This is a genomic window from Pontixanthobacter aquaemixtae, from assembly GCF_009827395.1.
GTDB lineage: Bacteria > Pseudomonadota > Alphaproteobacteria > Sphingomonadales > Sphingomonadaceae > Pontixanthobacter > Pontixanthobacter aquaemixtae.
The window spans coordinates 905579-1020921 of record NZ_WTYX01000002.1; the positions used below are offsets into that span (position 1 = coordinate 905579).

The 115343-nt window shown below is 59.6% G+C and carries 110 protein-coding genes, 3 tRNA genes and 2 riboswitches (2 of these 115 running past the window's edge); of the genes, 65 read left to right on the forward strand and 48 right to left on the reverse strand.

The window, feature by feature from the left end:
• On the forward strand, positions 1-252 hold the 3' portion of the coding sequence (locus GRI41_RS13395) for a JAB domain-containing protein (protein ID WP_160605644.1). Its footprint begins 105 nt before the window's first position; the window shows 252 of its 357 coding nt (coding positions 106-357); its start codon lies off the left edge, out of view; the stop codon is at positions 250-252.
• Positions 253-462: 210 nt separating this feature from the next.
• Positions 463-1269 carry a crotonase/enoyl-CoA hydratase family protein gene (locus tag GRI41_RS13400; RefSeq protein ID WP_160605646.1) on the forward strand — a complete coding sequence of 269 codons (807 nt, stop codon included), beginning with the start codon at positions 463-465 and terminating at the stop codon, positions 1267-1269.
• Positions 1270-1272: 3 nt separating this feature from the next.
• Here GRI41_RS13400 and GRI41_RS13405 read toward each other — a convergent pair whose 3' ends face one another.
• On the reverse strand, positions 1273-2052 hold the full coding sequence (locus GRI41_RS13405) for an acyl-CoA thioesterase (RefSeq protein WP_160605648.1): 780 nt from the start codon (positions 2050-2052) through the stop codon (positions 1273-1275).
• Between the two features lie 113 nt (positions 2053-2165).
• Between GRI41_RS13405 and GRI41_RS13410 the strand changes: the two genes are divergently transcribed.
• Positions 2166-2239, forward strand: a tRNA-Cys gene (locus GRI41_RS13410).
• 51 nt (positions 2240-2290) lie between these two features.
• Positions 2291-2366, forward strand: a tRNA-Thr gene (locus GRI41_RS13415).
• Between the two features lie 17 nt (positions 2367-2383).
• On the opposite strand, the gene GRI41_RS13420 is transcribed toward GRI41_RS13415, so the two are convergent.
• A complete protein-coding gene (locus GRI41_RS13420) occupies positions 2384-3265 on the reverse strand; it encodes a DUF1295 domain-containing protein (RefSeq protein ID WP_160605650.1) in 882 nt (293 codons plus the stop codon).
• A 238-nt stretch (positions 3266-3503) separates the two neighbouring features.
• Here GRI41_RS13420 and GRI41_RS13425 point away from each other — a divergent pair, with 238 nt between their 5' ends.
• Entirely contained in the window at positions 3504-4754 is a 1251-nt protein-coding gene (locus tag GRI41_RS13425; RefSeq protein ID WP_160605652.1) for a glutamate-5-semialdehyde dehydrogenase, read from the forward strand.
• 32 nt (positions 4755-4786) lie between these two features.
• Here GRI41_RS13425 and GRI41_RS13430 read toward each other — a convergent pair whose 3' ends face one another.
• A complete protein-coding gene (locus GRI41_RS13430; protein ID WP_160605654.1) occupies positions 4787-5812 on the reverse strand; it encodes an aldo/keto reductase in 1026 nt (341 codons plus the stop codon).
• Positions 5813-5923: 111 nt separating this feature from the next.
• Here GRI41_RS13430 and GRI41_RS13435 point away from each other — a divergent pair, with 111 nt between their 5' ends.
• The 12 genes from GRI41_RS13435 (at position 5924) to GRI41_RS13490 (ending at position 26076) form a co-directional block, all read left to right on the forward strand.
• Positions 5924-6922 carry an ArsR/SmtB family transcription factor gene (locus GRI41_RS13435; protein ID WP_160605655.1) on the forward strand — a complete coding sequence of 333 codons (999 nt, stop codon included), beginning with the start codon at positions 5924-5926 and terminating at the stop codon, positions 6920-6922.
• A complete protein-coding gene (metF, locus tag GRI41_RS13440) occupies positions 6919-7848 on the forward strand; it encodes a methylenetetrahydrofolate reductase [NAD(P)H] (protein ID WP_160605656.1) in 930 nt (309 codons plus the stop codon). Before GRI41_RS13435 ends, metF begins: the two co-directional genes overlap by 4 nt.
• Positions 7845-8903 carry a homocysteine S-methyltransferase family protein gene (locus tag GRI41_RS13445; protein ID WP_160605657.1) on the forward strand — a complete coding sequence of 353 codons (1059 nt, stop codon included), beginning with the start codon at positions 7845-7847 and terminating at the stop codon, positions 8901-8903. Before metF ends, GRI41_RS13445 begins: the two co-directional genes overlap by 4 nt.
• Before the next feature lie 96 nt (positions 8904-8999).
• Positions 9000-11666: a methionine synthase gene (gene metH / locus GRI41_RS13450; RefSeq protein ID WP_160605658.1), complete on the forward strand. Its 2667-nt coding sequence runs from the start codon at positions 9000-9002 to the stop codon at positions 11664-11666.
• A 53-nt stretch (positions 11667-11719) separates the two neighbouring features.
• Positions 11720-11814, forward strand: a riboswitch (glycine riboswitch).
• A 158-nt stretch (positions 11815-11972) separates the two neighbouring features.
• Positions 11973-13145 (forward strand): glycine cleavage system aminomethyltransferase GcvT, encoded by a 1173-nt coding sequence (gene gcvT / locus GRI41_RS13455; protein WP_160605659.1) that lies wholly within the window; start codon positions 11973-11975, stop codon positions 13143-13145.
• 4 nt (positions 13146-13149) lie between these two features.
• Positions 13150-13521, forward strand: coding sequence for a glycine cleavage system protein GcvH (gene gcvH, locus GRI41_RS13460; protein WP_160605660.1), 372 nt, complete (start codon positions 13150-13152; stop codon positions 13519-13521).
• 157 nt (positions 13522-13678) lie between these two features.
• Positions 13679-15046, forward strand: coding sequence for an aminomethyl-transferring glycine dehydrogenase subunit GcvPA (gene gcvPA / locus GRI41_RS13465; protein ID WP_160605661.1), 1368 nt, complete (start codon positions 13679-13681; stop codon positions 15044-15046).
• On the forward strand, positions 15043-16629 hold the full coding sequence (gene gcvPB / locus GRI41_RS13470) for an aminomethyl-transferring glycine dehydrogenase subunit GcvPB (protein WP_160605662.1): 1587 nt from the start codon (positions 15043-15045) through the stop codon (positions 16627-16629). The genes gcvPA and gcvPB overlap by 4 nt, the downstream gene beginning before the upstream one ends.
• Positions 16630-16746: 117 nt before the next feature.
• Positions 16747-18123, forward strand: coding sequence for a multiheme c-type cytochrome (locus GRI41_RS13475; protein WP_407985564.1), 1377 nt, complete (start codon positions 16747-16749; stop codon positions 18121-18123).
• Positions 18120-20123 (forward strand): heme-binding protein, encoded by a 2004-nt coding sequence (locus GRI41_RS13480; RefSeq protein ID WP_160605663.1) that lies wholly within the window; start codon positions 18120-18122, stop codon positions 20121-20123. The genes GRI41_RS13475 and GRI41_RS13480 overlap by 4 nt, the downstream gene beginning before the upstream one ends.
• Positions 20123-22015 (forward strand): hypothetical protein, encoded by a 1893-nt coding sequence (locus GRI41_RS13485; protein WP_160605664.1) that lies wholly within the window; start codon positions 20123-20125, stop codon positions 22013-22015. The genes GRI41_RS13480 and GRI41_RS13485 overlap by 1 nt, the downstream gene beginning before the upstream one ends.
• Positions 22016-22071: 56 nt before the next feature.
• Positions 22072-26076 (forward strand): multiheme c-type cytochrome, encoded by a 4005-nt coding sequence (locus GRI41_RS13490; RefSeq protein ID WP_235901279.1) that lies wholly within the window; start codon positions 22072-22074, stop codon positions 26074-26076.
• 4 nt (positions 26077-26080) lie between these two features.
• On the opposite strand, the gene GRI41_RS13495 is transcribed toward GRI41_RS13490, so the two are convergent.
• From GRI41_RS13495 to GRI41_RS13515, 5 genes are all read right to left on the reverse strand, one after another.
• The gene (locus tag GRI41_RS13495; protein WP_160605666.1) at positions 26081-26719 is read right to left on the reverse strand and encodes a hypothetical protein; all 639 of its coding nucleotides are present in this window, start codon (positions 26717-26719) and stop codon (positions 26081-26083) included.
• A gap of 71 nt (positions 26720-26790) precedes the next feature.
• On the reverse strand, positions 26791-27639 hold the full coding sequence (locus GRI41_RS13500) for a phosphodiesterase (protein ID WP_160605667.1): 849 nt from the start codon (positions 27637-27639) through the stop codon (positions 26791-26793).
• A 36-nt stretch (positions 27640-27675) separates the two neighbouring features.
• Positions 27676-29466 carry a cytochrome c3 family protein gene (locus GRI41_RS13505; RefSeq protein ID WP_160605668.1) on the reverse strand — a complete coding sequence of 597 codons (1791 nt, stop codon included), beginning with the start codon at positions 29464-29466 and terminating at the stop codon, positions 27676-27678.
• A gap of 10 nt (positions 29467-29476) precedes the next feature.
• A complete protein-coding gene (locus tag GRI41_RS13510; RefSeq protein ID WP_160605669.1) occupies positions 29477-30337 on the reverse strand; it encodes a hypothetical protein in 861 nt (286 codons plus the stop codon).
• A complete protein-coding gene (locus GRI41_RS13515; RefSeq protein WP_160605670.1) occupies positions 30337-32790 on the reverse strand; it encodes an NAD(P)-binding domain-containing protein in 2454 nt (817 codons plus the stop codon). Before GRI41_RS13515 ends, GRI41_RS13510 begins: the two co-directional genes overlap by 1 nt.
• Positions 32791-32904: 114 nt before the next feature.
• On the opposite strand from GRI41_RS13515, the gene GRI41_RS13520 reads away from it, so the two are divergent.
• Positions 32905-33849 (forward strand): tetratricopeptide repeat protein, encoded by a 945-nt coding sequence (locus tag GRI41_RS13520; protein ID WP_235901241.1) that lies wholly within the window; start codon positions 32905-32907, stop codon positions 33847-33849.
• 116 nt (positions 33850-33965) lie between these two features.
• The gene (locus GRI41_RS13525) at positions 33966-34445 is read left to right on the forward strand and encodes a DUF1643 domain-containing protein (protein ID WP_160605671.1); all 480 of its coding nucleotides are present in this window, start codon (positions 33966-33968) and stop codon (positions 34443-34445) included.
• A gap of 18 nt (positions 34446-34463) precedes the next feature.
• On the opposite strand, the gene mmsB is transcribed toward GRI41_RS13525, so the two are convergent.
• The 9 genes from mmsB to GRI41_RS13570 form a co-directional block, all read right to left on the reverse strand.
• Positions 34464-35333, reverse strand: coding sequence for a 3-hydroxyisobutyrate dehydrogenase (gene mmsB, locus GRI41_RS13530; protein ID WP_160605672.1), 870 nt, complete (start codon positions 35331-35333; stop codon positions 34464-34466).
• Positions 35334-35430: 97 nt separating this feature from the next.
• Positions 35431-36213: an enoyl-CoA hydratase-related protein gene (locus GRI41_RS13535; protein WP_160605673.1), complete on the reverse strand. Its 783-nt coding sequence runs from the start codon at positions 36211-36213 to the stop codon at positions 35431-35433.
• Between the two features lie 16 nt (positions 36214-36229).
• Positions 36230-36712, reverse strand: coding sequence for a hypothetical protein (locus tag GRI41_RS13540; RefSeq protein WP_160605674.1), 483 nt, complete (start codon positions 36710-36712; stop codon positions 36230-36232).
• 31 nt (positions 36713-36743) lie between these two features.
• On the reverse strand, positions 36744-37790 hold the full coding sequence (locus GRI41_RS13545; protein WP_160605675.1) for an enoyl-CoA hydratase/isomerase family protein: 1047 nt from the start codon (positions 37788-37790) through the stop codon (positions 36744-36746).
• A gap of 160 nt (positions 37791-37950) precedes the next feature.
• Positions 37951-39093, reverse strand: a complete 1143-nt coding sequence (locus GRI41_RS13550; protein WP_160605676.1) for an acyl-CoA dehydrogenase family protein — start codon at positions 39091-39093, stop codon at positions 37951-37953.
• A complete protein-coding gene (locus tag GRI41_RS13555) occupies positions 39090-39482 on the reverse strand; it encodes a RidA family protein (protein ID WP_160605677.1) in 393 nt (130 codons plus the stop codon). The genes GRI41_RS13550 and GRI41_RS13555 overlap by 4 nt, the downstream gene beginning before the upstream one ends.
• Before the next feature lie 106 nt (positions 39483-39588).
• A complete protein-coding gene (locus GRI41_RS13560) occupies positions 39589-40008 on the reverse strand; it encodes a hypothetical protein (protein ID WP_160605678.1) in 420 nt (139 codons plus the stop codon).
• 80 nt (positions 40009-40088) lie between these two features.
• Positions 40089-41585: a CoA-acylating methylmalonate-semialdehyde dehydrogenase gene (locus GRI41_RS13565; protein WP_160605679.1), complete on the reverse strand. Its 1497-nt coding sequence runs from the start codon at positions 41583-41585 to the stop codon at positions 40089-40091.
• Positions 41586-41687: 102 nt separating this feature from the next.
• The gene (locus GRI41_RS13570) at positions 41688-42902 is read right to left on the reverse strand and encodes a DUF819 family protein (protein WP_160605680.1); all 1215 of its coding nucleotides are present in this window, start codon (positions 42900-42902) and stop codon (positions 41688-41690) included.
• Positions 42903-42983: 81 nt separating this feature from the next.
• On the opposite strand from GRI41_RS13570, the gene GRI41_RS13575 reads away from it, so the two are divergent.
• The 3 genes from GRI41_RS13575 (at position 42984) to GRI41_RS13585 (ending at position 44402) form a co-directional block, all read left to right on the forward strand.
• Positions 42984-43057 (forward strand) — tRNA-Gly (locus tag GRI41_RS13575).
• Between the two features lie 18 nt (positions 43058-43075).
• Positions 43076-44140, forward strand: coding sequence for a YeiH family protein (locus GRI41_RS13580; protein ID WP_328600563.1), 1065 nt, complete (start codon positions 43076-43078; stop codon positions 44138-44140).
• 13 nt (positions 44141-44153) lie between these two features.
• A complete protein-coding gene (locus GRI41_RS13585; RefSeq protein WP_160605681.1) occupies positions 44154-44402 on the forward strand; it encodes a DUF6356 family protein in 249 nt (82 codons plus the stop codon).
• 7 nt (positions 44403-44409) lie between these two features.
• Here GRI41_RS13585 and GRI41_RS13590 read toward each other — a convergent pair whose 3' ends face one another.
• The 4 genes from GRI41_RS13590 to GRI41_RS13605 all read right to left on the reverse strand — a co-directional run bounded on the left by GRI41_RS13590 (position 44410) and on the right by GRI41_RS13605 (position 48648).
• Complete coding sequence (locus GRI41_RS13590; protein ID WP_160605682.1) at positions 44410-45489, reverse strand: acyl-CoA dehydrogenase family protein; 1080 nt, start codon at positions 45487-45489, stop codon at positions 44410-44412.
• 3 nt (positions 45490-45492) lie between these two features.
• Positions 45493-46701: an acyl-CoA dehydrogenase family protein gene (locus GRI41_RS13595; RefSeq protein ID WP_160605683.1), complete on the reverse strand. Its 1209-nt coding sequence runs from the start codon at positions 46699-46701 to the stop codon at positions 45493-45495.
• Positions 46702-46775: 74 nt separating this feature from the next.
• Complete coding sequence (locus tag GRI41_RS13600) at positions 46776-47834, reverse strand: NAD(P)-dependent alcohol dehydrogenase (RefSeq protein WP_160605684.1); 1059 nt, start codon at positions 47832-47834, stop codon at positions 46776-46778.
• 19 nt (positions 47835-47853) lie between these two features.
• On the reverse strand, positions 47854-48648 hold the full coding sequence (locus tag GRI41_RS13605) for an SDR family oxidoreductase (protein ID WP_160605685.1): 795 nt from the start codon (positions 48646-48648) through the stop codon (positions 47854-47856).
• 188 nt (positions 48649-48836) lie between these two features.
• Between GRI41_RS13605 and GRI41_RS13610 the strand changes: the two genes are divergently transcribed.
• From GRI41_RS13610 to GRI41_RS13640, 7 genes are all read left to right on the forward strand, one after another.
• Positions 48837-51692 carry a TonB-dependent receptor gene (locus GRI41_RS13610; protein ID WP_160605686.1) on the forward strand — a complete coding sequence of 952 codons (2856 nt, stop codon included), beginning with the start codon at positions 48837-48839 and terminating at the stop codon, positions 51690-51692.
• The gene (locus tag GRI41_RS13615; protein WP_160605687.1) at positions 51692-52750 is read left to right on the forward strand and encodes a phytase; all 1059 of its coding nucleotides are present in this window, start codon (positions 51692-51694) and stop codon (positions 52748-52750) included. The genes GRI41_RS13610 and GRI41_RS13615 overlap by 1 nt, the downstream gene beginning before the upstream one ends.
• Positions 52729-54093 carry an alkaline phosphatase PhoX gene (locus GRI41_RS13620; RefSeq protein ID WP_160605688.1) on the forward strand — a complete coding sequence of 455 codons (1365 nt, stop codon included), beginning with the start codon at positions 52729-52731 and terminating at the stop codon, positions 54091-54093. Before GRI41_RS13615 ends, GRI41_RS13620 begins: the two co-directional genes overlap by 22 nt.
• A 79-nt stretch (positions 54094-54172) precedes the next feature.
• A complete protein-coding gene (locus tag GRI41_RS13625; protein ID WP_160605689.1) occupies positions 54173-54736 on the forward strand; it encodes a hypothetical protein in 564 nt (187 codons plus the stop codon).
• 97 nt (positions 54737-54833) lie between these two features.
• A complete protein-coding gene (locus tag GRI41_RS13630) occupies positions 54834-55295 on the forward strand; it encodes a Dps family protein (RefSeq protein ID WP_160605690.1) in 462 nt (153 codons plus the stop codon).
• A gap of 78 nt (positions 55296-55373) precedes the next feature.
• Positions 55374-55994, forward strand: a complete 621-nt coding sequence (locus GRI41_RS13635) for a 6-phosphogluconolactonase (RefSeq protein WP_160605691.1) — start codon at positions 55374-55376, stop codon at positions 55992-55994.
• A complete protein-coding gene (locus GRI41_RS13640) occupies positions 55982-56458 on the forward strand; it encodes an NUDIX domain-containing protein (protein ID WP_160605692.1) in 477 nt (158 codons plus the stop codon). Before GRI41_RS13635 ends, GRI41_RS13640 begins: the two co-directional genes overlap by 13 nt.
• Here the strand turns inward: GRI41_RS13640 and dinB are convergent.
• The gene (gene dinB / locus GRI41_RS13645) at positions 56444-57580 is read right to left on the reverse strand and encodes a DNA polymerase IV (RefSeq protein ID WP_160605693.1); all 1137 of its coding nucleotides are present in this window, start codon (positions 57578-57580) and stop codon (positions 56444-56446) included. The two genes, GRI41_RS13640 and dinB, sit on opposite strands and share 15 nt — an antisense overlap.
• 102 nt (positions 57581-57682) lie before the next feature.
• On the opposite strand from dinB, the gene GRI41_RS13650 reads away from it, so the two are divergent.
• The gene (locus GRI41_RS13650; RefSeq protein ID WP_160605694.1) at positions 57683-58939 is read left to right on the forward strand and encodes a multidrug effflux MFS transporter; all 1257 of its coding nucleotides are present in this window, start codon (positions 57683-57685) and stop codon (positions 58937-58939) included.
• Between the two features lie 64 nt (positions 58940-59003).
• Here the strand turns inward: GRI41_RS13650 and GRI41_RS13655 are convergent, their stop codons facing one another.
• The 8 genes from GRI41_RS13655 to crtY form a co-directional block, all read right to left on the reverse strand.
• Complete coding sequence (locus tag GRI41_RS13655) at positions 59004-60002, reverse strand: aldo/keto reductase (RefSeq protein WP_160605695.1); 999 nt, start codon at positions 60000-60002, stop codon at positions 59004-59006.
• 75 nt (positions 60003-60077) lie between these two features.
• Complete coding sequence (locus tag GRI41_RS13660; protein ID WP_160605696.1) at positions 60078-61628, reverse strand: acyl-CoA carboxylase subunit beta; 1551 nt, start codon at positions 61626-61628, stop codon at positions 60078-60080.
• A 111-nt stretch (positions 61629-61739) separates the two neighbouring features.
• Positions 61740-63641: an acetyl/propionyl/methylcrotonyl-CoA carboxylase subunit alpha gene (locus GRI41_RS13665; RefSeq protein WP_160605697.1), complete on the reverse strand. Its 1902-nt coding sequence runs from the start codon at positions 63639-63641 to the stop codon at positions 61740-61742.
• Between the two features lie 9 nt (positions 63642-63650).
• On the reverse strand, positions 63651-64643 hold the full coding sequence (locus GRI41_RS13670; protein ID WP_328600566.1) for a phytoene/squalene synthase family protein: 993 nt from the start codon (positions 64641-64643) through the stop codon (positions 63651-63653).
• Between the two features lie 32 nt (positions 64644-64675).
• A complete protein-coding gene (locus GRI41_RS13675; protein WP_160605698.1) occupies positions 64676-65257 on the reverse strand; it encodes an LOG family protein in 582 nt (193 codons plus the stop codon).
• A gap of 56 nt (positions 65258-65313) precedes the next feature.
• Positions 65314-65676 (reverse strand): endonuclease domain-containing protein, encoded by a 363-nt coding sequence (locus GRI41_RS13680; RefSeq protein WP_160605699.1) that lies wholly within the window; start codon positions 65674-65676, stop codon positions 65314-65316.
• Between the two features lie 61 nt (positions 65677-65737).
• The gene (locus tag GRI41_RS13685; RefSeq protein WP_160605896.1) at positions 65738-67228 is read right to left on the reverse strand and encodes a phytoene desaturase; all 1491 of its coding nucleotides are present in this window, start codon (positions 67226-67228) and stop codon (positions 65738-65740) included.
• Between the two features lie 80 nt (positions 67229-67308).
• Positions 67309-68553 (reverse strand): lycopene beta-cyclase CrtY, encoded by a 1245-nt coding sequence (gene crtY, locus GRI41_RS13690; protein WP_160605700.1) that lies wholly within the window; start codon positions 68551-68553, stop codon positions 67309-67311.
• 110 nt (positions 68554-68663) lie between these two features.
• Between crtY and GRI41_RS13695 the strand changes: the two genes are divergently transcribed.
• Positions 68664-69278, forward strand: coding sequence for a DUF2585 family protein (locus tag GRI41_RS13695; RefSeq protein WP_160605701.1), 615 nt, complete (start codon positions 68664-68666; stop codon positions 69276-69278).
• A gap of 62 nt (positions 69279-69340) precedes the next feature.
• Positions 69341-70234 carry a MipA/OmpV family protein gene (locus GRI41_RS13700; protein WP_160605702.1) on the forward strand — a complete coding sequence of 298 codons (894 nt, stop codon included), beginning with the start codon at positions 69341-69343 and terminating at the stop codon, positions 70232-70234.
• Between the two features lie 84 nt (positions 70235-70318).
• Here GRI41_RS13700 and GRI41_RS13705 read toward each other — a convergent pair whose 3' ends face one another.
• A complete protein-coding gene (locus tag GRI41_RS13705) occupies positions 70319-72373 on the reverse strand; it encodes a S9 family peptidase (RefSeq protein WP_160605703.1) in 2055 nt (684 codons plus the stop codon).
• A gap of 131 nt (positions 72374-72504) precedes the next feature.
• Here GRI41_RS13705 and GRI41_RS13710 point away from each other — a divergent pair, with 131 nt between their 5' ends.
• From GRI41_RS13710 to GRI41_RS13755, 10 genes are all read left to right on the forward strand, one after another.
• Positions 72505-73776 carry a metal-dependent hydrolase family protein gene (locus tag GRI41_RS13710; RefSeq protein ID WP_160605704.1) on the forward strand — a complete coding sequence of 424 codons (1272 nt, stop codon included), beginning with the start codon at positions 72505-72507 and terminating at the stop codon, positions 73774-73776.
• Positions 73773-74297, forward strand: coding sequence for a hypothetical protein (locus tag GRI41_RS13715; RefSeq protein WP_160605705.1), 525 nt, complete (start codon positions 73773-73775; stop codon positions 74295-74297). Before GRI41_RS13710 ends, GRI41_RS13715 begins: the two co-directional genes overlap by 4 nt.
• A gap of 30 nt (positions 74298-74327) precedes the next feature.
• A complete protein-coding gene (locus GRI41_RS13720; protein ID WP_160605706.1) occupies positions 74328-76175 on the forward strand; it encodes a DUF885 domain-containing protein in 1848 nt (615 codons plus the stop codon).
• Between the two features lie 139 nt (positions 76176-76314).
• Positions 76315-76908, forward strand: coding sequence for a thiamine biosynthesis protein ThiC (locus GRI41_RS13725; protein WP_160605707.1), 594 nt, complete (start codon positions 76315-76317; stop codon positions 76906-76908).
• Positions 76909-76996: 88 nt separating this feature from the next.
• Positions 76997-77737: a trehalose-phosphatase gene (gene otsB / locus GRI41_RS13730; RefSeq protein WP_160605708.1), complete on the forward strand. Its 741-nt coding sequence runs from the start codon at positions 76997-76999 to the stop codon at positions 77735-77737.
• Positions 77734-79557 (forward strand): glycoside hydrolase family 15 protein, encoded by a 1824-nt coding sequence (locus GRI41_RS13735; protein WP_160605709.1) that lies wholly within the window; start codon positions 77734-77736, stop codon positions 79555-79557. Before otsB ends, GRI41_RS13735 begins: the two co-directional genes overlap by 4 nt.
• Positions 79554-80942: an alpha,alpha-trehalose-phosphate synthase (UDP-forming) gene (locus GRI41_RS13740; RefSeq protein WP_160605710.1), complete on the forward strand. Its 1389-nt coding sequence runs from the start codon at positions 79554-79556 to the stop codon at positions 80940-80942. Before GRI41_RS13735 ends, GRI41_RS13740 begins: the two co-directional genes overlap by 4 nt.
• A 169-nt stretch (positions 80943-81111) precedes the next feature.
• Positions 81112-81510 carry a hypothetical protein gene (locus GRI41_RS13745; protein WP_160605711.1) on the forward strand — a complete coding sequence of 133 codons (399 nt, stop codon included), beginning with the start codon at positions 81112-81114 and terminating at the stop codon, positions 81508-81510.
• A 75-nt stretch (positions 81511-81585) separates the two neighbouring features.
• Positions 81586-81693: riboswitch (TPP riboswitch) on the forward strand.
• Positions 81694-81727: 34 nt separating this feature from the next.
• Positions 81728-83611 carry a phosphomethylpyrimidine synthase ThiC gene (thiC, locus tag GRI41_RS13750; RefSeq protein ID WP_160605712.1) on the forward strand — a complete coding sequence of 628 codons (1884 nt, stop codon included), beginning with the start codon at positions 81728-81730 and terminating at the stop codon, positions 83609-83611.
• Between the two features lie 137 nt (positions 83612-83748).
• Positions 83749-84063: a hypothetical protein gene (locus GRI41_RS13755; protein WP_160605713.1), complete on the forward strand. Its 315-nt coding sequence runs from the start codon at positions 83749-83751 to the stop codon at positions 84061-84063.
• Between the two features lie 178 nt (positions 84064-84241).
• Here the strand turns inward: GRI41_RS13755 and GRI41_RS13760 are convergent, their stop codons facing one another.
• On the reverse strand, positions 84242-84835 hold the full coding sequence (locus GRI41_RS13760) for a DUF2726 domain-containing protein (protein WP_160605714.1): 594 nt from the start codon (positions 84833-84835) through the stop codon (positions 84242-84244).
• 426 nt (positions 84836-85261) lie between these two features.
• Positions 85262-85801 (reverse strand): hypothetical protein, encoded by a 540-nt coding sequence (locus GRI41_RS13765; RefSeq protein ID WP_160605715.1) that lies wholly within the window; start codon positions 85799-85801, stop codon positions 85262-85264.
• 157 nt (positions 85802-85958) lie between these two features.
• Between GRI41_RS13765 and GRI41_RS13770 the strand changes: the two genes are divergently transcribed.
• Both GRI41_RS13770 and GRI41_RS13775 read left to right on the forward strand, forming a co-directional pair.
• Positions 85959-86948 carry a hypothetical protein gene (locus GRI41_RS13770; protein WP_160605716.1) on the forward strand — a complete coding sequence of 330 codons (990 nt, stop codon included), beginning with the start codon at positions 85959-85961 and terminating at the stop codon, positions 86946-86948.
• Positions 86949-87073: 125 nt separating this feature from the next.
• On the forward strand, positions 87074-87514 hold the full coding sequence (locus GRI41_RS13775) for a hypothetical protein (protein ID WP_202388818.1): 441 nt from the start codon (positions 87074-87076) through the stop codon (positions 87512-87514).
• A gap of 82 nt (positions 87515-87596) precedes the next feature.
• Here the strand turns inward: GRI41_RS13775 and GRI41_RS13780 are convergent, their stop codons facing one another.
• Complete coding sequence (locus GRI41_RS13780) at positions 87597-89090, reverse strand: hypothetical protein (RefSeq protein WP_160605717.1); 1494 nt, start codon at positions 89088-89090, stop codon at positions 87597-87599.
• A 599-nt stretch (positions 89091-89689) separates the two neighbouring features.
• Between GRI41_RS13780 and GRI41_RS13785 the strand changes: the two genes are divergently transcribed.
• Positions 89690-89896: a cold-shock protein gene (locus GRI41_RS13785; RefSeq protein WP_160605718.1), complete on the forward strand. Its 207-nt coding sequence runs from the start codon at positions 89690-89692 to the stop codon at positions 89894-89896.
• A gap of 83 nt (positions 89897-89979) precedes the next feature.
• Positions 89980-90225, forward strand: a complete 246-nt coding sequence (locus GRI41_RS13790) for a hypothetical protein (RefSeq protein WP_160605719.1) — start codon at positions 89980-89982, stop codon at positions 90223-90225.
• Positions 90226-90258: 33 nt separating this feature from the next.
• On the opposite strand, the gene GRI41_RS13795 is transcribed toward GRI41_RS13790, so the two are convergent.
• Positions 90259-90711, reverse strand: coding sequence for a GFA family protein (locus GRI41_RS13795; RefSeq protein ID WP_160605720.1), 453 nt, complete (start codon positions 90709-90711; stop codon positions 90259-90261).
• Positions 90712-90804: 93 nt separating this feature from the next.
• Between GRI41_RS13795 and GRI41_RS13800 the strand changes: the two genes are divergently transcribed.
• Positions 90805-91434, forward strand: coding sequence for an MliC family protein (locus GRI41_RS13800; RefSeq protein ID WP_160605721.1), 630 nt, complete (start codon positions 90805-90807; stop codon positions 91432-91434).
• 79 nt (positions 91435-91513) lie between these two features.
• Here GRI41_RS13800 and GRI41_RS13805 read toward each other — a convergent pair whose 3' ends face one another.
• Positions 91514-91861, reverse strand: a complete 348-nt coding sequence (locus GRI41_RS13805) for a DUF962 domain-containing protein (RefSeq protein ID WP_160605722.1) — start codon at positions 91859-91861, stop codon at positions 91514-91516.
• 23 nt (positions 91862-91884) lie between these two features.
• Positions 91885-93318 carry a S41 family peptidase gene (locus GRI41_RS13810; RefSeq protein WP_160605723.1) on the reverse strand — a complete coding sequence of 478 codons (1434 nt, stop codon included), beginning with the start codon at positions 93316-93318 and terminating at the stop codon, positions 91885-91887.
• Positions 93319-93584: 266 nt separating this feature from the next.
• On the opposite strand from GRI41_RS13810, the gene GRI41_RS13815 reads away from it, so the two are divergent.
• Positions 93585-94193, forward strand: coding sequence for a YbhB/YbcL family Raf kinase inhibitor-like protein (locus GRI41_RS13815; protein ID WP_160605724.1), 609 nt, complete (start codon positions 93585-93587; stop codon positions 94191-94193).
• Positions 94194-94228: 35 nt separating this feature from the next.
• Positions 94229-94480, forward strand: a complete 252-nt coding sequence (locus GRI41_RS13820) for an SWIB/MDM2 domain-containing protein (RefSeq protein WP_160605725.1) — start codon at positions 94229-94231, stop codon at positions 94478-94480.
• Between the two features lie 10 nt (positions 94481-94490).
• Here GRI41_RS13820 and GRI41_RS13825 read toward each other — a convergent pair whose 3' ends face one another.
• On the reverse strand, positions 94491-94892 hold the full coding sequence (locus tag GRI41_RS13825; RefSeq protein WP_160605726.1) for a DoxX family protein: 402 nt from the start codon (positions 94890-94892) through the stop codon (positions 94491-94493).
• Positions 94893-94962: 70 nt separating this feature from the next.
• Between GRI41_RS13825 and GRI41_RS13830 the strand changes: the two genes are divergently transcribed.
• On the forward strand, positions 94963-96216 hold the full coding sequence (locus GRI41_RS13830) for a dipeptidase (protein ID WP_160605727.1): 1254 nt from the start codon (positions 94963-94965) through the stop codon (positions 96214-96216).
• 15 nt (positions 96217-96231) lie between these two features.
• Here GRI41_RS13830 and GRI41_RS14270 read toward each other — a convergent pair whose 3' ends face one another.
• From GRI41_RS14270 to GRI41_RS13860, 7 genes are all read right to left on the reverse strand, one after another.
• Positions 96232-96381: a hypothetical protein gene (locus GRI41_RS14270; protein ID WP_202388819.1), complete on the reverse strand. Its 150-nt coding sequence runs from the start codon at positions 96379-96381 to the stop codon at positions 96232-96234.
• Positions 96382-96467: 86 nt separating this feature from the next.
• A complete protein-coding gene (gene dapD / locus GRI41_RS13835; RefSeq protein ID WP_160605728.1) occupies positions 96468-97307 on the reverse strand; it encodes a 2,3,4,5-tetrahydropyridine-2,6-dicarboxylate N-succinyltransferase in 840 nt (279 codons plus the stop codon).
• A 91-nt stretch (positions 97308-97398) separates the two neighbouring features.
• Positions 97399-98457, reverse strand: coding sequence for a phosphotransferase family protein (locus GRI41_RS13840; RefSeq protein WP_160605729.1), 1059 nt, complete (start codon positions 98455-98457; stop codon positions 97399-97401).
• A gap of 12 nt (positions 98458-98469) precedes the next feature.
• Positions 98470-99558, reverse strand: coding sequence for a Zn-dependent alcohol dehydrogenase (locus GRI41_RS13845; protein WP_160605730.1), 1089 nt, complete (start codon positions 99556-99558; stop codon positions 98470-98472).
• A gap of 145 nt (positions 99559-99703) precedes the next feature.
• On the reverse strand, positions 99704-100990 hold the full coding sequence (locus tag GRI41_RS13850) for an acyl-CoA dehydrogenase family protein (protein WP_160605731.1): 1287 nt from the start codon (positions 100988-100990) through the stop codon (positions 99704-99706).
• 32 nt (positions 100991-101022) lie between these two features.
• Positions 101023-102459 (reverse strand): MFS transporter, encoded by a 1437-nt coding sequence (locus tag GRI41_RS13855; RefSeq protein WP_160605732.1) that lies wholly within the window; start codon positions 102457-102459, stop codon positions 101023-101025.
• Positions 102456-103301, reverse strand: coding sequence for an SDR family NAD(P)-dependent oxidoreductase (locus GRI41_RS13860; protein WP_160605733.1), 846 nt, complete (start codon positions 103299-103301; stop codon positions 102456-102458). The genes GRI41_RS13855 and GRI41_RS13860 overlap by 4 nt, the downstream gene beginning before the upstream one ends.
• A 192-nt stretch (positions 103302-103493) precedes the next feature.
• On the opposite strand from GRI41_RS13860, the gene GRI41_RS13865 reads away from it, so the two are divergent.
• The 3 genes from GRI41_RS13865 to GRI41_RS13875 are packed head-to-tail and all read left to right on the forward strand — an operon-like array spanning position 103494 to position 106651.
• Entirely contained in the window at positions 103494-104687 is a 1194-nt protein-coding gene (locus GRI41_RS13865; protein WP_160605734.1) for an acyl-CoA dehydrogenase family protein, read from the forward strand.
• A 3-nt stretch (positions 104688-104690) separates the two neighbouring features.
• Positions 104691-105830, forward strand: a complete 1140-nt coding sequence (locus GRI41_RS13870) for an acyl-CoA dehydrogenase family protein (protein WP_160605735.1) — start codon at positions 104691-104693, stop codon at positions 105828-105830.
• A 14-nt stretch (positions 105831-105844) separates the two neighbouring features.
• On the forward strand, positions 105845-106651 hold the full coding sequence (locus GRI41_RS13875; RefSeq protein ID WP_160605898.1) for an SDR family NAD(P)-dependent oxidoreductase: 807 nt from the start codon (positions 105845-105847) through the stop codon (positions 106649-106651).
• 387 nt (positions 106652-107038) lie between these two features.
• Here GRI41_RS13875 and gmk read toward each other — a convergent pair whose 3' ends face one another.
• The 3 genes from gmk to GRI41_RS13890 form a co-directional block, all read right to left on the reverse strand.
• Positions 107039-107689: a guanylate kinase gene (gmk, locus tag GRI41_RS13880; RefSeq protein ID WP_160605736.1), complete on the reverse strand. Its 651-nt coding sequence runs from the start codon at positions 107687-107689 to the stop codon at positions 107039-107041.
• Positions 107690-107751: 62 nt separating this feature from the next.
• Positions 107752-108156 (reverse strand): hypothetical protein, encoded by a 405-nt coding sequence (locus GRI41_RS13885; protein WP_160605737.1) that lies wholly within the window; start codon positions 108154-108156, stop codon positions 107752-107754.
• A gap of 48 nt (positions 108157-108204) precedes the next feature.
• A complete protein-coding gene (locus GRI41_RS13890) occupies positions 108205-108702 on the reverse strand; it encodes an SspB family protein (protein ID WP_160605738.1) in 498 nt (165 codons plus the stop codon).
• 133 nt (positions 108703-108835) lie between these two features.
• Between GRI41_RS13890 and hisB the strand changes: the two genes are divergently transcribed.
• From hisB to GRI41_RS13950, 12 genes are all read left to right on the forward strand, one after another.
• A complete protein-coding gene (gene hisB / locus GRI41_RS13895; RefSeq protein WP_160605739.1) occupies positions 108836-109429 on the forward strand; it encodes an imidazoleglycerol-phosphate dehydratase HisB in 594 nt (197 codons plus the stop codon).
• A complete protein-coding gene (gene hisH / locus GRI41_RS13900) occupies positions 109422-110051 on the forward strand; it encodes an imidazole glycerol phosphate synthase subunit HisH (RefSeq protein WP_160605740.1) in 630 nt (209 codons plus the stop codon). Before hisB ends, hisH begins: the two co-directional genes overlap by 8 nt.
• 103 nt (positions 110052-110154) lie before the next feature.
• Positions 110155-110883: a 1-(5-phosphoribosyl)-5-[(5-phosphoribosylamino)methylideneamino]imidazole-4-carboxamide isomerase gene (hisA, locus tag GRI41_RS13905; RefSeq protein ID WP_160605741.1), complete on the forward strand. Its 729-nt coding sequence runs from the start codon at positions 110155-110157 to the stop codon at positions 110881-110883.
• A gap of 10 nt (positions 110884-110893) precedes the next feature.
• Positions 110894-111112 carry a hypothetical protein gene (locus GRI41_RS13910; RefSeq protein WP_160605742.1) on the forward strand — a complete coding sequence of 73 codons (219 nt, stop codon included), beginning with the start codon at positions 110894-110896 and terminating at the stop codon, positions 111110-111112.
• Positions 111109-111870: an imidazole glycerol phosphate synthase subunit HisF gene (gene hisF / locus GRI41_RS13915; protein ID WP_160605743.1), complete on the forward strand. Its 762-nt coding sequence runs from the start codon at positions 111109-111111 to the stop codon at positions 111868-111870. Before GRI41_RS13910 ends, hisF begins: the two co-directional genes overlap by 4 nt.
• Before the next feature lie 131 nt (positions 111871-112001).
• Complete coding sequence (locus GRI41_RS13920) at positions 112002-112175, forward strand: PEP-CTERM sorting domain-containing protein (RefSeq protein WP_160605744.1); 174 nt, start codon at positions 112002-112004, stop codon at positions 112173-112175.
• Positions 112176-112206: 31 nt separating this feature from the next.
• On the forward strand, positions 112207-112533 hold the full coding sequence (locus tag GRI41_RS13925) for a phosphoribosyl-ATP diphosphatase (RefSeq protein WP_160605745.1): 327 nt from the start codon (positions 112207-112209) through the stop codon (positions 112531-112533).
• Positions 112533-112910 carry a histidine triad nucleotide-binding protein gene (locus GRI41_RS13930; RefSeq protein ID WP_160605746.1) on the forward strand — a complete coding sequence of 126 codons (378 nt, stop codon included), beginning with the start codon at positions 112533-112535 and terminating at the stop codon, positions 112908-112910. Before GRI41_RS13925 ends, GRI41_RS13930 begins: the two co-directional genes overlap by 1 nt.
• 93 nt (positions 112911-113003) lie before the next feature.
• Positions 113004-113477, forward strand: coding sequence for a YbgC/FadM family acyl-CoA thioesterase (locus GRI41_RS13935; protein ID WP_160605747.1), 474 nt, complete (start codon positions 113004-113006; stop codon positions 113475-113477).
• The gene (gene tolQ, locus GRI41_RS13940) at positions 113474-114181 is read left to right on the forward strand and encodes a protein TolQ (protein WP_160605748.1); all 708 of its coding nucleotides are present in this window, start codon (positions 113474-113476) and stop codon (positions 114179-114181) included. The genes GRI41_RS13935 and tolQ overlap by 4 nt, the downstream gene beginning before the upstream one ends.
• On the forward strand, positions 114181-114678 hold the full coding sequence (locus GRI41_RS13945; protein ID WP_160605749.1) for an ExbD/TolR family protein: 498 nt from the start codon (positions 114181-114183) through the stop codon (positions 114676-114678). The genes tolQ and GRI41_RS13945 overlap by 1 nt, the downstream gene beginning before the upstream one ends.
• A 12-nt stretch (positions 114679-114690) precedes the next feature.
• On the forward strand, positions 114691-115343 hold the 5' portion of the coding sequence (locus GRI41_RS13950) for an energy transducer TonB (RefSeq protein ID WP_160605750.1). The gene runs 178 nt beyond the window's last position; the window shows 653 of its 831 coding nt (coding positions 1-653); it begins with the start codon at positions 114691-114693; its stop codon lies beyond the right edge, outside the window.

A 115343-nucleotide genomic window follows, 5' to 3' on the forward strand; every position in this document is an offset into this window, starting at 1 on the left:
ATGGGTTGGGGAACTTCGCACTCGATCCATCTGAACATAGCGCAATTGTTTCGCAGGGCGCTGTCAATCGATGCCGCTTCGATGGTTTTGGCGCATAATCACCCCTCGGGCAGCTGCCATCCCAGTGAGGACGACATAGAGGCCACACGCAAGCTGGTGAGCGCCGGAAGCTTGCTGGGGTTCGAGATCAAAGATCATATTATTGTCACGCAGAAAATGGCGTACAGCATGCGCGCCGGCGGGCAGTTGTAACCGCATTGAGACACATGTGGCACAGCAACCTGTTTGCTGGCCCATAAATGCCAAGAAGAGCCTCGCGCATTTTACCCCAAGCAGGCATCCTCATCGTCAAAACAGGCCAAGCACGCAGCCACGAAAACATCCTCGCTCTGGACAGATTTCCGCGCATCGGTAACGAAGGCAGCGAACTAGCCATGTTTGTGGCGATTTTGGGTGAGGAATATGCAACTTCAGGAAAACGACCGCATCTCGATCGAATTGGGAGATGATGGTGTTGCGCAGGTCAGGCTCACGCGGCCTGACAAAATGAATGCGCTTGACCCGCAGATGTTCGAACGGATCATCGAAGCCGGGCACGCCTTGCACGAAATGAAAGGTCTGCGCGCGGTTGTCCTGTCGGGTGAAGGCAAGAGCTTCTGCGCGGGATTGGATACGTCTTCGTTTGGCGCGGAACCTTCGCCTGATGCCCCGCCCCTGACCGAGCGTACTTACGGGAATTCCAACAAGTTCCAGCAAGTCGCGATGCAGTGGCGCAAATTGCAAGTTCCGGTAATCGCGGCGGTGCATGGTGTATGTTTTGGCGGCGGGCTACAGATCGCGAGCGGCGCGGACATTCGCGTCGTCACGCCCGATGCGCGGTTGGCGATCATGGAAATGAAATGGGGGCTGGTCCCGGATATGGCAGGCTTCTTCCTGTGGCGCGGGCTGGTGCGCGACGACGTCTTGCGCGAACTCACCTATACCAACCGGCAATTTACCGGCGAAGAAGCCAGGGAATACGGATTGGCGACCTTTGTCGATACAGACCCTGTTGCCCGGGCCACCGCAATCGCCAGCGAAATTGCCAATCGCAATCCGCACGCGATCCAGGGCGCAAAGCGTCTTGCGAATGCCATGGTGGAACTGGAAGGTGATGCGATTTTGATGGAAGAAAGCATCGAGCAAGCCGCGGTTATGCGGACAAAGAACCAGATCGAAGCGGTTATGGCCGGAATGGCCAAACGCGCGCCGGCATTTGACGATGTCTAGGCGCTAACCGAAGATCGCAACCGCCTGAATGCCCGATAGCATCTGTTTGCCGTCGGCATTCCAGAGCCTGAGCCGCTCGCTCGAATATCCCTGATCAGCATGATCGCTGGCGGTTTCCACGAGCCACCAGCCATCGCGTGTGACCGGCTCCGTATCGAGCACGTTGAATGACCAATTGATCGAACTGAGTGGCCCGCGGCGTTGCATGACCCGCATTGCCGACGGGGGAAGCGTGTCGCCCATCAGAACCAGTTCGGAGATCGGATCCGTATTTGAGGGTTCTTTCAGGCGTACCCACCTGCGAATGACAGGCTTTCCCGCATCCTGTCGGTCTGCGGTGTAGTGAACGTCGAAATTGTTGCTGACGAATGAAGGCGGGTGGCGCGAATCTACCGCGGGGGACGCGCCGGGCAGGCCTGGGCCCTCTCCGATTGGGGCTGAGGGATAGACCGCATTGGGGTCACGGCTCGTGCCGAACACCCAGACCGCGGTGAGCGCAATTTTGCCATCCGAAATGACTTCGCTCCGCAATTGCGTGACATTGCGCCCCTGGCGAACAATTTCGCTTCGCAGCTCAAAATCGGCACCAACAGGGGCTACAAACCCGATTTGGGCCGCACGCAATGGCGGAAGATCGGTAAATTTGCGGATCGCATGGGTGTAAGCCAACAGCGCCGACGCGCCGCCGTATAGGGTACGCCCCTGCATCCAGTTTTCCGCATTGAGCAGGGTCACTGCACCATCGCTGTTACCAATCGGGTCAATCAAATCTGCTACGCTCATGGTTCGGTTTCATAGCGAAACTATTGGCCGTGGCCAGCCCAAAGCGCGCAAAGGCGAAAGCAGGATTGCGTTGGCGAATTTTTGCCGCTAGTTGCGCGTCTCCGCATGGATGAGGCCCGATGGCGGAGTGGTGACGCAGCGGTTTGCAAAACCGTGCACGCCGGTTCGATTCCGGCTCGGGCCTCCAACTTTTCGCGGGTCAGGTTTGTCAGGAAAATCGCCTGCACCTGCCCGCAACGCCGCTTTAGCTCAGGTGGTAGAGCACATCATTCGTAATGATGGGGTCACTGGTTCGAGTCCAGTAAGCGGCACCATTAGCCCTCAACTCGGTTCACACCTTTGGTGGGCGTAAGATCAAAACTGGCGTGTTGCGGCGGTATTGCTGATAGGCGGGATCATCGCCCCATTTCTTGTCAGCCGCCTTGTCGAGCATCGCGATACCGCTGACTTTGGTTAGCAGAAATGTCACGAAAACCGGTGAAATCACCACCAGCCATCCTGCGCCGGATAGCAGGGGGACGGCGATTATCAGGATGCCGGTCCACAGCATGATCTCCCCAAAGTAGTTCGGGTGCTGCGACCATGCCCAAAGCCCTGACTGAATGAACTTGCCCTTGTTCGCATCATCCTTCTTGAAGGCGCGTTTCTGGCGGTCGGCAACCACTTCGATGGCAAAGCCGGCCACCCAGACAATTGCGCCGAGCCAGAAGAACACGCCGAGTGGGGCAGGGGAATCGGCGGCAATAATTGCAATCGCAGCGGCTGCGGTGAAGAGCCCCCAGCAGGCCTGCAGCGTCCACGCCACCAGGAATCGCGCGGGATTGATTTTGATTTTGTCGAAACGGCCATCATGCCCGTCTTCGCTGATCCGCTTGAACAGGAAACTGCCCAGCCGGATGCTCCAGACCGCGACCATTGCGGCGACCACAATTGCCCGCATATCGAGCGGCGCGGCAAGGACGCAGGCAACGGTAATGATCGTAAGATAGGTGATCGAGCCGACGAGGTCATAATATTTCTCGGTCTGCGCGATCGCGGCCGGAATAAAGGCAATCCAGTTCACTCCGAAGGACACAAGTGCGCAAACAAAAAACACCGAATAGCCGTTCCATTGCTGCGTATTTGCACCGGCAAACCATGCGAAGGCCAAGGCGGCAATTGTGGCGATTGCAACAACCATCAGGCTGCGCGCTGAATGTTTCGTTTCGGCCATGCTCAGTTCCCTGTATCAAAGCTGCAATTGGTCGTGCCCCGGCCAATTGTGTTCCAGTCAAACACTGCTCTGTCAAATGTAAGCCGATCAATCGAGGAATGGTTCCCGCGCGGGTGAATGGCCTGCAATTCCCGATTTGACGGTTCTTGACGTTCTTGGCTGTGGCCAAGGAATTCTCGGCGCGTCACAAGGCTTTCCTGCTATCCGCCGCGCCGATCAATATGGTAGCGACGCCCACATGAATGCTGCCATCGCCACGATTTCTGAACTGGGAAAGCGCGCCAAAGTTGCTTCGCGGCATATGGCTTGCGCAACGACGGAGGCCAAGAACGCTGCCTTGACCGGAGCGGCAAATGCGCTTCGCCAAGCTACGCCGCGTCTGATCGAAGCCAATCGTGCTGATGTTGCAACCGTTGCAGACACCCGCCCCGCATCTTTCATCGACAGGCTGATGTTGGATGAGCAGCGGATCGAAGCGATGGCTGCGGCGCTTGAGGATATTGCCGGTCTGGCCGATCCGGTCGGGCGTAAACTTGCCGAAGTCGACCGGCCAAACGGGCTCAGGATCGAGCGTGTTGCAGTGCCAATCGGTGTGATCGGAATGATCTATGAATCACGCCCGAATGTCGGTGCAGATGCGAGCGCGCTTTGTCTAAAATCGGGCAATGCGATTATATTGCGTGGCGGATCGGAAAGCCGAAATTCCACACGCGAAATAGTTGCCTGCATGCGGGAAGGGCTGCGCAGCGCCGCATTGCCCGAGGATGCCGTGCAGGCGGTGGAAACCACCGATCGAGCTGCGGTGACAGAGTTGCTTCATGCGGTGGACTATATCGATCTGGTCATCCCCCGCGGCGGGCGCGGACTGGTGGAATTGGTGCGCGATCAGGCGAAAGTGCCGACTTTGCTCCATCTCGACGGGAACTGTCACAGCTATGTTCATGGCGATGCAGATTTGGACAAAGCCGCCTCGATCATTCGCAACGCGAAAATGCGCCGCACGGGTATTTGTGGCGCGACCGAAAGCATCGTGATTGATCGCGGCGTGGCCGGCCGGCTGGTGCCCATGTTGGCGGACGCGATGCCCGATTGCGAATTGCGCGGCGATGCCGAGGTGGTAGCGATCGACAAGCGGATCGCCCCTGCCACTGCGGATGATTTTGGCACCGAATATCTGGAAGCGATTGCTTCGATCAAAATCGTTGATGGCTTGGAAGAGGCGATCTCTTTCATCGGCACACATTCGTCCAACCATACCGACGCGATTATCACCGAGAACCAAGACGCCGCGAACCGCTTTATGGCCGCGGTTGATAGCGCGATTGTGATGCACAATGCTTCCACCCAATTTGCCGATGGCGGCGAGTTCGGGATGGGGGCAGAAATCGGTATTGCTACGGGCAAAATGCATGCGCGCGGCCCGGTTGGTTTGGAACAACTCACCAGCTTCAAATATCTGGTTCATGGGACCGGGCAAACGCGCCCATAAAGCGGCCGGACCCAAAAAAAGGCACTCATCCTTTAGTCGGTGTCGAGTACGCTCACTTTGGGATCGGTTTTGGGCATCGAGAACATGCCGGTTACCGGATGCGGGACATAAGGTGCCTCGAGCGACTTGATCTCTTCTTTTGACAGCTCGACATCGAGCGCCGCGACCGCATCTTCGATATGTTTTGGTTTGGTCGCGCCGATGATCGGCGAGGTCACTTCGCGCTTGTGCAGCACCCATGCCAGCGCGATTTGCGCCATTGGCAAGCCGCGTTTTTCGGCCAGAGCCGCGACCGCATCGACCACCGCATGATCGCTTGCATCCGCATTGCCATAAAGCGCTTTGCCGACCAGATCGGTTTCGGACCGGTTGGTTTCGATATCCCACGGCCGGGTCAATTTGCCGCGCGCCATCGGGCTCCAAGGCATCACCGCCACGCCCTGATCGGCGCATAGTGGCAACATCTCGCGCTCTTCTTCACGGTAGAGAAGATTGAGGTAATTCTGCATCGAGATGAAACGTTTGAGCCCCTTCGTCTCGCTGATATGCAGCATTTTCATAAATTGCCACGCATACATCGATGAGGCGCCAATATAGCGGACTTTGCCCGACCGGACGATGCCATCGAGCGCTTCGAGAATTTCCTCCATCGGCGTTTCCAGATCGAGGCGGTGGATCTGGTAGAGATCGATGTAATCTGTCCCGAGCCTGCGCAGGCTGTCATCCACGGCATGCATCAGCGCTTTGGCGGAGAGACCGCCTGTGTTGGGTGCGCGCCGCCACGGGAAGAACGCTTTGGTCGCGATTACTATTTCGTCGCGCCGCGCCATTTGCTTGAGCAGCCGGCCGGTGATTTCTTCCGACGTTCCGCCCGAATAGGAATTGGCGATGTCAAAAAAGTTGATCCCCGCTTCCAATGCCTCGCGGATCAGCGGGCGCGAGGCGTCTTCATCCAGCGTCCAGTCATGGCCTTCGGCGGCGGCATCGCCGAAGCTCATGCAGCCCAGGCATAGGCGCGAGACGGTGAGGCCGGTATTGCCGAATTTGGTGTATTTCATGAGAGACTTTCGCGGGAGTAAGTTGATCAAACACATCTTATGGGGCGCGCGCAATGTAGGAAAGTTTTTCTGCGCTTGCAGATATAACAATATCTTTATATGCCCTCGGGAATGAAGATCGAAACCACCATGCGCGCGCTGACAGACCCGACGCGGCTGCGGATCATGCGGCTGCTTTCGGCGATGGAGCTCGCGGTGGGCGAGCTCGCGCAAGTGCTCGGCCAGAGCCAGCCGCGCGTTTCGCGCCATGTGGCGATCCTGTGCGATGCGGGCCTGGCAGAGCGGCACCGCGAAGGCAGCTGGGTGTTCCTGCGCGCCGCGATCGGCAATGAACGCGGCGATCCGGTGGGCGAGGCGGTTGCGCGCCTGCTCGCCACTGCAGAGCGCGAGGACACGGCATTTGCCGCGATGTGCGCCGATGACCGGCGGCAGCTCAACAATATCCGCTCCGCGCGCGAGGAAAATGCAGCGTCCTATTTCGCGCAGCATGCAGACGAATGGGACGAGCTGCGCCAGCTCCACAGCCCCGATCAACTGGTCGAAGAGCGGCTGCTGACGGCGTTGGGCGGCGAACCCTTGGGCCAATTGCTCGATATCGGCACCGGCAGCGGGCGGATGGCGGAACTTTTTGCGCCGGGCACCGCAAACGGGGCCGACCATGTGATCGCGCTCGACAAGAGTCTCGATATGCTGCGCGTTGCGCGGGCAAAATTGCAAAACCTGCCATCCGGCGGGATCGAACTGGTGCAAGGCGACTTTCTGGCGCTGCCGTTCAAAGCGCATCGGTTTGACACGGTGCTGCTCCATCAGGTGCTCCATTTCGCGCAGGATCCGGCCGCGGCCTTGGCAGAGGCGGCGCGCGTGACCCGCCCTGCCGGGCGCATCGCGATTGTCGATTTCGCCGCGCATAACCGCGAGGAATTGCGCGACCGCCACGCGCATGCGCGGCTCGGCTTTACCGACAAGGCGATCCGCGATCTGCTGCACGAAGCTGGCTACGAACCGGCCAGGCCGATCGCGATGGATGAAGGCGAACTCACTGTAAAAATCTGGCTCGGTACCCGCTTGGGAACCCCGGCCTCCACCGATGCACGAAAGGCGGCCCGATGAGCCCCACTCTCAACCAGATGCACGAAGCGCGCACCGCGCTCGACAGCCCGCTCTTTGAAGGTCTGCCGGGCGATATCGACGTGTCATTCGAATTCTTCCCGCCCAAGACGGACAAGATGGGCGAGACTTTGTGGCAAAGCGTGGAAACGCTCAAACCGCTTGGCCCGCGTTTTGCTTCGGTCACCTATGGCGCTGGCGGTTCAACCCGCACCCGCACGCATGAACAAGTCGTGCGGATCCAGAACGAAGCGGGCATCCCCGCCGCCGCGCATCTGACCTGCGTTGCGGCAACGCGCGAAGAAGTGAACGAAGTTGCGCGGCATTACTGGGAAGAGGGCATCCGCCATATCGTCGCGCTGCGCGGCGACGCCCCCGATGGCGGCGGCGCCTATTCGCCTCATCCGGGCGGCTATGCCAATGCGGTGGAACTGATCGCGGGGCTCAAGGACATTGCCGATTTCGAAATATCGGTCGCGGCCTATCCCGAAGTCCATCCCGACAGCCCCGATGCGCAAGCCGATATCGAAAACCTCAAGGCCAAATTCGATGCAGGGGCGACGCGCGCGATCACCCAGTTCTTCTTCGATCCGCAATGTTTCTTTGAATTTCGTGACAAGGCTGCGGCTGCCGGTATCAAGGGCGAGATCGTGCCCGGCATCATGCCGGTAATGAGCTTCGCCGCGGTCCAGCGCATGTCCGGCCTGTGCGGCACCGCGATCCCGAACTGGATGGAAGGGCTGTTTGACGGCCTCGACGAACGCCCCGCCGCGCGGCAGCTGGTCAGCGCCACGATCACCGCCGAACTGTGCCGCCGTCTTTACGCGGGCGGTGTGCGCCAGTTCCACTTCTATACGCTCAACCGTGCAGAACTGAGCTATGCAATTTGCCATATGCTGGGCATGCGCCCCACAGGAGGCGTCAAATGATCTCCCCTTCAACCGCACGTGAAAGGCTCTATGCCGAAGCGGCGAAGCGCGTCCTTGTTTCGGACGGTGCGTTCGGTACGCAAATCCAGAACCGCAAGCTGTCTGAAGAGGATTACGCGGGGGATTTGGGCCTGAAAGCGGATCAGAAGGGCAATAATGATATTCTCGCTCTGACCCGTCCCGATGTGATCGAAGACATCACTCGCGCCTATCTGGACGCCGGGTCTGATGTCATCGCGACCAACACATTCTCTGCCAATGTCATCAGCCAGGCGGATTATGCGGCAGAAGCTTTGGTCCGCGAAATCAATGTCGAAAGCGGCAAGATCGCGCGCAAGCTGGCCGATGAATTTGAAGAAATGGATGGCCGCCCGCGCTTTGTTGCGGGCGCGATCGGCCCGACCAACAAGACGCTGTCGCTTAGCCCCGATGTCGAAGACCCGGGCTTTCGCGAGATTGATTTTGATTATCTGACGCAGGTCTATCACGAACAGGCCGCCGCGCTGGTCGAAGGCGGCTGCGATTTCATCCTGATTGAAACGATTTTCGATACGCTCAACGCCAAGGCAGGCGTGATGGCGGTCAAACAGCTGGAGCGTGAGCTGGGCCGCGATGTGCCGATCATGCTGTCGATGACGCTGACCGATCTTTCGGGCCGCAACCTGTCGGGCCATACGGTGGAAGCGTTCTGGTATGCGGTGCGCCACGCCAATCCGGTGACCGTAGGCCTCAATTGCAGCTTCGGCGCTGAACAATTGCGCCCGCATGTGCAGATGCTGGGCAAAATCGCCGATTGTCTATTGATGGCCTATCCCAATGCGGGCCTGCCCAACGAATTGGGCGAATATGACGAATTGCCCGCGACCACCGCATCGCTGGTCGGCGAGTGGGCGGATAATGGCCATGTGAATATTCTGGGCGGATGCTGCGGCTCCAGCCCCGATCATATTGCTGCGATTGCCAAAGCCGTTTCTGGCGCATCCCCGCGCCGCGTGCCTGCGCGTGATGTGCAGATGCGGCTTGCCGGACTTGAACCCTTTACGGTGGCGGCGTGAGTTGTGCCGTCATCCCAGCGAAAGCTGGTATCGCTCTTCGCCGCCGCGACCTGACTGATAACGATCCCAGCCTGCGCTGGGATGACGAGTAGACAAATGAACGACATCTCAACCGCCAACTTCGTCAATATCGGCGAGCGCACCAATGTAACCGGCTCTGCCCGGTTCAAAAAGCTGATCATGGCGGACGACTATGACACCGCCGTCGAAGTCGCGCGCCAGCAGGTCGAAAACGGCGCGCAAGTGATCGACGTCAATATGGACGAAGGGCTGCTCGACGCGGTCCATGCGATGACGACGTTTCTGAAACTGATCGCTGCGGAGCCCGATATCGCGCGCGTCCCGCTGATGATCGATAGCTCCAAATGGGACGTGATCGAAGCGGGTCTGAAATGCGTTTCGGGCAAGCCAATCGTTAATTCGATCTCGATGAAGGAAGGCGAGGAGCCATTCCTCGAACAAGCGCGCAAGTGCATGGATTATGGCGCCGCCGTGGTGGTGATGGCGTTTGACGAGACGGGGCAGGCGGACACCAAAGCGCGCAAGGTAGAGATTTGCAGCCGTGCCTATGAACTGCTGACCGGCATCGGTTTCCCGCCCGAAGATATTATTTTCGATCCCAACATCTTTGCGGTGGCGACGGGTATCGAGGAACATGACCGCTACGGGCTCGATTTCATCGAAGCGGTGCGCGAAATCAAGGCGGCCTGTCCGCTGGCCAAGACATCGGGCGGCCTGTCCAACCTGTCTTTCAGTTTTCGCGGGAACGAGACCGTGCGCCGCGCGATGCATTCGGTGTTCCTCTATCACGCGATCCCCGCGGGCCTCGATATGGCGATCGTTAATGCGGGGCAGCTTGATGTCTATGACCAGATCGATCCGGCGCTGCGCGAGGCGTGCGAGGATGTGATCCTGATGCGGCCGGTGGCCAAAAGCGATGGGGGCGATGAGTCCGCGACAGAGCGGCTGATCAACCTTGCCGAAAGCTATAAGGGCAAAGACGCCAAGGCCGAGAAGGAAGCGCAGGAATGGCGCGGTTGGGCGGTTGAAAAGCGGCTCGAACATGCGCTGGTCAAAGGGATCGACGCGCATATTGTCGCCGATACCGAAGAAATGCGTTCCGCCACCGAAGAGCGCGGCGGGCGGCCCATCGAAGTGATCGAAGGCCCGTTGATGGACGGGATGAATGTGGTTGGCGATCTGTTCGGCAGCGGCAAGATGTTCCTGCCGCAAGTGGTCAAATCCGCGCGCGTGATGAAGAAAGCCGTCGCGCATCTGATCCCCTTTATCGAGGCCGAGAAGGACCTGCTCGCGCCCGAGGAGCGCAAGTCCAAAGGCAAGATTATCATGGCCACGGTGAAGGGCGACGTGCACGATATCGGCAAGAACATCGTCGGCGTGGTGCTGCAATGTAATGGCTATGATGTGGTCGATCTGGGCGTGATGGTGCCGTGGTCCAAAATCCTCGAAGTGGCCAAGGATGAGAATGCCGATATGATCGGCCTGTCGGGCCTGATCACGCCGTCGCTCGATGAAATGGTTACGGTGGCAGAAGAAATGCAGCGTGCGGGCATGACCATGCCCTTGCTGATCGGCGGCGCGACCACCAGCAAAGTCCACACCGCGCTGAAGATCGATGAAGCCTATGAAGGGCCGGTGCTCCATGTGCTCGACGCCAGCCGCGCTGTTGGTGTGGCTTCAAAGTTGCTGTCTGATACTTTGCGCGATGACTTTGTCGGAGAGGTAGCGAGCGACTATGCTCATGTCCGCGATGTCCGTGCAGGCAAGGCGCAAAGCGCGCTGCTGACGCTGGAGGAAGCGCGGGCGAACTATTACGACGCTTTCCTCAGCGACAAGGCTGCGCCGCCGGACAAGCCCGGCGTACATGTGTTCGAGGATTGGGATCTGGCCGATCTGCGCGGCTGTATCGACTGGACGCCGTTCTTCCGCGCGTGGGAATTGCACGGCAATTATCCGGCGATCCTGCAGGATGATGTGGTTGGCGAAAGCGCGCGCAGCCTTTTCGATGATGCGCAGGCGATGCTGGACAAGATCGTGGGTGAGAAATGGCTGACCGCGCGTGGGGTTTGTGGCTTCTGGCCTTGTGCGAGGGACGGTGATGATGTGACCATCCACCGGGAATTTATCCGACAAGGGGGCCGCGAAGAACACGTCGTGCTTCCTTTCCTGCGCCAGCAGGTCAAGAAAAGCCGCGACCGCGCGAATATGTGCCTGGCTGACTTTATCGATCCGGCGGGGGACTGGATTGGCGGTTTCGCTGTCGGCATTCACGGGATCGAACCGCATATTGCGCGCTTCAAGGCGGATAATGACGATTATTCGGATATTCTGCTCAAAGCGCTGGCGGACCGTTTTGCAGAGGCCTTTGCCGAGCGGTTGCACCAGCATGTGCGCAGCGATCTGTGGGGCTATGCGCCGGGCGAGCAGCTGACCAACGAAGCGCTGATCAAGGAAAAATATCGCGGCATCCGCCCTGCGCCGGGCTATCCGGCCTGCCCCGATCACAGTTTGAAACCGATCCTGTTTGAACTGCTGGAGGCGGAGCAGAATGCCGGGCTGTCCTTGACCGAAAGCTTCGCCATGTGGCCCACCGCTGCGGTCAGCGGGTTCTATTTCGGCCACCCGGAAAGCCAGTATTTCGGCGTCGCGCGGATCGGCCGCGACCAGCTGGAGGACTATGCGAAGCGGCGCGGGGTGGATCTTTCCACCGCAGAACGCTGGCTGCGTCCCAATCTCGATTGACCGCCCGCGCGGAATCGCGCAGGAAATATCCGTCGCCAAGGAAGTGATTCTTTGGCCGATACGCGGGAGAGACCGTTGGTAACAGCCAGCGGCACCGAAGGAGCAACCGCCCCGGAAACTCTCAGGTACACGGGACCGCGTATTGGCAGACACTCTGGAAAGCGTCGCATCAATTCGCGGCCACCGAAGGGGTAAGCGCGCGGTACCTGTCAGTAGGGGGCGCGTTAAAACTCTCAGGTATTCCCGACAGAGGGGGTGCAGAAACGGCGGGCCGCATGGCGTGCCTGCACTCTAGCGGGAATTACTATGAGCGAAGACATTTCTGATACCCATCCTGACGATATGCCGGAAAAGCCGGTGCTGCCGCTGGACGCCTGGCACCGCAAAATGGGCGCGCGGATGGTCGAATTTGCCGGCTATCAAATGCCGATCCAATATGCGGGCGAGCATCTCTTGCATGGGGGCGGAATCGTGGCCGAACACAATTGGACGCGCGAACATGCGGGTCTGTTCGATGTCAGCCATATGGGGCAGCTCGGCGTCGAAGGGCCGGACGGCGATATGCAAGCGGCGGCCGATGCTCTCGAAGCGCTGCTTCCCGGCGACATTTCCAGCCTGTCCGAAGGCAAAATGCGCTATTCGCTGTTGATCGACGAGGACGGCGGGATTCTCGACGATCTGATCGTAACCAATGCCGGGCCGCGCTATACTATGGTCGTCAATGGCGCGTGCAAATGGGACGATATCGCCCATATTCGCGAGCATCTGCCCGACGATATCACGCTGACCCATTACGACGATTACGCTCTGCTCGCGCTGCAAGGGCCCAAAGCAGGCGCGGTCTTGGAAGAGCTTGTTCCCGGCACGGGCAAGCTGGTTTTCATGACCGCGGGCCTGTTCGAATGGAACGGCGCTCATATCTGGGTAAGCCGCTCGGGCTATACCGGCGAAGACGGCTTCGAGATTTCGGTTCCCGCCGACAAGGTTGAAGAATTTGCCGATGCGCTGGTTGCCAATGAGCATGTCCAGCCGGTTGGTCTGGGTGCGCGCGACAGCCTGCGCCTCGAAGCTGGTCTTCCGCTCTATGGCCATGATCTCACCACCGAAACCGACCCGGTTTCCGCGCGGCTGCTGTTCGCGCTCACCAAATCGCGCCGCGAAAGTGGCGGCTGGATGGGCCATGCGCCGGTTGCGGAAAAACTGGCAAACGGCACCCAGACCAAGCGCGTTGGGCTGAAAGTCGAAGGCCGGATGCCGGCGCGCGAAGGTGCGCTTGTTTTTGACGGAGATAAAGAAATCGGCCGCGTCACCAGCGGCGGTTTCTCGCCCACGCTGGGTCATCCGATTGCGATGGCCTACGTCGCGTCGGACTATGCCAAGACGGACACCGCATTGCAGATCGAAGTGCGCGGCAAACGCCTCGATGCGGTCGTGACCCCGATGCCTTTCGTGCCCCAGAATTATTACCGAGGAGAATGAACCGATGGCCCGCTATTACACCGATGAACACGAATGGATCGACGTGGAGGGCGATACCGCCACCGTCGGCATCACCGATTACGCGCAGGAACAATTGGGCGATATCGTGTTTGTCGAAACCCCCGAAGTGGGCACGATGGTCGACAAAGGCGGCGACGCGGCAGTGGTCGAAAGCGTGAAAGCGGCGAGCGACGTCTACGCCCCGATCAGCGGCGAAGTGGTCGAAGGCAATGCGGCGCTGGAAGAGGATCCGGCGCTGGTCAACACCTCGCCCGAAGAGAATGGCTGGTTCTTCAAAATGACCATTGGCGACAAGGACGAGCTTGATGGCCTGATGGATGCGAAAGCGTACGAGGCGTTTGTCGCGGGGCTTTGATTTCACTTGCCCCCTCTTCTTTAGAGGAGGGGGTTGGGGGTGGTGGCGACCGACAGGTCGCGCCCGCCGCGGCACCACCCCGCTGCGACTAGGCATTGCTGCGCAACGCCAAGTCTCACTGCCCCTCCTCTAAAGAAGAGGGGCGCAAGGAGATATAATGCGTTACCTACCTCTAACCGATACTGACCGTTCGGCGATGCTCGATACTATCGGGGCTTCCTCGGTCGATGATCTGTTCGTCGATGTGCCCGAAGTCGCGCGGCTGGACGGGCCGATCCGCGATTTGCCGATGCATGCCAGCGAGATGGCGGTTGAGAAGCATATGCGCAGCCTGTCGAAGCAGAATTTGGCGGCGGCCGATGCGGCGTTTTTCCTCGGCGCCGGGGCCTATCGCCATCATGTTCCTGCTTCGGTCGATCATATCATACAGCGCGGGGAATTCCTGACGGCTTACACCCCGTACCAGCCCGAAATCGCACAGGGCACGCTGCAAATGTTGTTCGAATTCCAGAGCCAGGTGGCGCGGCTTTATGGCTGCGCGGTGGCCAATGCGAGCATGTATGATGGCTCGACCGCGTGCTGGGAAGCGGTGGCAATGGCGAGCCGTGTCGCGCGCGGCAAACGGCGCAAAGTTGTGCTGTCGGGCGCGCTGCATCCGCATTATGCCGAAGTCATCAAAACGATGGCGAAATTCACCAAAGACGAGATTGCCGGTAGCGAACCCTCGATCCAGGCGCAGCCCGACAATGAAGGCCTGATCGCGCGGATTGACGAGGATACCTCCTGCGTCGTGGTGCAATATCCCGATATTCTGGGCCGCCTGCCCGATCTGGAACAAATTGCCGAGGCTGCGCATGCCAAAGGCGCGCTGCTGATCGCGGTGAATACAGAGCCGGTGGCGCTGGGCGCGATCAAATCGCCGGGTGAACTGGGCGCCGATATCGTTGTTGGCGAGGGCCAGTCGATTGGCGTCGGGCTGCAATTTGGCGGGCCTTACCTTGGCCTGTTTGCGGTGCGCGATCCGAAACATGTGCGCCAGATGCCGGGCCGGCTTTGTGGTGAAACCGTCGATGCCGATGGCAAGCGCGGCTTCGTGCTGACCCTCTCAACGCGCGAGCAGCATATTCGGCGCGAAAAAGCGACATCGAATATCTGTACCAATAGCGGGCTGTGCGCGCTGGCATTCAGCGTGCATATGACGCTGCTGGGCGAGAAAGGCCTGCGGCAATTGGCGGCGGAGAACCACCGGCTAGCCTGCATCGCAGCGGACAAGCTGGCGGCGGTCCCCGGTGTCACCGTTCTCAACGACAGCTTCTTCAACGAGTTCACGATTTTGCTCGATGGCGACGCGCGGCAGATCGTGCGCGATCTGGCCGATGACAAGATCCTCGCAGGTGTCTCGCTTGCGCGGCTCTATCCGCATGTCGATGGCTTTACTGGCGGCCTGCTGGTCGCGGTGACCGAAACGACCACAGAGGAGGATATCGAAACCCTCTGCTCCGCGCTTAAGGAGAAATTGTCATGAACGCGCCAAACCAGAGCGGATGGAAGCCGACCACCCCTGAAGCCGGCGACGGGGCGCAGGGCGGCCTCGCAACCACCACCGGCAACAAGGCGTTGATGCTGGAAGAGCCGCTGATCTTCGAGATTGCGGACAACCAAACCACCGGCGTTGATCTGCCCGAAGTGGATGCTGGCGCAGCAGACCGTCTTGGCGGGATGGCACGCGATGCCGATATCGGCCTGCCGGGCCTGGCAGAGCCTGAAGCGGTGCGGCACTACACCCGCCTCAGCCGCCAGAATTACGGTATCGATCTGGGCTTCTTCCCGCTCGGTTCGTGCACCATGAAACACAATCCGCGGCTCAATGAAAAAGTCGCGCGGATGCCCGGCTTTGCCGATGTCCATCCGCTGCAACCGGTCGATACGGTGCGCGGTGCGCTGGGCGTGATTAACGAGCTGGCGCATTGGCTGATCGAGCTGACCGGCATGCATGGCGTGGCGATGAGCCCCAAGGCGGGCGCGCATGGCGAGCTATGCGGGATTCTGTGCATTCGTGCTGCTTTGGAAGCGCGCGGCGATGCGCGCGAGGTAATCCTCGTGCCCGAAAGCGCGCATGGCACCAATCCGGCCACGGCGGCCTTTGCCGGTTACCGGGTGGAGGATATTCCCGCGACGCCCGAAGGCCGCGTTGATCTGGAGGCGCTTAAGGCTCGCCTCGGTCCTGACGTAGCGGGCGTGATGATCACCAATCCCAACACCTGCGGATTGTTCGAACCCGATATGCGCGCGATTTCGGATGCGGTGCATGAGGCGGGCGGCTTCGTCTATTGCGATGGCGCCAATTTCAACGCCATCGTCGGCCGCGTGCGTCCGGGCGATCTGGGCGTCGATGCGATGCATATCAATCTGCACAAGACATTCTCCACACCGCATGGCGGCGGCGGACCGGGATCGGGCCCAGTGGTGCTGTCCAAAGCGCTCAGCCCTTATGGCCCGCTACCATACACCGCGCGGACCAAGGACGGCGTGGTCCATCTGGTCGAAGAAGAAAGTGCCGATGAATTTGCGCGCGAACATTTCGGCGGGCCGCTCAGCCATTTCGGGCGGATGACCGCGTTTCACGGGCAAATGGGCATGTTCACCCGCGCGCTGACCTATATGCTCAGCCACGGCGCGGACGGGCTTAAGCAAGTGGCCGAGGATGCGGTGCTCAACGCCAATTACATCCTGCGCTCGATGGAAGATGTGCTGCACGCGCCCTATGCGCATAGCGGCCCGTGCATGCACGAGGCATTGTTCGGTGATAAAGGCTTTGCCGAGGGTCTTTCGACGCTCGATCTGGCCAAAGGCATGATCGACGAGGGGTATCATCCGATGACGATGTATTTCCCGCTGGTGGTGCATGGCGCAATGCTGGTCGAACCGACAGAGACCGAGAGTAAAGCGACGATCGACCAGTTCATCACCGCTTTCCGCAGCGTGGCAGAGCGGGCCAAAGCGGGCGATGAAAGCCTGAAAACCGCACCGCATTATGCGCCGCGCAGCAGGCTCGATGAAACCGCGGCCGCGCGCAAGCCTGTGCTCGCTTACACAGATCCGCAATAGCCGCGCGTCGCGCAGCCGCGCGGCCGGTTACCGGCAAGGGCAGTTTTTCACAGGGGGCCAATTCCGGCTTGCAGCGGCGGGCCAAAATCGTACTGTGCCACCTTGGGGAGGTGGTTCGTGAAGCGAATCCGGAAACAGGCTTTGGCGCTGATCGCGGTGCCCATCGCGGCCGCCGCGGCGTTCTTCGCCGGCGGGGTGTCCCCTAGTGACGCGCAAACATCTGGTAATGGCCGTTATGAAGGCGTTGCCACCTGCGCCGGTTCGACATGCCATGGCCGCGCAGAGGGCAATGGCGAAGTTGTCCGGCAAGATGAAATCGCCACTTGGCAGGAACCGTCATCCTCGACCGGGGCGCATAGCCGCGCCTATGCTGCATTGGCTTCGCCGCGCGGGCGGCAGATTGCGGCATCGCTGGGCCTTGGGGCGGCGACCTCTGCGCCCGCCTGCCTCGGCTGTCATGCGACTTATGTCCCGCAATCGCGCCAGGGCGCGCGGTTTCAGGTTTCGGACGGTGTCGGCTGCGAGACATGCCACGGGCCGTCATCGGGCTGGCTGGCGGTGCATTATGCCGCGCCCGCAACGCATGCTTCCAATGTCGCAGCCGGGCTGAATCCGCTGGAGCGCCCGCAAACGCGCGCGCGGATTTGCCTCGATTGCCATTTCGGCAGCGCGGACGGGAACCAGTTTGTCACCCATTCGATGATGGCGGCGGGCCATCCGCGCGTTGCTTTCGAACTCGATCTGTTTTCCGCGCTGCAGCAGCATCATGACGAAGACGATGACTACGCCGCGCGCAAAGGCGGGACTGACAGCGTGGCGCTGTGGGCGGTCGGTCAGGCAGAGGCGGTGCGCCGCTCCACCGATCTGTTCGCGCGCGATGGCATCGGAACGCAGGGCGTGTTCCCCGAATATTATTTCTACGATTGCCACAGCTGCCACCGCTCGATCAGCGACGGGCCGCAGCGCAAGCTGACATTCGAAACCAATCCGGGGCGGCCGATCCCGTTCGGCATGGCGCCCTATAATGACGAAAACATCATCATGCTGTCCGCGGTGTCGCGGGCCTTGGCGCCGGGCCGCGCATCGGCGTTTGATGCGGCGAGCAAGAATTTCCACCGGGCAATGGGGCAGGGGCGCGGGCAAGCCGTTGCCGCAGCGCAAAAGCTGAGCGGGGAAGCGGCGGCATTGTCCACCGCGCTGGCGCAGCGCAGCTATTCGGGCAATGACGCTTTCACAGTGGTCCAGATGATTTCCGACCGCGCAACCAATCCGCGCTTCACCGATTATGCGGGATCGGCGCAAGCGGTGATGGCGGTCGATACGCTGCTCAATGCGATGGTTCGCGATGGGCGCATTACGGTGGGCGCGGCTGCCGGTATCCGCGCCAATATCAACCGCGCCTATGCCGCGGTGCGCAGCCCCAACAGCTATCAACCGGCGCAGTTCCGCGCGGCTCTGGGACAGGCGACCCGCGCCATCGGGGCGCTGCGATGAGAGCGGCCAGAGCGGGTAGAGCGGGCAGGCTGTGGTGCGCAGCGGCGACGCTGGCTCTGGCCCTGTCCGGTTGCGGCGGCGGGGATAGCGGTTCTGCCCCGACCGGCGGTATTGGCGGCACACCGCTACCCAGCCCGACACCTCCGCCCGCCGGACGATTATTCGCCGATCCCGCGATGGAATCGCTGTCGGTCGGTGAAGTCCAGCAGATCATGGCGCAAGCCATCGGGGAGGCGCAGGCGCGCGGGCTCCCCTCGACCATTGCTGTGACCGACCGGGTCGGCAATGTGCTGGGCGTGTTCGCGATGACCGGCGCTCCGGCGAGCACGACCGTAAGCCGCACCACGATTGGCGGCACCGCGGCTGCGGGCAGCGAAGTCGGCCTGCAAGGCGCGGCGGTTCCATCCACCACCACCGCCATCGCCAAGGCGGTGACGGGGGCCTATCTGTCGAGCAGCGGCAACGCCTTTTCCACGCGCACCGCAAGCCAGATCGTGCAGCAACATTTCCCGCCCGCGCCCAACACCGCTGGGCTGGAAAGCGGCCCCTTGTTCGGGGTGCAGTTCAGCCAGCTTCCCTGTTCGGATTTGAACACGCGTTTCACCGGCGGCGCCGGGGCGAGCGCCTTTATCGGGCCCAAGCGATCACCGCTCGGCCTCGCCGCCGATCCGGGCGGTTTCCCCATTTACAAGAACGGCGTTGTCGTGGGCGGGATCGGCGTTTCGGGCGATGGCGATTACGGCTTCGATACCAACACGATCGATGTCGATGCCGATGATGAGGAAGCGATTGCGCTGGCGGGAATCCAAGGTTTTGCCCCGCCGGTTGATATCACCGCAGACCGGATCCCCGTCGATGGAACCTCGCTGCGCTTCAGCGATATGGGGGTGGGCGATCTCGGCCCGCTGCAAACCAGCTTCGGCGCGGTCAACGGCCCGGCAGGCAGCCTGGTCGCGGTTGGCGGCTATACCAGCGGTGCGATCATCGCGGGCACGGCCTATGGCAGCGAGGCATCGGGCATCCGCCAAAGCACCGCGGCAGAATTTGTCAGCCGCGACGCTTATGTGCTGACCAATGGTGCGGGCGCTGGGCGCTTCCCGATCCGCGCCGGGACTGACGGTGCAAGCGTTTCCACCCCGCTGACCGCAGCGGAATCGCGCGCAATTCTGGAAGATGCCTTCACCATCCTGTCGCGTTCGCGCGCGCAAATCCGCCGCCCGCTCGACAGCCGGATGCAGGCGACGATCAGCCTGGTCGACACGCACGGGCAAGTGCTGGGCATTGTCCGTTCGCCCGACGGGCCGATATTCGGCACCGATGTTTCGCTGCAAAAAGCGCGCACCGCCGCGTTCTTTTCCAACGCCGCCGCTGCATCGCAATTGCTGGGATCGGCAGCGGGCGCGCCCTATGTCCAGCGGGTGCGCAATTTCCTTGGCGATCCGAATGCCTTGACCGGCACTGTGGCCTTTGCCGACCGGTCGGGCGGAAACCTGTCGCGCCCCTATTTCCCCGATGGCCAGGTGGGCACAGCGCCCGGCCCGCTATCGGTGATGCAAACATCGACATTCAGCCCTTTCGCGGTTGGCCTGCAAACCGATCTGGTTGCGGGCAATATCGTGACGCATCTCGGCTTTGTGCAGAGCCTCAACGCCGATACCCCGCAACAATGCAGCGATGTGCCCGATGTGGTGGCGGGCCAGAAACGGATCGCCAACGGTATCCAGATTTTCCCCGGATCGGTCCCCGTCTATCGCGGCAGCGAGCTGGTTGGCGGGATTGGCGTTTCGGGGGACGGGATCGATCAGGATGACATGGTCAGCTTCCTTGGCCTGCACAATGCAGGTGCGCGATTGGGCGGGATCGGCAATGCGCCCGCTGCCATTCGCGCCGACCGGATTGTTATCAATGTGGGCGGGCAGGGCGTGCGGCTGCGCTACGTCAATTGCCCCTTCGCACCCTTCCTCGACGATCCGGCACAGAATGTTTGCGAGGGGCTGTAATGAGCGCCCTTTTCGCTCTCCCGCTTATCGTTCAGGCCGCGCAGCCGGAAGAAGCGCGGCAGGTTCCGCATAAGGTTGAAGAGCAAGCGGTTGAAGCGGAAGAGGAAATTTCCGCTCCATCCGAAGATCCGCCGATCGAAGTCGAGCCGCCCGCGCCCCCGCCGGTGGACAATGAATCGATCGAAGGCCGCCGCCGTCCGGGCTATGTCGGCGCGCTGCCGGACCGGATCGACCAAACCAATGAAGGCGCATTCCGCGCGCCCCCGCCCGAAGCCTTTCCGACCGACCAAATCCCGATTCCCGACCGTTGGCGGCTGATTGAATCGCTGGGCATCGTGAAGGAAAACTGGTGGGACCCCTATGGCCAGAACACCTATAAGGGTGACCGGCCGATCAATCGCGAGAAAGTGCCGTGGCTGCCGATCAAGGGCGATGACTGGTTCTTTGTCGCCAATGTGATCAGCGATACGGTGATCGAACCGCGCAGCTTCCCGATCCCTGTCGGGGTGCAGACCACCGAAGATCCCGACCGGCTCGATGTGTTTGGCAGTTCCAACAGCCTTGTTTTGTCGCAGACATTCCTGACCGGCTTCGCGCTGCTCAAAGGCAATACTGCCTATAAGCCGCCCGATGTCGAATATCGCGCCACGCTGGCCTTCAATGTCAATTATGTCGATGTGCCCGAACGGCGGGTCTTGCTGGTCGAGCCGACCGAGCCTTCGCACCGGCTCGATCATTTTGTCGGGGTGCAGGAACTGTTTTTCGATTATCACATCCGCAACACTTCGGACCGGTATGATTTCGACAGTTTCCGCATCGGGATCCAGTCGTTCCAGGCCGATTTTCGTGGCTTTCTGTTCCAGGACCAGCAGCTTGGCCTGCGTTTCTTCGGGACGCGCGACAACAACCGTTTCCAGTATAATCTCGCGGCATTCTGGCGGCTGGAAAAAGACACCAATAGCGGGCTGAACGCGGTGCTGCAGAAACCGCGCGATGATTTCCTGTTTATCGCCAATGCCTATCGGCAAGATTTCCTGATCCCCGCGCTGACCAGCCAGCTGACCATCGCCTATAACCGCAATCGCGAAGGCGACGATATCGAGATTGACGATAATGGTTTCCCCGTGCGCCCCGCTTTGCTGGGCGGTTTGCGCGGGCGCGATTATGATGCGTTCTATCTTGGCTATAATGCCGATGGGCGGATTGGCCGGATCAATATCAGCGCGAGTGCTTACGGTGTGTTTGGCGAAGACCGGAACAGCTTCTTCACCGACCGGCCAGCAGATATTCGCGCCTTCTTTGCCGCGGCAGAGCTGAGCTATGATCGCGACTGGGCGCGCTTCCGCCTGTCGGGGGCCTATGCCAGCGGAGACAGCGATCCCTATGACGATGTCGAAGGCGGCTATGATGCGGTGTTTGAAAACCCGATTTTTGCCGGCGCCGATACCTCATACTGGATCCGCCAGACGATCCCCTTTGCCGGTGGGGGCCGCAATATCGCGGTCAACAATCGCAACGGCTTGCTCAACACGTTGCGCCCTTCGAAAGAACAGGGGCAAAGCAATTTCAACAATCCGGGCCTGATGCTGGTTGGCGCAGGCGCGGATTTTGACCTGACGCCCGAATTTCGCCTGTCGGCCAATGCCAATCATCTGTGGTTCGAAGACACCGCAACGCTGCAGGCGCTGCGCAACGAAGGCAGCATTCCCAAGGAAATTGGCTGGGACCTGTCGGCGGCGGCGATCTGGCGGCCCAAGGCCACGCAAAATATCGTATTCCGCCTTTCGGGCGCGGCGCTTTTATCGGGTGCGGCATTCGATGATCTGTTCGACCAACGCGGCAATGGCGGTACATATTACTCCGTGCTCGCCAATGTGATCCTGACCTATTGATGTTTGACCGGCGCTTCTTGATCTTTGCCCTTGCGGTCATCTCCGCAGCGGCGGCCATGCTGTTCGGCGGGGGGCAGACACAGGCGGCATCGGGTGAGAAACCGGTCGAACGCGATTACTCGCTGGTCACCGCTGCGCCCGCTCCGGCGCAGCAGACGCTCGAACAGATGATGGCCAAATCCGAAGGCTGCTATTCGTGCCATGTCAAAACCGATGCGCCGACGATGCATGAAACCCCCGCGGTGCGGCTGGGCTGCGTCGATTGCCATGGCGGGAATGCGTCGGTGACCGGCAACAGCCAGCTGCCGCATGATGATCCGGCCTATGTCGCCGCGCGCGACAAAGCGCATGTGTTGCCCAAATATCCCAATAGCTGGCACTATCCGTCATCGGCCAATCCCAAGCGGACCTACACTCTGCTCAATCGTGAAGCGCCCGAATTCGTCCGCTTTGTGAACCCCAGCGATTACCGCGTGGCGCGCGAAAGCTGCGGCGCTTGCCATATCGAAGTGATCGAAGCGGGAGAGCGTTCGCTGATGGCAACCGGAGCCATGCTGTGGGGCGGGGCGTCCTATAATAACGGGATTGCGCCGTACAAGAATTACATTTTCGGGCAGGCCTTTACGCGCGATGGCAAGCCGGCACGGCTGCTTTCACCCGGCGCACCTCCGGGTACATTGACAGAGAACCAGCGCAATCGCGGGGCGCTGTCGGAAATGTACCCGCTGCCGACATGGCAGGTTATCCCGCCGGGCGATGTGTTCCGCGTGTTCGAGCGCGGCGGGCGCACGATCAATTCGCAATTTCCCGAAATCGGCCTGCCCAGCCCGACCGGCAGCATCCAGCGGCTGGAGGAACCGGGGCGGCCCGATCTCAAACAAAGCAATCGCGGGCCGGGCACGGGCCTGCGCGTCGCGATCCCCGTTCTCAATATCCACAAAACGCGGCTCAACGATCCGTTTATGTGGTTCATGGGGACCAACGATCAGCCGGGCGATTACCGCCATTCGGGCTGCGCATCGTGCCATGTTGTCTATGCCAATGACCGCGAGCCGCGGCACAGCCTGATTTACGCGAAATATGGCCGCGACGGGCAGACGCAGACGGTCGATCCGACAATCTCGGGCAAGCTAGAGAAGGATCATGGTGATGACTATGGAAGCGGCCATGGCGGGTTGAAGCAGCCCGGCGAAGGTCATTCGGAAGACGGGCATTCGGATGATGCACCGGTGAAAGAGAAGGGCCACCCGCTCAAACACGTGTTCACGCGATCGATCCCGACCGCGCAATGCATGAATTGCCACATGCACCAGCCCAACGTGTTCCTGAATTCCTATCTCGGTTACACGATGTGGGATTACGAAGCCGATGCGCCCGCAATGTGGCCGGAAAAGCAAAAATATCCGACTGCGGAGGAAGTGCGCAAAGTGCTCGACCGCAACCCCGAAGGCGCTGCGCCCAAGGGCAAATGGGCCGATCTCGATTTCCTGCGCAATGTCTATGATCTCAACCCGACGCTGAACGATACGCAGTTTGCCGATTATCACGGGCACGGGTGGAATTTCCGCGGGGTGTTCAAGCGCGACCGCGAGGGCAATCTGCTCGACAAGGATGGCAATATCGTTGCCAATGACGATCCCGAAAAATGGCGCCGCGAAGGCGAGGGCAAATGGGTCGAGCCCGGAACCAATCCGGGCAAAGCGGTGCATTTGATGAGCATCCATGCGGAAAAGGGCATGCAATGCGCCGATTGCCATTTCGCGCAGGACAGCCACGGCAACGGGATGATCTATGGCGAAGTGGCCAATGCGATCGAGATCGGGTGCAAGGATTGCCACGGCACCGCCGATGCCTATCCCACTTTGCGCACCAGCGGGCCCGCCGCGCCGCCCAAGGGCAACGATCTGGCGCTGCTGCGCAATCCCGATGGCAAGCGCCGCTTCGAATGGAGCTACGACAATCTCGGCCGCCGCTCGCTGACGCAGCGTTCGGTGGTCGATCCCGATCTCGAATGGACGGTCAGCCTGACCAAAGACAGCGTTGACGGAACGTCCCCCCATTTCAACGCCAAATCGGCGCGGGCCAAGCTGATGGCGCGTAGCGGCGCGGAAAGCGGACGGTTCGAATTCGGCACGGGGATTCCGGAAAGCGAACGCGCGCATGAGGAAGGCGAGATGGCCTGCTTCACCTGCCACCTTAGCTGGACGACAAGCTGTGGCGGGTGCCATTTGCCGATTGAAGCCAACTGGAAAAGCGAAGACCATCACTACGACAATGGCGAAACGCGCAATTTCGCGACCTATAATCCGCAAGTCGCGCGCGACCAGATGTTCCAGCTGGGCAAGCACCAGACGACCAAGGGCAATCAGGTCGCGCCGGTGCGCTCTACCTCTGCGCTGGTGCTCAGCTCGACCAATATCAACCGCGAACGTATCTATGTGCAGCAGCCGCCGATTTCCGCCATCGGCTTTTCATCGCAGGCCTTCGCCCCGCATTTCCCGCATACGGTGCGCCTGACCGAAACCAAGCAATGCTCCGATTGTCACTTGTCAGAGGCCGACGACAACAATGCGATCATGTCGCAGCTGCTGCTGCTCGGCACCAATTATGTGAACTTTGTCGGGATGAATGCGTGGACCGGGCTGGAAGGCGGGTTCGAGGCGGTGCGCGTGACCGAATGGGACGAACCGCAGGCGGTGCTCGGCTCGTACCTGCACAAATATGCCTATCCCGATTATTACCGGCAATTTGTCGAGGAAAATAATCGCGAGCTGAAAGACTGGGTACGCGGGAAAGCTTTCGATGAGGACCTTTCCGGCGAAACCAAAGCGTACGAGGAATTCGCCAATGTCCATGAAGGCACGGCGGACCGCGTCGGCTGCCTGCAAATGCGCGGCGAATATATGTTCGTGGCAGAGGGCAAGGGCGGCTTCCGCGTCTATGACATCGCCTCGATCGGCAACAAGGGCGTGTCCGAACGGATCATCACCGCGCCTTTCAGCAGCTTTGGCCACGATACGCATGTCGGCAGCAAGAACGCGACCTGCGTTGCCCTGCCCACCAACCAGCCGATCAACCCGCTGCGCAACACCCCGCAAATGCGCGAAATGAACGAGGAACAACCCTTCCTGCCGATCTACCAATATGCGGTGGTGACCGACGCGGTGGAGGGGCTGATCCTCGTCAATGTCAACACGATGGCCGATGGCGAGCTGCGCAATAACAAGCTCAGCCGCGCGCTGACATGGAACGAGGGCGGAGTGCTGAATGGCGCGCGGCACGTGCACCTGGCGGGAGAGATTGCCTATATCACCGCGGATCGCGGGCTGGTGGTGGTCGATCTGGCTGATCCGATGAACCCGCAGATCGCCGCGGTGCGCGAGATGAAGGATGCGCGCGCCTCTGCAATCCAGTTCCGCTATCTGTGGGTCACCGATGCCGAAGGCGTGAAGCTGTTCGATGTCACCAGCCTGCGCAATCCGGTGCTCCGGCCGGAGGGGACGGTGCGGCTTGCCAATGCGCAGCGGCTCTATCTCGCGCGGACCTATGCCTATGTCGCGGCGAAGCAGGAAGGGCTGGTGATCATCGGCATCACGCGTCCGCTCGCGCCGCAGATTTACCGCAAGGAAACGCTCGGCGGGACGATGAACGATGTCGAGGATGTGATCATCGGATCGACCAACGCCTCGCTCTTCGCCTATGTCGCGGACGGGGTGAACGGGATGAAAGTGCTGCAACTGACTTCGCCCGACAGCCAGCCCAATTTCTACGGCTTCAGCCCCGCACCGAAGCCCGAACTGGTCGCCTGGGCAAAAACCAAATCCGCGGCGATCTCGCTCAGCAAAGGCCTCGACCGCGACCGTGCAGTGGATGAAACCGGCGGACAAATGGCGGTGTTCGGGCGTTTAGGATCACGCCCCTTCAACCGCGAGGAAATGGAGCGCATGTTCCTGACCGGCGGCGGAGTGCCGTGGAAGGTTTCGGATGAGCCCGATATGTCGGCGTGGGTTGGTGGTGTCGGGCCGAGGATGCTGCGTAGCGAGCCGGCGATGGGTGAGTAGAAAGTTAGAAAGCTAGTCCTAGATTATCGGGAACAGAATCCTTCACAGCCTCAAAGAATACATCGATGTGCGCATCGGTTAGTTTGAGGCTGTCATATCCCGGATCAAAGCCCATACCAATTTTGTCGGTATCGAACATATCAGGGCGAAGATCGAATAGCTCTCTTGCCGATTTGCCTTCGCTGTGTTTTGCACAGTTGGCAGCAAGGCGCAGTTCTTCGAGTTGTTTGTCTTTTACCTCCCATCCGAAATCCTTAAGCCAAGCGTAAGCAGCTTGTGGGTCATAACGCGTTTCCCCGTTTGGTTTTCGGGGCAATCTAGGTGCTAACCGCTGCTCGACATAATGATGCAGCGAAATCACAAAGGCCAATTTGACTAGCGTCAATACGTTGAGGACATCGTGCATCTCGTCGCCAAGATGCTCACCGTGACTGTAGACTAAGTTGCCTTCTTCATCGCATTCGTCCCAAGATGCTTCGCCCCTATCGACGCGCTTCTGATATTCTTCGGCCCGACGATCTATTGAGCGCCGCTCTTCGTCAGTTGCAGCACGACTGGTTTGGTAGGCGCTCTTGAGAGTACGCAAGCCATAGTGCCAACGCCAAGCGAAACTAGCTCCCGGTTTGGAAGGTTTAATTGTCATGCTATTAGTCTAACAAATTAGTCGGACTAATAAAGTTATTGTTCTCACTAATAAGTTAGCAAGTAAAATTTCTACTCCCGCTCCGCAAACATCTCCTGGATCATGCCCTGCAAATTCGCATCATATTTCGCCAGAATACGTGCATCGCTGACATTTTCGTAGTGCGAGAGTAGCTCGCCATCGGCCCAGCGGTGGAGAGCGTAGGTTGGCGGCTCGGTGGTGATGAGGTCGCGGTGGTCGGGTGTCTCGGGATCGATTGCGCGCAGGTCGAGAGCGACGAGCGGCGCGACCGACGGCGTGACGCTGAGCAGGACGCCCTGGAATGTGGTGGTGATCTGGCGGTGCAAATGGCCGCAATGGATGGCGCGGATCTGGTCATGGCCGCGGATCGCTTCGCCAAAGCGGCGCATCCATGGCTCGGCAGGGCCGGGGTCCATCCAGCCTATCCCCGAAACAACCGGCGGGTGATGCATGAATATCAGCGTGGGCGTATCGGGATGCGCGCCTAGCTCTGCACCAAGCCACGCCGCGCGCGTCTCGCAGAATGCCCCGCCATGCCGCCCCATTTCCAGCGTATCGAGGAACAGGATGCGCAGCCCCTCCTGCTCGACCGCATATTGGACAAAGCCATCATGCGTCGGCGTCTCGGGGAAGGCGTGGAGCAATCCCTCGCGCGTATCGTGATTGCCGACAATCGCGTGGATCGGCATCTGGCAGGGTTCGAGCAGCGCGGCGGTTTTCTCGAAACTGTCTCTGTCGCCGTGGTCGGTCAGATCGCCGGTCAGCACCAGCATGTCGATCGGGTTGGGGCTGGCGAGCAGATGGTCAAGCGTGGCGCGGAAACGAATCCGGTTCAGCTCCTCCGGCTTGGCGTCCGGATCGAAGCCGATATGGATATCGGTCATCTGCGCGATCAGCATTGTGTGCGGCCCTTTGTTTTCTCCCGTGTCATCGCGCTAGCCCGGCCTCCGGCTGAGCATCGCTGACCTGTCCGGTTTGGGCGGTTTCTTGTCCCCCGGCAAGCCCATAGGCTTGGTCCCCGCCTGTTTGGTCGCGACCGACTTCGGATGGTAGGAATGGCACATCGCGCAGCTTGAAGGCACCTCGGCCTCGGCCGCATCCTCGCCGAGGTGACAATCGCGGCAAATGGCGATTTCGGGCAGCAGCAGATCGCGCGATGTCTTGGAACCTTCCGCCGCATGGCAGGTGGTGCAATCCTCCTGCTGATGCTCCTTATGGTCGAACCAGCCATTGAGCAGATAGCTTTGCCGCAAATGGACTGGCATCAAATCGGCTTTGCCGTTTCGCGATGTGGGCGTGTGGCATTCCCCGCAAACGCCGTCTTTGCTGAGCGCGCGGCTGATGCCGATATAGGATCGCGCCGGTCTGCCAAAATTCTGGTAGTAAAGCCCGCCGCGCGCATATTCGCCGGGCCGCCGTCTGCCGGTCACGATAGGGCGGCGCGGGGCGCGGTCCATCGCGCGCAGATCGGCCTGCATCTGGTCAACATTGCCATGCCGCAATGTGCGGAAAGTTGAGCCAACGCGGTCATAGACGAGGCTGTGGCAGCTCTCGCAATCCTCTTCCATATTGACCGGCTGGAAACCGCTCTCATCGGCATTGGGCGTGTGGCAATCCGCGCAGACCAGCGCGCTGCCATAGCCTTTCTTGGCGCCGATATTGCCCGCCATTCGCGACACGCCGCTGCGCGGATCAAGATGCACTTGGTGGGGGAATTTGAGGCCGTGTTCTTCTTGTGGCTTGCGCGCGAGTGACATGCGCGCGGTGGCATCGCTGCCCAGATTGGGGTGGAACACCGCCTGGAATTGCGGGTGCGCGGTGCCGAAATCGGCGGCATTGCCCAGCTTGGTATCGGTTAGCCGGCTATCCATACCGTCATGGCATTCGGCGCAGAATTTCTGCGCGGCAGGCTCCATCCGGCCTTCGCCTTCATGTTCGGTATGGCAGGTTGTGCACGAACCGGGGCCTTCCTTGCCGAACATATCCGCCACCGCCCATTGCAACGCGTCGCCTTGCGACATCGGGCCGCGCCCGGTCAGCTGGCGGTCAATGTCGGCATGGTCGCCGATGGCTTCGTGGCAGGTCAGGCAGGTTTCATCGCGGACCGAGACGAAGGGTTGGGCATGGCAGGCCTCGCAATTGTCCTCCAGCCCGTGATGCGCGAGGCTGAGCGCGCCGGTGCTCCAGCTCGCATCCATCACCGTCTGGCCGGATCGATCATAATCGGGCGGAATCTTTTCCCGGTTGAGATGGGTGTAAATCGGCACCGCGAGGAAAGCGATCACGATCAGGCCGAGCAGCGCCCAGGCCATGCCGCGCTTTCCGGGCAATGCCGATGCGAGGGCGAAACCGCCGGTTGCATCGGTGCCGGCGGCGCTTTGTTCCGCTTGCGTGATGGTGACCAGAACCGGTCCGTCCGCCTCGCGCGTGAAAGCCAGTCGGTAGCTGCCGAAAGCCAGCTCGGCGCCTTTGCCGGCATCGAAACCGGTCGAGGTGGTTTTGCGGCCATCATGTGTAAAGCCAAGCGTGCCCGCGGCTTCGACCGATACCGATCCGTCTTCGGACAGCGACAGCTTCGCATGATGTTGCTCCACCGCCAGATCGGGCAGATGGATATTGCTTTCCGCAGCCCGCCCGATGGTGAGAGTGCTCTGCGCAAGCTCGCGGTCGCGGACAATCTCGCGACCGCTGGCGGTGAAATCGATGGTGCGGATCAGGAAGCTCATAACCCGCGCCTCACCAATAATAGAACACGCTGACGATATGCGCGGCGAGGGCCGCGATCAGCGCAATCGTTGCGGGGATATGGATGAACAGCCATATTTCGAGCAGCGCCTTGTAGCGCATATGGCGGCGGATCTGGCTGAGCTGCGAATTGCGGCGGGCGAGCAAGGTGGAAACTTTCTCTTCCGCCTTGTTGAGCGATCCGGCGGGAAACGCCTTGATCGCGCGTTTGGTTTTGCAGCGCGGGTACTTGCCGGTCAGCCGCGCCAGCAGCCCCGCGCGGAACACGTCTTGTTCGAGCGCGGCGATCACCACATCGGCTTCCTTGCGGCCCAAAGGCTGCGCCGCCGCTGCGATCTGCCGGTCGATAGCCGCTAGCCCTTCCACCATCTGCGCGCGCGTCATCTCGCGCATATTGATGCTGAGCGAGCGCGGCAATGTGGCATAGACCACCACGCCGTAGATGCCCGTCACGATAACCAGCATCATCAGCGCCCAGGCCAGCGTGTGGACATTCCAGCCAAGCTGGAACCCGGTATGCATCGTGCCGATCACAACCAGCGCGAGGCCGAGATAGACATGCGCGCTGGTCCACGCTTTCAGGCTCCATTTGCCCTCGGTGATGTTGCGTTTGCGGATGCCCAGCAGCGACAGCCAGATGATCAGGATCACTCCGATCGTGCCCAGCGTATAGCCATACCATGTCCCGCCATTGTGGCGCGGTTCGACATCGACGAGGAAATAGGATGTGATCACGATCAGGCACAGCGCGACCGAGATTTTCAGCCAGCGCATCCGCTTATGGCTGAGGAAGCTCTCATGGTCGGTATCGCGGCGCTTTTCCGCCTGTTCGAAATCGGCGCTGCTTGCCATTATTCGACATCCTCCACCAGCTTGGTGAAAGTCAGGAATTTCTCCGGCGCGACGCGGATGGCGGCGCCGGTGGGGCAGGCACGAACGCAAGCCGGGCCGCCGTCAATCCCGGCGCACATATCGCATTTGATCGCCAGCTTGGCTTGCTCCGTGCCGCGTTTTTCGGCGGTCTTTTTGCGCCAGTCATAGCTCGCTTCGCCCGGTCCGGGCCCTGCCCCGAATAGCAGCCATGACAGCAGCGAGGGCTTCTTGGGCGGGACCGAATCCATCCGGATCACATCATAGGGGCAGTTGCGCTGGCAATTGCCGCAGCCGATGCAAGTTTCGTCGATAAATACCTCTCCATCGGCCCCGCGCTGGATCGCATTGGGCGGGCAATCGGCCATGCAATGCGGGTGTTCGCAGTGGCGGCACGATGTCGGGACATGGAGATGCGCGTAAGTGCGCCCCGCCTCGCGGTCGAGCCGGCTGAGCCCGTCATGGCTGTCGGCGCAGGCTTTCTCGCAATTGTCGCAGCCGACGCAGAGCGTTTCATCGATCAGCAGCACGTCGGTTGCCTCACCAATGCCGTTATCGACGAGGAACTTGGCGGTTTCCGAATACATGTCGACCGCGCCGCTGAAGCTTTCCTTGCGCTCTTCGACAAAGGCGTTGACCTGCCGCCGCGCGGCCATGTCGCTGAGTGCGCGCTCGCGCAAAGCCGGCTTCTTTTCCATCAGCCGCAGAAATGCATCGCCGGGGAATTTGACCACCTCGCTTTTGATCGCGGCTTTGACCGTGGCGGTGCGCGCGCTGCCGTCGATCACCGCCATTTCCCCGAAATAGGATCCGGCGGGAAGGTAAGACAGGAAGATCGGTTTCTCGCCAAGGCTCTTCTCGACGATCATCGATCCTTGCTGGATGACGAAGATATCTTTGTCCTCGCCGCCTTCCTCCACCACATTTTCGCCCGCGCGCACTTCGACCATTTCGGCCGCTTCAACCAGTTCGGATACGTCTTCCTTGGTCAGGCCCGAACCGAACATTTGCAGCAATTGCCGCTCGATCGTGATCCGGTTGACCGCGCGCCCCGCGCTGGGGACGGTGGCGATCAGTTTGAGCGCGGCGGTGCGCGACAGTTCGAGCGTAATGGTCGGTTCGCCTGCGCGAATGGTCGATCCGCGTCGCCGCCCCGAAATCAGGCCGACTTCGCCGAATATAGAGCCTTGTTCGATGGGCACGGTGGCGGACCGGTCATCGGGATCGGTTTCGACCAGCACCGACCCCTCTGCAATGCAGAACATCGAGGAACCCGGATCGTTGCGGACGAAGATCACATCGCCGCTATCGAACGCCGCGACATCGCTATCGAGCAGCAATTCGCGCATTTGCAGCGGCGACAGCTCACCCAGAATGACGATATTGGCGCGGAATATCTCCAGCCATTCATCGACGCTGCGATTGCCCGGCAGCGCGGCAAATTTCTCCGCCAGAATAGGCTCGTCGGCGGGCTTCAGATCGGCGTTCCCGTTCAGGAATTCGATCACGTCATAGCCCTGGTTCATGCAGTGCTTGATCAGCGGATATCCCGCCAGCGCACCGATCACATGGATGCCGTTCTTGGTGGTTTCGAAGCTGGGGGTCAGCTTGGGAAAGGCGCTGCGTTCCTCGCTGGTAAATTCGATCCCGCAGTCTTCGACAAAGCCGCGCGGCGGCTGCGATCCGGTGCGCGCGATGATCCGGTCGCATTTGATCACTTCGGTCCCGTCGCGCGTTTCGAGCACCAATTCATTGGCGCGCACTTCGGCTGGATTGGTTTCACGGCGAACAGATATCCGGCCTTCGCGCTCGGCCTCTTCCAGCAAGGCGACATTGGCGGGTTTGGCGCGGGCAAATTCGGCGCGGCGGTTGAGGATAGAGACGGTGTTGTTCTGCTTGGGATCGGCGGCCAGGCCCAGCGCGTTCTCGATCCCCGCATCGCCCGAACCGACCACGGTGATATGTTCGTCAAAATACTCGCCCGGATCATCCAGCTGGTACTGGATCAGCGGCAGATCCGCTCCGGGGCAGCGCAGCCGGTTGGGATTGCCTTGTGTGCCGATGGCCATCACCACCGCTTCGGCCTGAATGGTGTCGCCGCCTTTCAGCTCGATCGTGAAATGGCCCGTTTCGCCGGTGATGCCGGTGACTTCCGCATTGAGCCGCACATTGACCTTGTGCTCACCAATCTGCGTATCCCAAGTGCCCAAAATATGTTCGCGTTTGCCCGCTTCAAAGTCGATGTCGCTGCGCAGCACCAGATTGCTGGGCGTCGCCATCACATGCTTGCCCTTTTGATATTTGAAAATCGTATCGGACAGATGATCGGTCTTTTCGATCAATATATGCGGCATGCCCAGCGCAGCCGCGCGCGCCGCAGCCGAAAGACCCGCAGGTCCCGAGCCGACAATTGCAACGCGATACTGATCCGGCATTCACCCTCCCCGGTGGCTGCACGACCCCAAATTCCCTGCGCGCGATCATAGGCAAATCACCGCAAACCGCCAGCGTCAATTGCCGCGAAATAGCTGCGCTGCTAGCGAGGGCGCATGACCGACGCGAAAGAGAGAGCCGAAGCGAAAGCCGGCGGAGCTGGCAAAAGCATGTCCCGAAAAAGCCTTGCCTTGCTGCTCGGCGCGGTTTTGCTGGTGGGCGCGGCGATTGCTTACCGTACGCTGGGGGGCGGGGAAGACGCCGCGGTTCCGGCGGTCGCCGATGCGGGCCCGCCTTCGATAGAATCGCTCAAAGCCGCGGCAGAGGCCGATCCGCTCAATCCGGGGCCGTGGCAGGAACTAGGCTTCGCCTATTTCGAAACCGGGCAATATGATCTGTCCGCCAAAGCCTATCGTCAGGCAATCGAGGGCGACAAGGACAATGCGGTCTTGTGGTCATCAATGGGCGAAGCGCTGGTCAATATTGATGCGTCGATCCTGATGCCGCCGCGCGCTGTCGAAGCATTTGAAAAGGCGCTCGCGCTCGATCCCAGCGATGCCCGCGCGCGGTATTTCCTCGCGGTTAAGAAGGATCTCGAGGACGATCACGAGGGCGCGATTGCCGATTGGCTCGCGCTGCTGGAAGATACCCCGCCCGGCGCGCTGTGGGAAAGTGATTTGCGCCAGACGATCGAACAAGTCGGCAAGATCAACAAAATCAACGTTGCGGACCGGATCGCCAAGGCAAGTGCGGGGCGGCCCGCACCGGCGGAACTGACCGCAGGCAATGCCATTCCCGGCCCATCGCAGGAACAGATCGCGGCGGCCAGCGCGATGCCCCCGGGCGAACAGCGCACTATGGCGGAAGGCATGGTTGAAAGCCTCGCTGCCAAGCTGCGCGCCAATCCCGCAAATCCTGATGGCTGGGTGATGCTGATGCGCAGCCGGATGACTTTGGGAGAACCGGATAAGGCCAGCCAGGCGCTGAAAGACGCGGTTGCGGCCAATCCGGGCGATGCGGAGCGGCTGCGCAAGGAAGCTGCCGCGCTTGGTATTCGCTAGAGCGAATGGTCAGTGGACGCACCTAGATGGACTGTTTCTCCCAACTGCAGCTGATCGCTGATCCTGATGGTTGGCAGGACGTTGAAATCAAGACAGGTGTGTCTGGGAACCATCCTATGGATGCGGGTGCAGTTTTCAGCAAATGTTCGAAATATCGCTATTTGCTGTGGCGAATTTGGGATCCCAAAGGCCCGCTCTGGTCGTTTGGAATGCTAAATCCGTCGACAGCGGATCATTTGGAACTCGACCCAACGATTACGCGATGCAGAAATCGTGCGGAAACGGGTGGCGCGGGCGGCCTGCTTATCTGGAACCTGTTCGCCTATCGCGCGACTTTTCCAGCTGATTTGAAAGCTGCCAAGGAACCCATCGGGTCAGAGAATGATGCGGCAATTTTCAAAGCTTGTGCTGCGAGTGACATTGTCATTGCCGGTTGGGGGGCGCATGGGTCGCATCGCAATCGCGACCATGATTTGCGAGGCAAGCTGGCGAAAGCAAATGTGGAATTGCATGCACTTGCATTCACAAAGTACGGATTGCCGCGGCATCCGCTCTACCTGTCTTACCAGTTGCGGCCCGAGAAATGGGTTTATTAAGTTGTATTCAGGGCCGGCCTAATACGTCTTGATAATCGCCGAGAAATCGAGCGCGCCATTGCCGGCGCCGTCGAAGCTCTCATACAAATTTGCCGCCCGCGCGCTGAGCGGAACCGCGCTGTCCGATTTTTCCGCTGCTTCCATCGCGAGCCGCAAATCCTTCAGCATCAGCGCGGTCGCAAACCCGCCTTGATAGCCATTGTCTGCGGGGCTTTCGACGCCCGTATCCGGCATCGGTGTGTAGGCGTTGAGCGACCAGTTATAGCCCGAGCTTTGCGAGCTGATTTCGTAAAATGTCTGCGGGTCGAGGCCCAGATTTTGCGCCATGCGCATCGCCTCGCAAGTGCCGATCATATGCACGGCGAGCAGCATATTGTTGCAAATCTTGGCGGTCTGCCCCGCGCCGGCATCGCCCGCATGGATCACCGCTTTGCCCATATCCTGCAGGATCGGTTCGGCCCGTTCGAAAGCGCTCTTGGTCCCGCCGACCATGAAAGTCAGCGTGCCCCCATTGGCCGCCGCTATCCCGCCCGAAACCGGCGCATCGACCATTTCGTAGCCGGCTTTGGTAGCCTGTTCGTTGACATCTTTCGCGGTCTCTACATCGATGGTCGAGCAATCGAGGAATACAGCGCCTTTTGGGGCATTGCCGAAGACTTCCTTGGTATAGACCGATTTCACGATGGCGCCGTTGGGCAGCATGGAAACAACCGCTTCGACACCCGCGACAGCTTCGCTCGCCGCTGTGAAAGTTTCACAGCCATTGGCCTTGGCCAGAGCGAGCGCGTCTTCGCTGAGATCGAATGCGCTGACCGTATGCCCCGCTTTCACAAGGTTCGCGGCCATCCCGCCGCCCATATTGCCGAGTCCGATAAAGGCTATTTTCATTTCGACCTCCGTCATCCCAGCGAAGGCTGGGATCGTTTTCAATTCTGTACGACTTGTTGGCCAGCGATCCCAGCCTTCGCTGGGATGACGCGAGTTACTACCGTCCCTTCCAATTGCCTTCGCGCTTCTCGATGAAGGCTTCCATGCCTTCCTTCTTGTCTTCGCTCGCGGTCAGGATCTGGAACAGGCGGCGTTCGAAAATGATCCCCTGATCGAGACCGGTTTCGAACGCGGCATTGACCATTTCCTTGTTGGCGATGGCTGCCATCGGCGGCATTCCGGCGATGGTTGCGGCGGTTTTCATCGCTTCGTCCAGCAGTTCATCATGCGCAACTACGCGCGCGACCAGATTTGCGCGCTCTGCTTCCTCGGCGCCCATCATCCGGCCGGTCAGGCACATTTCCATCGATTTCGATTTGCCGATGGCGCGGGTCAGCCGCTGCGATCCGCCCATGCCGGGGGCAACGCCCAGCTTGATTTCGGGCTGGCCGAATTTGGCGTTTTCCGAAGCGAGGATGAAATCGGCCATCATCGCCAGCTCGCAACCGCCGCCCAGCGCAAAGCCGTTGACCGCTGCGATCCACGGCTTGCGGACTTTCTTGACGATTTCGCTGGTCCATCTGGCGAAGAAATCCTGCAGATAGAAATCCGCGGCGGGTTTTTCGGACATTTCCTTGATATCCGCGCCCGCGGCAAAGGCCTTATCGCCCGATCCGGTCAGCACCGCGCAACGCTGGCTGTCATCGGCCTCGAACGTGGCGAATGCGTCGATCAGTTCCTCCAGCACTTGGCTGTTCAGCGCATTGAGCGCTTTGGGCCGGTTGAGGGTGATGAGAGTCACCGCATCGCGGGTTTCGGTTAGGATAGTTTCGTAAGCCATGGATGCTCCGTCGGGATTATTCGGGTAGGAATTGGGTCGCGATCAGGTCGCTGCAGAAATCGGGCTGCCCCGGGACCACCGGCTTCCCGGTAATTTGCCAGCTGTGATCGCCCGCCGGTTCCAGCGTGCCCACCAATCCGGCGGCGCCATAGAAATCCGGCTTCAGCTTCCATTCGCCAGGGGAAAGATTGATGGTGTAGTCCATTCCCGAAATGGTCCCCGTAACCGCGAAGCTTCCGGTGGCATCGGCTGATGATCCCTCGGCACCGGCAAGCGTCGGAAACAGGCCGAGCGTTCCGGCAACGTCGAAGCCTTCCTCGGTTTCGCGGACAACCAGCAGATCGAGATAGAAGCCGTGCTCTCCGTCCTTGCAAACATAGCTGCCGCCATAGATGCCGTCGAAGTCGCGCATCGGCTCCATGTCTTCATCATGCGCCTGAACGCTGGCTGCGCTGGCGAGAAGGCCGGTTGCCAATGCGGCAAAAAGAACATTCTTCATTTTTCTACCTCCGTTCGGACGTTGCGAAAACCTATAGCGGCGACCACTCTTCGCCCTCGGGCAGCGGCGCGAAAATCGAATCCAGCAACTCCTCCGAAACGCCTTCGGGAGTGGCCGGATCCCATTTGGGATCGTGTGTCTTGTCGACAATCACCGCGCGCACGCCCTCGGCGAAATCTGGGCGCAGCAGCACGCGGCTGCCGATGCGGTATTCCATCCGCATATTGTCCGCGAAACTATCCAGTCTGGCGCTTTCGGCCAGTTGGCGCAGCGCGACTTTGCAAGTCTGCGGGCTTTTGGTGCCCAGCGTATCGCGCTCTTTCTCTGCCCAGGGATCGTCGCTGGCCTCGAGGCTGGCAATAATGTCCTCCAACGTGTCAGAGGCAAAATGCTTGGCTATCTTGTCGGCATTTCTGGCGACTCGTGCTTCGGGCGGGCTGCCGACCATTTCGGACAGAACGCCGCCGATTCGGCCGGGCTTTTCGATGATCCGTGCTTTGGCTTCGGCGATCATTTCGCTGGGTACGTAATGTGTCGCGAGGCCGGCCCACAGGCATTCCGCCCCGTCGAGCCGCGCACCGGTCAGCGCGAGGAATTGCCCCAATCGTCCGCCAAGCCGCGAAAGGTGCCAGCCGCCGCCGACATCGGGGAACAGCCCGATCCCCGTTTCGGGCATGGCAAAGCGGGTATTTTCGGTCGCGACGCGATATTTGGCGGGCAAGGAAATGCCCACGCCGCCGCCCATGGTGATGCCGTCCATGAAGCACACGATGGGCTTCGCATAGGTCATCATCTGGTGATTGAGCTGATACTCGTCATGGAAGAATTTGCGGCCCGACACGCCGCCATCTTCCAGCGCCGATTTGCGCAGCAGATTGATGTCGCCACCCGCGCAAAAGCCGCGCCCTTCGGCATGGTCCAGAATAACCGCTTCGATGCTGTCATCATCGGCCCATTCGGAAAGCGCCGCGATCATCGCGTGGCACATATCGAGCGTCAGCGCATGCAGCGCCTTGGGCCGGTTGAGCGAAATATGGCCGACACGGCCGTGGGTGTGGATCAAAACTTCGTCGGTCATAATTCCTCCCCGAAACGGGGAGGGGGACCACCGAAGGTGGTGGAGGGGCGCCCTGCCAAATTCCGGTCCAACATAATATGAAAAGGCAGACGGTGCCCCTCCACCATGCTACTCATGGTCCCCCTCCCCATGGTGGGGAGGATCGTGTCCTGCAATCGCATCACTGCCTCAACAAATCCCTGCCAACGATCATCCGCATCACCTGATTGGTGCCTTCAAGGATCGAGTGCACGCGCAGATCGCGCCAGAATCGTTCGATCGGATATTCGCGCAAATAGCCATAGCCGCCGAACAATTGCAGCGCGTTGTTGACGACATTGCTGCCGCTATCGGTCGCGAGCCGCTTGGCCATGGCCGAGAAGCGCGATTTGTCGGGCGCATTGTCGGTCACTTTCGCCGCCGCCAGATAAAGCAGCGCGCGCGCGGCCTCCAATTCGGTCGCCATATCGGCGAGCATGAATTGCGTGTTCTGGAAATCGGCGATGGGCGTATCGAACTGCTTGCGTTCCTTGGTGTAGGCAATTGCCTCGTCCAAGCACCGCTGCGCACCGCCAAGCGAACAGGCGCCGATGTTCAAGCGCCCGCCATCGAGCCCCATCATCGCGAAACGGAAACCTTCGCCTTCATCGCCAACGCGGTTGCTGACGGGGACTTTTGCATCTTCAAAGATCAGCTGCGCGGTGGGCGAGGCATTCCAGCCGAGCTTCTTCTCCGGCTTGCCGAATGTCAGGCCGGGCGTGTCCTTATCGACCACAAGGCAGGAAATGCCTTTCGATTTGTGATCGCCGGTGCGGACCATCACAACATAAACATCGTTGAAGCCGCTGCCCGAAATAAACTGCTTGGTGCCGTTGAGCACGTAATGATCGCCATCGAGCTTGGCGGTGGTTTTCAGACCTGCCGCATCCGATCCGCTGCCCGGTTCGGTCAGCGCATAGCTGGCGATTTTGTCGAGCGTGACCAGATCGGGCAGGTATTTTCCTTTCAGCTCTGCCGAACCGAACTGGTCGATCATCCACGAAGCCATATTGTGGATCGAGATATAGGCGCTGGTCGCGGGGCAGCCATAGGACATCGCTTCCATAATCAGCGCGGCCTCGAGCCGGCCCAGAGCGATCCCCCCGCTTTCTTCGGACACATAGATCGCGCCAAAGCCGAGCTCGCCGGTCTTCTGGATCACATCGCGCGGGAAATGCGCCTTCTCGTCCCATTCGGCCGCGAAAGGCGTGATATTGTCGGCGGTAAAGCGCTGCGCCATCTCCTGGATCGCAAGCTGGTCATCATTCAATTGAAACTGGCTCATTTGTCTGCCTCTACTATGGCTTCGGCCTCTATTTCCACTATCCATTCGGCGCGGCATAGCGTGGCCACGCCAACCATCGTGGCGGCGGGTTTTGCATCGCCGAAGAACCGCGCGTGGACCGCGCCCACCGCTTCCTGCTGGTCAATATCGGTCAGGAACATGCGTGTGCGCACGACATCCTTTGCGCTGCCGCCCAGATCCTCGATGGCTTTGACAATCAAGGCGCAGCACCGCGCCGCCTGTTCGCTCGCGCCGCCGGGTGTGGTTTCGCCATTGTCTTCAATCGGGCCAGTGCCGGCGACGATGATACGGTTGCCGTCTCTCACGGCGCGGGAGAAGCCGAATTGCTCTTCGAATGGCGAGCCGGATGTGGTGCGTTGTCTTGTCATGTCATCCCAAATTGGTTGATCGGCAGAAAGATTGAGATGGCGAGGGCAGAGTGTCTGCCAAAGCGGAAAGCGGCGAATGCAAAGTAGGTTAGGTTTCGCCTGACGCTCATGGACAACGAATCCCTTCGAAGTTCGGTATCTCTCCATGTACAGAGCTCGGATGCGAGATTAATATTTTGGAGCCACCCTCAGCTAGCTTTAGCACCACAACCTCAATCTGGTTTCTTCCATCTGAAGTCATCTCGAGATCGACTTCGGTTCCCCATTCTTGTTCCTCACCAATCCAGACCGCATCTCCTGCGGACGCGGCAAGAAAAGTCGGCGTCCTGCCTCGGAGTTGATAGTCGTCAGGGAACTGAATTTCGTTGGGCTTCACCGCCACGATGCTTCCGTCGATTTGGGTACAGTCATCTAGTGCTCCCCAACTCCAGCGCCCCAAATACCCCTCGGGCATTGCGGCCAAACCAGGAGGACGCTCCCTCATGGCCGGTAGGTCGGGGTGGCTGCCGTAGGGGTCAGACATCATCTCGAGAGCGTCGCTATCGCGCTCTTGGCATCCGGACAGCAGAAAGCCGGTGATAAGTGTCAGACACCAACGCACCTCAATCACCCCATCGTTGGAATAACAAACGCGTTGCTGCCATCTCCGCCGCCATCGGGCCAGCGTTGGGTGATCTTTTTGACCTTGGTCCAGAATTTCAGCCCCTCGGTCCCATATTGGTCGGTGTCGCCAAAGCCGCTGCGCTTCCATCCGCCAAAGCTGTGATAGCTGACCGGAACGGGGATCGGCACATTGATCCCGACCATGCCGACATTCACACGGCTGGCAAATTCGCGCGCGGCGTGGCCGTTGCGCGTGAAGATCGCGACGCCATTGCCATATTGGTGATCACTGGGCAGGCGCACGGCCTCTTCGAAATCATTGGCGCGCACGATCTGCAGGACGGGGCCGAAAATCTCTTCCTGATAGCTTTTCATTTGCGGGGTTACATTGTCGAGCAAAGTGGGGCCGACAAAGAACCCGTCTTCATGCCCCTGCAAGCTGAATCCGCGCCCGTCGATCACCACCTCAGCGCCTTCTTCTTCCGCCACGTCGATCCAGCGTTCGATGCTGGCTTTGTGCTCGGGCGTGACCACCGGGCCGTAATGCGCATCGGGATCGGTCGAGACGCCAACGCGCAGTGCGTTGATCGCGGGAATCAGTTTTTCCTTGAGCTTTTCGGCTGTGTCCTGACCCACCGGAACCACTACCGGCAGCGCCATGCAGCGTTCGCCCGCAGAACCGAAAGCCGCGCCTGCCAGATCGTTGACCACCTGATCCAGATCGGCATCGGGCATCACAATCCCGTGGTTCTTCGCGCCGCCCATCGCCTGCACGCGTTTGCCGTTCTCGACCCCGCGCTTGTAGACATAATGCGCGATGTCGGAGGAGCCGACAAAGCTGACCGCGGGAATGTCTGCATGGTCAAGAATGGCATCGACCATTTCCTTGTCGCCATGGACAACTTGCAGCAGCCCCTCGGGCGCGCCCGCTTCGACGAACAATTCGGCGAGGCGCACCGGCACGCTGGGATCGCGCTCAGACGGTTTCAGGATGAAGGCGTTGCCCGCCGCAATCGCCATGCCGAACATCCACATCGGGATCATTGCGGGGAAGTTGAACGGGGTGATGCCTGCGCCGATGCCCAGCGGTTGGCGGCTGGAATAGACATCGATGCCGGGGCCAGCGCCGAGCGTATATTCGCCTTTGAGAACTTGCGGGATGCCGCAGGCATATTCGATCACTTCGAGCCCGCGCTGGACATCACCCTTTGCGTCATCGACGACTTTGCCGTGCTCGCTCGAAAGCAGCTCGGCCAATTCCTGCATATTGGCTTCGATCAGTTCCTTGAACTTGAACATCACCCGCGCGCGGCGCTGCGGATTGGTCGCGGCCCATGCCGGCTGGACTTCTTTGGCATTGGCGACGGCCTTGTCGAGCAATGCGGCATCGCCCAGGCCAACTTCCGCCTGGACTTCGCCGGTGGAGGGATTCCAGATTTTATGGGTGCGGACCGGGGCCGCGCCGCCGCCGCTTGGCATGAAGTGATTGACCTGACGCATTGCGCATCTCCTGCAAAGTCGCGTGAACTATTATTGCGCGCTCCATAGCGCGTTCACTGACTCAATGCGACTCTTGTGATGGCGTTCCGGCGGACCGGTGCGCTAGCCGACCAGACTCATCAGATAGGCCGTCAGGATCGCTCCATAGGTTCCCACGGCATAGCCGAGCACCGCCAGCAAAACCCCCACCGGAGCCAGCGCGGGATGGAATGCGGCGGCCAGAACGGGCGCCGATGCCGCGCCGCCGACATTGGCCTTGCTGCCAATCGCCACGAAGAAAAACGGCGCCTTGATCATCCGCGCGACTGCCAGCAGCAGGATTGTGTGGATCAACATCCAGATGATCCCGATGGCCATAAAGGCAGGCGCATCGGCGATCTTGAGAATGTTCATCTTGGTCCCGATCACCGCGACCAGCATGAAGATAAACAGCGTGCCGAATTTCGATGCGCCGATCCCTTCCAGATCGCGGGCGCGGGTGAAGCTGGCGATCAGGCCGATCGTGGTCGAGACGACCACCACCCAGAAGAAGCTGCTCGCCAGCGTTGCTTCCTCGCCCCACAGCTCGGCAAAGAACCCGCCAACAAATGTCGCCACCAGATGGCATAGGCCAACCACGGCAAAGGTCGCGCCAAACAGCAGAATATAGTCATTGGCGCTGGCCACACGTTCGGTGGAGGCGGTGTAATCGGCCATTTTGTCGCGCAGGCGGTCAATCGCGCTGCTGTCTGCCTTGAGCCAGCCATCGACGCGTTTGCTGTCGCCCGCGCCGTAAAGCAGGAACGCCATCCAGATATTGGCGACAATGATATCGACCGCGATCAGCGCGGAGTAGTTCTCGATATTATAGCCATAGACTTCGAGCATCGCGGTCTGGTTTGCGCCGCCGCCGATCCAGCTTCCCGCCAGCGTCGCCAGCCCGCGCCATGCCGCATCCGCGCCGGTGCCGATGATCGCCGGGTCAAACTGCGCCACGATCCACAAGGCAATCGGCCCGCCGATGATGATCCCGGCGGTGGCGGTGAAGAACATGATAAGCGCTTTGGAACCCAGCCCGATCACGCCCTTCATGTCGATGCTCAGCGTCATCAGGAACAATGCGGCGGGGAGGAAGTAATCCTTGGCAATCGGCCACAGATTGCTTTCATCGACATTGATCAGCCCGAAGGTGACCATCAAGGACGGCAGCAGATAGCACACCAGAATGATCGGGATGAAGGTGTAGAATTTCTTCCATCCCTCGCGATCGCGGGTGAAAAACACAAAAGCCAGCACCGCTGCCAGCAAGCCCAGTATCACGCGATCATCGGTTATCATCTAAGTCTCTCTTCCGCAGCTTGCCCGGTGATCCGTGTTGACGCCTTATGCGGCGCAGTGCAATCGCGCAAAGGCGATTATGCGGGTGTAGCTCAATGGTAGAGCAGCAGCTTCCCAAGCTGACGACGAGGGTTCGATTCCCTTCACCCGCTCCAGTTTGATTGGGGGTAAAGGTGCCGGATCCAGGACGCGATGCCTATTTCATGGCTGACCTGTATGGCGAAATGCAGCTGGCCGAACCGGCGGCGAAGCGCACGATCGGGTCCTATGTTCCGGGGCTGGTACTGGTCGCGGTGGCGGCGCTTGCATCGCTCTGGCTGAGCGAACATTACGGCCCGCCTGCGATTCTGATGGGGCTGCTGATCGGTCTGGCGCTCAATTTCGTGAGCGCTGACAAACGGCTTTCGGCCGGGCTTGATCTGGCATCGCAGACTTTGCTGCGGATCGGGATTGTCCTGCTCGGCCTGCGGATCACATTTGCCGAGATTTCGGGGTTGGGCGTGTCGCCCTTTGTCATGCTGATCGGGATAATGACCGTGGTGATATTGGTGGGCGTGTTCACCGCGCGATTGTTCAAACAGGATATGCTGTTCGGCCTGCTCGCGGGCGGGGCAACGGCGATTTGCGGGATATCGGCGGCGCTCGCGCTGTGGAGCATCATCGGCGAAAAGCGCATTGGCCAATCGCAATTTACCATCGTGGTGCTGGGCATCACGATTGCCAGCGCAGCGGCGATGACATTCTATCCCGCGATTGCCGGATTTCTGGGACTGTCGGACACGCAGGCAGGCTTTCTGATCGGCGCGTCGATCCATGATGTGGCGCAGTCGATTGGCGGCGGTTTCGCCTATTCGGAAAATGCCGGCGAAGTCGCCACGGTGGTCAAACTCTCGCGCGTGACCTTGCTGGTGCCGGTGTTGCTGATTGTCACTCTGGCGCTGCAGAAATTCGGCGGGGGCGCTGAAGGCGGGAAGTTCAGCCTGAAGCAGGGCCTGCCATGGTTCATCGTCGGTTTTGTCGTGCTGGTGGCGGTGAACAGCCTGGTTGCTCTGCCCGATACGGTGGCAGAAACGGGCGCGAAAGCGGCCAGCACATTGCTGCTTTTCGCGGTGATTGCCGCCGCGATCAAATCCAATCTGGCGGGGCTGCTGTCGCATGGCTTGCGGTCATTCGGGCCGGTCATTATGACCACGATCACTGCTTTCGCATTGTCGCTTCTCGCGGTGCAAATGCTGTAAATCCGGAGCTCAAATGAACATCTTTACCGAACACCCCAAATCAGTCGGCGAGACCTATGCGGAACATTTCCGCACCGCGACCAGCTTCGGCTTTCCGATGATTACCGCGGGCGCGGCCTGTGTGCTGCACGGCATTTTCCCCTTCATGTTCGAGAAGACCGGCAGCAATCTGGTGCGCAAGCTGTATGACCGGATGGTCACCAACCGCGTGAAAATGACGCATGAAAGCGCTGACGGGCAGCAGCTCGACTGGTGTATCTGATCGCCGGTCAGGCCAGCGTGCCGACTTTCCGCAAATGATATTCAAAGCCGCCTAGCAGCGCATCATTGGCCAATATCCGCTTGTGCAAATGGCTGATGCTGAGCTCGTCTGTCATGCCCACGCCGCCATGCGTTTGGATCGCCGCTTCGCCAATTTCGCGGCCCAGCTTTCCGGTTTGCCCCTTCAGGATTGCGATATCTTTCGGCCCTGCCTGCCCCGCTTCGATCAGGGCGGCGGTGTAAAGCATTGTCGCGCGCGCTTTGCTGTAAGCGATTTTCATGTCGGCGAGCCGGTGGGCGATGGTCTGGAAGGTCATGATCGGGACGCCGAATTGCTTGCGCGTCGCGGCATATTCGGCGGTCTGTCTCAGCAACGCCCCCATCGCGCCGATGCTTTCTGCCGAGATCGCAAGGATTGCATTGTCGAGCAGCGTGCGGATCGCGTCCGATGCATTGCCCAGCAGCAGCGAGGCCGGCGCTGCGTCAAAGCGGATATTGGCCGCACGCCGACCGTCGATGGTGGGATAGGATGTTATCGCAACTCCCTCTGCTGCCGGATCGACGGTGAAAAGCGCCAGCGTGTCGCCATGCCTTGCGGCGACCACCAGCACATCGGCATCGGCCCCGCCCAGCACCATGCGCTTCTCCCCGCTCAGCGTGATGGCATCGCCGCTGCCGCCTGATTGCATCGCCACGGCTTCGGGATCGGGGGTGCCGCGCCCTTCTTCATAGGCGAAGGCGGCAATCGCCTCTCCGCCCATGACTTTTTCGAGCCAGTCGGAATTGCCCGCGGCCAGAGCCGCTCCGCCCAAGGCCACGCTGGCAATAAAGGGCTCGGCCAGCAAATGCGCGCCAAAGGGTTCGGCAATCGCGACCATTTCCGAAGCGCCGCCGCCAAAGCCGCCATGTTCTTCGCTGAAAGGCATGCCGAGAACGCCCAGTTCGGCAAATTGCCCCCACACATCGCGCGACCAACCCGCTTCGGAGCGGACAATCGCATTGCGCTGGTCAAAATCGTAATTCTTGGCGAGGAAGCCCGAGAGGCTGTCGCGCAGCATTTGCTGTTCGTCGGTGAAAGTGAAATCCATCGCTTAATTCTCCAGCCCGACAGTTCGCGAGATAAGGTCCCGCTGGACCTCGTTGCTGCCCGCATAGATAGTCGTCGCGCGGCTGTTGAGGTAATAAGGCATCGCCACCAGATCGAGATCGGTCCCCAGCGGTTCGACATTGGCCCCGACTCGCAAAGCCTCGTTCTGGAACGGGATCGCCTCGGTCCCGCAGACCTGCGTGATCATCACCGTCACCCGCTGGACCAGTTCCGAATTCATCGTCTTGTTCATTGACGGGAAGGACGGGTCTTTGGAAATCGGATGCCCGCTGACCGACAGTTTTTCAAAATGTTCGTAGCTGGCGATATCGGCTTCCAATTCGCCCATATCGCGCTGGAACACCGGATCTTCGGACAGCATCGTGCCAAAGCCGCTTGGGGTTGTTTTGGCGGCTTCGCGGGCGCGCTCCAGACCGCGTTTCAGCGTCGGGCTGGCCGCGCTGCCGCCGCGTTCGTGCTTCAGAAGATGCTTGGCGACGGTCCACCCGTCATTTTCCTCACCCACGCGGCCCGATTGCGGAACGCGGACATTGTCGAAGAACACTTCGCATTGTTCGGGGCTGCCATCGAGGCCGATGATCGGGCGGATTTCCATGCCCGGATAATCGACCCGGTCGAGCAGGAGGAAAGTGATGCCTTGCTGTTTCTTGCCCGAATTGTCGGTCCGCACCAGCATGAACATGCGGTTCGCGTGATGCGCGTAAGTCGTCCAGATCTTGCTGCCATTGATGATGTAGTCATCGCCGTCCTTGTCTGCGCGGCAGCTCAGCGAGGCGAGGTCCGATCCCGAGTTTGGCTCAGAATAGCCCTGCGTCCAGAAATCCTTGCCCGCCAGAATTCCGGGCAGATATTTCTTCTTCTGTTCTTCGGTGCCGAGATCGATCAGCAGCGGCCCGACCATGCCAAGGCTTTGCGGCAGCAGCGGCGGCAGGTCGCGTTTCCGGTATTCCTCGGCAAAAATATAGCGCTGCTCGACCGACCAGCCGGTGCCGCCATATTCCTCTGGCCATGACGGCGCGGCCCAGCCTTTCTTGTAAAGGATCTGGTGCCATTCCATGCACTGGTCGAACGGCGCGAAAACGCTGGTCAGCTTGCGCCCAGCCTCGCGGATCGCTGGCGTGGGGGCTTCATCGAGAAAAGCGCAGACTTCGGCGCGAAATTCCTCAAGCTCGGGGCTGAAATCAATATCCATTATGTCCCTTTTCCAGTGAAGGCGGCAAGGCGCGGTACCAGATCACGCGTTGCGCGCTCTCCCAAATTTCGCGATCACAGCGTACTCATATCGATCACAAAGCGATATTTCACATCGCTCGCTTCCATCCGCTCATAGGCCTCGTTGACCTCGTCCATGCGGATCATTTCGATGTCGGGCGCGATGCCTTTCTCGGCGCAGAAATCGAGCATTTCCTGCGTTTCGGCAATCCCGCCAATCCCGCTGCCGGTCAGGATCTTGCGTCCGCCCAGCAGCAAACCGGTGTGCATTTCGGGCATCATGTCGATCATGCCCACCAGCACCTGCGCGCCATCCAGTTTCAGCAGCCGCAAATAGGGCGCGACATCGTGTTTCACCGGAATGGTGTTGAGCACCAGATCGAAATAGCCGGTCTTGGCGCGCATCGCGGCTTTGTCGGTGGTGATGAGCAAGTCCGCTGCGCCGAGCGCCAATGCGTCTTCGCGCTTGCTTTCGCTGCGGCTGAGCACGGTGACTTCCGCGCCCATCGCAACGGCGAATTTGACGCCCATATGGCCAAGCCCGCCAAGCCCCGCGACCGCGACTTTGCTGCCCGGTCCGACATTCCAGGTGCGCAAAGGCGAATAGCTGGTGATCCCCGCGCACAGCAGCGGCGCGGCATCTTCCATGCTCAGCGCGTCGGGCACTTTGATCACAAATTCATCGCGGCACACAATCCGGTTGGAATAGCCGCCCTGCGTCTTAGTGCCGTCATGCAGATCGGTCCCGCCATAGGTGCCGACCATTCCGCGCTGGCAATATTGTTCCAGACCCTGCTCGCAGTGGTCGCAGCTTTTGCAGCTATCGACCATGCATCCGATCGCAACCCGGTCACCGATTTTATGCGCGCTGACGGCATCGCCAACTGCCGCGACGGTTCCGGTAATTTCGTGCCCGGGCACAATCGGATAGTTCGTGCGGCCCCAATCATTGCGCGCAGTGTGCAAATCCGAATGGCAAATTCCGCAATGCGAAATGTCGATCAGCACATCATTGTCGCGCAGCCCGCGCCGGGTGAATTCGAAAGGTGCCACTCCGCTTTCGGGCGATGTCGCGGCATAGCCTGTGGCGGGATATTCGTTGGTCTGTGTCATGTTTGCTCCCGGCTCCGGCCTATCGCGGCGGCATCCGGATTGCCCCATCGAGACGGAACTGGTGGCCGTTAATATAGGTGTTGCGGGCAATCTCGACGATCAGAGAAGCAAACTCCTCCGGCTCTCCCAACCGTTTGGGGAAGGGCACACTGGCGTTCAATTGGTCCCACATTTTGGGATTGCGGTCTTTCATGCCGAGCATCAGCGGAGTCGCAAAAATCCCCGGCATGACCGAATTTACCCGGATGCCCATATCCATCAGATCGCGCGCCATCGGCAGAACCAGCCCGTTCACACCCGATTTGCAGCTGCCATAGATTGTCTGCCCGATCTGTCCGTCCTGCGCGGCGACCGAAGCGGTCAGCGTGATTGATCCGCGCTCCCCGTCATCATTGAGCGCTTCGGCATTCGCCATTCCCAGGGCAGAATGCGAAGCGACGCGGTAACTCGCCACCAGAATGCCTTCGGCGCCAAAGGCGTAATCCTCTGTCGGCAAGCGTTTGTAGCAGTGGTTTTCCTTGTCCCAGCCCAGCGTTTTGCCGCGCTTGCTGGCCATCGCGCAATGGACCGTCACGCGTTCCTGCCCGTTGGCAGCGCGCGCTGCTTCGAAACCGTCAACCACCGATTGTTCATCCATGATATCGACATGGTGGAATGTGCCGCCAATGGCCTTGGCATGCGCTTCGCCATCTTCGTCATTGATATCGAAAATCGCGACTTTCAGCCCGGCATCGGCCAGAGCTTGCGCGCTGGCGCGGCCCAATCCCGAAGCGCCGCCGGTTACAACTGCGGCCATGCCCGCTTCCAATTTCATATATCTCTCCCTTGGTCAGACACACTTGTGGGCTGACCGGCGCATTTGAGGCAAGCAAAAATACGCCCGATGTTTGACAGTTTTGTCACACAAAGCCTGTCGATTGTCATCGCTTGGTCACCAAACTGTCTCTTTGGAGTCACTTGCAGTGCCTAGCGCGCCCCCAACTTCTGATTTGGGGCTTTACCATGAAACATACTCGATTGATTCTGACCACTTGTGCAGCGGCGGTTGCGGCCAATATTGCCACGCCCGCTTTCGCTGGCGATGTCACTGGCTATGTCGTTGACGGCAGCGACACTGTCGCGCTGCAGGCCGCCGAAGTTACCATTGTCGAACTGGGCCGCACGGCCACGGCGGAAAGCGATGGCAGCTTCTTTTTCGGCAATGTGGCCGAGGGCACATATACGCTGGTCGCGCGCTTTGTCGGCGCAGACAGCGTCACCCAAACGGTGGACGTTCCCGCGAACGGTGTGGTGCGGGTCGATTTTAGCATTGGCGGCGCGGATGGCGAAATCCTGGTCATCGGCCAGAGCGCGAACCTTGCCAGCGCCCTGTCGCGCAAACGCGCCGCTGATGGTGTCAGCGATGTCCTGACTCGCGATGCGATCGGCCAGTTTCCTGACCAGAATGTGGCCGAATCGCTGCGCCGCGTCCCTGGCGTCAATGTCTTGAACGATCAGGGCGAAGGCCGGTTTGTATCGGTCCGCGGCCTTGATCCGGGCCTTAACGCGACATCGCTCAACGGTGTACGCTTGCCCGCGCCGGAAAGCGATGTCCGCTCGGTCGCACTCGATGTCATTTCCAGCGACATTATCGAATCGATCGAGATCAAGAAATCGCTCACTCCGGATCTGGATGGCGACACGATCGGTGCTTCTATCGAGATCAACACCACCAGCGCATTTTCGCGCAAGAAAGACCTGCTCACTGCCAAGATCGAAGGCAGCTACAACCGCTTGTCCGATTCGCTTTCGCCCAAAGGCAGCGTGGATTTTGCCAGCAGGCTCAGCGACAATGTCGGCGTGTCGGGCGGCGTTTCCTTCTACCGCCGCAAATTCGAAACCGACAATATCGAAGCCGATGGTTGGGAAGATGCCGGATCGGGACCATTCGCAACCGAAGTCCAGTATCGCGATTATGACGTTGAGCGCGAACGCATCAGCGCCACGCTCGGCTTCGATTTCCGCGTTGGCGACACCACAGAGCTTTATGCCAAAGGTGTGTGGAGCCAGTTTGACGATCAGGAATATCGCCGCCGTTTGACTTTCGATCTGGGTGATTTCGATGGCGGCGCCAGCAGCCAGACAGGCACCGGCGCAACGTTCAGCGATGCCGATGAAGAATTTACCGTAGAACGCGATGTGAAAGACCGTTTCGAACGCCAGCGTATCCGCAGCGTCGTTATCGGCGGCGAGACCGAAACCAATGGCTGGCGCGCCGAATACTCGCTGGCCTATTCCAAATCCAGCGAGCGCGAGGATGGCTCTATCGATCCGACCCAGTTCGAGCGTGATTTTGACGGTGACGGCCTGACAGTCGGGTTCGATTACAGCGATCCGCGCGTCCCGACCTATTCGGTATCGGGCAATACCGCAGATTTCCTCGATCCGTTTGAATATGAACTCAACGATATCGAGCTGACCGCGCTATCCAACGCGCAGGACGAAGAATGGGCGGCCAAAGTCGATCTCGCGCGCGAATTCCTGCTGGATAATGGATCCTTCACTGTGCAGGCCGGCTTTAAAGGCCGCTGGCGCGAAAAAAGCTACGACAAGAATGTCGAGTTTTACGAATATGACGGGCCGGGCGATTACACTTTGGGCGATGTTCTGGGTTCGCAGACTTACCAAATCGCCGATCTGTCACCGATCCCGGATTCGACCGCGCATACAACATTCTTCCGCAGCAATTTTGACCAGTTCGAATTGCAGGAAGTGGATTCGCAATTCGATTCAGCGGTGGAGGATTACCGCGTCGATGAAGATGTGATGGCCGGATATCTGTTGGGCCGTCTGGAAACCGACAATCTGCTGGTCATCGGCGGTGTCCGTTACGAACGGACCAAGAATGTCATCACCGGCAACAATGTCACCCTGTTTGAAGAAGATGCGACTCTGCCCGATGGCAGCACCGCAACTGACGATACGGTGATTGTCACCCCGACGACTTTTGACCGCAATTACGAACATTGGCTGCCCAGCCTGAATATCCGCTACGAAGCGCAGAATGATCTGATCTTCCGCCTCGCCGGATATCGCAGCATTGTCCGGCCGCGTCTGGGCAAACTGGCGCCGCGTTTCGCAGTTGAAGTCAATGATGATGACGAGATCGAAGGCGAATTCGGCAATCCGGCGCTGGTCCCGTTCGAGGCATGGAATTTTGACGCTACGGCGGAATATTACATGTCGTCCAACGGCGCGATCACTGCCGGGTTCTTCTACAAAGACATCAAGAATTTCATCGTCGATGCCGAAGTGGATACGCCCGGCGTTTTCAACGGCATCGCGTTTGATGAAGCGGTTATTCCGATCAACGGCCCCAGCGGCGAAGTGTGGGGCGTGGAGCTTGGCTTCGCGCAAAGCTTCGACTTCTTGCCGGGTGTCCTTAGCGGTCTGATCCTGCAAGCGAACTATACCTATACCGATGCAATGGGCAGTGTTCCTGACGGATCATTCACCGACACCGCATCGGTCAACACCTTCCGCAATGTGCCGCTGCCGTCATCATCCAAACACACGTTCAACGGCGTGATCGGCTATGAAAAAGGCCCCTTCGAGATGCGTCTGGCGGGTACCTACCGCGACAAATATCTCGACGAGCTGGGCGGTTCGCCAAACAGCGACCGCTATGTCGATGACCATTTCCAGCTCGATTTCAGCGCGAAGTTCAAAGTGAACGACAACGTCAAGCTGTTCTACGAATGGATCAACATCAACGATGCCAAATATTTTGCCTATAACAATCTGGGCAATCAGCAGAATCTGTACCAATACGAAGAATATAACTGGACGATGAAATTCGGTGCGAGGGTGACGTTCTGATGCGGATTCACTTTACTGGAATGGCGGCGCTGGCCGCCAGCCTGACAGCCAGCTTGGGCGGCTGCGGGGCGCCGATGGTGATGGGTGATCCGGCGGTTTCGGTGACGGCGCTGGCCGAAACCGTGCCTGTCGGAACCGCCAATGATGATGCTGCGGACGACCCGGCAATCTGGCGTAATGCGGACAATCCCGAAGCCAGCTTCATTGTCGCGACCGACAAGAAGGCGGGATTGTATGTCTATAATCTCGACGGGAAGATCATGGACTTCAATCCGGGCGGGCTGCTCAACAATGTTGATCTGCTCGATCTGGGTGCGCTGGGCGTGGTGGTGGCGGCAAGCGACCGGACCGATCCGCTCCAGTCGCGCGTGGCGCTGTACCGGCTGGATACCAAGGCGGGCAAATTGCAATCCATCGGTTCGATCGCCAGCGGCGCGGGCGAAGCTTACGGGCTGTGCATGTCGGCCAAGGCCGGCGGGCAAAGCGTGTTTGCGGTGCTGAAAGACGGCACTATCCGCGAATATTCGCTCGACAATCTGGGCGGACCAAACCCCCAGCCATCGGGCCCCTTGCTGCGCGAATTTTCCGTCCCGACACAGCCCGAAGGCTGTGTCGTCGATCCGCGCAACGGCACGCTCTATATAGGCGAGGAAAACGCCGGCATCTGGCGGTTTGCCGATGGCGCGACTACCGGGCAACTGGTCGCCGCAATCGACAACAAGCAATTGGTCGCTGACGTCGAAGGACTGGCCATTGCGCTTGATGGCAAGGATGGCGGTTGGCTGATCGCATCGAGCCAGGGCGATAACAGCTATGCCCGCTACCGCCTGCCCGACATGGAACCCACCGGGCGCTTCCGCATTGCCGCGGGTGCTTATGGTGCGACCGAGGAAACAGACGGGATTGCGCTTCACACCGGAAATTTCGGCGCGCGCTTCCCGGGGGGTGTTTTTGTGGCGCAAGATGGTAAGAACGAACCATCCGCTCAAAACTTCAAACTTGTCTCATGGCAAGATGTAGAGAAAGCCCTCGACACATGGAAAAAGCCAACCCCGTGACCGCATCCGGCACTATCAGCCAAAACCGCCGCCAGTTTCTGGGCGCGACCGGAACCGCATTTGCCGCGCTGGTGGCCAGCGGTTGTTCGACCGGGGGCAGCAGAATCGCGACCGCGGCGGCAAGCCCGGCCAATTTCACCGGCTATGGCGATCTGGTTCCCGATCCGGCGGGCATGCTCGATTTGCCCAAGGGCTTTTCCTACAAAGTCATTTCCAAGCTTGGCAATCCGATGAGCGACGGGCTGACCGTGCCCGACGCGGCGGACGGGATGGGCTGTTTCGATCTTGGCAATGGCAAAATCGCGCTGGTCCGCAATCATGAATTGATGCCGCGCCCCGAATATCTGCAGGACATTCCCGAAGGTTTTGACCGGATCGAAGGCAAAGCGGTGATGCCCGGCGGCACCACCACCATCGTTCTCGATGCAGAAACGCTGGAGATCGAACAAGAATATTACTCGCTCGCGGGAACAGTGCGGAACTGTTCGGGCGGCATCACCCCTTGGGGCACATGGCTGACCTGCGAGGAAGCCGTGTTCAGCGCCAGCGACAAGAACGACCATGATCATGGCTGGGTGTTCGAAGTGCCCGCCGATGCCGGCAAGCTGGTCAATCCCGCGCCGCTGAAAGCGATGGGGCGTTTCAATCACGAAGCTGCCTGCGTCGATCCGGTAACCGGCATTGTCTATCAGACCGAAGATCGCGGCGACTCGATGCTGTACCGCTTCATCCCCAATGTGCCGGGCAAGCTGGCCGAAGGCGGCAAATTGCAAGCGCTGGCGCTGGTCGATGGCACCACCGACAGCCGCAATCACGAAGGTGTGACGATGCAGGTTGGCGATATGCACGAAGTGCGCTGGATCGATCTCGATGATGTCGAATCGCCCGACGATGATCTGCGGACGCGCGCGGCGGCGCAAGGCGGCGTCAAATTTGCGCGCGGCGAAGGTATCCATTGGGGCGAGGGCGAGCTCTATTTCGCCTGCACCAGCGGCGGTGCGGCCAAAGTCGGGCAGATTTTCAAACTGGTTCCCGGGCGCGGAAAACGGTCAGACGGGCTGCAGCTGTTCTTCGAAAGCACCGATCCCGACCAGTTCAATTATGGCGACAATGTCTGCGTCCAGTCGAACGGCCATCTGATTGTCTGCGAAGACCAATATACCGATGTCGTGACCAACCATCTGCGCGGCATCACGCCGGAAGGCGTGGCCTATCCGCTGGCGCTGCTGCGTATCCAGACCGAACCTGCGGGCGCGTGTTTCTCCCCCGACGGCAAGACCATGTTCGTCAATGCCTACAGCCCCACGGCAACGCTGGCGATCACAGGGCCGTGGTTCGGCTGAAACCCGCCTAACGGGTCCAGATAGAGACAGGTCGGGCGCGGTGCTGGCGCTGCCGCAATGGCGGCGCTAGACCGCTTTCATGTCCGGATTTCTCTTCGCTCTTGTTGCGGTGATGGCCACATCGCTTGGCAGCCGCGACCAATTGCTGATTGCCAATATCGCCGCGAAGCTGGGGCGCAGCACCGGGCTGCTGCTGGTCGGCTGCGCGGTGGCGATTGGCACTGCGGTGGCGATGACTTTCGCCGGGCAATATATCGCCGCAATGCTGCCCAGCGCGGGCAAGACCATGCTGGTCGCATTCGCGCTGATGATCGCCGCGGCCGAACTTGCCTGGCCCAACAAGCGCAGCCTGATCAAGGAACCCACGCGATCGCTCGTGGCGATCGGTCTGGTGCTGCTCGCCCGGCAAATGGGCGATGGTTCGCGGTTCCTGATTTTCGCATTCGCTGCCGGGTCGGGCATCCCGTGGTTTGCCGGAATTGGCGGCGCGCTGGGCGGGATTGGCGCGGTGATTGTCGGCTGGTTTCTGGCAGAGGAATTGGCGGGCAAACTGCCTTTGCGAAAGCTGAGGATTGCGATGGCCGTTGCCTTGGCAATTGCCGCAATTGCAATCGGCTTGTCGGCACGCGGATTGCTCGGTTAATCGCTTTTGTCGATCACTAAAGCCAAAACTTATAGGGAAACCCGATGTTGGGAAAGCCGTTGAATAGACATATATCGCAACTAGAAAGGAATTTCCCATGACCGACACAGGCAACAATTCGAAAGCGGCGCTGGTAAGCGAGTTGAACGGACTTCTGGCCGACCATATGGCGCTGTTCTTCAAGACCAAAAATTTCCACTGGCACGTGGCGGGGCCGCGTTTCCGCGATCTCCATCTTTTGTTTGACGAACAGGCAATCGCGCTTCGCGACCAGATCGACATTATCGGCGAGCGCGTGCGCAAGCTGGGCGCAAACACGCTGACATCGATCGGTTCGGTGGCGCAAAATACCCAAGTGAAAGACCAGGACGACGTGTCGCTCTCGGCCGAAGCGATGGTTACCGAGCTGCGCGATGACAATGCGGCGATGGTCAAGCGCTTGAAAGCAATGAAACCGCTGGCGGACCAGGCGGGCGACAACGCCACTGACGGCTTGCTCGATGACTGGACCGACGCAGCCGAAGAACGCGTCTGGTTCCTCACGCAAACGCTGCAATAATTCGGTAATTCGTATGCATCGCTGCCCTAGCACCCGCACGGCATTTCGCCGGCGCGGGTTGCTTGGTATAGGGCGGCGATGGACAATCTGACGATCATCGAAAATGCCGATAACGCCGCCATTGCTGCGTGGCTGCGGGAACGGCTTTCATCAGCGCTCGGCGCGGCTGACGGACGCATTGCAATCAGCATTCCGGGTGGTTCGACACCTTTTCCCGTTCTCGAAGAATTGATCGACGGATCGCTCGATTGGCGCCGGATCGATGTGTGGCCGGGCGATGACCGGATCGTTCCCGAAGATCACGAAGCCAGCAACACCGGAAAGATCCGGGCCTTGCTCGAACCGGCGGGTGCCAACATCGTCGCGCTGAGCGAAGACGCGCAGCCGCCGCATTTTGCGCTGGTATGGCTGGGAATGGGCGCGGACGGGCATATCGCCTCTTTGTTTCCCAATACCGATCCGCGGGTGGATGACCCGCAGGCGATGCGCCGGTTGACGCCCGACCCATTGCCACCCGAAGCCCCGTTTGACCGGATCACGATGACGATACCGGCGCTGCTTAACAGCGATGCTCTGGCCTTTGTCATTCGCGGCGATGATAAGCGCGCGGTGTTCGATACGGCGGTGAACGCAGCGCATGATCTGCCTATCGCGCGGCTGCTGGCGGCGGCAGACCAGCCGGTCACATGCTTCGCCTGATCCCCGCGCCTTTGCACCGGCTGCTCTATAAAACCGCCGATTTTTTGCGCAGCCTGTGGTGGCAAATTGCCCGACCGCAAATCGAAGGCGCCGCCGTTGTGGCAACCGATGCGCAAGGGCGCTTGCTGCTGATCCGGCTGAGCTATGGATCGGGCGGGTGGAACATTCCCACCGGCGGAGTAAACCGCGCAGAAGAACCGGTCGATGCCGCGCGCCGTGAATTGCGCGAAGAAACCGGATGCGAGGCGGAGACAATCGTGCCGCTGGGCGTACAACACACCATTATCCACGGTGCGCGCAACAGGGTTCACGTGTTTGCCGCGAAAGTTTCCGGACCGCCTGCGGCCGATATGCGCGAAGTGATCGAAGCGCGGATGTTCGCGATGGACTCGCTGCCCGAACCGCTGACCAAGACAACGCAGCGGCGGCTGGACCTGTATCGCTCCGTGTCAGAGCAGCGATAATTGCGCGGTATCGGGTTTGCGTTCCTCGCTGTTCTTGTCGCCTTCCAGATTGGACAGCGTCAGCCCCATCAACCGGATCGGCAAAGGTAGGGGCAGCAATTCCTCCAGCAATTCGTGCCCGATGCGCGCGAACTCCATCTTGTCGGCGACATTGCCGGCCAGCGACTTGGCGCGGGTCAGCGTGGTGAAATCGGTATATTTCAGCTTCAGCGTGACCGTGCGCCCTTTCGCTTCGGCGCGCTCTATCCGCTCCCACACGATGTCGATAATGTTGTCCATCGCTTCGCGCAGCGCCGCGCCGCTGGAGATATCTTCGCTGTAGGTCCGTTCCCCGCCCAGCGATTTGCGGATCCGGTTGGCGCGCACCGGGCGCAAATCAATCCCACGTGCCGCGCGGTAGAGATAATCCCCCATGCTGCCGAAATTGGCGCGGAGAAATTCGACATCCTTGGCCGCCAGATCGGCCCCGGTTTCGATCCCGAGTTTGGCCATCTTTTCCGCGCCTTTCGGGCCAACCCCGTGAAACCGGCGAACGGGCAGCGAGGCGACAAATTGCGCGCCTTCGCCCGGTTTGATCACGCACATCCCGTCGGGCTTGTTCTGATCGCTGGCAAGCTTGGCGATAAATTTGTTGTAACTCACCCCCGCGCTGGCGGTGAGGCCGGTCTGCTGTTTGATCCGTTCGCGGATCAGCTGGGCAATCCGGGTAGCGCTGCCGATGCCGTGAATGTCATCGGTTACATCGAGATAGGCCTCATCAAGGCTGAGCGGTTCAACATGCGGGGTGAAATAACGGAAAATCTCGCGGATTTTGGCGGAGGCTTCCTTATAGGCATCAAAGCGGTGGCGCACGAAAATCAGATCGGGGCAGAGCCGCTTTGCAGTGACCGATGGCATTGCCGAACGCACACCAAATTTGCGCGCTTCATAGCTGGCGGCGGCGACCACTCCGCGCCCGCCCGATCCGCCAACTGCAACCGGCTTTCCGCGCAATTCGGGATTGTCGCGTTGTTCCACGCTGGCGAAAAACGCATCCATATCGACATGGATGATTTTGCGCAGGCCGCCTTCTTCTTCCCCGGCGTCCGCTTGTCCGCCGTTCTGATCGCCTTCATCCGCCATGCCCCCCGAATACACGCATTGGAACGAAAGCGGAACTATTGTGCACAGGCCTGCAACAAAATCTTGCTGGCCTTTCCGCGCTGAACCGCGCAAGGCCCATAGATGATTTCCCGAACCGAACCCGCCAAAAAGTCGCTGGGCGAGCGCGAGATGATCGTGCTGATGGCTTTGTTGATGAGCCTGCAAGCTTTCGGCATCGATGCGATGCTGCCCGCGCTGGGCGAGATGGCGAAAGAACTTTCCGCAACCGGCAATAACCGCCAGTTCGTGATCAGCGCCTATTTTCTGGGCGCCGGATTGGGGGCATTTTTCCCCGGCGCATTTGCCGACAAATTCGGCAGGCGGCCGGTGCTGTTTGTGGGCCTGTTGTCCTATATTGTCCTGTCAATCGGCTGCGCGCTGGCGACCAGTTTTGAATGGCTGATCGGTCTGCGACTGATGCAAGGGATCGCCTGTGCAGGATTGAGCGTGGTGCCTGCCGCGATTGTCCGAGACCATGTCGGCGGCGACCGGATGGCGCGGTTGATGAGCCTGATCATGATGATCTTTTTGGTGGTGCCGATTGTCGCACCCGCGATCGGGCAGGTGATCCTGATGCTGCTGGGATGGCGCGCGATATTCGGCGCGATGGCAGTGATGGGGACGCTTGTTGGCTTGTGGGTATGGCTGCGCCTGCCCGAAACGCTGACCGAAGCAAATGCGCAGGATATCCGCCCGCTGACCATTCTGCGGAATATGAAAGAAGCGCTTATCCGCCGCGAATCGATCGGGTATGTGGTGGGTAGCGCGCTGGTGTTCGGCAGCCTGTTCGGATTTCTCAATTCCAGCCAGCAGCTCATTTCCGAAAGCTTCGGTGCGGGCGATTATTTTGCGATCATCTTCGGCTCTTCGGTGCTGGGTATGGTGGGTGCGAACTTCCTCAATTCGCGGATCGTGGAACGGTTTGGCGCGCGCCGCGTAGGGCACACGGCTCTGATCGGTTTCGGCATTGTCAGCCTTGCCCAGCTCTGGTCCGCGAGCCAGCCGCAACAATCGCTGTTCCAGTTCATTCCGCTGCTGGCGCTGTCGATGGCTATGCTGGGCTTTATCGGGGCCAATTTTAGCGCCATCGCAATGCAGCCGTTCCAGCATATTGCCGGGGCCGCATCGTCGATCCAGACCAGCATTCGCATGACAACGGGCGCGGTTCTGGGCGGGGCTATCGGGCAGGCCTATGATGGCACTGCGCAGCCTTTGGCCATGTCGATGTTGGCCTGTTCTGTGCTCGGTTTGGCTCTTGTCCTGTTTTCAGAACGGATGAAGCTGTTCCGCGCGCCGGGCGAAGCGCGCCGATATATGCAAATGCACGGAAATTATTAGGCCTTGCTGCCCAGCTTGGGCCACGCAATATCCGCAAATTCGCGCAGCAGCGGGTCGACAACGCTTAGGCTGCGCCCTCAAACTCCTCGCTATCGATTGAGGCCCGTCCCTCTGGCGAATAGCGGTGACCAGACACGGTCTCGAAATTGATCAGTTGATCGACCTTTTCGAGCAGCGCAGGGTCAACCGTCAGATCGCCCGAAGCGAAATTGTCTTCCAGATGTTCGATGCTGGTGGTGCCGGGGATGACGTGGACGTGATCGCCCTGCGCCAGCACCCATGCGAGCGAGAGTTGCGCGGCGGTCATTCCAGCGCCTGCTGCCAGATCACAGAATTGCGCGATCAGCGCGTCATTGGTGGGCCAGTGCTCCTCCAGGAAGCGCGGCATGGTGCGCCGGAAATCGCGCTCACCCAGTTCCGAAGGCACCAACCCCCCGCATAGCGCGCCGCGCCCGACCGGCGAGAAAGCAACGAAGGCGATTCCCAATTCGGCGCAGGTCTCTAGCGGGCCGAGTTCGGGATTGCGCGTCCATAGCGAGTATTCGCTTTGTACTGCGGTGACGGGATGTTCGGCATGCGCCTCACGGATATGCGCCGACGACCATTCGGAAACGCCGTAGCCGCCGATTTTGCCAGCCTCCACTGCCCGCGACAGCGCACCGACGCTTTCTGCAATCGGCACCTTTGGATCGAAACGGTGCATGTAATAAAGGTCAATGTGATCGGTCTTGAGGAGCTCAAGGCTGATCTCAAGCTGCTCGGTAATCCGTTCCGGGCGGCAATCGATTGCGCGGTTTTTGCCTTCAACGATGATCCCGGTTTTTGAGGCAAGGTAGAATTTCTCACGGCGGTCCGACAGCGTCTCACCAATCAGTGTCTCATTGTCGCCGAGGCCATAAATGCGCGCGGTGTCGAGATGGTCGGTGCCGATGTCGATTGCGCGATTGAGCAGCTTCTGCCGTTCTTCCTGGGGCGGCTTATCGCCATAGGCCCAGGACAGGCTCATGCACCCCAGACCAACCGGATGCACCATACGGTTTCCAAGTTTGCGTTTGCTTGTCATCACCCTACCATCCTCTGATTTTTGAATGTGAGGTATGGTCGCGGATTGCGCGGCTTTGTGCAAGGCCTGCCTTGGCTAAGTTTCGGATTCGAGACGTCGCCACGCAATATCGGCAAATTCGCACAGCAGCGGCCGCGTGTCGCGCGGGTCGATAATGTCCTCGACATTGAACAGCTCTGCGCTGCGGAAGGGCGAGGTGACTTTTTCCAGCCGCGCCTTGATCTTTTCCAACTCGGCAGCCGGATCTTCGGCGGCTTCCAGATCGGATTTATACGCCACTTCCAGTCCGCCCGCGATGGGCAGCGAGCCCCAATCACCACTGGGCCAGCAATAGCGGTACTGATAGCGGTCGGCATTGCTCATCGCGCTTCCGGCGATGCCATAGGCGCGGCGCATCACGATGCTGGCCAGCGGAACACTGGCTTTATAGATCGCGTTCATCGCCTGCACGCCGTAGCGGATCGTGCCCGCCATTTCCGCCTCGCGACCGATCATAAAGCCGGGATTGTCGACCAGATGGACAATCGGCAGGCGAAACTGGTCGGCCAGTTTGACGAAACGCTCGACCTTTTCGCTGGTCTTGGCTTCCCATGATCCGCCCAGAAAGCTGGGATCGCTGGCGACCACAGCGACGGGCCAGCCATCGAGCCGCGCAAGGGCGGTAATCGCCGCGCGGCCCCAATTGCGGCCGATTTCGAACACGGTGCCTTGATCGAACAGCATGTCCATGCCGCGGCGCATCGAATAGACTTGCTTGGGATCGCGCGGGACGAGGCTGAGCAGGGCTTCCTCGCGCCGGTCCACCGGATCGCTGCATTCGGCGCGGCGCGCGGGCTGGCCGGCATATTCGGGCATGAAGCTGAGGAAATGGCGCGCGCGGGCGAATGCCTCGGCCTCGCTCGCCACCTCGTCATCGACCACGCCGTTGCGCGTGTGGATATCGCTGCCGCCCAATTCTTCCTTGGCCTGCTGATGATCGGCGGCGCTTTTGTAGCTTGCGCCCAAACCATCGACCACGGCGGGACCGGCAGCAAAAATCTGCGACAATCCGCGCACCATGATCGAATAATGGCTGGCGACGATGCGCGCCGCGCCAAGGCCGGCGGTTGGCCCAAGCGCGAGCGCCACCACCGGCACCGTATCGAGATTGGTCACCACATCGCTCCAGCCCGGAACCGCGGGGATATAGGTCGCGCCAATCTGTTCGAGCGTTTTCACGCTGCCGCCGCCACCGGTGCCGTCGATCATGCGGATGATCGGCAGTTTCAGCTCATGCGCCATCCGCTCGGCCTGCACCATCTTGCGCTTGATCCCCGCATCCGCCGCGCCGCCGCGAATGGTGAAATCGTCCGCCGTGGCGACCACCGGGCGGCCATGGATGGTGGCTTTGCCGAACAGGAACGGCGCGGGGAGCACGCTTTCGAGATTGCCGTCTGCGTCATAGGAACCCTTGCCCGCAATCTTGCCGATTTCGCGGAAAGAGCCTTCATCGCACAGCGCCGCCAACCGCGCCCGCGCATCCATCTTGCCCCGCCCATGCTGACGCGCGACTTTCTCCTCGCCGCCCATCTGCTCGGCAAGCGCCTCGCGCTGCCGCAATTCTTCGAGTTCTTTTTGCCACGACATCTCACTCTCCGTTCGGGCTGAGCTTGTCGAAGCCCTGTCCTTCTTCTTTGGACACAGCGCTATAAGAAAGTGCAACCCTTCGACAAGCTCAGGGCAATCGGAAAATGGAACTCAGCCCTGATTTGCCGGTTCCACCACAGCCAGAACTGCCTCAACCTGCACTTGCCCGCCAACGCTGGCGGCGAGTTCGGTTACGGTCCCGTCAAACGGGGCGGTCAGCCCATGCTCCATCTTCATCGCCTCAAGCACCATCAGGCGTTGACCGGCGGTGACGGTATCACCCTCGGCCACATCAACCGCGATAACCTTGCCCGGCATCGGCGCGAGGATTGCGCCGTCGCTAGTGGCGGCGTGGCCACCGTCCCTCGGAGGTTGGGCGGTAAACTCATACGTCCGACCGCGTTCTGTTACGACAATCGTATCAGGGTTTACGTGGTCGGCAGTTGCCTTTCCTGCAAATGTCTCAGCCTTCGCCGAGTATACTTCTTCATCGTGGAACAGTGTGACCTCGCTCTTTGTGCCTGCGTTAAGGCGAAAGCCGAATGTGCCTTCCCTAAAGTTCCGTTCGTCCCAGCCTATACCGCTCCAATCGAGCCAATCATGCCTGAATCGTGATGCCGCCGAGACGATGACATCCTGTGAAGGAGGGCGAACCTCCAATAAGCGCTGCTCTTGTCTCTCGATCAAACTTGTATCCAGTTCACCGGACACAAACTCTGGCAGATCAAGACATTCAAAAAGGAAGGCTTTGTTTGTGGTGATCGGATAAACGACAAGACTATTCAGGATGCGCATCAACCCGGTTCTGGCTGCGTTCCTATCGTCGGCGTGGTTGATGACTTTGGCGATCATCGGATCGTAAAATGCGGTTACAGCGTCGCCGTCCTCGACGCTCCATTCTAGGCGGCCATCTCCCGGCTGAAATATTTCATCGACTGGGCCTGGGCTCGGCAAGAACCCCTTCGCCGGATCTTCCGCGTAAAGCCTCGCCTCGATAGCGTGCCCGTTGATGCTCAGCTCATCCTGCTTCAGCGGGATCGGCTCGCCGCTTGCCACGCGCAACTGCCATTCGACCAGATCGACGCCGGTGATCTCTTCGGTCACCGGATGTTCGACCTGCAGGCGCGTGTTCATTTCCATGAAGAAAATGCGATCCGCGCGCAGGCCTTCGCTGGCGTCGGCGATAAATTCTATGGTGCCTGCGCCGACATAATCGACCGCTTTTGCTGCACGAATTGCTGCGCAGCATATTTCTTCGCGTGTTGCAGCATCCATGCCGGGGGCAGGGGCTTCTTCGATCACTTTCTGGTGGCGGCGTTGCAGCGAACAATCGCGTTCGAACAGGTGGACGACATTGCCATGGCTGTCGCCGAACACCTGCACTTCGATATGGCGCGGGCTGGTGATCCATTTCTCCAGCAGCACATCATCATTGCCGAAGCTGGCCTTGGCTTCGCGCCGGCAGCTTTCCAAATCGGCGGCAAAATTTTCTGATTTATCGACTTTGCGCATGCCCTTGCCGCCGCCGCCCGCAACCGCCTTGATCAGCACCGGATAGCCGATTGCCTCGGCCTCTTTGGTCAGCCGCTCGACCGTTTGGTCATCCCCCAGATAGCCGGGTGTTACCGGCACGCCCGCGGCGATCATCCGCTCCTTGGCGGCATCCTTCAGCCCCATATCGCGAATGCTGTCTGGATTGGGGCCGACCCAGATCAGCCCTGCATCCTGCACTTCCTGCGCGAAATCGGCGTTCTCCGACAGGAAGCCATAGCCGGGGTGGATGGCGTCCGCCCCGGTCTCCTTCGCAGCAGCGATGATTTTTTCGCCCACCAGATAGCTTTCGGCGGCGGGGCTGGGGCCGATATGCACAGCTTCATCGGCAGAGCGTGTGTGCAGCGCCTTCGCATCGGCATCCGAATAGACCGCGACGGTGGAAATACCCATTTCGCGCGCGGTGCGCATGATACGGCAGGCAATCTCGCCGCGATTGGCGATAAGGAGCTTATTGATCATGCCAAGCGGTTAGGACGCGTGCGCTTTTTCCGCAAGCATTGCCCGCGTCCAGCGCGGCATTTCAGCGGGTTGGCTCGGGCGGTTGGCCAAAGCCTGGAAGAAAGCCGCGGTGATATGGCGCAGCTTGGCGGCGCGGGAGATATAGACGCGGTGATCCCATGCGGCCGTGCCAAGTTCACGGACCTGATGACCGATCGCGGTGTAAATGCGCGCGGCCGATAGGATCGCCCAGCGGCTGCGGAACGGCAGACGGGGCGTGCCCAGTCTGGATGCCGCGGCGTGCACTTCCATCAGCGCAACCAGCTTCGCGGTCATATCGGCCAGTTCCTGCCGGTGATGTGGTTTGGTGTGCTGGCCGGGCTCGATATCTTCTTCCACCAGCCATTCGACGGGAAGATAGCACCGGTCCGCCGCGTCATCCTCTGCAATGTCGCGGGCAATATTGGCGAGCTGGAAGGCAAGGCCGAGATCGCATGCACGGTCGAGCGTTTCGTGGTCATCGGGCGATACCCCCATCACCACCGCCATCATCACCCCCACCGCCCCGGCGACGTGATAGCAATATTGCATCAGATCGCCTTCGCTGCGCGGTCGCCATTCCTTGGCATCCAGCGCAAATCCGGCGATCACATCTTCGGCCATTTCGCGAGTGATCCCGCATTCCTTGGCGACCAGACCGAATGCATCGAAGGCCACATCCGCTGTCGGCTGGCCTTCGAAAGCGCGATCGGTCAGCGCGCGGATCGATTTGAGCCGGTCTGCCGGTTTGGACAGGTCACCCGGCTCGCCCTCTCTTGGCCCGCCCATATTTTGCGCGTCGGCAATATCGTCGCAGCGTCTGCACCACGCGTAAAGCAGCCACACGCGCTCGCGGGTCTTGCGGTCGAACAGTCTGGATGCGGCGGCGAAGCTTTTCGATCCTTCTTCGATCGAGGCGCGCGCCTTAGCGACCAGCGCCGCGCGATGCCTGCCGCCGCCATGCTGGCTCGGGGTGCTCCGGATGAAAGAGGACGGAGCCAGAGGCCGCGATTTATTCAGAGGTCATCCGCCTTCATCTGGAAAATCGGCGTATGCGGTTCATAGCTCGCCATCTTGTCGAGCAGCGCGTCCATAGTGCTTTCGGCAATCAGGATATGCTGATGCGCCGGGCGGACAAAGCCGACTTCGGCCATTTTGGCGTTGAAAGAAATCAGATCGTCGAAAAACCCGAATGCGTTGAGCAGGCCCACCGGATTGCTGTGATAGCCAAGCTGCGCCCAGCTCATCGCCTCCCACAATTCGTCCATCGTCCCGACCCCGCCGGGAATGGTGATGAATCCATCGGAAAGATCGGTGAACGCTTTCTTGCGCTCATGCATGCCGGGGACAGTGTGCAGCTCGGTACAATCGGTGTTGGCCACTTCGGAATTGGCCAGCGCATCGGGAATAACCCCGATCACTTCGCCGCCCGCATCGAGCGCACCCGATGCAACCGCACCCATCAGCCCCAGCCGCCCGCCGCCATAGACAACGCCGATCCCGCGCTTCGCCAGATTCGCGCCGACTTCGCGGGCAAGAGCCATGTAACGCGGATCTTCGGGTGTAGCCGAACCACAATAAACAGCGAGACGTTTCATAGTTCCTCCCCGAACCGGGGAGGGGGACCAGCCGCAGGCTGGTGGAGGGGCACCATCTAAATCTCCATCCTTGCTTCGCAAATTTCCACCAACCGTTGAACGACCGGCTCGATATCTTCAAGCACCTCCTGTGCGGGGATGCGGGTTGTGGCAATGCGTCGTGAGCGCAGGAACGACGCACGATTGGTGTCGCGCCGAGCCGCTTCATCGCCATCATGCACTGCGCCATCGATTTCAATGGCTAGTTTCGCCTTGGCGCAATAGAAATCAAGCACGTAGTCACCCGCGGGGTGCTGTCTCCGAAACTTTAGTCCTCCCGGTCGTTTCCTGAGTTCTTTCCAAAGCAGAACTTCGGGAAGAGACATCTCGCTTCGCAGTTTGCGGCTTAGCTTCACTGTTGATTTCGGCCCTGTGATCACGAACCGTGCCCCTCCACCATGGCGTTCGCCATGGTCCCCCTCCCCGTAGCGGGGAGGATTTTCACTTTGCCAAATCCTCGATCATCAGCCCGGCGGTGGCCTTAGCACTGCCGACCACGCCGGGGATACCCGCGCCGGGATGGGTGCCTGCGCCGGTCAGGTAGAAATTGTCGATCACATCGTCGCGGTTGTGCCCGCGAAAGTATGCGCTTTGGTGTAAGACAGGTTCCAAGCTGAAAGCGCTCCCTAAATGCGCGTTGAGATCCTGATGGAAGTCCTTCGGCGCATAGTGGAATTTGGTCACGATCCGGTCGTGGATGTCAGGGATCAGGCGGCGACCAATCTCGTCGAGAATGCGTTTTTCAAGGATCGGGCCAATCTCGTCCCAATCGACTGCCAGCTTGCCCATATGGGCAACGGGCACCAGCGCGTAGAATGTGCTTTTGCCCTTGGGCGCCATGCTCGGGTCGGTGACGGTCGGATGGTGCAGATAGATACTGAAATCCTGCGGCAGAACGCCATTGTCGTAAATATCGTCGAGCAGCCCCTTATAGCGCGGGCCGAACAGGATCATGTGGTGCGGAATGCCCGGCCATGTGCCTTCCAGCCCGAAATGGACCACGAACAATCCTGGGCTGTAGCTTTTGCGCGCCAGTTTTCTGGCATGGTCTTTCCCGCGCTTGGTGCCTGACAGCAGGTCGCGATAGGAATGCATGATATCGGCATTGCTGGCGACGGCATCGAAACGCTGTTTGAAGCCGCTTTGGGTCTCGACTTCGGTCGCGCGGTTGCCAATCGTGTGGACCTGCACCACCGGATCGCCGACTTTCATCGTTCCGCCCAGCCGTTCGAACAGGCGCACCATGCCCGCGATCAAGCGGTTGGTGCCGCCGCGCGTCCACCACACCCCGCCGTCTTTTTCCAGCTTGTGGATCAGCGCATAGATCGCGCTGGTTTTCATCGGATTGCCGCCAACCAGCAATGTGTGGAAGCTCAACGCTTCGCGCAGCTTTTCCGATTTCACATATTTGGAGACAATCGAATAGACGCTGCGCCATGCCTGATATTTTGCCAGGCTGGGCGCGGCCTTGATCATGCTTTTGAAATCAAGAAACGGCACGGTCCCCAGCCGGACATAGCCTTCCTGACACACGCCCGCCGAATATTCGAGGAAACGGTCATAACCGGCAATGTCGCCCGGCGCGACGCGTTCCATTTCCTTGCGGAAATGCGCGTCATCATTGGAATAATCGAAATTGACCCCGTCGGGCCAGTTGAGCCGGTAGAAAGGCATGACTTTCATCAGCTCGACATCGTCTTTCATATTGTGGCCGGAAAGCGCCCAAAGCTCTTCCAGACAAGGCGGATCGGTGACAACGGTGGGGCCGCCATCGAAAGTGAAGCCGTCTTTCTCCCAATAATATGCCCGGCCGCCGGGCTTGTCGCGCCCTTCGATCACGGTGGTCTCGATGCCCGCCGATTGCAGCCGGATGGCCAGCGCCATTCCGCCAAAACCCGCGCCGATCACGCAGGCGGTCTTTGCCGCTTGCATGCCGCCGGACGCGTCCTCGCCCGATGGTTTGGTGCCGGGCGGCGTGCCCAATTCCATTTGCGGAGAGTCGACGGTGCCGTTCATCCGATCTTCTCCTTCCCTGCGATTAGCGGAGCGCCCTTGCTACCCAGCGCGCCGATCGCCCTGATTATGGAAACAGGCGGCCTGCCGATCAAAATTCGTGCGCGGTCACCAAGGCGCGATGTACCCGCATAGAAGCGTTCGATCAATCGCGCCGGCAAGCGGTAAAACCGTTCAAAAATGACAAACCGCCGATCGGGCTTGGCCGCGCCGAACAGCATCGCGCCCAGGCGGCGGTAGAATTTGGTCTGTTTCCAATGGCGCCGCGCGCGGGTTTGGAACAAGGCGGAAAGCTGCTGCCCGGGCAGCAGCGCATCTTCGGCAATCGCCAGCGCGGTCTGCACGGCAAAGGGCACAGTATAGCTGGTCAGCGGGTGGGCGAATCCACCGCGCGCACCGGCAAGGGTGACGCCGTCGATCCTCTGGCTCGCTTGAAAGGCCGCAAAATTGCCGCCGGTTATAACCGGCAAAACGCCCGTTTCGCCGCCCAGAATCTCCCCGTCCCAGCCATGCCGTGCGCTGTATCGGTCGATCCGGCCTGACAGCGCACCGCGATCGAGCACCGGGCTGTCGGCATAATAGGTGTCTTCGATAAATAGATCATTCGCGCCCAGCGGCAATACATAGACAAACCGGTATGCGCCGCCGCCATTGCGCGGATCATCGGCGGGGGCGAGCTGCTCCACCGCGGCGTCCATGATGATCGGGCGGTCGATCCCGTGCGGTTTTGCGGTCCGTGTATGCCGGCCCATAAAGACCTGCCATCCGCCGGTCAGATGCTCGCTTGGTTCGGGTCCGCGGCAGTCAATCACCGTGCGCGCAGAAATCCGCGAACTATCCGCCAAAGTCACGCCATCGCTGTCGAGCGAGGCGACATTGCGATTGGTCAGCAGCGTGTCTGCGCCCAGTTCACGGCGAAGCGCGGCGTCGAAATCCTGCGAAGTGAGGGAGAAATAGGTCGAGGGCAGTTTGCGTTCATAAGCGGGGAAACGCACCGAATAGCCCTGCCATTCGGACTTGCGGAAGGGGGCAAGCAATGCGTGCCCCGCCTCGTCCAGATCGCTGCCGAACCAGCTCCAACGGTGATTGCCGCCCAGCGTTTCGCCCGCCTCGATCACCAAAACGCGCATTTCGGGGTGCCGCTTGCGCAAAGCCAGTGCAATCAACCCGCCGCTCAGCCCGCCGCCGACAATGGCGATTTCGGTTCTGGTGTCTGCAGTGGGTTGTTGCGCGCGCCCGTTCATTTCCTGTCTGCACTAGGGCGCAATTCCGGGCTGGGCAATGGCGTTTGCCCGGCGATACACCGCCATCACAAAGCGATTTGTATGGCGAAGCATTTGTGGCACAAGCAGATATGGCTCAACCACTTCTCCCGCACCGCAAGGCGGTTATCGCAAGCATTGTAATTCTTGGCCTGACACTGGCGATCCTGCTGTGGATGGGCCGCCCGCCGATCTGCGAATGCGGCTATGTCAGCCTGTGGCATGGTGACATAAATTCCTCCGGCAACAGCCAGCATCTGGCGGACTGGTACACGCCCAGCCACATCATCCACGGGATGATTTTCTATGCGCTGGGGTGGTTCCTGTTCGTGAAACTGGGCCTTGGAGGGAGCACGAGGTCGGGCCTAGGGGAACAGTCTGCTGCGCGATGGAGCTTTACTCTGGCCGTAGCGCTGGAAGCTGCCTGGGAAATCGCCGAGAACACCCCGATGGTGATCGATCGTTATCGCTCTGTAACGGTCAATTGGGGCTATTCGGGCGACAGCGTGATCAATTCGATGGCCGATCTGGGCTGGATGAGTCTGGGGTTCTTTCTCGCGCTCAAACTGCCGGTCCGCGTGACAGTGATATTGGCCATCCTGATGGAAGTGCTCGCAGCATTTGTGGTGCGCGACAATCTGACGCTGAATGTCATCATGCTGATTTATCCGGTGGATGCGATTGCCCAGTGGCAAGGGATGGGCTGATCGCGCCTGAGCCGGAACGGATTGCCGCGTGCATCATTGTATGGGCAAACAGAGGTTTTAGAATGACATTGAAATTTTCCGCATTGCTGGCGGCAAGCGCGCTTGCTGTCTGTGCATCGCCCGCGCTGGCACAAGACCCGTCCAACGGCACCGCACCGCCCGTCGCGCCCGATGGCGCCGCGCCGGAAGGGCCGCCTGACTCGGTCTTTGACGACACCTGGATCAGCATCGGCTTCGGCGCGGCCTATAGCCCCAGCTATACCGGATCAGACGACTATGTCGTGTCACCGCTACCGGTGGTGCAAGGCAGCGTTGCGGGCGTGGATATCAGCCCGCGTCCCGCCGGCCTCGCGCTCGATTTCATTCCTGACACTGACGATGGACCCAATTTCGCTTTCGGCCCGGCCATCCGACTGCGCAATGACCGGGCGGACCAGATCGAAGATCCGGTGGTGATACTGGCCGGCGAACTGGACCGCGCGGTCGAAATCGGGGCGGCAACGGGGATCAGCTTCCCCAAAGTTCTCAATCCCTATGACAGCCTGTCATTCAGCGCGGATGTCCGCTGGGATGTCGCCGGTGCGCATGATGGCATGGTGATCGAACCGAGCATTAGCTATTTCACCCCGATCAATCGCGGCACTGTAGTGTCGCTGTCGCTTGGTACCGAACTGATCGATGATGACTTTGCCGATTATTATTACTCGGTCGATGCGGCGCAAAGCGCGGCGAGCGGATTGCCGCAATTCACCGCCGATGGCGGATTTACAAAAGTCAGCTCCACATTGCTGGTTGGCGTCGATCTGGATGGCAATGCGCTCAATGGCGGGCTCGGGGCGGTGCTGATTGGCGGCTATTCGCGGCTGCTGGGCGATGCCAAGAACAACCCGTACACGAGCATTCGCGGCAGCGCCGACCAGTTCTTCGTTGGTGCCGGGTTGGGATATACTTTCTAACCAAACCACCACCGGACAAGCCCCAAATGAAAAGGCCCGCCTCACCCAACAGGGAAGCGGGCCTTTCCTTTTTTTGCCAAGCGATTATTCGGCGTCAGGCGAACCGCCGCCTTTGGCGCCGTCGGCCAGTTCAGGGCGCGATGGCGGAAGCGGTGCGTCGCGGTCGCCACTTTTCAGATAGGTATCAAACCAGCGCATCATCCGCAGGTTGTAGTCATAGCGGGCAGCCGCGCGGCGGTTGCCGTGGCCTTCGCCCGGATAAAGCACGAAGCGCACCGGCGTGTCGGTGCGGACCTTGATATTGCGATAGAGTTCGTAGCTCTGGCTCGGTGCGACGCGGGGATCGTCCGCGCCATGCATGATCAGGATCGGCGTATCGGCTTTGTCGACATGGTAGATCGGCGACACGTCGAGCATGCCCTGCCAGTTTTCCCATGGCCATTTGCGGCTGTGCACATTGTACATTTCCAGCGGAATATCGGTAGTGCCGAATTTGCTGATCTGGTTGGAAATGCCGACGAACATCACCGCTGCGGCATATTCTTCCGACAATGCAGTCGCGCCCCATGCAGAGGCATATCCGCCATATGATCCGCCAGTGATCCCCACGCGATCAGGATCGGCAATGCCTTGCTCTACAAAGTGGCGTTTCGCATCAACGATATCGTTGAATTCCTTGCCCGCATAATCGTTCTGGTGCTGCTTGGCGAAAGCCACGCCATAGCCGGTCGAGCCGCGATAATTGGGCAGGAACACGGCATAGCCTTGCCCCGCTGCGACCTGGCCGGGCTTGCTATAGGCGGTGAGCCAGCCATTGCTTTCATGCGCTTCCGGACCGCCATGGACATTCATGATCATCGGTGCACCACCGGCAGGCGTGCCGCCGACAGGTTCGATCAGGATGCCTTCAACCTGCTGTCCGTCGCGCGCGGTATATGTCACCACGCTTTGCCGCCCGAAATCAATTTCCGACAGCCATGGATTATGCGTTGTCCAGCGATTGAACTGGCCATCTTCCAAAGCGAACAGCTCGCTGGGGTGCGTAGCCGAACTGGCGCGCACGAAAATCCGGTCGCCGCCCGCTTCGATGCCGGTCACGGCAAGGCCGGTGGCTTCGATTTCGGAGGTTTGCTCGCCATCATTGTCGTAAAAACGGATGAAGCTGGACGCGCCCTTGTGGATCACCACCGCCAGCGAAAACTGGCCGACAAATTCGGCGTCAACCGCTGCTTCTGCCGCGCCCGCATTGATCGGAATGATCGCGCCGGTGCGCACATCGATCACATTCAAGGTTGTGGCAGCGGGGTCGTTCACGTCGACCCCGGCAATAAGCGAAAGCGCGCGGCCATCGGGCGAAATTTCGAGATCGTCGATCTTGCCGGGTGTTTCGACCACGGTCAGCGCGCCGCTATCCAGATCGAGGATATTGACCCGCTTCTTGGTGTAGCTGTCATCGACATTCGGTGTCGGTGCGGTTTCGATAATCGCCTTGTTGCTTTCGGGAGCAACGCGGAAGCTGCTGACATAGCCGGGGACTTTGATCTCGGCGGGATTTGCATCCACCTCTGCGCCGTAGCGGGCGGAGAAGATACGGTTCAGCCGCGCCTCTTCCTCATAAACAACCGCGTTAAAACCGGCTTTTTTCTGCTTGTCGCGCTGGTCGTCGCTCTCCGCGCCCACCAGCATATAGATGGTCGTGCCATCGGGGCTCCATGTGTGCGAGCGGACGCTGGTGTCCTTGACCGCAGCCAGCTTGCGCTGCGCACCGCCATCAACCGGGATGCCCCACACCGCGCGATCATCATCATCCTCATGTTCCCAGATGAAGCTGACCATGGTCCCGTCAGGCGAAAATGCGATGCCCGAAGGATCGACATCTTTGGGCAGGAAAGTCCGCGAAAAACCCGCGCTATAAGCGATGTTGAGCTCGCTCTCGGTTGTGCCATTGTCTTCGCCTTCGGTCACATCGGGAAGGCTGTTGGTGGTATAGGCCACGCGGCTGCCATCGGGTGAAACGGCAATCGCGCCCACGCTTTCCAGCTTGGCAACATCTTCGGGAGTCATCGGGCGGGCGGTCGCGGTTGCGGCAATCGATGCCGAGCCTAGCAAAGTGGCTGCGAGCACAAGCTTGCGGGTCATTCTGGAATTTCCTCTCGTGACGAACTGATGGAGGCGGTAATACCGAGAATAGTTACCAGTGCAACCGGTTGCCACTCTTGTATGCAGGCTCCGCGCAGGGCATCAGGTGCGGCAACAGGGAGAATAAGATAATGCGTTTTCGTTCGATTATTTATGCTTCGGTGCTGTTGGCCGCATCGCCTGCCTTGGCCGAAACCACCTATATCCATGCCGGTTCGGTGATCATCGATGCAGTAGGCAGCGCAAGCGGGCCTGCGACAATCGTCGTGACCGATGGCAAGATTGTGTCGATAGAGAATGGCCATGCAGAACCCGCCGGTGATGCCGGCGTGGTCAATCTGGCTGACAAGACCATTCTGCCCGGGCTGATCGATCTGCACACGCATCTATCGGGCGATCCCAGCGGGGAGTTCTGGCGCGCGGCCACCAACCCGCCCGAATGGTACACGCTGGTCGCGGCCAAGAATGCGCGGATTACCGCGCTGGCGGGCTTTACCACCGTGCGTGATCTGGGTTCGCGGACCGATCAGGTGACGCAATCCTTGCGGCGCGCGACAGCGACCGGCGTTCTGCCGGGGCCGCGCATTGTCACCTCGGCGCGGACCATCGCGATTGTCGGCGGGCATGGCGACACCAACGGTTTCCGCCGCGAAGTGAACGAAGCGCTGGGCACCAGCTTTGCCTGCACCGGCCCGGTCGAATGTTCGGAGAAAGTCCGGCAGGCATCGAAATATGGCGCGGACCTGATCAAGATCACCGCAACCGGCGGCGTGCTGAGCCAGCAGGGGCGCGGGCTGGAGGCGCATTTCAGCGATGCCGAGATGAAAGCGATTGTCGACACCGCCAATTCGCTGGGCCTCAAAGTCGCCGCCCATGCGCATGGCGCGCGCGGGATCGAGGCTGCGGCGCGGGCGGGCGTCCACACGATCGAGCATGGCACCTATATCGACGAAAAGGCAGGCCGCGTGATGCGCGAAAACGGGACCATTCTGGTGCCGACCTTGATGGCGTTTCAGGGGATCAAGCAGAATCTCGGCAACGGGTTCTACACGCCGGTGGTCGAGGACAAGATCCGCGCGGTTGGCCCCTTTGCCGAAAGCATCGTCCAGCGCGCGCGCGAATATGGGGTGAAGATCGCTTTCGGGACCGATGCCGGCGTCTTCCCGCACGGGCAAAATGCCGGCGAATTTGAACAGATGCGGCTGGGCGGAATGAGCAATCGCGAAGCGCTCGCCAGCGCCACCACCGTCGCTGCCGAAGTGATCGGACTGGAAAACGAAATCGGCCGCCTCGCGCCAGGCTATTCAGCCGATATCATCGCCGTCGATGGCAACCCGCTGACAGATGTGACGGTGCTGGAAGATGTCGATTGGGTAATGGTACGCGGACGGGTTGTGGAGTGAAAGATCGGTGGATCGAAGCGCTCTCGCTAAAGTCGGCGACCCGCGAAAAGATTCTCGAGCATCGCTTTATCGCAGAAATTACATCAGAGTTGTGGCGTCGCGGGCTTTTCGATTTTACTGTGTCGCACAGCGAGGTGGATGATAGCGGGTATGATCTCATCCTAGAGCTGGGTGATGTGATGCGGCATATTCAGCTCAAGGCCAAACATGACACTGGCCGAACGGCGCAATACAGCATTCAGACCGCGCTGACCCAGCGCCCATCGGGATGTGTCATTGTTATGATTCATGATCCGAAAGATCTGTCTCTGAAGGGATTTCGCTTTCTCGGCAATGCGCCGGGTAAACCTCTGGGAGGACTCGGAGACAGGGTGGCGCGGCATACTAAAGGCAACAGCTTGGGCGAAAAAGGGCTTCGTCCGGCGCTTCGGGCAGTATCGCTCGGCAAGTTTGAGTTTGTCGAGAATATAGCGCAGCTCGCAGAGTTGCTGTTCGGCCCGGCGCTTACAAACCATAGTTGACGTACAATAGAAAATTCAGGGGACCACCACATGAATACTCTTCGCAACGCGCTGATCGGCGTATCCGCTTTGTCACTCGCCGCGTGCGGCGCCAATGGGGAAGAGGTGGCTTCGGCCCCGCCTCCCAAAGCTGCGCCCGTCGCTGATACCGCCGCAGAAGTTATCACCCAGGCAGAGCATAAGAAGCTGTTTGCGCTGTTCGCTTCGGCGGACGAGGCCGATCTCAAGCTCAACCCGATCAGCGCGCTGTTTCGCGGCGATATGCGCTATGCCGACAAGATCGGCGAGTTCGGGACAGAGGCCTATGTCCAGCAGGATATCGCCAACTCCAAGGCCAATCTGGCTGGCCTCGCAAAGATTGATCGCGAGATTTTGAGCCCGACGGACAAGATCGCCTTTGACGTGTTCAAATATAATCAGGAACAATCGCTGGCCGGCAACAGCGATCAAATCCGCGCGCTGACCGAAACCCGCCCGGTCAACCATTTTACCGGTTTCCATACTTTCTATCCGACTTTTGCCAGCGGAAAAGGCGCCGCGCCGTTTGCCACGGTAAAGGATTATGAGAACAACCTGTCGCGGCATAAAGACTATGTCGCGATTACCGACCGTTCGATCGCGGGCTTCCGCCGGGGCATGGAAACCGGCGTTTTCGAAACCAGCCTGACGATCAACAATGTGATCGAACAGCTCAACACGCAGCTGGGCCAAGGTCTCACCGAATCTCCGCTATGGGGGCCGATCGACAATTTTCCCGAAAGCTTTTCTGACCAGGAAAAGGCGCGCCTGACCGCTGACTATCAAAACTCGGTCAGCGAAATTTACGCCGCGCATGCCCGTCTGCGCGATTTCCTGGTCGAGGAATATCTGCCCGTGGCGCGGACCAGCTTCGGCATGAGCGAGATGAAAGGCGGCGCGCAGCTTTATCAGCGGATGATCGAAAACACGACCACGCTGCCGCTGACTGCCGATTATCTGCACAATCTCGGCCTGTCCGAAGTCGCGCGCATTCTGAAGGAAATGGAAGGCGTCAAACAGGAAGTCGGCTTTGAAGGGACGCTGCAGGAATTTTTCGAGCATCTGCGCAACGACCCCGAACTGCAGCCCGAAAGCCGCGAATGGCTGACGCAGGACTATTACCGCATCGGCAAGATCGTGGACGAGAAGATCGGCGATTATTTCTCGCTCGTCCCCAAGACGCCGCTGGAAATCAAACCCTATGAGGAATTCCGCGAGAAGTTCCAGGCGGGCGGCTCCTACCAGTCGGGCTCTTTGGAGGCGGGCCGTCCGGGCGTGTTTTATTTCAACGCCTATGATCTGCCCAGCCGCAACATCATGGGCAATACCACGCTCTATCTGCACGAAGGTGCGCCGGGCCATCACTTCCAGATCAGCCTCGCGAATGAGAACGAAAAACTGCCCGCTTTCATGCGCTTTGGCGGCAACACCGCCTATGTCGAGGGGTGGGCGCTCTATTCGGAAACGATCGGTTACGAGATGGGCCTGTTCGACGATCCCTATCAGCGGATGGGAACGCTGGCGGACGAGCAATTGCGCGCGATGCGGCTGGTGGTCGATACCGGGCTCCACACCAAGGGTTGGACGCGCGATCAGGCGATCCAGTATATGATCGACAATTCCTCCATGGGCAAAACCGATGCGACGGCAGAGGTCGAACGCTATATCGCGATCCCCACGCAGGCGCTGGCCTACAAAGTCGGCGCGCTAAAAATCCAGGAATTGCGCAAGCGCGCCGAAGACGCGCTGGGCGATGATTTCGACATCAGGGGCTTCCATGCGGCTGTGCTCGATACCGGCGCGCTGCCGCTGCCTGTCCTCGAAAAGAAGATCGACGATTGGATCGCTGCGCAGCAGTAGAGGCCTGACCCGCGCGGTCTGAGGGCGGCGGGCGCATTTCCGAAAAGGCGTGAATTGCGCTATCCATGTAACCGGTTCGCGCTTTGGTGCGAACCGGGGGCTGGGGGCACTGCGTGTCCTTGTAACAGGGACATATAACATGGACATTTCCGCCAATCGGGCCGCGCGGCTGACCGCGCTTCTGCTGATCCTTACGGTTGTGACGCAGATCATATATTTCGCCATCTATAGCGGCGGGGGAGAGCCGCCGCGGATGATCATCTGGACCGCCGAAGCGGTTGCCTTTTTGGGCGTTTCGGTCTTTGCGCTGGTCGCGCTGGCGCGCCAGCCGCTCCACTCTGCCATGTGGGCCGCAATTGCGATGGGCGGCGTGCTCAATGTCGTGCAGGTCGGTATGGGGCTGGCCATGTTTGCCCCGCTCCAGGATGCGGGCGAAGCGATGGCGCCGGCATTTGGTGCGGTGCTGGCGGGTGCATTCTTCCTCTATTTCGCAGGCAAATTCCTGTTCGGTTTCGCCGCGATATTGATCGGCCTGGGCGTCGCGCGTTCGGGCGGGGGTGCGGGCAAAGCCCTAGGCGGTCTGGCCGCATTGGCCGGATTGGCGGCGCTGTTGGCCAATCTGGGCGCCATGGCCAAGGGAATGGATCTGGTCTTCCCGGCGGGTGCTGCGGGTACGGCGGCGACTTTGCTTCTGGCGTTGCTGCTCTGGCGGGCGGTGGACGATCCGGCCTGAACCCATTCAAAAAAAGATTGGCCCGGATCAATGAATAGCATTGCGCGGCCCATTCCCCGGAGCGGCATAGCGCGTTAGGAAGGCAGCAATGTCATCCGGTCAATTGCCGCCTCCGCCGCCGCTCGACGCGCTTCTCGCGACAGGGGACGTCTCGCTGTTTCTCGATTTTGACGGGACGCTGGTGGACATCGCTTCGGGTCCCGACTCCATCGATGTGCCGGACAATCTTGCAGCGCGGCTGGGGGCTTTGTCGAAGTCGCTCGGCGGGCGTCTTGCGCTCGTCAGCGGACGCGGTCTGGACAATTTGGGCCAGCATGCGGGCGCGCTGGGTATTGCGCGCGCCGGATCGCACGGGGCGGAGCGGGTGCTGGCCGACGGATCGGCGCTTGGCGACACCCCGCAGCCGCTCGATCCCGATATTGTCCGGCAGCTGAAGGCAATTGCCGATGCGAGCGGGGCGTTGTTTGAACGCAAATCATTCGGCGCGGCGCTGCATTACCGCGCCGTCCCCGAAAAGGGCCCCGGTATCGCAAGCGAGGCGCTGGCCATTGCTCAGGCGGATGGTCTTGTCGCGAAACACGGAAAATGTGTTGTCGAACTGGTCCGGCCCGGTGCTGACAAAGGCGCAGCGGTTGCCGCGTTTATGGAGATCGCACCGTTTTCCGGCAGCAAACCGGTCTTTATCGGCGACGATGTGACCGATGAAGACGGCTTTGCAAAGGCGCACGAGATGGGCGGTTTCGGCATCGCCATTGGCGAGCGGGAATCGCAAAATGCCCAATTCGCACTGGACACTGTCCGCGATGTCCACGAGTGGTTAGGCCTATGAACGCACAAATTTCTCCCGCTCTGCAATCCGATTTGGACTTGTGGCCCATCGGCAATTGCCAGATCAGCGGCTTGATCGACCAGACCGGTGCCTTGGTTTGGGGCTGCGTGCCGCGCGTCGATGGGGACCCGGTATTCTGTTCGCTGCTGAATGACAGCAACCGCGAGGCGGGCATTTGGCGCTTCGAGCTCGACGGGCAAATATCCGCCAGCCAGGAATATATCCGCAACACCCCGATCCTTGTCACCCGGCTGGAATCGGAAGACGGAAGCATTGTCGAGATACTCGATTTCTGTCCGCGCTTTGAAGGGAACGGGCGGATGTATCGCCCGGTTGCGATTGCCCGGATTGTCAGGCCAATCGCGGGCCATCCGCGGATCAAAGTGGTGCTGCGGCCGATGAAAAATTACGGCGCGCAACTGGCTGAAATGACCAGCGGAACCAACCATATCCGCTATCTCGTCGGGCAGCAGGGCCTGCGCCTCAGCACCGACGCCCCCGTTGGCTATCTTATGGAAGGGCGCACTTTCCGGATCGAAGACGACACCCATTTCTTCCTCGGCCCTGATGAACCCTTCACCGGCAATCTACGGGTGGAAATCCGCCGGATGGAACAATCGACGCGCAAATATTGGCAGCATTGGGCGCGCGGTCTGGCAACGCCGTTCGAATGGCAGGATGAAGTCATCCGCTGCGCGATTACGCTGAAACTGTGCCAGCATGAAGAAACCGGCGCGATCGTGGCGGCTCTGACCACTTCGATCCCCGAGCATGAAGGCAGCGAGCGTAACTGGGATTACCGCTTCTGCTGGATCCGCGATTCCTATTACACCGTGCAGGCGCTCAACCGGCTCGGCGCGCTCGATGTGCTGGAAAAATACCTCGGCTATCTGCGCAACATTGTCGATTCCGCCAAAGGCGGGCAGATCCAGCCGCTTTATTCGGTGATGGGCGAAAGCGAACTCAACGAAACCACCGCCGCGCATCTGGCGGGCTATCGCGGGATGGGGCCGGTGCGTGTCGGGAACGCCGCCTACAAACAGGTCCAGCATGATTGCTATGGCCAGATCGTGCTGCCAACGGTGCAGGGTTTTATCGACAAACGCCTGCTGCGCATGGCGGGCGATACCGATTTTGCCAGCCTCGAAGAAGTCGGCGAAATGGCGTGGAAGATGCACGATCAACCGGACGCCGGATTGTGGGAATTCCGCACGCGGCAGGAAGTGCACACCTATTCGGCGATCATGAGCTGGGCCGCCTGCGACCGGCTGGCCACCACCGCCGGTTGGATCGGCAAGGCTGACCGCGAGGAATTGTGGCGCAGCCGCGCCGATGCAATCCGCGCCAAAATTGAAAAAGAGGCTTGGGTCGAAGGCGATGGGAACGGGCAGGCAGGCCATTACAAAGCCAGTTTCGAAAGCGACTATCTCGACGCCAGCTTGCTGCAGATGATCGACTTGCGCTTCCTCAGGCCCGACGATCCGCGTTTCCAATCCACCTTCGCTGCGATCGAGAAAGAACTGCGGCGCGGCGAACATATGCTGCGCTATGCGGCGGAAGATGATTTCGGAGCGCCCGAAACCGCGTTCAATGTCTGCACTTTCTGGCTGATCGAGGCGCTGCATCTCGCCGGCCGGTCGGAAGAAGCGCACAGCCTGTTTTCTACCATGCTCGGCCATACGACCGGATCGGGGATGCTGAGCGAGGATCTCGACTGGGAGACCGGCGAACTGTGGGGCAATTTCCCGCAGACATATTCGCTGGTCGGGATCATCAATTGCGCAGGGCTGTTGTCCAAGCCTTGGAACGAAGTGCGATGAGCAGGCTGGTTATCATTTCCAACCGCGTTGCCGTGCCCAAAGCGCGCGGTGCGGCCGGTGCGCAAGGCGGGCTGGCGGGGGCGCTCAATTCCGCGCTCAAGAAATTTGGCGGGATATGGTTCGGCTGGTCGGGCGAAGAATCGAGCGAAACCACCGGCCATATCCAGCTGCAAACCGATGATGGCGTAACCACCGCGACGATTGATCTGAGCGAAACCGACATTGAAGAATATTACAACGGCTATGCCAATTCGACCTTGTGGCCTCTGTTCCATTACCGGCTCGATCTGACCGAGTACGAGAACGAAACCGGCCGCGGTTATGAACGGGTCAACGAGACATTTGCCAATAGCGTCGCCCCGTTGATCGATCCTGACGATCTGATCTGGGTGCATGATTACCACTTGTTGCCCTTGGGCGAACGGCTGCGGTCGCACGGGGCGAAGAACCGGATCGGCTTTTTCCTGCATACGCCGTGGCCGCCCGCGCGGCTGTTCGTCTCGCTGCCGTATCACGAGCGGCTGGTGCGCACGATGCTGGAATATGATGTGATCGGTTTCCAGACCGGGGAATGGCTCGGCAGCTTCCTGCATTATTGCGAAAAAGAACTGGGCGCCGAGGTTGATGAAAGCACTGGCCGGATCGCTTTCGAGGATAAGGAAACCTTTGCGCGGGCCTATCCGATCGGGGTCGATTGGGATCATATCCAGACGCAAGGCAAGACCAAGGAAGCAAAGAACGCAGAGCAGCGGGTGATTGACAGCACGCGCAACCGGATCGCGATGATCGGCGTTGACCGGCTCGACTATTCAAAAGGCCTGCCCGAGAGGATCGACGGCATTTCGCGCTTTTTTGACCAGAATCCGGACCGAACGCGCGACCTTGTCTTTATCCAGATCGCGCCGCCCAGCCGCGAGGATGTCGACAGCTACCAGAAAATCCGTGCGGAGCTGGAGCAGAAGACCGGCCAGATCAACGGCGCGCGCAGCGAGGTCGATCTGGTCCCGATCCGCTACGTCAACAAAGGCCACTCGCTGGCCGAACTGTGCGGCTTCTATCGCGCTTCGAAGATTTGCCTGGTTACGCCGCTTCGTGACGGGATGAATCTGGTCGCCAAGGAATATGTCGCGGCGCAAGATCCCGAGGATCCGGGCGTGCTGATCCTGTCCCAATTTGCCGGCGCGGCGCATCAATTGACCGAAGCGGTATTGGTCAATCCGCACAGCCCGGACAATCTGGCGCGGGCCATTCGCACCGCTCTCGATATGCCGCTGGAAGAACGCAAGCGGCGCTATGAAGCGCTGGTCAAAACCGTGCGCGAAGACGACATCCACGGCTGGACCAACAATTTCATGCGCGATCTGCGAGAGCTTGGGGCGCAGTAGCGCGCTGGACCTTTTGCGCATGCAGGCGTAGCCTCTGCAGGTCAGCGGGAACCAGCGGCAGAGAATGGAGCGCAGCAGCAACGCGCCGCCCTGCCTTCCAAGGATCACAACGCGCATTTGCACTGTTTCCTTGCGGGGCCCGCCTGCGGATCGGGAAAGGAGCAAAGCCATGCCTGCCGAAATCGATTATCCTGCCTGGATCATGCTTGTCACCGGCATTTATGCCGCTGCAGCAGGGATTGGCGAGTGGCGACGACCGGGATCGTGGGAAGCGATGGTGGTCGATATCACCGGCAATGGCGCGGTGCGGTTTCTGACCGGGATTTTCTGCCTCTGCATTGGCACGGTCCTGTATCTGTCCGCGGCATGGGACACCTCTGACTGGATGCAGATTGCGATCAAGATTATTGGCGGCTGGGTGGTGATCGAAGGCGCGCTGATTCTGGCCTTTGGCGATCTGTTCATGGGTTTTGCGCGCGGAATGATGTCGATGGTCAACCGCTTCTGGGCGGGAATATCGGTTGCAATCGGTCTCGCCGCGATCGTCATGGCGATAATGCGGATATAGCCCGCACCCATCCGTTTTTTGCCCGGCATCCGGGCGACACCGCGCTGGACCTTTGGGCATTCTGCGCCTAACTATCTTGCATCCCCGGGGAGGTCGCTTGACCTGAGAGGGGCGCGTAGCACCGCCCGACCCGTTGAACCTGAACCGACTAACATCGGCGGAGGGAGCGGGCTTGGTTTTGGCAGGCACGCGCACTCCGTCTCTGGAGAATAAGCGCATGGCTGACATCAACTCTCATATCGAAATCGGCGTAACCACCGGGCCGATCCGCGGCAGCCGCAAGGTTTATGTCGGCGAGAGGCGCGTGGCGATGCGCGAGATCGAGCTGGAGCCGAGCAGCGGAGAACCGCCGGTGCGCGTCTATGACACCTCCGGCCCCTATAGCGATCCCGACGCGCAGATCGATATCAATACCGGCTTGCCGCAGCTGCGCCGTGAATGGATCATGGCGCGCGGTGATGTCGAGGATTACGAAGCGCGCGAAGTGAAGCCCGAAGATAACGGCCAGCTCGGCCCTGACCGCAGCGGCGGCGTTCCCGGCTATCCCAATGTCGTCAAACGCCCGCTGCGCGCCAAGGCAGGCCAGAATGTCAGCCAAATGCACTATGCCCGCAAAGGCATCGTCACGCCCGAGATGGAATATGTCGCCACCCGCGAAAATCTCGGCCGCGAAATGGCGCGCGAGGCGGCGAGCGGAGGGGAGAGCTATGGCGCGGCAATCCCCAGCCTCGTCACGCCCGAATTCGTCCGCGATGAAGTCGCACGGGGCCGCGCGATCATCCCGAACAACATCAACCATCCCGAAACCGAGCCAATGGCGATCGGGCGCAATTTCCTGGTCAAGATCAACGCCAATATCGGCAACAGCGCGGTGGCATCAGACGTCGCCAGCGAAGTCGACAAGATGGTCTGGGCCACCCGCTGGGGCGCGGATACGGTGATGGACCTCAGCACCGGCCGCAACATCCACGACACGCGCGAATGGATCATCCGCAACTCCTCCGTCCCCATCGGCACCGTGCCGATTTATCAGGCGCTGGAGAAAGTTGGCGGCGTGGCTGAAGACCTCACTTGGGAAATCTTCCGCGACACGCTGATCGAACAGGCCGAGCAGGGCGTCGATTACTTCACCATCCATGCCGGCGTGCGCCTGCCCTATGTGCCGATGGCGGCCAAACGCGTCACGGGCATTGTCAGCCGCGGCGGCAGCATCATGGCGAAATGGTGCCTCGCGCATCACAAGGAAAGCTTCCTCTACGAGCATTTCGACGACATCACCGAGATCATGAAGGCCTATGACATCGCCTATTCGCTGGGTGACGGCCTGCGCCCCGGCAGCATCGCCGATGCCAATGACGAAGCGCAATTTGCAGAGCTATACACGCTGGGCGAGCTGACCCACCGCGCGTGGAAAGAAGATGTGCAGGTGATGATCGAGGGGCCGGGCCATGTCCCGATGCACAAGATCAAGGAGAATATGGACAAGCAACTGGAGGTGTGCGGCGAAGCGCCCTTCTACACGCTCGGCCCGCTGGTGACCGATATCGCGCCGGGTTACGACCACATCACCAGCGGCATCGGCGCGGCGCAGATCGGTTGGTACGGCACCGCAATGCTTTGCTACGTCACTCCGAAAGAACACCTCGGCCTGCCCGACCGCGACGATGTGAAAGTGGGCGTGGTGACCTACAAGCTGGCCGCCCACGCCGCCGACCTCGCCAAAGGCCACCCCGCCGCACAGCTGCGCGACGATGCGCTGTCAAAAGCTCGCTTCGAATTCCGCTGGCGCGACCAGTTCAACCTCAGCCTCGACCCCGAAACGGCGGAGGAATATCACGACCAGACGCTCCCCGCAGAGGGCGCAAAGACCGCGCATTTCTGTTCTATGTGCGGCCCGAAATTCTGCTCGATGCAGATCAGCCAGGAGGTGCGCGACTTCGCTGCAAAGCAGAACCAGTCCTCCGACGGGTTTATTATGGCGCAGCAAAGCGGGGCCGACGCCGCCGAGGCGAGCCGTAAGGCTGCCGAAGAAGGGATGCGCGAGATGGCCGAAAAATACGCCGAGAAAGGCAGCGAGCTCTACCTTCCGGCGGAAGAGTGAGCGCCGCCTAGATGCTCGCCAACCCAACAGATTGCGCAAGAATCTGACAGAAAATCCCCGTTCATTGACAGTAAAGCTCTGCATCCGCAGTTTACTCAAACAATTCAGGGATTCTTATGTAACTAGGGGAGTTTACAATGAAGTATCTACCGGTTCTTTTGGGCATTTCCTTTGTCGCAACGGCTTGCACCACGCCATATGCAACCGCGCATGATGCGGGCCTGGCACCTGCTGCCAAATGCGCCCCGATCTCCGCTGACAATTGGGCGAAAGTCCGCAACGGCATGACCTTGAGCGAGGTTGAACATGTGCTGGGCTGCAAAGCCAATCACTTGCAAACCAACGAGTTCAAGACATTCACCTCGGATACCTGGCTGTTCAAACGCGGCAGCGAACACCTCGCCAGCGTCGGCATCCGCGACGGCAAAGTCTGGCACAAACGACTGCACTGATCGCGGACGCTGCGGGGGGGTGGGAGCTTTCGTAGCTCTGCCACGAGCTGCTGTGTGGGCGGCATCGAGTGTGCATTGGTGCCTAGTGGCCGTAGATTCCCGCCTACGCGGGAATGACTGAGTGTTGCTGCAAAGTTCTTAGGTCCGAGAGCCTCAGTGTTTTGCTTCAACAGGCTGCTTATCCAGCCGGCACCAACTTCTCCACCAGCGCCCGCAGTTCCTTTGGCGTTGTGTGCCCAGCGATCACTTCGTGGTAGCCAATACCCGCTTTTCGCAAGGCTTCTTTCTTTACTGCGTCACGTGCAGCGGCGCTGCCCTGATGGTGGCCGGTGCCTTGGTACTCCAGTGCGTGAACAACGCGGCACTTCTCGTCCATCAGCGCGAAATCAACCCGCTTGGAGTTGACCGACAGAAAAGCCTTCTTGTCTCTACTGCCGAGAAATTCGCCCAAACTGACTTGGGCCATAACCTGCCAATCTGAGTTTCTGGCCAGTACCGCTTGATCCAAAGCCTTGAATACGATCCCCTCGGGTTTGTTGAGGAGAGGTCGCGAATAGAATTGCGCGGACATAACCTTGTCGAGTTGGTCAATCGCCAACTGGCCATTCTTTGTTTGTTGCCGTCCAGCCCAATATGCACGATTGCGACCGATCTTTGATTTTTCCCCCATCACCAACACAACCAGGAACAACCCACCCACCGCAAGGGCTAAGCCCATGACTAGCGAGAATGTCGGACCGGGACTGTTTAGAAACGTGCTGACCGTATCCATTGTTGAACCTGCTAACGTAATTCGTGAACTTCCGAAGAAGTGCTAGCTTGTTTTGCTTTCCAAATACTTTCCTACACTCCCAAAATCTGCCTTACCCTGCCGGATGAGCAAGCACGATACATCCCTTTCGCCCGCCACCACCTCTAATCGCACCCAACGTCACGACGGCTGGACCCTCGCCAAACAGGCCGCGTTTCTCCGCGCTCAACGGGGGCGAGATGCCGGTGTTCTTTCAGGCCTGTCCTGAGCCTGTCGAAGGGGCGAGCAGATCGGCAGCTACCGCAAGTTTGACCCCCGCCTCCGAGAGGGCAGGCGAGCGGCTGACGGTTGCGCTGCTGGGCAAGTTCATGCTGGGCGGCAATTCAAGAGGCTGAGCGGGGACGGCAAAAGTGACCCAGTGTCACCTTTGTCACCCGCCGCCGCGCGTCAATATTCCCAGCGCTCGGTCAGCATTTTGGCTTCGCCGTCTTTCACCGCGATTTCAGCGGAGGGGGCTTCGGGTTTGCCGTCTGCAAACAATTCGTAGATCACCGTGCCGTCATTCTGGATGCTTTCGATGACACGCACCGGGTCAAACATGCCGTCCACGCCTTCGCTCGCGGCGCGGGCATCGGCGGGTACATCGGCCCATGCGAGATCGCGTTGCACCTCGACCACGGTGAAGCTGCCATCGTCGTTCTGCAATATGTCCAGCTCGACTTCGCTGCCATCGGGGCGGGTGCCTTCCACATCGAAGAAAACCTTGCCTTCGCGTTCCTTGCGCTCGACCTCGGCGATGGTCATGCCGGCGATCTTCTCTTCGACGACGGTGAGGATGCCTTCGGGAAGATCGGCGGGGTCGATCTCGGTGGAGACCTGCTCTGGCGCGTCATCAAGGATGGCGCTGTCTTCGGTTTCGGCCGAACAGGCGGCCAGCGCGAAAGCCAGCGGCAGCGAGAGAGCGAGTGAAGTGGTGTGATTGCGCATGGGAACACCTTTGCAAATTGCCTTGGGGAGGGCCCCTTGCCTAGCTTTGCGCACGAGGGCGAGCAAGAGGGGCGAGTAGTTGCAGAACTGCTCTGAGGCCGTGATCTCGGTCAGAATTTTTGGAAGAAATGAACTTGACTTTGACGGTTAGATTTCTTTGACTGCGAAGGATTTTACGGGGGATTTAATGCGGGACTTCAGGTTTGTAGCTATGTTGTGCGTGCCCATGCTTGTCGCAGGTTGCACGAATTCCGGATTTGCAGAATGCGGTAGTCCTGAGTCCAAAGAACTCATCGACAAGCTTCTCAAAGAGGAACTCGAATACGGTATCCAAAACCAGATCGATGCCCAAAAGGAACTGGGATCGTATGATTCGACCGAGCTGGAGAATGCTGTTGAACGGCTAAAGATTAGCTTGAACGATGTTCGAACCTCGCGTGATGATCCTGATAGCCAGCGATTCAGTTGCCGCGCTACATTGGCTCTCGAATTGCCCGAGACCGTTGAGAAGAAGGCCAACGAAACGCGATCCATGGCCGAAATGGGATCGGTCAGGGATCTTGCAAACCGATATAAAATGAAGCGTCGTGGGCGGACCTACACGACAGAATTCGACTATTTTATCCAGCCTACCGACGATGGGGAAAAGCTGTTTGCGGAGATGGATGACGACGCACCGGCTCTCAAATTTCTAGGAGAGACATTGGCATCCTATTTGCTGTCTGATGAAATTCGCGAAGAGAAGATCGCCGAGGATCAGGCTATTGCAGCCGAGTTGGCTGAAGAAAGAGCACGTGAAAATGCCCAGAAAGAGCGTGAACGCGAAATTGACTCAGCGTTTGCTGCCGAAGGCGACGCTGCGCTCAACGCGGCGGAAGTGCAGCGCAAACTGGCCTCGGAGCGTATCAATGCCGTCTGGCTAGCCATGCCGGCCGACATTCAAAGAGACCTGGACGATTTGCATTCGGCTTGGGTGAAGCAAATGAAAGCGCGCTGCGCAAGCGAAGCGGCCGGTAGCGACGAACGGAGTTCCATGCGCAAGGCGAAGGAACTGAATTGCCAAACACGGTTGGTCCGCAGTTGTGCCAACACTTTGAACCGCAATGTCGGCAGCACGTCATCGCGGATGCGTTACTGTCGATTCTAGTACTCCGGGCGCATTGGCCATACGCTGCCGGGAGCATTCGGTGATACTGTAGGATCGACACGGTCTGGGCCGAGCAGCAGAGCAGCCCGCACGCCATGAACCCGATTGGAATACGAGTTTAAGCCATGAGACATTTTTGTATCGCACTTGTAACCGCGCTCTCGCTATCGGCTGCGGGGTGTCAGAACCGCGCGGGTCCCGGCGGCGTCACCGCGGATGATGCAGAGGTGTTTTCGGCAATCGCACCGGAGGAGAAGCTCTATTTCGGCGGGAACGAGCCGTTCTGGGGCGGCGATGCGGTGGGGCAGGAGCTGCGCTATACCACGCCCGAAAACATCGATGGCGATGTGATTGCGGTGAAACGTTTTGCGGGACTGGGCGGTCTGGGCCTGAGCGGGGAGTTGGGCGGCAAGCCTTTCGATATGCTGGTCACCGATGCGCCATGCGACGACACGATGGCGGACCGGTCATACCCCTTCACCATCACTCTCAAGATTGGAGAGGAAACGCGCGAGGGTTGCGGCTGGACCGATGCAAAACCCTTTACCGGCGATGCAAATCCGTAAGCGATTCCGGACGCGATGATGCAAAATGAGGGAGCGCCGCAATTAATGGACGCTCCCCCATGTTTGCATGCCCGATGGCAGGTCAGGCGGGGCTCGCCTTCCCGGTTCCCTTGGCATTGAGATCATCGATCAGCTTGCGGATATCCCGGCCGACGGAAACCGATGCCATGATTAGCGCCGCGATCCGCCCGATCCAGGCAATCACCACTGCCGCCGCACCGAAACCGGCTGATGCAACCAGCGATGCTGCCAGCACCAGCAACTGCGCGACCAGCTTGACGCTGGCGATCACCCAATCGACCCAGGAAAGGCTTTCCAGCATCTGGTAAACAATCGTCTTGAGCAATCCGAGACCGGCAAGCCCCGCAACGAATTTGAGCAGCGATTTGGCCATGCCCTCGATCCGGCCCAGGGTACCTTGCGCGCGTTGCAGCGTATTGATCAGCGGGGTGACTTCATCGGCCACGGCTTCCATGCTCGCGGCGAGCGTATTGACCAGAGTGTTCTGGAACGATTGCGCCAGCGACAAAGTTACGCCGATCCCGGCAACCAGCAGGCCGAGCCCGTCAATCGCAATCGCCGCTGCATCTTTGAAGATCTGCGCGCCGGAAAATTCGGGCACTGGTGCAGGCGGTGCAGACCGCTTGCGTTTGACATGCATCAAGGCTGCCGGTGGAGGCGTGCCGTTGAGAATGGCGCTTTCCAATGCGGCGCGATGTTGTGCGATCTGCCCGGCTTCATCCGGATGCGCGGCAAGAAATTCTGCAAATCCTTTGTCGACATGGTCTTTGTGGAAATTGGGATTGGACGTCACCGCCAGCCAGTTGAGATAGTAATTTCCTGCCCGGTTGCCGCTGGCGACTTCGAAATAGTCGGTAGTCACCTTGTTGATCGTTTCGATCGATCCAACCTGCGCATTGGCATCCTTCCAATAGGGGGTGCAAAAAACCACGGGCGGATTGTTCCACGGAACCGGGAAATAGACCCGCAGCACGTCGCCGGCGACTTTGTGCGCAGTGCCCGATTGCGCCGCATGCGGGACAACGTTGCGCGCGGCAGAGATGCTGTTGACGAAATAGTCGCTCGCGTGATTGGTGCTGACGGTGACGACTTCGCTATCCGGCCCCGGATCCCCGACCTTTTGCGAACTGACCGTCTCCGCATAGCCGACCATGCCGTGATGGTTGTCCCAGCGCGGCGTCAGCATATTGACATCATTGCCATCGGGCAGGCCGGGAACGGTCAGCAACCCGGCAGATGTCTTTGGCGTCGTGTTGGCAATCGCGCGCAGCCCGTGAATGTCGTCAATCTCCGGATCGACCAGCAATGCGTTGAGATAATAATTCGATGCCGCGTTGGAATCGGCGACGGTCATCGTCCCGACGCCGTCATTTATCTCTATCCCCGTCACAGTGGGGATGCCGCCCACTGCGGCATTTTGCGCGTCCCACCATGGCATCAGCAATGCAACCGGATTGCGGCCGACAATATTGGGATCGAATGTCAAAACGGTTTCGCCGCGCGCATTGCGGTTCTGCGGATCGTAAGCGGTAATTATTGTTTGTGTCTTTGGCATTGTGTGTTTCCTCTTTCAGTTGCGCGACCGAACAGTGATCCTCATCCCTCGACTGCGGTTCTGAGAGCGGCGAAGCGAAAGCGGCCATTGCTTCCGGACACGGCCAAGCCGCGCCAGAAGCAGTGCTGTGTGCTCTTGGGTGCCAATCACGCGCCAATCGCGAGCGCCAAGGCAGCCGGAATTGCGTTCCGGCCGGGCCCAGCTACTGTTGATGCGACGGTGTTATGTGTTCTCTCAGGAGGGAATGAAGAATTCCCACGAATCCTTTTCACTATACTTCGGAGCACAATAATTGGATGAAAACGACCCGCCCCAATTGGCAAGCAAACGCGCGCAGACCGGCGCCTGCCGGTTCATTGCGGGACATACGGCGCGCAACAATAGATTAGAGATTAGGCGAATCGTTGCACGCGTGCTAAACACCCCGCGCTGACGTCGAAAATTGCGACGGACTTCGGTACTATGACTACGGACCCTACGGCGAGAGGCCGAGTGGCTCCAAATCTGGCGACGACTTCCTTTGAGTTCACGCACTGACGCATACCCGTATGTGGCGATACTGCCGCGGCGGTAGATACGTTCTCGAAAGGAACGCCAGAATGACTACAGGTACAGTAAAGTTCTTCAACGCCGATAAGGGCTATGGTTTCATCCAGCCCGAAGATGGCGGCGATGACGCATTCGTTCACATTACAGCTGTCCATGCCGCCGGCATGCAAACGCTGGATAAGGAACAGCGCGTCAATTATGAACTGGAGACAGGCCGTAACGGCAAGACTTCGGCGGTGAACCTCACCGCAGCATAAGTCAGCCCTTCATATTCCGGATGTGGTGGTTGCAAATCAGCCACCGCATCCGGCTTTGTCTTTTAACCAGCAGGAGAGAAAATTTGAGCCAGAATTTCGAATTTTATAACACTCGCGCCAATGAAGCCGCAGCCGAAGCCAAGGCCGCGACGCTGGACAATGTACGTGAACGCGCTCTGCGCAGCGAAACCGCGTGGCGTGAAATGGCCGACCGTGCGCTGCAAATGGAAAGAGAGCGCGAAGTCGCGCGGATCGAACGCGAAAAGCGTCAGGCCGAAGCCGCGGAACTCGCCGCGCAAAAGGAACTGGAAGCGGTCCCTGCCGAATAGCAGGCGCGCTGACACAACATCGAAAAGCGCGGGTCAGCTTTCCTCGAAAGTGTGACCCGCAGCTTTTGCCTCAGCAATAATCTCTGCGCCGGTTTTCATCGGGCATTGCTGCGCAAAATCATAATATCCCGGCTTCTCGTCGACAAATATCTGCTGCAGAAATTCTAGATTGTCAGGCAGATCGAACAGCCCTGCCAGAAAGCTGAAATTGTCCGCCGGAGTATAGCGGTACCATAGATTGCTGCCGCATTTGTTGCAGAAGGCCCGTTCTGCCCATGCGGAAGAGGCATAGCTGGTCACATGCTCCCTGCCGCCCACGGTAAAGCTTTCCCCGCTCACCCCCATCAGCGCCGATCCACCCCAACGGCGGCACATGGCGCAATGGCACACATCCAGTTCCGCCTTCATCTGCGCGACCGAGATGGTCACAGCGCCGCACAGGCAGCGGCCCTTGGCATTGGCAATTGGATCGGGTGTTTCGGGCATTGCGGCACCTCCGGTTTCGTTTTTGTCCAAGTCTTTCGTATGATAGGCGTCTATCAAGGCACCACACAACCACGCTGATGAGGACTTCGGACTATGAAACGCATACTTGCATCAACGCTTGTCGCCGGGGCTGCAATCGCCGGCTTTTCCGCTCCTGCCCATGCTTCCTTCGATGACCAGTTCGTGTGCGAACGGATCGGCGATGTCGATGTGCTGGTGGTAATATCGGCGCGCAATGATGCCGATGCTTATGTCCAGTTCAGTTCAGGCGATGGCACCGAAGAGGGGGAGCCGACAACCGAACCGATGCGCCAGATCCCCAGCGGTTCGGGCATCAAATATGCCGGGATGGGGGTGATCTTCCATGCCAAGGGCAATGAAGGCTTTGTCGAAACAGAGCTGGGCTCGGGCATGTGCAGCAATCCGGCGGGCGAGACTGACGAAGCCGCCGAAGAGGCCGCGCTCAATATCCGCGCGCGGTCCTATGGCGGGATAGTTCGCGCCGGCCCCGGCATGGAATTTGACCGCGTCACCAGCCTGCAAGAAGGCGATCCGGTGACGCTGCTGGTCAATACGGGCGAGCATATGAACGGCTATGACTGGTTTATGATCATGCTTCCCGATGGCGAAATCGGCTATCAATGGGGCGGCCTGCTGTGCAGCGACGAATTGCACCCGCCGGGCATCTATGGCGGCCGTAACGAGGCATGCCCCGTTCGCTAGTCTGTCCGTCCCTGTTAACTCTGGATTGCCGCGGCGACAGCGTCGCATCGCAATGACGAGCTAGCCAACGACGCGCTACTTACTGCTCCTCAACCCCCGCCCTCTCCAGCTCCGGAGCGAGGCGGCGGGTGAGCCAGAGCCACCACATTTTGAAATCCGCACCCAGGCTCCACAGCGGATAGGTGAAGGTCGCCGGGCGGTTCTTCTCAACCGTAAAATGCGCCAGCCACGCAAAGAAATACCCCGCGACAGGCATCGCGGCGAGCCACCACCAATTGCCCGTGGCAAAACCCGCCCACACCGCAAACACCGCCACTGCAACCACCAGCGTGGTCCCGAAATAATGCAGCGCGCGCGTCACCGGCTTGGAATGTTCACGCAGATAAAACGGCCAGAACTCGGCGAAGGTGGTGTAGGTTTTGGTCATGGTCTGGCGATCTCTTGAGGAGATTAATACAGCCCCGGGATCTCGCGTTGGACGGCGGATGGGGTGTCGGGTTGCAGGATTTCGCGTTCGGCGGCTTGTTGTGCCACGCCGCCGCCGGGTTTGCCGGTGATCGGTGTGCAGGCGGCGGAGCCGGTGCGCAGGAATTCCAGCGCTTTGGCGGTGGAGGCTTCTGCCGGATCGCCCATCTGCGCGCTGATATCATCGGCAGCCTGGCAGGTGTTGGGCATCACGCTGGCGAGCCCGTCAAAATATTCGCCATTATTGTCGCGGTTGGTGGTCTGGAATGTCACCGCGCGGATGCGGTCATCGCAGGCGGCCAGGTCAAAGCCGAACTGGCCCACCGGCTTGCCCGATGTGTTGGCGCCGACCAGCGCGATATTGCTTCCGAGATAGGGGATCATCGAATTGGTCACCAACTCGCTGGCAGAGGCGGTGCCGCCGCGTCCGATCACCGCGATCTTGGTCGGCTGGATCGATTGCGCGGCTGCTTCGAACAGTTCGGTCGAATTCTGGCTGGCCTTGCTCGGGCGCAAGATGGTGCGGCTGAACACCTGGCCGACAGTGTTGCGGCCCATCAGGTCGCCCATCAGTTCCGCGATGGAGACCAGCCCGCCGCCATTATAGCGGAAGTCGAGGATGACCTCGGTCACGCCCTGATTGCGGAAATTCTGGAAGGCCGCGCGCAAATCCGCGTCGGCCGATTGGACGATAAAGGTACGCAGATTGATATAGCCGACCAGCTTGCCGCCATCATTGATGATCTGCGCGCCATAGCGGTTGGAAACGGCATCGAGCGGATATTCGGCTTTGGATACCGTCACCTGGGTTTCGGTGGTGTCGAGTTGGCGGATCACGAAAGTCCGCTGCACACCCGGATCGGACGGGCCCAGCCGGTTGACCACGCCTTGCGGCCCCTCGGTGGCCATAATCGTGGCTATCGATTGCAGCGTAGATGGCGAATTGCCCAGCTGGATGATCTCGACCCCGCGATCGAAACCTTGCGGGAAAGCGGGTGCGTTTTCGAACGCCTCCAGAATGAACACGCGGTTGTTGACCGTGTCATAGCCCAGACGGATGCCGAAACCGGCGCTCGACCCGTTATTGATCAGGTCGTTTTCTTCCTGGATCGAAGTGATGAAAGTGAAGCCCTTATCCTTGTTCTGTGCGCGGGCCGGGGCGACCAGCGCATCAAGATAGGATTGGACGGAGCTATGCGCGTTTTTGTTGACCGTGCGGTCGAGCAGTTCGGGGAACAGGTACCATTCGTCGAGAACGGCGAAAGCGAAATCCTGCCGCTCGGAAAGCGAACATCCGGCGGTTGTCGGGGTGGGGGTTGGGGTACCGCCGCCGAAAGTCGGCCCGGAGGAATCCCCTCCGCCGCAGGCGACAAGAGAAACAGCAAGCGAGAGGCTGAGAACATTACGACCAATACCCATGTGAAAACTCTCCGGAAGCGACTGCGGCCTTGTTTCGGCCTTCCAAATTGATGGAATAAGGATGCCGCGTGAACATCGGCTGGGCAAGCGGTAGGCGCGGATTTTATCCCGCCTTATCCGTAAATCGGCTGGAAATCGGGTAAATTGACCCCATTTTACACGTCACATCAGTGGAAAACCCTCGATTTGGTCCGATTTTCCCCTGTGCAAGCCTCGCAGCCGCCGCCGAAGGGGCGTAGAACATTATTTCAAGGAGAGAGATGTAAATGTCCGCAGAAGTTCCCGCTTGGCTGAGCAGCGCCGTGAAAGGCGCGCATGCAGGCTATGCCAAGCTGACCGTTGCAACATTGGCCGACCAGCGCACATTCGGGCGCGGCGGTTTCGCTCTCACCAGCCCCGCTTTTGAAAATGGCGGAGAGCTGGATCCCTGCTTTACCGCTGACGAAGAAGACGCGGTCGCCCCGCCGCTCGAATGGAATGCTCCGCCACCCGGCACGCAGGAGTTGGTGATCCTGGTGGAGGATGCCGATACAAACGGAAGCGAGCCCTCCTGTCACTGGGCCGTTTGGGGACTCCCGGGGCAGAAGGGCATGCTGCTGGAGGGCGAAGTCCCGCCGCGCGTCGGCAAGAATTCGCAGCAGAATTCGGAATGGCTGCTTCCCGCGCCGCCGATGGATGATGACGCCCATTCTTACATTTTTCAGATCTTCGCGCTCGACCTACCGATGGTCTTGATGCCCGGCGCTTCGCGCGCCGAGCTGGTCAAGGCGATGGAAGGCCATGTCGTTGCCGCAGCGGTGCTAACCGGCACCTACAAGCGCGAGGAGGGCGACGACGACCCGGCCGATGGCTGGGATGAGGATGACCAAGAATAATACTAAGTGAAGCCAATCTAGGAAAGGAATATACCATGGCTGGCAAAAACAATGCACTTCAAAAACCAGTAAACGTTTCGAGCGAACTGCAGGCGGTAATCGGCGTAGCCACCGCAACGCGCGCTCAAGTTACGTCAAAGGTTTGGGAATACATCAAGGCCAACGGCCTGCAGGACAGCAAAGACAAGCGTCAGATCAATCCTGATGCGAAGCTTGGCGCTGTTGTAGGCAAAGACCAGCTTTCGATGTTCAAGATGACCGCTGCTGTGTCGAAGCACCTCAGCTAAATCTTACACCTTATCGGGGGCGGAACGGCCATGTGGTCGTTCCGCTTACCCATAGCGCGAGCCAGATGATAATTGGCTGCGCAATCATTCTCGGCACATGATAGGCGAGACCCATTCCGCCATCATCGCGTGCCATATCCATCGCAAAATGATTGATGTTGGCGGGCCATACGCACAGCGCGTAGAGGGCAAGCCCGATGCCGGCTGCCTTGCGAAGCCGGGGCCACCATGGCTGGACCAGTCCCGCCGCGCCCAGCAGTTCTGCAACCCCGGTCCACAACACCACCGCGCGCGGGAACGGCACCCAATCGGGCATGATCGTGAGAAAACCGCCCGGCGAGGCGAGATGAAAATATCCTGCCACTGCATAAAATATCGCGAGCACCCACATCAGGACCGCTTTGAAATTCATCCGGTTTCCCCCTTGGGAGCTTTGCGTTAAGCTGCGGCAACAACCCATAGCCCGCTTTCGGAGACCGTAAATGAAAAAGCTTGCTCTGCTTCCGCTGATTGCTCTTGCGGCCACTCCGCTCGCGGCAGAAACGCCCGAAGAGACAGCCGAAGCAGCGCTCGAGGCGGCACCGATCTGGGATGGCCATAATGATGTGCCAATCCAGCTGCGCGGGCGCTACCGCAACGTGATTGGCGATTTCGATTTTGGCGATACCACCGACACCGGTGAGGATCATCCAGCAGGGCGGACGATGCATACCGATCTCGCCCGCCTGCGCGAGGGCAAAGTCGGGGCACAATTCTGGTCGGTCTATGTATCCGCCTCGCTCCCCGAACCCGAAGCGGTGCAGGCGGTTATCGAGCAGATCGATGTGACAAAGCGTCTGATCGCCAAATATCCGGCCGATCTCCAATTGGCGCTGACCGCGGACGATGTTCAGTCGGCGATCGACAATGGCCGCATCGCATCGATGATGGGGATGGAAGGCGGCCATTCCATCGGATCGAGCCTGGCGGTTCTGCGCCAGACTTACGATCTGGGCGCGCGCTATATGACGCTAACCCATTCCCGAAACACGCCATGGGCGGACAGTGCGACGGACGATCCAGAGCATGACGGGCTGACCGATTTCGGCAAGGATGTTGTTCGCGAGATGAATCGCATGGGGATGCTGGTTGATCTCAGCCATGTCAGCGAAAAGGCGATGCATGATGCGCTGGATGTGGCGGGCGCGCCGGTGATTTTCAGTCACTCCTCAGCCCGCGCGATCAACGGCCATGCGCGCAATGTGCCCGACGGTGTTCTAGCGCGATTGCCTGCGAATGGCGGAATAATCATGATCACCCATGTGCCGGGTTTTCTCAGTGAGCCTGCGCGCGAATGGAACGCCAACCGATCCGCTGAAGAAGCGCGGCTGCAGGCCTTGTGGCAAGGCCAACCCGAAGAGGTCAGCAAGCGGCTGGATGCATGGGATGAAGCCAATCCGATACCGCGCGCGGGCATCACCGATGCCGCCGACCATATCGATCATGTGCGCAAGATTGCGGGTGTCGACAGCATTGGTATCGGCGGTGACTATGATGGTATCCCCTTTGCGCCTGACGGGCTGGAGGATGTCTCCACCTATCCGGCATTGTTCGCCGAACTCGCGCGCAGGGGATACACGCAAAGCGAATTGGAGCAGATTTCCTTTGGCAATATGATGCGGGTGATGCGCGCAGCCGAAGCCTATAAGGCCAGCGTTTCGGACATGGCCCCTATAGAAACGCCGGTTCCGGAATAATTGCCAGCACCCGGCTTAGCCAAGCGCCGGAACAATCCACGCAAGCGACATTGCGACAACCGCAATGAGTAATCCGACACCCAGCACCCAGCGCATATGTCCGGATTTCTCGCCGCCGCTCGCTTCGATCTCATCAATGTGAATTTCTTCGCCGTCTTTGTGCATAGTCGGTTCCCTTCCGTTAGGTTCTTCTAAGGTACTTAGGGAAGGGAACGGTCAAGCAGACCAACGGTTCCGGTTTGGCGTGCGGCTCAGTCGCGCAGCAGCTCGTTAATACCGGTTTTTGATCGGGTTTGCGCGTCCACGGTTTTGACGATCACCGCGCAGGCCAGCGATGGGCCGGGCGATCCATCGGGCAGAGGTTTTCCAGGAAGCGCGCCAGGCACAACCACGCTGTAAGGCGGAATATGACCGGTGATAATCTCGCCCGTTTCGCGGTTCACGATTTTGGTCGATTGGGTGATAAACACGCCCATTGCGACTACGCAGCCTTCGCCCACGATCACGCCCTCAACGATCTCGGAACGCGCACCAATAAAGCAATTGTCGCCGATGATGGTCGGGTTGGCCTGCATCGGTTCAAGCACGCCGCCAATCCCCGTGCCGGCCGAGATGTGGCAATTCTTGCCGATTTGCGCACAGCTGCCGATCGAACCCCATGTGTCGACCATGGTTCCGTCACCGACATAGGCCCCGATATTGACGAAGCTGGGCATCAGCACCACGTCCTTGCCGATATGGCAGCCCTTGCGGGCAATCGCGCCGGGCACCACGCGGAAGCCAGCTTCGCGGAAGCGTGCTTCGTCCCAGCCGGCAAATTTGGAAGGAACCTTGTCAAATGCAGGGGCGCCGGCAGAGCCGCCTTCCATCACCACATTGTCGTTGAGCCGGAAAGACAGCAGCACCGCCTTTTTCAGCCATTGATTGACATGCCAGCCGCCATTGCCGTCAGGTTCAGCCACCCGTCCTTCGCCGCTGTCGAGCATAGCCAGCGCGGCATCGACATGCGCGCGCACTTCGCTGCTATCGGGCGTTACATTGGCGCGGTCTTCCCAAGCGGCTTCGATGGCGTTTTCAAGTTCTGCGGTCATTGCTGGCTCCAAATCAGATATATGCCAGCGCTGCTAGCGATGGCAGCGAAGGGGAGCAAGGGCAACGCGCGCTCAAGAATGAACGGCGGCCCTAAAGCCCCGCTTTCTTGGCAAAATGATAGGCCCGCTCGACCAGCGGGACCACGCGGTCTGACATTTTCTTAGCGTGCGCGCTGGATGCGGTGCCATCGATCACGCGCTTTTTGATGCCCTGGATAATCCCCGCTAAGCGGAACAGATTATAGGAAAAATACCAATCCATCGGCGGCACCGGATATCCGGTGCGCTTCACATAACGCTCGGTCGCTTCTTCAATCGTCGGGATGCCCAGCTCTTTATGATCCAGCCCGCCAATACCCGCACGGCCATCAACCGGGCTGATCCAGTTGAGCATCAGATAGCTGAAATCGCCAATCGGGTCGCCTAGCGTCGACAGTTCCCAATCGAGCACCGCCAGAACTTCCGGTTTGTCTTTGTGGAAAATCATATTGTCGAGCCGGTAGTCGCCATGGACGATGCTGCTCGCATGCTGGTCGGGAATGGTTGTTGGCAGCCATTCGATCAGCTCGTCCATTTCCGGGATCACTTCGGTTTCGGACAACTTGTATTGCTTGGACCAGCGCGAAATCTGCCGCGCGCAGTAATCGGTCGGCTTGCCGAAGTCATCCATCCCGATGGCCGCAACATCGGTGGTGTGGAGATCGGCCATCGTGTCGATCATCGAATTGTAAATGTCGCCGCGCTCTGCCTTGTCCGAAGCGGGCAGGGCGCCATCCCACAGGCTGCGCCCATCGGCGAGGCCCATGACGAAGAACATCGACCCGATGACATCCTTGTCCTCGCATAGCCCGTAAGCTTTGGGCACGGGGAAGCCGGTCGGGCCAAGGCACGCCATGGCCTTGTATTCGCGGTCTACCGCATGCGCGCTGGGAAGCAGCTTTCCGAAAGGTTGGCGGCGCAGGACGTAAGACTGCGAAGGCGTGTCGATCCGGTAAGTCGGGTTCGATTGGCCGCCTTTGAACTTGGTCATGCTGAGCGGTCCGGTGAAGCCGTCGACATTGGCTTCCATCCACTCTGTCAGCTTGGCTTCGTCGAGTTTGTCCGCATCGGGAACCTCGACCGTGCCGACCATTTCCTTTTCGTAGTCCATTGCCGCTTTTCCTTAGTCGAACACAATCACCGAGCGCGCCGAATGCCCGTCGCGCATCTTGTCAAAGCCCTGATTGATTTCGTCCAGGCTGATCCGCTCTGCAATCAGCGTGTCGAGATCGAGCAGGCCGCGCATGTAGAAATCCACCAGACGCGGAAGATCAACAGGGAACTGGTTGTACCCCATGATCGCCCCTTGCAGCTTCTTGCCGCCGAGCAGATCCATCGCGCCCAATCCCACTTTGCAATCGAGCGGCATCATCCCAAGAATGATCGCGGTTCCGCCGCGCCTCAGCGAGGCAACGGCCAGATCGGCTGATGCCTGTCTGCCGACAGCTTCGATTGCGTAATGCACGCCGCCATCGGACAGTTTGATGATCTGCTTGGCGGCGTCCTCCGCCATCGCGTCAACCGTATGCGTGGCGCCCAGAACTTTGGCGAGCTCGCGCTTTTCCGGGATCGGGTCCGCCGCGATAACCATGCCGGCACCAGCAATTTTCGCCGCGTTGATCGCTGCCAGTCCAACACCGCCGCAACCGACAACAACGATCGTTTCGCCCGGTGTCAGATTGGCGGCGTTGAAGATTGTTCCCGCGCCCGTTGTCACCGCACAGCCGATCAAAGCGGCGCGGTCCAGCGGCATGTCCTTGTCGATTGAAACGCAGGCATTCTCATGGATCAGCATCTGTTCGCTAAAGGCGGACAGATTGAGCATCTGATTGACCGTTTCGCCGCCGTTGCGAGTGATCCGTACAGGAGCATCCGCATCGCGCCTTGTGCCGGCGCCCATGCACAATGCCATCCGGCCGGTAACGCAGAATTCGCATTGGCCGCAAAACGCGGACAGGCAGGACACGACATGATCGCCCGGCTTAACCGACCGTACTTCGCTGCCCACGGCGCGAACGACGCCCGCAGCTTCGTGGCCCGGAATGGCGGGCAGCGCATGCGGATAAGCGCCGTCGACAAAGTGCAGGTCCGAATGGCACAGACCGCACGCCTTGGTGTCAATCAGCACCTCATGCGGTGCCGGATCGGCCAGCTCGACTTCGCCAATGGTGAGCCCTTTGCCGGGTTGTTCTAGAATTGCTGCTTTTGCCATGTTTCTTTTTCCTCAACGTGTTTCGAGACGAGGTTCGGAACGCGTCGTCACCTCTCGTCAGGATGAGCAGAACCACTCGGCTCTGCCCTTAATGAGCAGCCCGGCCCCGAAATTGTCCAAGGGCCGGGCGTCTCGAAAGGATCGTTTATCGCGTTGCGGCCATATCGCCCGAGCTGACCCCAGCATGGTTCGGCAGATCGGTGTGCTTCGAGAATTCGATCCGCGCAATCGACCGCGCGTGAACTTCGTCAGGACCGTCAGCGAGGCGCAAAGTCCGTTGATGGGCATATGCGCTGGCAAGGCCATAGTCGTTCGAGACACCGCCACCGCCATGCGCCTGAATCGCATCGTCGATGATCTTGAGCGCCATATTCGGAGCCTGCACCTTGATCATTGCGATTTCCTGCTTGGCCATCTTGTTGCCGACCTTGTCCATCATATCGGCGGCTTTGAGGCACAGCAGACGTGTCATTTCGATGTCGATGCGCGCGCGCGCGACGCGTTCTTCCCAGACCGAGTGTTTGTAGATCGGTTTTCCGAAAGCTTCGCGCTCTTGCAGGCGGCGGCACATTTTGGCCAGCGCTTCTTCGGCAACGCCGATGGTGCGCATGCAGTGATGGATACGGCCGGGGCCGAGGCGGCCCTGGGCGATCTCGAAACCGCGGCCTTCGCCGAGCAGCAGGTTCGTGGCCGGAACGCGCACGTCTTTCAGTTCGACTTCCATATGGCCATGCGGCGCATCGTCATATCCGAACACCGGCAAGTGGCGTAGGATGTTTACGCCGGGCGCATCCATTGGAACAATAACCTGCGACTGCTGCTGGTGACGCTTGGCTTCAAAGTTTGTTTTACCCATCGTGATCGCGACTTTGCAGCGTGGATCGCCAAGGCCTGACGACCACCATTTGCGGCCATTGATGACATATTCATCGCCATCACGTTCGATGCGGGTTTCGATATTGGTCGCATCGGAAGAGGCAACGCGCGGCTCGGTCATTAGGAAGGCAGAACGGATCTCGCCATTCATCAGCGGGGTCAGCCACTGGTCTTTCTGCTCGCGCGTCCCGTAACGGTGGAACACTTCCATATTGCCGGTGTCAGGCGCGGAGCAGTTGAACACTTCGCTCGACCAGCCAATGCGGCCCATTTCTTCGGCGCACAGGGCATATTCGACATTGGTCAGGCCGGGGCCCTCAAATTCGAAACTGTCGTCAACATGGCTCAGCTGGCCCTGCGGCGGCATGAACAGGTTCCAAATGCCTTGCGATTTGGCCTTAACTTTCATCTCTTCGATGATCGGAATGACTTTCCAGCGCTCACCCTCATTATCCTGATCGATATAGGTCTGCATATTGGGGCGGATATTCGCTTCGATGAAATCGCGCACGCGGTCGCGCCAATGGGTCTGCCGTTCGGTGAGATCAAAATTCATGGGGTCTGTCCTTATTACGATTCGGTATTTGCTTAGGGTAAGGTGTTGCTGCCGTCGAGATCGCTTTGCGAAGTGTCATTGAGAGCAGCAAGACGGGCTTCGTGTTCGGCCCGATCAATCGGAAAACGGTTGAGCCAGAATGCCGATGCAACGCCCAGAACAAAGATCGCAGCACAATACATTGCGGCCAGCGCCGCGAGAATATTGGCTGCAACGTCGCCCGGGGCGCTGCCGGTGGGAAATTGCGAAACCGACAGCATTACGCCGGCCAGCAATATTCCCACGCCAGTGGCGCTTTTCTGGACCAGCCAGTTGCCTGCGTAAAAACTTCCTTCGGCGCGGCGGCCGGTGCGCTGTTCGAATTGTTCGATCACCTCTGCCACCATCGAGGTCGCCGAGATCACTGCGGCAACCCCGGCTGCGTTGCTCAGGAAAATGAAGCCGAACAATGTAAAGGCGGCGGCGTTGGTGCCCAGTTCGGGCCACCAGCCGATGTGAAACAGCCCGTAAGGGACAAGCCACAATGTCATCGACAAAATCGTCGCGACCGCGCCGGTTTTCGCTTTGCCGAACCGGCTGTGCAGCCCTGCCAGAGCGTAGAACACCAGCACCACGCTTAGGAACAGGACGATCGGATAAATATACGATAATTGCGAGAGCGAAAGCTGCCACACAAAAATGTAGAGATAGTTCGAAAGGGCAAATGTCATCCCCTGACTGACATAGGCCGCGAGCGCACCGGCGGCGAAAATCAGGAAAGCCTTTTCGGAAAACGCCTCGCGAATTTCGTGGAAAGCGGACTTGAATCCAAATGGATCTGGCCGGTCCTTCGGATATCGGGCGATCCATTTATGTTGCCCTGCGGCGGAAACCAGCACGGCTATGGCCATCACGACCGAGCCATAGAGCGCATAGCTGTCATAACCCTCTGCCGATTGGGGGCCATTGATCAGGAACACACCGTAAGCCAGCCACAGAATGACCAATCCGCTTCCCCAGCCGAACAGGAACCGGAACCGGAACAGTGTGGTACGTTCTTCGTAATCGCGCGTCAGTTCGGGAACCAACGCAATCGATGGGACTTCGCAGGCTGACAGCAGCAGGCGCACGATGATCGCAAGTGTCAAAAGCGTCCAGAAACTGGGCGTACCATCGACCGGCGGCATCCATAGAAAATACCATGCAAAGGCAAGCGGGATCGGTGCCGCATAAAGCCATGGAAGCCTCCGCCCCCAAGCTGTGTAAGTGCGATCGGAAAGATTTCCCAGAAACGGATCAATGAACGCATCAACGATCAAAGCGATGACCAGCGCAAGGCTGACCAACCATGCTTCCATCCCCAGGACCAGATTGTAATAGGTCAGTAGAAAAACGGAAAAACCGTTGTCCTTGATGCCAAACGCGATTGCGCCCGAACCGTTGAACAGCTTGATCCGTAGCGGCAGTGGTTTGGCGGTTTCGGCGCTCACTCGGCTTCAGCCTCTGCCAGCGCGCGCAGTGAATCGAATATGCTCGGCTCTGATTGATCCCAAGAGTATCGGGGGCCCAAGGTGATCCCGCCATCGACAATCATCGAATGACCGTTGACGAAGGATGCTTCCTCGCTCGCCAGATAGGCCATTGCGTTGGCAATATCTTCTGGCTGTCCGCCGCGCGCAACGGGTTGCGCCTGCTGCGACATGGCGGCGATTGCCTGTTTGCCAATCTCTGCCTTCTGGCCCTCTAGCTCCAGCGATCTGGTGAAAATGTTGGTGTTGATGAAGCCCGGCTGGATCGCGTTGACGCGGATCTGGTGCCTGGCCAGCTGGGCTGCTGCTATCTTTGTCAGATGCAACACGCCGGCCTTGGCAACCGCATAGGCATTGGGGGAATAACCCGGCCCGACCGCGGCGACGCTCGACGTGTTGATGATCGATGCATTGGCGCGGCCGATCATATGCGGAACTGCATAGCGGATGCCGAAGGCTGCCGAGCGCAGCAGCAGGTCCATTGTCAGGTCCCAGCCTTCCGGCTCGATCTCGTCGATCGGTGCGCCATCGCCGCCCGCACCTGCATTGTTGAACACAATGTCGATCCCGCCGGTGTCTGCCGCTGCGCGATCCATCAGCGCCTTGATATCCTCTGTAGAGGTCACATCGCATCGCTGGAAAGTGATTTTGCCGTTGGAACTTTCGGCCAATTCTGCGCCGCCCGCTTCGTCGATATCGGCGGCAAAAACATGCGCGCCCTCGCTGGCAAGCAGCAGCACGGAAGCCTTCCCAATTCCTGATGCTGCGCCGGTGACGACAGCGGTTTTTCCAGAGAATCGCATGCACCTCTCCCAAGGTTTTTCTTTGCAACCAGCTTAGGGATAGGAACCTAAGCGTCAACGCTGCTTTGCCTGACGCTACGGCACGGCGGGTCAGCGCAGAGGCGCTTGCGATGCACTGCCTTTTGCCCTTAACGTAAACGGCAATCGGAGGGTCGATTTGGCCCTGATAAACCCGAATCGAGAGGAACCATAATGTCCGATCTGGAACAATTCCGTACAGAGACGCGCGCTTGGCTTGATGCCAATTGCCCCGAAGAAATGCGTCAACCCGTACGCGATGATGACGATACCTATTGGGGTGGCCGCAATGCTACTTTCAAGAACGACGCGCAGAAGGCGTGGTTCGAATCGTGCCGCGACAAGGGCTACACGGTTCCGGCATGGCCGAAGGAATATGGCGGCGCAGGATTGTCTGCTGCCGAAGCCAAGATTCTTCGCCAGGAAATGGCGCGCATTGGCGCGCGCCCGCCATTGTCCAGCTTCGGCATCTGGATGCTGGGCCCGGCGCTTCTGAAATTCGGTACCGAGGGCCAGAAGCAGCGCTTCCTCAACGAAATCGCGCGTGGCGAAATACGCTGGTGCCAGGGCTATTCAGAACCCGGTTCGGGCAGCGATCTTGTCTCGATGCAAACATTTGGCGAGGACAAAGGCGATCACTGGGTGGTCAATGGCCAGAAGATCTGGACCTCTTATGCCGATCAAGCCGACTGGATTTTCTGCCTCGTCCGGACAGACAAGGACAACAAATATCAGGGCATCACATTCATGCTCTATGATATGACCAACCAGGGCGTTTCGACCAAGCCGATCCTGCTGATCAGCGGAAGCAGCCCGTTTTGCGAAACCTTCTTTGATGATGTCAAAGTGCCCAAATCCTATGGCGATGATTGCCCGGGCTATGTGGGCGAGATCAATCGCGGTTGGGATGTTGCCAAATATCTGCTGGGACACGAGCGTGAGATGATTTCCGGCATGGGCGGCGGCGAACATACGGCTGCCATCGGTGCGGCTATGCAGCGCCGCAGCGCCCAGGATGGCGACGATCTTGATCCGGTGCTGCGCGCCGAACTGGCGCAATTCGATGTCGATGCGCTTGCTTTCACCGCAATGGGCGAGAAATTCATGGACGAGATGAAAGCCGGCAAAGGCCATCCCGCGCAGCCTAATATGATGAAATATGTCGGGACAGAGCTGAACAAGCGCCGTCACGAATTGATGATGTCGGCTGGCGGGTCGCGCAGCCTCGAATGGGAAAGCGACGAAACCGGTGGCGGCAAGCCATCGCGCAATTGGCTGCGCACCAAAGCCAACTCGATCGAAGGCGGAACCAGCGAAGTCATGCTGAACGTCATTTCCAAACGTATTCTTGATCTGCCGGGAGCCTGATCAATGCCACTATTTTACGATGAAGATCAGGCGATGCTCGCCGACACAGCCGCGCAATTCATTGCCGATGAAGGCGCGATTGCCAAACAGCTGCGCCACTGGCGTGACCGCGATTGCAAAGACGGATTTGGCCACGAATTGTGGAAACAGTTCGCCGAAATGGGCTTCACCGGCATTCTCGTTGGTGAAGAAGATGGCGGCATGGGCATGGGCAATGTCGAGGCCGGGATTGTTCTGGAACAGATCGGCCGCAACCTCACGCCATCGCCATTCCTGACCAGTTCGGTGTTGGCAGCAACCGCGCTCAACAATGGCAGCGCGGATTTGCGTGGCCGCTATCTGCCGGGCCTGATTTCGGGCGACAGCGTGTTTGCCGTTGCCATTGATGAAGGCGCCAAACACCGGCCCGAGCGGATCAGAACCAAGGCGGAGAAATCGGGCAATGGTTTCAAGCTGTCGGGCCAGAAGGATTTTGTGGTCCACGGCGCCAGTGCGGACATGATCGTTGTGGCGGCGCGGACATCGGGCAGCGATGATGACGAAGACGGCATCACTCTGTTTGCTGTCCCCAAAGACGCGGCGGGCATGGACCATGACGCCGTGCGTCTGGTCGACAGTTCGATGGCGACGCATACCAAGTTTGACGGTGTCGAGCTTGATGGCGATGCGGTGATTGGCGAAGTCGATGGCGGGCGCGAGATTCTCAACAAGGTGCTCAATGCGGGGCGTGTCGGCGCTGCTGCCGAAGGCTGCGGCGTTGCCAGCGGCGCGATGGATATGACCGTCGATTATCTCAAACAGCGCAAGCAGTTCGGCAAGCTGATCGGCGAATTCCAGAGCCTGCAACACCGCGCCGCGCATCTTTATTCCGAAGTCGAAGTGGCCAAAGCGGTCACGATCAAGGCGGCGCAATTGCTCGATGGTAACAGCGAAAATGCCGATCTGATGGTTTCGGTGGCAAAATCGAAAGTCGGCCATGCAGCAGGCCTTGCCGTGCGCGAAGGCGTGCAAATGCATGGCGGCATTGGCATGACCGACGAATATGACATCGGCCTGTTCATGAAGCGCGACCGGGCGTTGAACGAATTTATGGGCGATGCCTATTACCACGCCGATCGCGTTGCCCGGATGAGCGGATATTAAGGAACAGACCCATGATGAAATTGAACGATCTTTTCGGCCTTGAAGGCAAAATCGCGCTGGTGACCGGCGGTTCGCGCGGGATCGGCAAGATGATTGTCGAAGGGCTGCTGGAGGCCGGCTGCGCGAAGGTCTATATCGTTGCGCGCAAGAAAGAGCAGGTCGATGCCACCGCTGAAGAGCTGGGTGACAAAGTCATCGGATTGACCGGAGACCTGTCGCAGATTGACGGCATTCAGGCGCTGGCCGATGAACTCGCCAGCCGCGAGGACAAGCTTGATCTGCTGGTTAACAATGCCGGTGCTGCCTGGGGCCAACCTTTCGAGGAGTTTACCGAGGCAGGTTGGGACCGGACGATGGACCTCAATGTCAAAACCCCGTTCTTCCTGACGCAGAAGCTGCATGGCCTGCTCAAAGCCGCGGCAACGCCCGAACGCCCGGCCAAAGTCCTGATGATCGCATCAATCGACGGCATGAAAAGCAATCCATGGCCGACCTATCCCTATCAGGCGTCCAAAGCCGGGCTTATCCACCTGACCCGCCGGATGGCGGCCGAACTCGCCGGCGACAACATTATCGTCAACGGCATCGGCCCCGGCGCTTTCCCGAGCGAGATGAACCGGGCCGCGCGCGACAATGAAGACATGGTCAAACGCGGCATCCCCTCGGGCCGGGTCGGCGTGACCGAGGATATGGCGGCGGGCGCGATCTACCTGCTCAGCCGTGCGGGCGATTACGTAGTGGGCACGACAATTCCTATTGATGGCGGCGTTGTAAACGCGAATATCGGCGCAGGAAACTTCGTCGACCCATCAGGCGAGTAAGTCCCCCTCACAGCAAATGCCCGCTCGATGAGGACAGGCCGCCGGAGCAATCCGGCGGCCTTTTTCATGCGCGCGATCCTGCAAGAATGGAAGACATGGACCACATGGACCAGGGTTCAAGAGGAAGAAAAGCGTCACTTGAAGATATGAAACGAGTCGCGACTTCCAATCGATCTGTTCGACGATTTCGAAGAGCGGTGTTCGGCATAAAGGATTGTCGGCGAGTAGGAAAATGATTGCTCTTACTGGGGCGAAATGATGTTCGCTCTGGCGGCTATATCTAACGCGCGTGGTAGTGCTCTGGGTCGTGTGGCACGACAATGCTCGACGTGTTGATTAGTGCCAGCCAGCCCGCAATTGCGGCGGAAGCAGATATTCTTCCCGAACCTACTCCATCAACTCCCGCACAAACGGGATAAGCCCGGTTTGGCGGGTGCGTTTCATGCGTTCGGCGTGCAGGATTTCGCGGACTTTGACGAAGCATTCATCGACATCGTCATTGATCACGACATAGTCATATTCGGCCCAATGGCTGATTTCGTCGCGTGCGCGCCGCATGCGGCCTTCGATCACTTCGGCGCTGTCGAGCGCGCGGGTTTCCAGGCGGCTGCGCAATGCGGCAAGGCTGGGCGGTAGCAGGAACACGCTGACGGCATCCTGCTGGTCTTTCTGGTAGAGCTGCTGCGTGCCCTGCCAATCGATATCGAACAGGAAATCCTGCCCTTCCTTTAATCCCTGCCGGATATATCCCTTGGGCGTGCCGTAGCGGTGATCGAACACATGCGCCCATTCATAAAATTCGTCATTCCTGACCATTTCTTCGAATTTCGTATCGGACACGAAATGGTAATCGATCCCGTCGACTTCGCCTTCGCGCGGTGGGCGGGTGGTCACCGATACGGAGAGTTTGATCTCCTCATCCGCGCCGAGCAATTTGTGCGACATGGTGGTTTTTCCTGCGCCCGAAGGAGAGGAAAGAATGAATAACATCCCCCGGCGGGAAAGGTTGGGGCGGGAAAGTGTGCTCTGATCGGCCATGCCTGCTCATGGGGCAGAGGCGGCCCAAGAATCAAGAGTGTCGCGCGCGGCGCTCCCGAAAATCAGTCGCTATGGGCCTGTTTGAGCAATTTTCGGTCGGCTTCGCGTTTGGCCTTGCGCCGTTTTCCGCCGCGATCGAACAATGTCTTCGCGGCCAGCGCCCCGCCTATCACCAGCGCGCCCGGCACCGATTTGGTCGCCACTTTGGCCGCAACGATAGAGGCGGCTTTGTGCTTCAGGCCGCGGCTCTGGATAATTGCATCTGCATCTTCCACTCCGTAGCGGCCTTTTAGCAGGCGCTTTTGCACGAAATTTGTGACCAGATAGGATCCCGCCTTCATGACAATTCCGGCCATCAGCAGATTGGTGGTGGGAATATCGCTTGGCCCGGGAACATCCCTTTCGGGATTTTCCGGAATCGTGCCATCGCCGGTGGTGGCTTTGGGGGTGGGGGCTTTTCCAGCCATGCTCATAATCCTTGCGCCGCTACGCCGCGCCAGACACGGCGCGCGTAATCAGTTCTTCTTGCCGAAATCGACCGTGACAACGTTGGATCCGTCTTCGCTGCCAACGATTGCCGCGCGCTCTTCTGCCTTGTCATTTTCGGCATCTTCATGCGGTTCGGGCGCCATGTCGGCAACGGTTGCCTGGAACTGCAGGCCGAAATCGACAGCCGGATCGACAAAGGCGGTGATCGCGGAATAGGGGATGTCGAGCTTGGACGGGACCGCATTGAAGCTGAGCCCGACAGAGAAGCCTTCCTCGTCAACTTCCAGATCCCAGAATTTGTTTTGCAACACGATGGTCATTTCATCGGGGAACCGTTCGCGCAGGGCCTTGGGAATGTCCACGCCCGGCGCACCGGTTTTGAAAGTGATGTAGAAATGGTGGTTGCCCGGCAATTCGCTGCCATTGTCAACGATTTGCCCCAGAACACGGCCAACAACAGCGCGCAGGGCCTCCTGCACGATATCGTCATAGGGGATCAGGCTATCGGGTGTTTCATCACTCATATCGCGACGTTAGGTGGCGCGCAGATTGCGCGGGGTCAAGCGGCAATCCACGCTTACCCGCAAAGTATAAAAGCTTGGCAGCCAGCGTGGCGGTAGAACTTGCGCCGATAAGCACCAAAGCTATAGCGGAGGCATGCGCACCGCCCGAATAGAACGCAACACCACCGAAACGAAAATCCTTGTCGAGGTCAATCTCGACGGGACTGGCGCCTATGATGTGTCGACGGGTATCGGTTTTCTCGACCATATGGTGGAGCAGTTCAGCCGCCATTCGCTGATCGATGTGACGATGAAAGTCGACGGCGATCTGCATGTGGACCAGCATCACACGACCGAAGACAGCGCGCTGGCGCTGGGTCAGGCCTTGGTAGAGGCGATGGGCGACAAAGGCGGGATTGGCCGGTACGGCACGGCCTATTCGCCGATGGATGAAACTTTGGCGCGCGTCTCGCTCGATATTTCGGGGCGGCCTTATCTGGTTTGGAAAGCCGGGTTCAGCCAGGAAAAGCTGGGCGAATGGGATACCGAACTGATCGAACACTGGTTCCATTCGGTGTCGCAGACGGCGGGCATCACGCTGCATGTCGAACTGCTTTACGGCACAAATAACCACCACATTTGCGAGGCGATTTACAAAGGCTTTGCCCGCGCAATGCGCATCGGGGTTGAACTTGACCCGCGCAAAGGTGGCGCGATCCCCAGTACCAAGGGCCAATTGGGTGGCTAACACAGTCGCGCTCATCGATTACGGCGCGGGCAATCTCCATTCGGTTCACAATGCGCTGAAAGCGGTGGGGGCGGACGGCGTGGTTATTACCGCCGATCCCAACATTGTGCGCGCGGCGGACCGGATTGTTTTGCCCGGTGTCGGCTCATTCAAAGCCTGCGCCGAAGGATTGTCGGCGATTGACGGGCTGACCGCGGCAATGGCCGAGCGTGTGCATGTGGGCGGCGCGCCCTTCCTTGGCATCTGCGTAGGCATGCAATTGCTGGCGACGCAGGGGCTGGAACATGGTGTAACCCCGGGGCTCGGCTGGGTGCCCGGCGAAGTTCGCGCGATTGAACGGACCGATCCGGCGATCAAAATCCCGCATATGGGATGGAACGATGTGGCCCTGTCCGCGCATGCACCCAATGGCGCGCTGATCGAGGGTGGCGAGGCCTATTTTCTGCATTCCTTCCATTTCGCTGCAGACGAGCCGGCACATATTGCGGCGATGACCGACCACGGCGGCGGCTTGGTCGCGGCGGTGGCGCGCGATAATGTGGTGGGGGTTCAATTCCACCCGGAGAAAAGCCAAGCCTACGGATTGGGTTTGCTGAAGAGGTTTTTGGCGTGGAAGCCTTGATCCCGTCATCCCAGCGCAGGCTGGGATCGCTTACCGCTTGGTCAAACACTATTGAACCCGATCCCAGCTTTCGCTGGGATGACGATACGGGTAAGGGGCAATCATGATCATTTTTCCCGCAATCGATCTCAAACAGGGCCAGGTCGTGCGCCTCGCCGAAGGTGATATGGACCGCGCGACGGTCTATGGCGATGATCCCGCCGCGCAGGCGTTGCTGTTTGCCGAAGCAGGCGCGGAGCATTTGCATGTGGTCGATCTCGACGGCTCCTTCGCGGGTAGCGCGCAAAATCGTGAGGCGGTGGAAGCGATTGTTGCGGCATTCCCCGGCTATGTTCAGCTTGGCGGGGGGATCCGGACGCGCGCTGATGTCGAAGGATGGTTCAACGCGGGCGTGGCGCGGATTGTCATCGGCACGGCGGCTCTGAAGGACCCGGAATTTGTCAAAGACATGGCGCGGGAATTTGAAGGCGGCATTGTCGTGGCGGTGGATGCGCGCGACGGAATGGTCGCAACCGATGGCTGGGCCGAAGTGTCCGATGTGCGGATCGAAGATATGGCACGCCGGTTCGAAGATGCGGGCGTCGCCAGCCTGCTTTTCACCGATATCGGGCGCGACGGTCTGCTCAAAGGCTGTAATATCGACGCCACGGTTGAGCTGGCACAGCGCACCGATCTGCCTGTGATCGCCAGCGGCGGGGTGAAAGGCCTCGACGATATTCATATCCTGTCGATGCAAGCGCATTTGGGGGTTGAGGGCGTGATTACCGGACGCGCGCTGTATGATGGGCGGCTGGATCTGGCCGCGGCAATTGAAATGGGCGCGCGGGCGTGAGCAATAGAGCATGAGCATTTATCTCGCGCTGACAACGCTGGCTATTGTGTTGCTGGTCACCGGGATCAACGTGGTTCATGGGCTGACAAGCGGCGTGTACAATTTGTTTGGGAAACTGATTGCGCGAGATCGAAAACCGGGCTTCTTCTGGTATTCGATTGCAATGAGCGTGCTGGTATTTTTTGCAGGAACGGTCACAATTATTGCCCTTTTCCGGTTTGTTCCGTGACCGTCCGTATCCGCGTTATCCCTTGTCTCGACGTCGCCGATGGGCGCGTGGTGAAGGGTGTCAATTTCGTTGACCTGCGCGATGCGGGCGATCCGGTGGAGCAGGCGCAGGCCTATGATGCGGCGGGGGCGGACGAGCTGTGTTTTCTCGACATATCCGCCACGCATGAAGGGCGCGGGACGTTGCTCGATGTGGTCAAGCGCACCGCCGAAGTGTGCTTTATGCCGCTGACCGTGGGCGGCGGCGTGGCTTCGGTAGAGGATGCGCGCGCCTTGCTGCTGGCGGGGGCTGACAAGGTCGCGATCAATAGCGCGGCGGTAAAACGGCCTGAAGTCGTGTCCGAAATCGCTGCTCGCTTCGGCAGCCAATGCGTTGTCGCTTCAGTCGATGCGCGCAGGACTGCGCCCGGGAAATGGGAAATTTTCACCCATGGCGGGCGCAAACCCACCGGGATCGATGCGCTGGAACACGCCAAACGGCTGGCAGAACTTGGCGCGGGCGAATTGCTCGTCACATCGATGGATGGTGACGGAACCAAAGCGGGCTATGATCTGAAATTGACCCGCACAATCGCGGATTCGGTTGGCATTCCGGTCATCGCCAGCGGCGGCGTTGGAACGCTCGATCATCTGGTGGAGGGCGTGACACAGGGCCATGCCAGCGCCGTACTCGCCGCATCGATATTCCATTTTGGCGAACACACAATTTCCGATGCGCATCAGGCACTTCGCGATGCCGGCTTGCCAGCCAGAGCATAGCGTTGGCCGGGAATTGCAGGCCGATTTCCACAACCAAGCCGCGTTAAGTAAATGCTTGTATCCGGTCCCATAACGGGACTGCGTATTCGCTACGCTTGAGGAATCGCCGGAAATCGGGCTTTGCATTTTTCGTGTTGAAGTCTCCTTTCATCATATTGCTCGCTGTGGTGGCGAGCCCCGCTTATGCCTCAGGCGGCATACAGGTACCCGAGCCTAGCAATCTGGCCCTTTTCGGCCTTGGTCTTACCGGACTGATTGTAGGCCGCCTGATGGCTAAGCGACGCAAGAACACTCCCGACGATTGACCCGTAAAGTGCGACACGCCATTGAGCGTGAATGCACACACTTGCCCGCCTCGAACACATTATTGCGCAGCGCAAAGCCGCCGATCCTGACTCCAGCTATGTTGCCAAGCTCAATTCGCTAGGTTTGCCGATCATGGCGCGCAAGCTCGGCGAGGAGGCTGTCGAGGCGGTTGTCGCGGCGCTGGCGGATGGCAAGGACGAATTGGTCGAAGAAGCCGCAGATGTGGTTTTCCATCTGATGGTCTTGCTCGCTGCGAAGAATATTCCGCTATCCGATGTGATGGCCGAACTGGACCGGCGAGAGGGTGTTTCCGGCCTCGACGAGAAAGCGAGCAGGCCAAAAGAGGGGGGCATCTGATGCCTATCGACGCGACACTTCCATATGATGATCAAAACATCTTCGCCAAAATCCTGCGCGGCGAAATCCCGTCGACAAAGCTTTACGAAGATGAATGGGCCTATGCCTTTCCGGATATCAATCCGCAGGCAGAATTGCATGTGCTGGTAATTCCCAAAGGGCCCTATGTCAGCTGGGATGATTTCTCCGCCAAGGCATCAGAGGCAGAGATTGCCGGTTTCATCCGCGCGGTGGGTAAAGTCGCGCGTGAACACAATCTGGTGGAACCCGGTTACCGTCTGCTGGCCAATATCGGCGCGCATGGCGGGCAGGAAGTCCCGCATTTGCATGTCCATCTGTTTGGCGGGCAGTTTCTTGGCCCGATGATTGCGCGGTAATCGCGAAAGGGAAACCGTTCGTCGATTGTATTGCACGCCGCGCAACAAAGGCTTGCCGCAGGAATCCGCGCTGCGCTAAAGCGGAAATCGACAATGGCACTCCAACCGAACCCACGGCCCAATCCCCCGGGCGGCGTCTTTGACGGACCGCTGCATCTCTATGCGGTGCGGGTTTATTATGAAGACACGGACCTGTCGGGCATCGTCTATCACGCCAATTATCTGCGCTGGTTCGAACGCGCCCGGTCTGACGTTTTGCGGCTTTTGGAGATAGACCAGCGCGCGGCGATAGAAGCGGGCGAGGGGGCCTATGCCGTGGCCGATTTGCAGCTCAAATATGTGCGCCCGGCCAAGCTCGATGATGATGTGGTGATCCACACGCGCTGCACGCAATTGAAAGCGGCCAGCGTGATCATGCATCAACGTGCAATCCGCGGTTCACAATTGCTGTGCGAAGCGACATTCCGCGTTGGCTTCGTCGCACCCGATGGCCGCCCGCGCCGACAGCCCGAAGCATGGCGCAAAGCCTTTGCGCCCGTTATTTCACAAGTAGAAAGCTTTTCATGAATCTCTTTCCGTTTCTAACCGCTGCGACAGCGCCAACGCGGCTCAATCCGCTCGATCTGTTCCTAGAGGCTGACATCGTGGTGCAGGCGGTGATGGCCGGGCTGATCCTTGCCAGCATCTGGGTGTGGATGATCATAATCAGCTTCGGCCTGCGCCTGTCGGGTGTGAAGAAACGCTGCGCCAATTTCGAAACGGAATTCTGGAAAGCGGATGATTTCGATGCTTTGCTGAAGGATCGCGTCAAACTCAACATACCCTCTGCCCGGGTGGCTGCTGCGGGTATGGGCGAGTGGCGGCGCTCGCTCAAAGTGAATGGCGGCAAGTCCGACCGCGAGGGGATACGCCAGCGTCTGGCCAGCGCGATGGAAAGCCAGGTTGCCCAAGAAGCCGATACGCTTGCCGACCGGCTCAATTTTCTCGCCACGGTAGGCTCGGTCGCGCCCTTTGTCGGTCTGTTCGGCACCGTATGGGGCATTATGAACAGCTTCTTCCAGATCGGCGCGCAGGAAAACAGCTCGCTCGCGGTGGTGGCGCCGGGCATTTCTGAAGCCTTGTTTGCGACAGCCATTGGCCTGTTTGCCGCGATTCCGGCGGTGATTGCCTATAACCGGTTCAGCCATGGGGTGAACTCGCTCGAGGCGCGGATCCAGCGCTTTGCAGACCGGTTCCACGCCAGCCTGAGCCGCGAATTGGAACGCAGCTGATGGCAATGGGGCTGTCTTCATCGCGCAGAGCGACCCGGCGCGGCCGCCGCGCGCCCATGGCCGAAATCAACGTGACACCCTTTGTCGATGTTATGCTGGTGCTGCTGATTATCTTCATGGTCACCGCTCCGCTGCTTGCATCGGGCGTACCGATTGAACTGCCCGAAAGCCGTGCAAATGCGCTGCCGGCCGAACAGGATCCGCTGACCATTTCGGTCGGGCGCGATGGGGTGATTTACCTCGACAACGCGCCGGTTTCGGCCAGCGAATTGCCCGCCCGCCTGGCCAATATCGCCAACGGTCCTGACGGGAACAAACCGCAAGTCACTCTGCGCGGCGATCAATCGATCAATTACGGGATGATTATGGCGGTTATGGGAGAGCTGAACCGCGCCGGTTTCAATTCCATCGCCATGGTCACCCGCGATACATCGGCCCCGCCGGCATCAACCGATGGCGAGCCGGCGGTCAGTGATGGTTCAGCTACGGAGCAATAGCTCCAACCGGTTATGGAAAGCGCCCAGCTCAGAAATGAAGAGATTATCGGCCTTGCGGTCGCGGTCATTCTTCATGCTGGCTTGCTCCGTGTCTTGCTGATGGAGCCTGCGCCCGAGCCTGTTCCGCCGTTGCCAGAGCGGGTTACGGTCAGTCTTGCCGCAGATATTGGTCTGGACGCGACTGCGCCCGCGATCATCCGCGAAAGCCGCGCGGCGATGGCCCCGACGCTCACCGATATTCCCAGGCCGCCTTCGGATGATCCTGCGGTTGTGACGCCTGCACAGGCAGCGCCGGACAATCCCCGGCCGCTGACCAGCACTCCACCGGCAACGCGGCAGCCTTCGCGTACATCGCAGCGGAGTGATCCGACGCCCCGGCGCCGGCCCGACAAGCCTGCCAGCCGCCCAACAGCTGCGGCCAGCACCCCCAGCGCACCGGCGGGCGGCAGCCGGATCAGCGACAGTTTTCTCGATGGCGCGGGTAGCAGCACCGAGACATCCGAAACGCGACCGCCCGCCTCGCAGATTGGCAACAGCACCAAGGCGTCTTTGCTGCAGGGAATCCAGCGCCAGTTAAAACCGCATTGGGACGCGCCCGAAGGTGCCGACGCGGAAAAGCTGAGCACCCGGGTCAGTTGGCGGTTGAATGAAGACGGAAGCCTGTC

Coding starts and splice junctions, on each gene's coding strand:
- GRI41_RS13400 (WP_160605646.1), top strand. CDS start 463: ATGCAACTTCAGGAAAACGACCGCATCTCGATCGAATTGGGAGATGAT.
- GRI41_RS13405 (WP_160605648.1), bottom strand. CDS start 2,052: ATGAGCGTAGCAGATTTGATTGACCCGATTGGTAACAGCGATGGTGCA.
- GRI41_RS13420 (WP_160605650.1), bottom strand. CDS start 3,265: ATGGCCGAAACGAAACATTCAGCGCGCAGCCTGATGGTTGTTGCAATC.
- GRI41_RS13425 (WP_160605652.1), top strand. CDS start 3,504: ATGAATGCTGCCATCGCCACGATTTCTGAACTGGGAAAGCGCGCCAAA.
- GRI41_RS13430 (WP_160605654.1), bottom strand. CDS start 5,812: ATGAAATACACCAAATTCGGCAATACCGGCCTCACCGTCTCGCGCCTA.
- GRI41_RS13435 (WP_160605655.1), top strand. CDS start 5,924: ATGAAGATCGAAACCACCATGCGCGCGCTGACAGACCCGACGCGGCTG.
- metF (WP_160605656.1), top strand. CDS start 6,919: ATGAGCCCCACTCTCAACCAGATGCACGAAGCGCGCACCGCGCTCGAC.
- GRI41_RS13445 (WP_160605657.1), top strand. CDS start 7,845: ATGATCTCCCCTTCAACCGCACGTGAAAGGCTCTATGCCGAAGCGGCG.
- metH (WP_160605658.1), top strand. CDS start 9,000: ATGAACGACATCTCAACCGCCAACTTCGTCAATATCGGCGAGCGCACC.
- gcvT (WP_160605659.1), top strand. CDS start 11,973: ATGAGCGAAGACATTTCTGATACCCATCCTGACGATATGCCGGAAAAG.
- gcvH (WP_160605660.1), top strand. CDS start 13,150: ATGGCCCGCTATTACACCGATGAACACGAATGGATCGACGTGGAGGGC.
- gcvPA (WP_160605661.1), top strand. CDS start 13,679: ATGCGTTACCTACCTCTAACCGATACTGACCGTTCGGCGATGCTCGAT.
- gcvPB (WP_160605662.1), top strand. CDS start 15,043: ATGAACGCGCCAAACCAGAGCGGATGGAAGCCGACCACCCCTGAAGCC.
- GRI41_RS13480 (WP_160605663.1), top strand. CDS start 18,120: ATGAGAGCGGCCAGAGCGGGTAGAGCGGGCAGGCTGTGGTGCGCAGCG.
- GRI41_RS13485 (WP_160605664.1), top strand. CDS start 20,123: ATGAGCGCCCTTTTCGCTCTCCCGCTTATCGTTCAGGCCGCGCAGCCG.
- GRI41_RS13490 (WP_235901279.1), top strand. CDS start 22,072: ATGCTGTTCGGCGGGGGGCAGACACAGGCGGCATCGGGTGAGAAACCG.
- GRI41_RS13495 (WP_160605666.1), bottom strand. CDS start 26,719: ATGACAATTAAACCTTCCAAACCGGGAGCTAGTTTCGCTTGGCGTTGG.
- GRI41_RS13500 (WP_160605667.1), bottom strand. CDS start 27,639: ATGCTGATCGCGCAGATGACCGATATCCATATCGGCTTCGATCCGGAC.
- GRI41_RS13505 (WP_160605668.1), bottom strand. CDS start 29,466: ATGAGCTTCCTGATCCGCACCATCGATTTCACCGCCAGCGGTCGCGAG.
- GRI41_RS13510 (WP_160605669.1), bottom strand. CDS start 30,337: ATGGCAAGCAGCGCCGATTTCGAACAGGCGGAAAAGCGCCGCGATACC.
- GRI41_RS13515 (WP_160605670.1), bottom strand. CDS start 32,790: ATGCCGGATCAGTATCGCGTTGCAATTGTCGGCTCGGGACCTGCGGGT.
- GRI41_RS13520 (WP_235901241.1), top strand. CDS start 32,905: ATGACCGACGCGAAAGAGAGAGCCGAAGCGAAAGCCGGCGGAGCTGGC.
- GRI41_RS13525 (WP_160605671.1), top strand. CDS start 33,966: ATGGATGCGGGTGCAGTTTTCAGCAAATGTTCGAAATATCGCTATTTG.
- mmsB (WP_160605672.1), bottom strand. CDS start 35,333: ATGAAAATAGCCTTTATCGGACTCGGCAATATGGGCGGCGGGATGGCC.
- GRI41_RS13535 (WP_160605673.1), bottom strand. CDS start 36,213: ATGGCTTACGAAACTATCCTAACCGAAACCCGCGATGCGGTGACTCTC.
- GRI41_RS13540 (WP_160605674.1), bottom strand. CDS start 36,712: ATGAAGAATGTTCTTTTTGCCGCATTGGCAACCGGCCTTCTCGCCAGC.
- GRI41_RS13545 (WP_160605675.1), bottom strand. CDS start 37,790: ATGACCGACGAAGTTTTGATCCACACCCACGGCCGTGTCGGCCATATT.
- GRI41_RS13550 (WP_160605676.1), bottom strand. CDS start 39,093: ATGAGCCAGTTTCAATTGAATGATGACCAGCTTGCGATCCAGGAGATG.
- GRI41_RS13555 (WP_160605677.1), bottom strand. CDS start 39,482: ATGACAAGACAACGCACCACATCCGGCTCGCCATTCGAAGAGCAATTC.
- GRI41_RS13560 (WP_160605678.1), bottom strand. CDS start 40,008: ATGATGTCTGACCCCTACGGCAGCCACCCCGACCTACCGGCCATGAGG.
- GRI41_RS13565 (WP_160605679.1), bottom strand. CDS start 41,585: ATGCGTCAGGTCAATCACTTCATGCCAAGCGGCGGCGGCGCGGCCCCG.
- GRI41_RS13570 (WP_160605680.1), bottom strand. CDS start 42,902: ATGATAACCGATGATCGCGTGATACTGGGCTTGCTGGCAGCGGTGCTG.
- GRI41_RS13585 (WP_160605681.1), top strand. CDS start 44,154: ATGAACATCTTTACCGAACACCCCAAATCAGTCGGCGAGACCTATGCG.
- GRI41_RS13590 (WP_160605682.1), bottom strand. CDS start 45,489: ATGGATTTCACTTTCACCGACGAACAGCAAATGCTGCGCGACAGCCTC.
- GRI41_RS13595 (WP_160605683.1), bottom strand. CDS start 46,701: ATGGATATTGATTTCAGCCCCGAGCTTGAGGAATTTCGCGCCGAAGTC.
- GRI41_RS13600 (WP_160605684.1), bottom strand. CDS start 47,834: ATGACACAGACCAACGAATATCCCGCCACAGGCTATGCCGCGACATCG.
- GRI41_RS13605 (WP_160605685.1), bottom strand. CDS start 48,648: ATGAAATTGGAAGCGGGCATGGCCGCAGTTGTAACCGGCGGCGCTTCG.
- GRI41_RS13610 (WP_160605686.1), top strand. CDS start 48,837: ATGAAACATACTCGATTGATTCTGACCACTTGTGCAGCGGCGGTTGCG.
- GRI41_RS13615 (WP_160605687.1), top strand. CDS start 51,692: ATGCGGATTCACTTTACTGGAATGGCGGCGCTGGCCGCCAGCCTGACA.
- GRI41_RS13620 (WP_160605688.1), top strand. CDS start 52,729: ATGGAAAAAGCCAACCCCGTGACCGCATCCGGCACTATCAGCCAAAAC.
- GRI41_RS13625 (WP_160605689.1), top strand. CDS start 54,173: ATGTCCGGATTTCTCTTCGCTCTTGTTGCGGTGATGGCCACATCGCTT.
- GRI41_RS13630 (WP_160605690.1), top strand. CDS start 54,834: ATGACCGACACAGGCAACAATTCGAAAGCGGCGCTGGTAAGCGAGTTG.
- GRI41_RS13635 (WP_160605691.1), top strand. CDS start 55,374: ATGGACAATCTGACGATCATCGAAAATGCCGATAACGCCGCCATTGCT.
- GRI41_RS13640 (WP_160605692.1), top strand. CDS start 55,982: ATGCTTCGCCTGATCCCCGCGCCTTTGCACCGGCTGCTCTATAAAACC.
- dinB (WP_160605693.1), bottom strand. CDS start 57,580: ATGGCGGATGAAGGCGATCAGAACGGCGGACAAGCGGACGCCGGGGAA.
- GRI41_RS13650 (WP_160605694.1), top strand. CDS start 57,683: ATGATTTCCCGAACCGAACCCGCCAAAAAGTCGCTGGGCGAGCGCGAG.
- GRI41_RS13655 (WP_160605695.1), bottom strand. CDS start 60,002: ATGACAAGCAAACGCAAACTTGGAAACCGTATGGTGCATCCGGTTGGT.
- GRI41_RS13660 (WP_160605696.1), bottom strand. CDS start 61,628: ATGTCGTGGCAAAAAGAACTCGAAGAATTGCGGCAGCGCGAGGCGCTT.
- GRI41_RS13665 (WP_160605697.1), bottom strand. CDS start 63,641: ATGATCAATAAGCTCCTTATCGCCAATCGCGGCGAGATTGCCTGCCGT.
- GRI41_RS13675 (WP_160605698.1), bottom strand. CDS start 65,257: ATGAAACGTCTCGCTGTTTATTGTGGTTCGGCTACACCCGAAGATCCG.
- GRI41_RS13685 (WP_160605896.1), bottom strand. CDS start 67,228: ATGCAAGCGGCAAAGACCGCCTGCGTGATCGGCGCGGGTTTTGGCGGA.
- crtY (WP_160605700.1), bottom strand. CDS start 68,553: ATGAACGGGCGCGCGCAACAACCCACTGCAGACACCAGAACCGAAATC.
- GRI41_RS13695 (WP_160605701.1), top strand. CDS start 68,664: ATGGCTCAACCACTTCTCCCGCACCGCAAGGCGGTTATCGCAAGCATT.
- GRI41_RS13700 (WP_160605702.1), top strand. CDS start 69,341: ATGACATTGAAATTTTCCGCATTGCTGGCGGCAAGCGCGCTTGCTGTC.
- GRI41_RS13705 (WP_160605703.1), bottom strand. CDS start 72,373: ATGACCCGCAAGCTTGTGCTCGCAGCCACTTTGCTAGGCTCGGCATCG.
- GRI41_RS13710 (WP_160605704.1), top strand. CDS start 72,505: ATGCGTTTTCGTTCGATTATTTATGCTTCGGTGCTGTTGGCCGCATCG.
- GRI41_RS13720 (WP_160605706.1), top strand. CDS start 74,328: ATGAATACTCTTCGCAACGCGCTGATCGGCGTATCCGCTTTGTCACTC.
- GRI41_RS13725 (WP_160605707.1), top strand. CDS start 76,315: ATGGACATTTCCGCCAATCGGGCCGCGCGGCTGACCGCGCTTCTGCTG.
- otsB (WP_160605708.1), top strand. CDS start 76,997: ATGTCATCCGGTCAATTGCCGCCTCCGCCGCCGCTCGACGCGCTTCTC.
- GRI41_RS13735 (WP_160605709.1), top strand. CDS start 77,734: ATGAACGCACAAATTTCTCCCGCTCTGCAATCCGATTTGGACTTGTGG.
- GRI41_RS13740 (WP_160605710.1), top strand. CDS start 79,554: ATGAGCAGGCTGGTTATCATTTCCAACCGCGTTGCCGTGCCCAAAGCG.
- GRI41_RS13745 (WP_160605711.1), top strand. CDS start 81,112: ATGCCTGCCGAAATCGATTATCCTGCCTGGATCATGCTTGTCACCGGC.
- thiC (WP_160605712.1), top strand. CDS start 81,728: ATGGCTGACATCAACTCTCATATCGAAATCGGCGTAACCACCGGGCCG.
- GRI41_RS13755 (WP_160605713.1), top strand. CDS start 83,749: ATGAAGTATCTACCGGTTCTTTTGGGCATTTCCTTTGTCGCAACGGCT.
- GRI41_RS13760 (WP_160605714.1), bottom strand. CDS start 84,835: ATGGATACGGTCAGCACGTTTCTAAACAGTCCCGGTCCGACATTCTCG.
- GRI41_RS13765 (WP_160605715.1), bottom strand. CDS start 85,801: ATGCGCAATCACACCACTTCACTCGCTCTCTCGCTGCCGCTGGCTTTC.
- GRI41_RS13775 (WP_202388818.1), top strand. CDS start 87,074: ATGAGACATTTTTGTATCGCACTTGTAACCGCGCTCTCGCTATCGGCT.
- GRI41_RS13780 (WP_160605717.1), bottom strand. CDS start 89,090: ATGCCAAAGACACAAACAATAATTACCGCTTACGATCCGCAGAACCGC.
- GRI41_RS13785 (WP_160605718.1), top strand. CDS start 89,690: ATGACTACAGGTACAGTAAAGTTCTTCAACGCCGATAAGGGCTATGGT.
- GRI41_RS13795 (WP_160605720.1), bottom strand. CDS start 90,711: ATGCCCGAAACACCCGATCCAATTGCCAATGCCAAGGGCCGCTGCCTG.
- GRI41_RS13800 (WP_160605721.1), top strand. CDS start 90,805: ATGAAACGCATACTTGCATCAACGCTTGTCGCCGGGGCTGCAATCGCC.
- GRI41_RS13805 (WP_160605722.1), bottom strand. CDS start 91,861: ATGACCAAAACCTACACCACCTTCGCCGAGTTCTGGCCGTTTTATCTG.
- GRI41_RS13810 (WP_160605723.1), bottom strand. CDS start 93,318: ATGGGTATTGGTCGTAATGTTCTCAGCCTCTCGCTTGCTGTTTCTCTT.
- GRI41_RS13815 (WP_160605724.1), top strand. CDS start 93,585: ATGTCCGCAGAAGTTCCCGCTTGGCTGAGCAGCGCCGTGAAAGGCGCG.
- GRI41_RS13820 (WP_160605725.1), top strand. CDS start 94,229: ATGGCTGGCAAAAACAATGCACTTCAAAAACCAGTAAACGTTTCGAGC.
- GRI41_RS13825 (WP_160605726.1), bottom strand. CDS start 94,892: ATGAATTTCAAAGCGGTCCTGATGTGGGTGCTCGCGATATTTTATGCA.
- GRI41_RS13830 (WP_160605727.1), top strand. CDS start 94,963: ATGAAAAAGCTTGCTCTGCTTCCGCTGATTGCTCTTGCGGCCACTCCG.
- GRI41_RS14270 (WP_202388819.1), bottom strand. CDS start 96,381: ATGCACAAAGACGGCGAAGAAATTCACATTGATGAGATCGAAGCGAGC.
- dapD (WP_160605728.1), bottom strand. CDS start 97,307: ATGACCGCAGAACTTGAAAACGCCATCGAAGCCGCTTGGGAAGACCGC.
- GRI41_RS13840 (WP_160605729.1), bottom strand. CDS start 98,457: ATGGACTACGAAAAGGAAATGGTCGGCACGGTCGAGGTTCCCGATGCG.
- GRI41_RS13845 (WP_160605730.1), bottom strand. CDS start 99,558: ATGGCAAAAGCAGCAATTCTAGAACAACCCGGCAAAGGGCTCACCATT.
- GRI41_RS13850 (WP_160605731.1), bottom strand. CDS start 100,990: ATGAATTTTGATCTCACCGAACGGCAGACCCATTGGCGCGACCGCGTG.
- GRI41_RS13860 (WP_160605733.1), bottom strand. CDS start 103,301: ATGCGATTCTCTGGAAAAACCGCTGTCGTCACCGGCGCAGCATCAGGA.
- GRI41_RS13865 (WP_160605734.1), top strand. CDS start 103,494: ATGTCCGATCTGGAACAATTCCGTACAGAGACGCGCGCTTGGCTTGAT.
- GRI41_RS13870 (WP_160605735.1), top strand. CDS start 104,691: ATGCCACTATTTTACGATGAAGATCAGGCGATGCTCGCCGACACAGCC.
- GRI41_RS13875 (WP_160605898.1), top strand. CDS start 105,845: ATGAAATTGAACGATCTTTTCGGCCTTGAAGGCAAAATCGCGCTGGTG.
- gmk (WP_160605736.1), bottom strand. CDS start 107,689: ATGGCCGATCAGAGCACACTTTCCCGCCCCAACCTTTCCCGCCGGGGG.
- GRI41_RS13885 (WP_160605737.1), bottom strand. CDS start 108,156: ATGGCTGGAAAAGCCCCCACCCCCAAAGCCACCACCGGCGATGGCACG.
- GRI41_RS13890 (WP_160605738.1), bottom strand. CDS start 108,702: ATGAGTGATGAAACACCCGATAGCCTGATCCCCTATGACGATATCGTG.
- hisB (WP_160605739.1), top strand. CDS start 108,836: ATGCGCACCGCCCGAATAGAACGCAACACCACCGAAACGAAAATCCTT.
- hisA (WP_160605741.1), top strand. CDS start 110,155: ATGATCATTTTTCCCGCAATCGATCTCAAACAGGGCCAGGTCGTGCGC.
- GRI41_RS13910 (WP_160605742.1), top strand. CDS start 110,894: ATGAGCATTTATCTCGCGCTGACAACGCTGGCTATTGTGTTGCTGGTC.
- GRI41_RS13925 (WP_160605745.1), top strand. CDS start 112,207: ATGCACACACTTGCCCGCCTCGAACACATTATTGCGCAGCGCAAAGCC.
- GRI41_RS13930 (WP_160605746.1), top strand. CDS start 112,533: ATGCCTATCGACGCGACACTTCCATATGATGATCAAAACATCTTCGCC.
- GRI41_RS13935 (WP_160605747.1), top strand. CDS start 113,004: ATGGCACTCCAACCGAACCCACGGCCCAATCCCCCGGGCGGCGTCTTT.
- tolQ (WP_160605748.1), top strand. CDS start 113,474: ATGAATCTCTTTCCGTTTCTAACCGCTGCGACAGCGCCAACGCGGCTC.
- GRI41_RS13945 (WP_160605749.1), top strand. CDS start 114,181: ATGGCAATGGGGCTGTCTTCATCGCGCAGAGCGACCCGGCGCGGCCGC.